We start from the raw sequence: 80771 nt of genomic DNA, 5'->3' as shown, positions 1-80771 counted from the left end.
TGGCCACCCAAAGCTGGGTGGCCATTTCTGTTTTTCCAGGGGTTTACGTCGCGAGGAGAGAGCGAATGACGAACAACGACGACAACGAGCAGCGTCGGGAGTCTTCGCGCGCCCGCGGCGGAGACCGCCCACGTCAGGGCGGCGACCGTCCCTACCGTCCGCGTCAGGACGGGCAGGGCGCCGACCGTCCGCGTCGTGACGGCGACCGCCCGTTCCGTCCCCGTGAGGGCGGCGACCGCCCATACCGTCCGCGTCAGGACGCCCAGGGCTCCGATCGCCCGCGTCGTGACGGCGACCGCTCGTTCCGTCCCCGTGAGGGCGGCGACCGCCCGTACCGTCCGCGTCAGGACGGGCAGGGCGCCGATCGTCCGCGTCGTGACGGCGACCGCCCGTTCCGCCCGCGTGAGGGGGGCGATCGTCCGTACCGTCCGCGCGATGGTGCGCAGTCAGACCGTCCCCGCCGCGACGGCGACCGGCCCTTCCGCCCGCGTCAGGACGGCGATCGCCCCTATCGTCCGCGTGATGGCGCGCAGTCTGACCGTCCGCGCCGTGACGGCGACCGGCCGTTCCGCGCCCGTCAGGACGGCGACCGCCCCTATCGTCCCCGCGATGGCGCGCAGTCTGACCGTCCGCGCCGTGACGGCGAGCGTCCCTTCCGCCCCCGTCAGGAGGGTGACCGCCCGTACCGTCCGCGTGATGGTGCGCAGTCTGACCGTCCCCGCCGCGACGGCGACCGGCCGTTCCGTCCGCGTGAGGGTGGCGACCGCCCGTATCGTCCCCGCGAGGGCGGCGATCGTCCGTACCGCGGCGGTTACGACTCTGACCGCTCCTCGCGTCCGCCGCAGCGCGACGCCGTGCGGGCGGCAAAGATCGCGGAGCCGGAGGTTCCCGAGGACATTACGGCACGGGATCTTCACCCGAGCGCGCGGAATGAGCTGAAGACGCTCAGTAAGGAGAACGCCGAGGAGGTCGCCCGTCACCTTGTGATGGCGGGGCGGCTAATCGACGAGGACCCCCAGCGTGCCCACGAGCACGCTCTCGCGGCGTCCCGCCGTGCCGGCCGCATCGCGGTCGTGCGCGAGAGCGTGGCCATCACCGCGTACGCGACCGGTGACTACGCGCTTGCGCTGCGCGAGCTGCGCACCTACCGTCGCATCTCCGGCAACGAGGACCAGATCGCCCTCATGGTCGACAGCGAACGCGGTGTCGGCCGGCCCGACCGAGCGATCGAGGTCGGTCGCGCGGTCGACCGGAACACGCTCCCGGTCGCGGTGCGCGTCTCTCTCGCGATCGCGCTCTCCGGTGCACGCCTGGACCTCGGTGAGACGGAGCGCGCCCTCGCCGAACTCGACATTCCCGAGCTCGATCCCGACCGGGCCTTCGAGTGGAGCCCGGCACTCTTCGCGGCCCGCGCCGCGGTGCTCGAAGAGCTCGGACGCGACGACGAAGCAGCCGAGTGGACGCGGCGGGCAGACATCGCCGCCGAAGCGCTGGACGAGGCCGCGGGCAACGGGTCGGACGAGGAGATCTTCGTGGAGGAGATCTTCGACGAGGAGTTCGCCGAGGACACCGATGCCGATGTGGCCGCCGCGGATGAGGATCTCGACGCTGAAGCCGACGAGCGCGTCGACGGCGACGCCGCCCAGGATGACGAGGACGACTATTCCATCGCCGCGGAGGTGGAGGAGCTGCTTGCCGCCGCGGATGCGGCCGCCGACGCGCAGAACTCGACGAGCGCGGACGACGAGGACGAGGCACGCTGATGGCCCTGTTCTCTCGCTCCGCTCCCACCCCGCTCGATGGCGTGGACACGGTACTGGCCGACCTCGACGGCGTCGTGTACGCCGGCGCGGGTGCGCTGCCCTACGCCGTCGAGGCACTGAACACGGTCGCTGCGACGCGCCGACTCGGCTTCATCACCAACAACGCGTCCCGTACCGACGCCAGTGTGGCCGCGCACCTGACCGAGCTCGGTCTGACCGTGACAGCAGACGACGTGGTCACGAGCCCGCAGGCCGCGGTTCGACTGCTGCGCACCCGCGTGCCCGCCGGCGCGACGATTCTCGTCGTCGGGGGCGAGGGCCTCGTCGTCGAGCTCGAGAAAGCCGGCTTCGTCGTCACGCGTTCGGCCGAGGACGACCCGGCCGCCGTCGTGCAGGGCTTCGCACCTCACGTGGGATGGACCGATCTGGCCGAGGCCGCGTTCGCGCTGAAGACACCCGAGGACGAGGGCGGGATCCCCTGGATCGCGACCAACACCGACTGGACGATCCCGCAGGCGCGAGGCATCGCACCGGGAAACGGCACGCTCGTGTCCGCGGTCCACACCGCCATCGGACGGCTCGCTGTCGTCGCGGGCAAGCCCGAGACGCCGATCTTCGAAGAAGCGCTCGCCCGGTTCGACGCGCGCCGCGCGCTCTTCATCGGTGACCGTCTGGACACCGACATCGCGGGCGCGCAGGCCGCCGGCATTCCCTCGGCGCTCGTGCTCACCGGCATCGATCGACCCAAGCACGTCCTCGCCGCCCCGCCGACGTCCCGTCCCGACTTCATCCTCGGCGACCTCCGCGAACTGCACGAGCCCTATCCGCAGACCAAGGTCAAGGGCGATGTGACCATCGTGGGTGACGCGCGCGTCGCCGTCGACGGTGCGGATCTGCGCATCCTGTCCGCGGGCTCGCGTCCCATCGATCTCGTGCGCGCGGGGGCTGCGGCGATCTGGTCGACGGGGCGAGCGATCTTCGGGTTCCGGGTGCCTGAGGAGCTGTACGCGGATCCGTTCCATCGGCCCTGACGCGCCGTTCGTGCGGAGGGTGAGCCGTATCCTGGGGTGATGCACGCAGAACCCACGGAGCCGGCCGATGATCTGCTGCCCGCACTCGAGGTGATCGAGCAGCAGCCCCTCGGCGATCGAGCCGCAGCGTACGCGGTCCTGCTCGACGACATCGCTCGCCGGCTCGACTCGGGACCGCACGCCGGATGACCGAGCGTCTCGACGCCGCGGTGGCCGCGCGCGGGCTCGCGCGCTCCCGCACGCACGCCGCGACTCTCATCATGCAGGGCCTGGTCTCCGTCGATGGCACCGCCGTCGTCAAGCCCTCGCATCGCGTCAGCGAGTCGGCGGAGATCGCCGTCGCTGCATCCGATCATTACGTGAGCCGGGCCGCCCACAAGCTGCTCGCCGCTCTCGACGCGTTCTCGATCGACGTCGCCGGACGCGCTGCCCTGGACATGGGTGCCAGCACCGGAGGGTTCACGCAGGTGCTCCGTGAGCGCGGTGCCGAGCCGGTGCTCGCGGTCGACGTCGGGCACGATCAGCTCGCGGACAGCGTGCGCCGGGACCCCGGCGTGATCGCCGTCGAAGGGTTCAACGTCCGCTTCATGGACCCCGCTGCCCTCGCCTCCGCGGCGGGGTCGCCGTACACGCCCGAGGTCGTCACGGGTGATCTGTCCTTCATCTCGCTGTCGCACGTGCTCGAGCCCGTGCGCTCGGTCGTCACCGAGACGAGCGACATCGTGCTGCTCATCAAGCCGCAGTTCGAGGTGGGCCGTACCGCCGTGCGCGGCGGTCTCGTCACAGACCCAGCCCAGCGTGCCGAGTCGATCTCGACCGTGCTCTGGCAGGCATGGGATGCGGGCCTTCAGACGGCGGGCTTGATCGCTTCTCCCGTGGTGGGTACCCACGGCAACCAGGAGTATCTCGTGCACCTCGGCCGCACCGGCGGGCGCATTCCGTCAGAATGGGAGAGCACTGTGACCGAGCTGACGGGAGTGCGATGACCGAGCCGCGCCACATCCTCGTGGTGGCCCACGCGCGCCGCGCAGACACCGTCGAGGCGGCCGATCGGGTGATCTCCGCACTGAGGGCCGCGGGCGCCACCCCGGTACTGGCCGAAGACGACCGTGACGAGCTCGCCGAAGTGCTGCCGCGGTGCGCCGACCTGGCCGTTCTCGGCGTCGACGTGCCCCTGCACGAGATCGAGCTCGCGATCGTGCTCGGCGGTGACGGCACGATCCTTCGCGCCGCGGAGATGGTGCGCAGCGGCACCGCGCCCGTGCTCGGGATCAACATGGGTCACGTGGGCTTCCTCGCCGAGAGCGAGCGCGACGACATGGACGAGGCCGTGGCGCGTGTCATCGCCCGCGACTACCGGGTCGAAGAACGCCTCGCCCTGTCGGTGCGGGTCAAAGACGCCTCCGGGCAGGTCATCTACAGCACCTGGGCCTTGAACGAGGCGACGGTCGAGAAGGCGAGTCGCGAGCGGATGCTCGAGGTCGTCATGGAGATCGACGGCCGCCCCCTGTCGAGCTTCGGATGCGACGGCGTGGTGATTGCGACACCGACCGGATCGACGGCCTACAACTTCTCGGCCGGCGGGCCGATCATCTGGCCGACGGTCGAAGCCATCTCGGTCGTCCCGCTGTCGGCGCACGCGCTGTTCGCGAAGCCGCTCGTGGTCGGGCCGGAGGCCGCGGTCGCGATCGAGGTGTTGGCACGCACGCACGGCACCGGCATCCTCTGGTGCGATGGCCGTCGCTCCCACGAGCTGCCCCCGGGGGCGCGCGTGGTCGCACGTCGATCCGCCGAGCCGGTGCGTCTCGCGCGTCTGCACCCGCCGGCATTCACCGAGCGCCTCGTGCAGAAGTTCCACCTGCCCGTCACCGGATGGCGGGGGCCGGCGGGAGAGGGCGCCGCGTGATCGAGGAGATGCGCCTGCGAGAGCTCGGTGTCATCGCCGACGCGACGCTGCCCATGGGGCCGGGCTTCACCGCCATCACGGGCGAGACCGGTGCGGGCAAGACGATGGTCGTCACCGGACTCGGGCTGCTGCTCGGAGCGCGCGCCGACTCGGGTGTCGTGCGATCGGGGGCGAGCGCCGCGGCCGTGGAGGGCGTCTGGCTCGTGGATGCCGACGGTGCCGCCGCCGAGCGCGTCCGCGAGGCCGGCGGGGAGCTCGACCCGGTCGGACACGACCGTGCCGAGCTCCTGCTCGGGCGCACGCTGAGCGCCGAAGGACGCAGCCGCGCCACGGTGGGCGGCAGATCGGCGCCGGTCGGCGTCTTGACGGATCTCGCCGATCTCCTCGTCGCCGTGCACGGTCAGTCCGACCAGCTGCGCCTGCGATCCGGCGCGGCCCAGCGTGACGCCCTCGACCGGTATGCGGGCCAGAACGTGGCCGTGCCGCTGGCGGAGTATCGGAGCGCGTACGAGCGGCTGCGTGCGCTGGATGCGGAGCTGGACGAGCTGGTGCAGCGCCGCGACGAGCGCGTACGCGAGGCGGAGCAGTTGCGCGCCGATCTCGCCGCCATCGACGCCGCAGCGCCGCAGCCGGGGGAGGACGTGCAGCTGGCCGCCCGCGCCGAGCTGCTCGCCAACGTGGAGGAGCTCCGAGAGGCGGCGGCTCTCGCGCACGAGGCGCTCGCGAGCGAGCAGGACGCGCCCGATGCGTCCACACTCGTCGCCGAGGCACGTCGCGCCCTCGAACGCGTCTCCGACGCCGATCCGGCCGTGGCGACGATGGCAGAGCAGGCCGCCGAGATCTCGTATCGGATCGTCGATCTCGCCGGGGCCGTCGCGGGCTATCTCGCAGACCTCGACGAGACGGGGCCGGCGGAGCTCGCCGCGGTCGAGGAGCGCCGCAGCGTCCTCGCCGGGCTCATCCGCGCCCACGGCAGCCTGGAAGCCGCCCTGACGCTCGCCGCCGCCGGCGGGGATCGCCTGGCCGAGCTCGACGACGACGATTCGCGCGTCGAACGACTGAGCGCCGAACGCGCTCAGCTCGTCGAGCGCCTCGACGACGCCGCCGGCGCGCTCACCGCTGCGCGACGGGAGGCGGCGGACCGGCTCGCGGCCGACGTCACCGAGGAGCTTCATGCCCTCGCCCTGCCCGACGCCCGTGTCGAGGTGCAGGTGAGCGAGACGCCGGCATCCGCCGCGGGACGCGACGAGATCGCGATCCTGCTCGCTCCGCATCCGGGGGCTGCCCCGCGTCCCGTGTCGAAGGGGGCGTCGGGTGGCGAGCTCAGTCGCGTCATGCTCGCGATCGAGGTCGTGATCGCCGCGACCGACCCGGTACCCACGTTCGTGTTCGACGAGGTGGATGCGGGAATCGGCGGCGCGGCTGCGATCGAAGTCGGCCGACGCCTCGCCCGCCTCGCCGAGACCTCGCAGGTGATCGTGGTGACCCACCTCGCCCAGGTGGCGGCGTTCGCGACGAACCACCTCAGCGTCGTGAAGCAGAACGACGGCTCCGTCACCCAGTCGAGCGTGCGGCGCCTGGTGGGGGCCGAGCGCGAAGCGGAGATGGCGCGACTGCTGTCCGGTTTGGCAGACTCCGACGCAGCACTCACCCACGCGAGGGAGCTGCTCGCCCTCGCCAGTCCCGCCCACTGATAGGATAGAAGCCCGTGACGAACTCTTCCGGCTCAGGCCTCTCCCACGGTACGAACAACGACGACACCACCAAGCACATCTTCGTGACGGGCGGTGTCGTCTCCTCGTTGGGCAAGGGCCTGACCGCCGCCAGCCTCGGCAATCTGCTCACCGCTCGGGGCCTGCGCGTCGTCATGCAGAAGCTCGACCCGTACCTGAACGTCGACCCGGGAACGATGAACCCGTTCCAGCACGGCGAGGTCTTCGTCACCGACGACGGCGCCGAGACCGACCTCGACATCGGGCACTACGAGCGCTTCCTCGACATCGAGCTGAGCCAGGCGGCCAACGTCACGACCGGCCAGATCTACTCGCAGGTGATCGCTCGCGAACGCCGCGGCGAGTACCTCGGCGACACGGTGCAGGTCATCCCGCACATCACCGATGAGATCAAGCGCCGGATGCGGCTGCAGGCCAGCGAGTCTCCCAAGCCCGACGTGATCATCACCGAGGTGGGGGGCACGGTCGGCGACATCGAGTCCCAGCCGTTCCTCGAGGCAGCGCGTCAGTTGCGCCACGAACTCGGTCGCGACACCGTGTTCTTCGTGCATGTGTCGCTCGTGCCGTTCATGGGCGCGTCGGGTGAGCAGAAGACCAAGCCCACGCAGCACTCCGTCGCAGCACTCCGCTCGATCGGCATCCAGCCCGACGCGCTCGTGCTGCGCAGCGATCGTCCCGTCACCGACGCCAACAAGCGCAAGATCGCGCTGATGTGCGACGTCGACGTCGAAGGCGTCATCAACACCGTCGACCTGCCGAGCATCTACGACATCCCCTCCACCCTCAACGAGCAGGGCCTGGACGCGTACATCGCGCGCCGGCTCGGGCTCAGTGAGAAGGCGGCGGAGGTCGACTGGTCGCGCTGGCAGCAGGTGCTCAACGCCGTGCACAACCCCAAGCACGACGTCACGATCGGGCTGGTCGGCAAGTACATCGACCTTCCCGACGCCTACCTGTCGGTCACGGAAGCGCTGAAGGCCGGCGGCTTCGCGCACGAGACGCACGTCAACATCCGCTGGATCCCCTCGGACACCTGCGAGACGCCCGAAGGCGCCGCCGCCGCGCTCGCGGATGTCGACGGCATCGTCGTGCCCGGCGGCTTCGGCATCCGCGGCATCGAAGGCAAGCTCGGCGCGCTCCGCTTCGCACGCGAGCAGGGCATCCCGACGCTCGGGATCTGCCTCGGCCTGCAGTGCATGGTCATCGAGTACGCCCGCACGATGGCGGGCCTGGAGGGCGCGTCCTCGAGCGAGTTCGACCCGGACACCGTGCACCCGGTGGTCGCCACGATGGCCGAGCAGGTCGACATCCTCGACCACGGCGACCTGGGCGGCACGATGCGACTGGGGCTGTACCCGGCCGACCTCGCCGAGGGCTCGATCGCAGCGGAGGTCTACGGATCGAACCGCGCGTCGGAGCGCCACCGTCACCGCTACGAGGTCAACAACGCGTACCGGGAGCAGCTCGCCGAGGCGGGGCTCGTCTTCTCGGGCCTCAATCCCGACCTCGGTCTGGTCGAGTACGTCGAGCTGCCGCGCGACGTGCACCCGTACTACATCGCGACCCAGGCCCACCCCGAGCTGCGCTCGCGGCCGACGGCGCCGCATCCGCTGTTCCGCGGGCTCGTCGGTGCGGCGCTGGACCGCCACCGCGCCAGTGAGCTGTTCGACGTCGAGAACGCCTGAGCGGGGCGCGGCCGTGATCCAGGACGAGCGGTTCGAGGGCGAGGTCGTCGACACGAGCGTGGTCTTCCACGGCCGCGTCTGGGACGTGCGCTCGGACGTGGTGCGCTACGGCGACGGTGAGATCGTGCGCGACTACGTCGACCACACCGGGGCTGCGGCCGTCGTGGCCGTCGACGACGAGCATCGTGTGCTGCTCATCCAGCAGTACCGGCATCCGATTCGTCACCGCGACTGGGAGATCCCGGCGGGGCTGCTGGATGTGGCGGGCGAGAGCCCCTCCGAGACCGCCCGTCGTGAGCTCGCGGAGGAGGTCGATCTCGCCGCGGGAAGCCTCGAGCCGCTCGTGAGCCTGTTCACGAGCCCCGGCGGCAGCGACGAGATCGTCCACGTCTTCCTGGCGCGCGACCTCGTGCAGCTCAGCGCGCACGAGCGCACCGACGAGGAGGCTGACATCGTCGCGCAGTGGGTGCCGCTGTCCGAGGTCGTCGACGCGATCCTCGCCGGCGGCGTGCGTAATGGGATCCTCATCTCGGGCGTGCTCGCCGCGGCCGAGCGGCTTCGCCGGGACGACCCGGTCGGTTGAGATGCGCATCGGCCGCGCGGTCGAGGTGTACCTGCGTCATGTGACGATCGAACGCGGACTGGCCTCCCACACTGTCGACGCCTACCGCCGCGACCTGGCGACCTATGTCGCCTGGCTCGCCGAGCGGGGCGTCGACGACGTCGGCGAGGTGGATGCGGCGATGATCGCCGCGTTCGCCGCGGAGAAGGCGGCGGCCGAGCCGCGGCCGGCCGCATCCAGCCTCGCGCGCCTGCAGTCCTCGGTCCGCGGGCTGCACCGCTTCCTCGTGCGTGAAGGGATCCGCGACGACGATCCGGCGCAGGATCTTCGACCGCCCAAGCTCGCGCAGCGCCTCCCCAAGGCGCTGACCATCGAGCAGGTCGAGCGCCTCCTCGATGCGTCGGGCCCCGCGCCCGGTCGGGCGGATCAGGCCACCTCCGTCCAGCTTCGCGATCGGGCGCTCGTCGAGCTGCTCTACGCGACGGGTGCGCGCGTGTCGGAGATCGTGCAGCTCGACGTCGACGACCTCGCCCACGGCGAGGTGCTGAGGGTGCGGGGAAAGGGGTCGAAGGAGCGCATCGTGCCGGTCGGCTCCTACGCCCGCGCCGCCGTCGACGCGTATCTCACGCGCGCACGCCCCGAGCTCGCGCGCCGTGGCCGGGGGACTGCGCGCCTCTTCCTGGGGGCGCGCGGGGCGGCGCTGTCGCGGCAGAGCGCGTGGGCCGTCCTCCAGCAGGCGGCGGAGGGGGCGGGGCTGGAGGCGCACGTCTCGCCGCACACGCTGCGGCACTCGTTCGCGACGCACCTGCTGCAGGGCGGGGCAGACGTGCGCGTCGTCCAGGAACTGCTGGGCCACTCCTCGGTGGCCACGACGCAGATCTACACGCACGTGAGCGTCGACGCCCTCCGAGACGTCTACGCGGCGGCTCACCCGCGGGCGCGCTGAGCCGAACGCCCCGTTGTCATCGGGCGGATAGACACGGCCTCGCGGCCTGCGCGCTCGCGTGCGCCCGCGGATCATCGGAGAGGTGAGGAGACTGCGCCGCACCCCCGCGCGGGAGGACGCTGCGGGGCGTCCGGGCTTCGCCTACTTGCCCGCCGACACCGTGTACCTGGACGCGGCCTGTCAGTCGATGCGTCCCGTCCCGGTCATCGAGGCGCTCGACGAGTACTTCCGCACCCGGAACGCGTGCGGCGGGCGCGCCTCGTACGAGAGCGCGCGACAGGTGGATGCGGGCGTCGCCGACACGCGGGCCGCGGTGCTGCGTGCGCTCGGGTTGACCTCGCGCACGCACGCCGTCTCGTTCACGCTGAACACGACGTACGGCTTGAATCTCCTGCTGGCGCAGATGCCGGCCAGCGGGTTCCGTCGAGTCGTGACGACGGTGACCGAGCACAACGCGGTCTTCCTCAGCACCATCGCCTTCGCCCGCGCTCGCGGGGTCGATCGTGTCGTGCTGGAGCGCGACGCCCTCGGTGCTCTGATGTACCGCGACGCCGACCTCGCAGATGCCCTCGTGGTCGTCTCGGCCCAGAACAATGTCGACGGCGCCGTCACCGCGGATCTGGCGGGACTCGTGGCCGACGCGCACCGTCTCGGCGGGACCGTGATCGTCGACGCCGCCCAGGCGATGGCGCACGCGCCCGAGGTCCTGCGGTCTCTCGACGCCGATGCGATCTGCTTCTCGGCCCACAAGGCGTACGGACCGTCGCTGGGAGTCGTCGTCGCGACGCGCGCGCTGCTGATGTCGCTCGAGGTCGGATTCGTCGGCGGCGGCCAGGTGGCCGAGGTCACCGCCGATGACTTCGTGCTGCTCGACGAGCCGCACACCCGCCTGGAACCGGGCCTGCAGGCTTGGGGGGAGATCCTCGCCTTCGGCGCGGCGCTCCGCTGGCGGGAGGCATACGCGCGTACCGAGGGGGAGCCGGTGGAGCAGCGCGAGCGACGGCTCACCCGTTCGCTGCGCGAGGGGCTGGGCGAGATCCCGAACCTGACCGTGTTCGGCGACCCCGACGGCGCGCTCGTGCCGCTTCTGGCCCACCGCGTCGACAGCAACCGTCTGGCGGTCTTCCTCTCGAAGGCAGGGATCTCCGCACGCAGCGGGTACTTCTGCGCGCACTACTGGCTGCGCGAACGCGAGCGGGTCGAGCCGCTGTTGCGCTTCAGCCTGGGCGCGCACAACACCGAGGAGGATGTCGCGCGCTGTCTCGATGTGCTCGGCCGGATGCTGAGGGGGCTCTGAATGCTGTGTATCGCCGCGTTCCTCGTGCTGCTCGTGCTGGCGGCCGTCTCCGCGAAGTACCGGCGCCTGCTCGGTACGGCATGGCGGTGCGTCACCCGGCGCGTGACCTTCCGTCCCTGCGACACGTCGTTCCGCGAGGATGTGAAGAACAGCATGCTCGCCCCCCTCGCGGTGCGGGCTCCGAGGCTCGTGAAGCCGGCGAGCATCGCGATCGAGGTGACCGCCTGGATCATGGTGCTCTCCCTCGTTCTCAGCCTGTACATCGTCGGCAAGAGCGGGCTGAACCTCTTCGTCTACGGCACCTGCAACCCGCAGGACACCCAGGCTTGCAGTCTGTCCGCGGGGGCGTGCAGCATCGACGCCGGCGCGGACGACTTCGGCTCGGCGCTGGCCAAGGGGGATGTGGTCGGCGCGTTCGCCGCGGAGTTCCGCTCGCTCGGCAAGACCTTCGACGCGCTTCCGAGCCGGCTCAAGGACTGGGACGCGCGCGAGTACCTCCCCGAGGCGGCGAGCTACGCTGGCGGCTACCGAGACGGGCTCCCGGTGGCGGTCGAGGTGATCGATCCCGGGTGCCGCTTCTGCGGCGAGCTCTTCCGCAACATCGAGAGCGCGGGCTTCGCCGACGAACACAACCTCGCCTACATCCCGTACCCGATCGGACCGGATGCCGCCCCGAAGTTCACGAACTCGCCCCTGATCGCCGACTACCTCACCGCTGTACGCCTCACGGAGCAGGACGATGTCCCCGCTCAGGGAGGAACGGACTGGCGGATCCTCGAGCACATCTTCACGGGGGAGCGCCCCGACGGCGTCGCCTGGCAGATCTGGTTCAACGAGCAGGCCTCGACGGATGAGGCCGAGACCCAGCTGCAGCAGTGGCTCGCGGAGGCCGGCTACGACGCGGCCGACATCCACGACATCGCCCGGCTCGCCGCATCCGATCGGGTGCACGACATCGTCGCCGACGGCAAGCGTGTCGTCGAGGAGGAGATCCGCACGGCGACCGTTCCCACCCTCATCGCCGACGGCGCCCTGCACCCCGGCGTCGTGTCGGTCGACCGGCTCCAGGGGATGCGGTGAGCCGGCCGCATTAGTCACGGCCGCCGCCCCCCGTGAGCCGGACTCCTCGCGCGCACACTGAGCGCATGAGCGTCCCCACCGCGCCGCCTTCACGCGCGCTCGCCGTCTTCTGGATCATCGCCGGCCTGCTCGGATGGGCGGTCTCGTTCCTGCTGTACCTCGAGTACATCGGGCAGCTGCGGGGCGTAGACCCGCTCGTGTCGTGTCAGCTGAGCGTGATCGTGACGTGCGGACCCAACCTGCTCTCGCCCGGCGGCAACCTTCTCGGCTTCAGCAACTCGATCATCGGCGTCGTGCTCTTCCTCGGTCCGATCTACGCCGGCGTGACGGCACTCGCCGGCGCGACGGGCCTGCGGAGCTGGTACTGGCGCACGTATCTGGCCTTCATTGCCGCGGCGTTCGTGTTCGTGCACGTCCTCGCCTACCGGAGCGTCTTCGAGTACGGCTCGCTCTGCCCCTGGTGCATGGTCGTGTGGCTCGTCACGATCCCGCTGTTCTGGGTCACACTCGGCTGGAGCGCACGGGCGGGACTCTGGGGGAGGCGGATGCGGCCGGTGGGCCGATGGCTCGCCAGCTGGGCTCCGCTGGTCACCATCCTCGACGTCGCGCTGATCGCCGTCGTCGCGCAGCTCAGGCTGGACGTCCTGGGCTCGCTCTTCTGAGCCGATCCCGCGCGCGTGGCGCGCGTCGCGTTACGAGCCTGTGAATTGTCTAAGCGATTGACGCCGAATCCGACTAGCGTCGGGCGCACCGGGGAGACGCGAGAGGACATCACGTGACGACATCACGGCCACGAGCCACCCGTATCGGCATCGGAATCGGCATCGGCGCGGCGCTGGCGGTGACCGCCGGCATCGCGCCGGCCGCCGCCGTCGACCCGGCCGATCTGGAGGAGCGGGTGACGGTGGACGCCGTCGTCGCCCACCTGCAGCAGCTGCAGGACATCGCCGATGCGAACGGCGGCAATCGGGCGGCGGGCACCAGCGGCTATGAGGCCAGTGCGGTCTACATCGAGCAGACGCTGACGGCAGCCGGGTACACGCCTGAGCGTCAGTACTTCGACGCCGACCTGCAGACGATCGACGCGTACACGTTGACGATCGACGGCTACACTCCCGCCGACCCCTTCGGCATCCCGATGGAGTTCACCCCGGGCACGCCCGTCGGCGGACTCTCGGACCTCCCACTGGTCACCCCGACCGCACCGCTGGGGTGCACCGCGGACGACTGGGCGGGCACCGACGCCGCGGGCGCCATCGCACTCGTCTCCCGCGGCAGCTGCTCCTTCGCAGAGAAGTCGGCGGCGGCAGCGGCCGCGGGCGCGGAGGCCGTGCTCATCTACAACAACGAAGCCGGACCGCTTCAGGGCACGCTGGGTGCGCAGACACCCGAGCTCGCACCGACAGTCGGCATCCTGCAGAGCGAGGGGCAGGACCTCCTCACTGCGCTCGCGAACGGCCCCGTCCTCGCCGACCTCGACCTTCAGCAGCACATCGATTCCGTCGAGACGTTCAACATCATCGCCGACACGCCCACCGGACGCGATGACAACGTCGTGATGCTGGGCGCGCACCTGGACTCCGTCGAGGATGGTCCCGGTATCAACGACAACGGCTCGGGCTCGGCGGCGATCCTGGAGGTCGCCCTCCAGCTGGCCGCTTCCGGTGAGCTGGAGAACACGGTCCGCTTCGCCTGGTGGGGCGCGGAGGAGATCGGGCTCCTGGGATCGGCGCACTACGTCGACGATCTCTACGAGACCGGTGGCGACGCGGCTCTCGAGACCATCGCGACCTACCTCAACTTCGACATGGTCGCCTCGCCCAATTACGTGATCTCCGTCTACGATGCCGACCAGTCCACGTATGAGGCGCCGGTGGAGGTCCCGGAGGGATCGATCGCGACGGAGGCGGCGTTCACGAGCTACTTCGATGCGATCGGGCAGCCCTGGATCGACACGGCCTTCGACGCCCGCAGCGATTACAACGCGTTCATCCTGGCCGGCATCCCCGCATCCGGACTGTTCACGGGCGCCGACGACGTCAAGACGGCGGAACAGGTCGCGCTGTTCGGCGGCACGGAGGGCATCATCATGGACCCGAACTATCACACGCCCGCCGATGACATCTCGAACATCAACGTCGACGCGCTGCGGATCATGCTGGGTGCCATGGCGCACGTCACCGCGGCGCTCGCCAACGACACGTCGGCCGTCAACGGTGTCGCTCCCATCGTCGACCCGGTGGCGCCGGCGCCCGAGGTGACCGAGGAGGGCGACCATCTGCTGGCCGCATCCGGCTCGGAGATCTCCGGTGCCTGGCTCGGCGGCGGCATCGTGGCGCTGCTCGCGGGTGCCCTCGTGCTGGCTGCTGCCGCACGTCGCCGCCGCACCGTCTGAGCGCGGTTCGGGGAGGGGGCTCGGTGCGCCCTCCCCGAACCCGCGGCCTGCCGTCGCTAGAATCGATCGAACGACCAAGCAGAGTGGGAGTACGGTGGCGGAGCGCGCAGTGAAGCAGGCGGGTAAAGGCACGAAGGGCGATGTGCCCCTCGGCCCGACCGGTCGCCCCTACCAGGGGTTCGCGACACCGCCGGCGCTCGCCGCCCACGGCCCTGCCCGCATCATCGCCCTCTGCAACCAGAAGGGCGGGGTCGGCAAGACGACCACAACCATCAACCTGGCCGCGTCTCTCGCGCACTACGGCCGCAAGGTGCTGGCGGTCGACTTCGACCCGCAGGGCGCACTGTCCGCGGGCCTGGGCATCACGACGCACGACGTACCCACCATCTACGACCTGCTGCTGGACACCAAGCGCGACCCGCGCGAGGTCATCGTGAAGACCTCCGTCGAGGGTCTGGACGTGCTGCCGGCCAACATCGACCTCTCGGCCGCCGAGGTGCACCTGGTCAACGAGGTGGCACGCGAGACGATCCTCGCCCGGGTGCTCCGCCACGTGGCGGGGGAGTACGACGTCATTCTCATCGACTGCCAGCCCTCGCTGGGGCTGCTGACGGTCAATGCCCTGACGGCGAGCCACGGCGTGCTCATCCCGCTCGAGTGCGAGTTCTTCGCCCTGCGCGGCGTCGCCCTGCTGATCGAGACGATCGACAAGGTGCGCGACCGGCTGAACCCCTCGATCACCCTGGACGGCGTGCTCGCCACGATGTACGACCCCCGCACGCTCCACTCGCGCGAGGTGCTCGAGCGCGTGGTCGAGGCGTTCGGCGACGATGTGCTCGAGACCGTGATCGGGCGCACCGTGAAGTTCCCCGACGCGTCGGTGTCGGGGATGCCCATCACCGAGTTCGCTCCCGAGCACGCCGCGGCGCAGGCCTACCTGCGTCTCGCGCGGGAGCTGGTCGCCCGTGGCGCCGTCGCCTGAGCCGCAGGACGCGGCCACAGACGGATTCCGGGTATCGCTGGGCGTCTTCGACGGCCCGTTCGATCTGCTGCTGACCCTCATCTCGCAGCACGAGCTCGACATCACGGATGTGGCGCTCAGCGCCGTCACCGACGAGTTCATCGCGTACCTGCGCCAGCTCGGGCCGGATGCGGAGCTGGATGAGGCATCGGAGTTCCTCGTCGTCGCCGCCACCCTGCTCGACATGAAGGTGGCGGGACTGCTCCCGCAGGGCGAGCTCGTCGACGCGGAGGCTGTGGCTCTGCTCGAGGCTCGCGACCTGCTGTTCGCGCGGCTGCTGCAGTACCGGGCCTTTAAAGAGGTCTCCGCGTGGTTCGCGCGCTCGCTGGAGCGCGAGGACAGACGGCACGCGCGCAGCGTCCGTATCGACGAGCGGTACCGGCAGGCTGCCCCCGAGCTCGTGTGGACGCTCAGCACCGAGGATTTCGCCGCGCTCGCCATGCTGGCGATGGCGCCGAAGGAAATCCCGACGGTCGGCCTCGACCACCTGCACGCGCCGCTGGTCAGCATCCGCGAGCAGGCCGCGATCGTCGTGACGCTCCTGCGCCAGCGCGGCACGCTGACCTTCCGCGAGCTGATCGCCGGGGTGGACGCCTCCGGCATCGTGGTCGCACGATTCCTCTCCATCCTCGAGCTGTACCGCCACGCGGCACTGTCATTCGAGCAGCTGGAGCCCCTCGGCGAGCTGACCCTGCGCTGGAGCGCGGAACGCTGGTCCGAGGAGAACCTCGCCACTCTGGGAGCCGACTATGACCGATGACATCCGCACCGAAGAGTCGGAGACCACTGCCTGGCCGCAGGATGTGGGCTCCGTCGCGCGCCGGCTCGAGGCCGTGCTGCTGATCCTCGACGAGCCGCACAGCGTCGTCGCGCTCGCGGCGGCCGTCAGCGCACCCGTCCCGGCGGTGCGCAAGGCGATCGCTGCGCTCGTCGCGGACTACGACGGCGAGGACGGCGGCCCGCGACGCGGCTTCGAGCTGCGCGAAGTGGGCGGCGGATGGCGGCTCTACGTGCGGGAGGAGTACGACCGGGTCATCACCGAGTTCCTCGGCACCCAGCAGCCCGCACGTCTCTCGCAGGCGGCTCTGGAGACCCTCGCGGTCATCGCGTACAAGCAGCCCGTCACCCGCGGACAGGTCGCGTCGATCCGCGCCGTCAACGTCGACTCGGTCGTGCGCACGCTCGTGGGCCGCGGGCTCATCACGGAGGTGGGCCACGACGGGGAGACCGGCGCCATCCTGTACGGCACCACCGACGCGCTGCTGGAGAAGCTCGGCGTCAACACGATCGACGAGCTTCCGCACATCTCACCGCTGCTGGATGACGGCAGCACCGGCTTCGAGGAGATCGCACGATGACCGACACCGAGGGCGTCCGCCTGCAGAAGGCGCTCGCAAACGCGGGCGTCGCCTCCCGTCGTGTGGCGGAGCAGTACATCGTCGAGGGCCGGGTGCGGGTGAACGGTGCCGTCGTGACCGAGCTCGGCAGCCGGATCGATCCCGAGACCGACCTCGTCGACGTCGACGGCGTCGCGGTCGAGTTCGACCAGTCGAAGCGGTACGTCATGCTCAACAAGCCCACCGGCGTCGTCAGCTCGATGGGCGACGACCGCGGCCGCCGCGACCTCCGCGAGTTCACCCGCGATTTCGAGGAGCGCCTCTACAACGTCGGTCGCCTGGATGCCGACACGTCGGGCCTGCTCCTGCTGACCAACGACGGGGAACTGGCCCACGTGCTGGCACACCCCTCGTTCGGTGTCACGAAGGTCTACATCGCGAAGGTCGACGGCCGGGTGTCGGCGCAGACGATCTCGACGCTCACGCGCGGCTTCGAGCTGGAAGACGGCTTCATCCGGGCGGACAAGGCGCGTCTGCTCGATGCCTCGGCCACGAGCAGCCTCGTGGAGCTCACGCTGCACTCCGGGCGCAACCGCATCGTGCGCCGCATGATGGCCTCGGTCGGGCATCCCGTGCTCGAGCTCGTGCGCCGGCAGTTCGGGCCCCTCCACCTGGGAACACTCCCGGCGGGAAGGATGCGGGAGTTGACTAAGATCGAGCGGGGTGCGCTTCTCACGCTCGCGCGCCGCGACCAGGTGTCCGACCCGCCCGGAGAGCAGGAGAACCAGTGAGCGAGTCGAACGGCACCAGCGCGCCCGCGCGGGTCGCCGCGCGCACCTCGGGCACGGTCCGTGTCGTCGGCGCGGGCCTGCTGGGCGCCAGCATCGGTCACGCGCTCCGTGCCCTGGACGTCGACGTCGTGCTCGACGACACCTCGCCCGCCCAGCTCCGCCTCGCGATCGACTACGGCGCCGGTCGCGCCGCGGCCCCCGGCGACACCCCCCGCCTCATCGTCGTCGCCGTGCCGCCGGATGTGATCGCCGACGTCGTCGAGCGAGAACTCTCGGCCTACCCCGACGCCGTCGTGACAGACGTCGCCAGCGTCAAGGGACAGCCGCTGCGCGCGCTCCGAGCGCGCGGAGTGGACCTGGCGCGCTACATCGGCTCGCATCCCATGGCCGGTCGCGAACGCGGCGGAGCCATCGCCGCGCGGGCCGACCTGTTCATCGGACGGCCGTGGGTGGTCTGCCGCGACGAGGAGACCACCGCCGCCGATCTCGCGCTCGTCGAGGGTCTCGCTCTCGATCTGGGAGCGACGCCGATCGAGATGGCGCCCGAGGAACACGATCGCTCGGTCGCCCTCGTCTCGCACGTTCCCCAGCTCGTTTCGAGCCTGCTGGCCGCGCGGCTCACGGCTGCCCCCGAAGACGCGCTGCGTCTGGCGGGGCAGGGCGTTCGCGACACGACCCGGCTCGCGGCATCCGCTCCCGAGCTCTGGGTGCAGATCCTCGGCGCCAATGCTGCTCCGGTCGTGGACGTGCTCGATGCGTTCGCGGAGGATCTCGCGGCCGTGGCGGATGCGCTGCGGGAGCCCGATGCGCCGGGTGCCCGTCGCGGCGTCGCCGACACGATCCTGCGCGGAAATCAGGGCGTCGAGCGGCTGCCCGGCAAGCACGGGCAGAACCGTCGTTTCGAGACCATCGTCGTCATGGTGGACGACACGCCGGGTCAGCTCGGTCGCCTGTTCGGCGAACTCGGCGAGCTGGGTGTGAACGTCGAGGACCTGCGCCTGGAGCATTCGCCCGGCGCCCAGTTCGGCCTGGCAGAGATCAGTGTCGTTCCCGCGATCGCCGCGCCCGCTGTGGCGGGCCTCGAGGCGCGCGGGTGGAGGATTGCGAGCCGTGCAAATGAGTAAATCCGACGTCGCCATCGTCGCCGTCGACGGACCCGCCGGTAGCGGCAAGTCCTCGGTCTCCAAGGAGGTGGCCCGCCGCCTCGGTTACGGATACCTCGACACGGGCGCGGTGTACCGCTCCCTGGCCTGGCACGCCCTCGACCGGGCCGTCGACACCTCCGACGCCACCGCGGTGCTCGAGGCGATGGGCGACTTCGACGGCAGCATCTCACTGGACCCCGACGACTATTGGGTGCGGGTGGGCGACACGGACGTCACCGAGGCGATCCGTGAGACCCGCGTGACCGACGCGGTCAGCGGAGTCGCCCGCGTCCCCGTCGTCCGTCACACCGTCAATGCCCGTTTCCGCGCCCTCGTCGCCGACTCCGGACGCCCCGGTGTCGTCGTGGAGGGCCGTGACATCACCACGGTCGTGGCTCCCGATGCGCCGGTGCGCATTCTGCTGACGGCGGCCCCCGAGGTGCGCGCTGCCCGGCGCAGCGCCGAGGTCACCGGACAGGATGCGGCGGCGGTCGCCGACGCGCTGCGCCGACGTGACGCATCAGATTCCACCGTCGTCGACTTCATGTCGGCGGCCGAAGGGGTCGAGGTCGTGGATTCCACGCACCTCGACTTCGATGAGACAGTGGCGGCCGTTCTCGCGGTCGCAGAGAAAATGCAGGAGGTGCGCGATGCGCGCTGAGGACGAGTACGAAGCCGGACCGGATCAGCTCGAGGAGACCCTCGCCGGAATCGACGACACGCTGGCCGAGCAGCGCGCGATCGCGCTGCGGGCGTCGCTCGAGGACTACGACCTCGACGACGACGACGCCGAGGTGCTCGCGGGGCTCGTCGGCTCGGGCGATGGGATCGAGTACCTGCCGGCGCTGCCGGTGGTCGCGATCGTCGGTCGCCCGAACGTCGGCAAGTCCGCGCTCGTGAACCGCATCCTCGGGCGCCGCGAGGCCGTCGTCGAGGACACCCCCGGGGTGACGCGCGACCGCGTGACGTACAAGGCCGAGTGGCTCGAGCGCCGCTTCTCGCTCGTCGACACCGGCGGCTGGGAGCCCGATGCCAAGGGCATCGACCGGTCGGTCGCCGCCCAGGCCGAGGTCGCGATCGACCTCGCCGATGTGGTGCTGTTCGTCGTGGACGCGATGGTGGGCGCCACCTCCACCGACGAGCACGTCGTGAAGCTGCTGCGTCGCAGCGGCAAGCCGGTCATGCTCGTCGCCAACAAGATCGACGATGCGCGCCAGGAGCCGGAGGCGGCTGCCCTGTGGAACCTCGGTCTCGGGGAGCCGCATCCGGTCTCCGCCATCCACGGCCGCGGCGTCGCCGACCTGCTCGACGAGCTCGTGAAGGTGCTGCCGGACGTTTCCGCGGTCGCCAAGCACGAGATCGGCGGGCCTCGTCGTGTCGCGATTCTGGGCCGCCCGAACGTGGGCAAGTCGTCGCTGCTGAACAAGGCGGCCGGCGAGGAGCGCGTCGTGGTCAACGAGCTCGCCGGCACCACCCGCGACCCGGTCGATGAGATCGTCGAGCTCGGCGGCAAGCTGTGGCGACTGGTCGACACCGCCGGCATCCGTCGGCGCGTGCACCTGCAGCAGGGGGCCGACTTCTACGCGTCGTTGCGCACGTCGGCCGCGCTCGAGAAGGCCGAGGTCGCCGTCGTCGTGTTGGACGTTTCCGAGCCGCTGAGCGAGCAGGACGTGCGCATCATCGACATGGTGCTCGAGTCCGGCCGCGCGCTCGTGCTGGCCTTCAACAAGTGGGACCGCCTGAACGACGACGACATGGCGAACATCGACCGCCGCCGGTACCTCGAGCGCGAGATCGAGCAGGACCTCGCGCACGTCGCGTGGGCGCCGCGCGTCAACATCTCGGCCCGCACCGGTCGCCACCTCGAAAAGCTCGTCCCGGCTCTCGAGACGGCTCTCGAGTCGTGGGACCAGCGCATCTCGACCGGCAAGTTCAACGCCTTCCTCTCCGAGCTCGTGGCCGAGCACCCGCATCCCGTGCGCGGCGGCAAGCAGCCCCGCATCCTGTTCGGCACGCAGGCGGGCACGCGCCCGCCGACCTTCGTCCTGTTCACGACCGGCTTCCTGGACCCGGGGTACCGCCGGTTCATCCAGCGCCGCCTGCGCGAGCTGTACGGCTTCGAGGGAACGCCCATCATCATCAACATGCGGGTTCGCGAGCGCCGCCAGCGCTGAGCTCAGCGCACCGTCTCAGCCGACTCTCTCAGCGCACCGCGAACCGCGCGAACCGCTCACCCGGCACCGTGTCGAGCGAGACCTCGTAGGAGGCCTCGCCGACACGGGGCAACGGGACACGGGTTCCTTCGCTGCGGAAGCGCTGCAGGGCCCAGCACGTGACGCCGGCATCGGCGAGTCGGTGCCCCAGCACGGCGAGCTCCGCCGCATCCGCCGCCTCGGGGTGCACCGTCGTGCGCACCTCGTAGTCGAGGGGGCGGGTCGTCCCCGCGCGCGCCGCCGACTCGGCGAGGACGACAGAGAGCGAACCCCAGGAGCGCTCGGCGCTGTTCGAGTAGCCCGTGACCTTCTCGTAGAGCCGCTTGCTCGTCTTGATGTCCAGACCCACCCAATCGACGTGGGGCAGGATGCGGACGAGCGCGGCCGGGTAGATCCCGGCCGTGTGCAGGCCCACCGCGAATCCGAGCTGCCTGACCGCCGCGATCGCCGCCGGGAGGGCCGGTTGCATCGTGGGCTCCCCGCCGGAGAACACGACGCCGTCCAGCAGACCACGCCGCTTCTTCAGGAACGTCCACAGCGTGCGCCAGCTCATCGCGGCGGGCGCACGCGGCGCGCGCAGCGCCGGGTTGTGGCAGTAGAAGCAATCCCACGGGCATCCCTGCAGGAAGACGGTCGCCACGAGCTTGTCGGGCCAGTCGACCGTCGACAGGCGTGTGAGACCGGCGATGCGCAGGGTGGCCGGGTCGATCGCGGCGGGGATCACCTCACACCGCCGCGGCGGCGAGGGAGCGCGATTCGGCGAACGCCAGCCGCTCGGCAGCCTCGCCCTTCTTGCCGACGTTGAACGACGAGACGGGGCGGAAGTAGCCCATGACCCGAGTCCACACCTCGCAATCCGCACCGCATTCCGGGCAGAGAAGGTGCTCGCCGGAGCGGTAGCCATGGCGCGGGCAGATGGAGAACGTCGGCGTGATCGTGATGTAGGGCAGCCGGAACTTCTCGAGCGCGCGCCGCACGAGCGTGCGGCAGGCAGCGGCGGAGGAGACGGCCTCGCCCATGTAGAGGTGGAGCACCGTGCCGCCGGTGTATTTCTGCTGCAGGTCCTCCTGGAGTGCGAGCGCCTCGAACGCGTCGTCGGTGTAGCCCACGGGCAGTTGTGAGGAGTTCGTGTAGTACGGGTTGTCGTCGGTGCCGGCGTGGCGGATCCCGTCGTAGCGGGCGATGTCGCTCTTCGCGAAACGGTACGTGGCGCCCTCCGCGGGCGTCGCCTCGAGGTTGTACATCGTGCCGGTCGCCTCCTGGAACTCCACCATCCGGTCGCGGATGTGATCCAGGATGCGGGCGACGAGGGCGTGACCCGCATCCGAGGTGATGTCCTCGGTGTCGCCGGTGAAGTTGCGCACGAGCTCGTTGAGCCCGTTGACGCCGATCGTGGAGAAGTGGTTGTCGAGCGTGCCGAGGTAGCGCTTCGTGTACGGGAAGAGCCCCCCGTCGATGTGGCGCTGGATCACGACGCGCTTGGCCTCGAGACTGTCGCGGGCGATCTCCAGGAGCTCATCGAGCCGTGCGATGAGACCCGCCTCGTCACCGGGGTGCAGGTAGCCGAGGCGCGCGCAGTTCACGGTGACCACCCCGAGGGAGCCGGTCTGCTCCGCCGAGCCGAATAGGCCGTTTCCGCGGGCGAGCAGCTGGGTGAGGTCGAGCTGGAGGCGGCAGCACATCGACCGGATCATGTGCGGGTCGAGGTCGGAGTTCACGAAGTTCTGGAAGTAGGGCAGCCCGTACTTGGCGGTCATCGCGAACAGGGCGTCGACGGCGGGGTCGTCCCAGTCGAAGTCCTTCGTGATGTTGTAGGTCGGGATGGGGAAGGTGAACGCCCGTCCGTCGGCGTCGCCGGCGGTCATAACGTCGATGAAGGCCCGGTTGATGATCGCCATCTCGGGGGCGAGGTCGCCGTAGGTGAAGTCGCACACCCGGCCGCCGATCATCGGGCGCTGGTCGGCGAGGTCGTCCGGGCACGTCCAGTCGAGGGTGAGGTTGGTGAAGGGCGTCTGGGTGCCCCACCGGGAGGGGACGTTGAGGTTGAAGACGAACTCCTCGATCGCCTGCCGTGCGGCCTCGGCGTCGAGGTCGTCCAGACGGACGAAGGGCGCGAGATAGGTGTCGAAGGAGCTGAACGCCTGGGCGCCCGCCCACTCGTTCTGGAGGGTCCCGAGGAAGTTGACCATCTGGCCGAGCGCGCTCGACAGGTGCCGGGGTGGGGCGGAGGAGACCTTGCCCGGGACGCCGTTGAAGCCCTGCTCGAGGAGGGTGCGCAGCGACCAGCCTGCGCAGTAGCCGGCGAACATGTCGAGGTCGTGGATGTGGATGTCGCCGTCGCGGTGCGCGGCGCCCGCCTCGGGTGCGTAGACCTGATCGAGCCAGTAATTGGCGATGACTTTGCCGGACGTGTTGAGCATCATGCCGCCGAGCGAGTATCCCTGGTTGGCGTTGGCGTTGACGCGCCAGTCTCCGCGCGAGAGGTACTCGTCGATCGTGGGGGCGACGGAGATCGAGCGAGCGGTGGTGGACGTGGACATGCAGGCTCCTTCTAGCCGTGGGGTGAAGGTGATCTGCGGTGGTTCGACCACTGTATGTAGGGGTGAGAGGCGTTGTCGAACCCATATGTTGGGGAATAACAGGCTGCGGTCGTCCTCCGCGCGTCGCCGATTGTGGGTGCTCACAGCCGCGCGCGTCGCTGCGGGTCGATGCTCATCGGCGGGTGTAGAGGGCGCGACGGTTCTCCCGAATGCGTCGACGGTCGCGTCGGCATCCTCGCGGTGTGCGAGGCTGTCAGCGTGACGATCGAACCCCCTGCCCCCGGAGAGCCGCGCCGGCCGCTGGGACCGCGGGATCCGGGGGATGCCTGGGTCGTCGCACCGACGGGGGAGCGCTACTGGGGCCGCTTCGGCGCCGCGGGGCTTCTCGCGGTCGACCCGGTGCGCGGAGTGCTGCTGCAGCACCGCGTGTCGTGGAGCCACCACGGCGGTACGTGGGCTCTGCCAGGCGGTGCACGCCACGAAGGCGAGTCCGCTCTGGACGGTGCGCTGCGCGAGGCGACGGAGGAGGCGGGTGTGCCCGACGGTGCCGTCAGGCCGCGGCTCATGAGCGTGTTCGATCTCGGCTACTGGTCGTACGCGACGGTGCTGGCGGATGTGGTGGATGCCTTCGATCCGGTGATCAGCGACCCCGAGAGCGTCGAGCTGTCGTGGGTGCCCGTCGCTGACGTCGACGACTATCCGCTGCACCCCGGCTTCGCCGCATCCTGGCCTCGGCTGCGTGAACTGCTGGCCGTTCGGCCGAAGATCGTGGTGGATGCGGCCAACGTCGTCGGCTCCGTGCCGGACGGCTGGTGGAACGATCGCGCGGGCGCGGCGGAGCGGCTCGTCGAGCGGCTTCGCGGCCTGGCCGTGCGCGGCATTCCCGGCGATGCCCTGGGACTGGCGGAGGACCGCTGGTATCCGGAGATCAAGGTCGTGCTCGAGGGCAAGGCGCGTGAAGCCGCCCGGGGCGCCGAGGTGTCCTACGCCGCCTCCTATCGGACGCCCGTCGTGCTCGAGATCCGCGCAGAGGCCGCCGGTGACGACGCGATCGTCTGGACGGCGCGCGAAGAGGCCGAGTGGGGTGCGCAGGTGATCGTCGTGACGAGTGATCGTGAACTCGCCGCGCGGTGCGAGGCCGTCGGCGCCTCCGTGCGGGGAACGCGCTGGCTGCTCGACCTGTTCGAGGACTGAGCATCGGTGGGTGCCCCGCGGGATTCCGTCTCCGTCGCACACGTGGTTGCGGCCTCGCCGGATGTCGTCTGGCGCGCACTCACCGCCGACCGGGCCCAGTGGTGGCCGGATCTGCGCTTCGATGCCGTGGTCGGCGCGCCGCTCGTCGAGACGTGGATCGAGGCGGGGCAGCAACGGCAGGCTCACGGGGTCGTCACTCGATGCGATGAGCCGGAGCTTCTCGCGTTTTGCTGGCGCGAGGACGGATGGTCGGCGCCGCTCGAGGTGACGTTCCGGCTGGAGGCGCATGACTCGGCGACGTCCGTCACGATCACGGAGACGGGCTTTCGCCATGCAGGTGTGCCGCCGACGCTCGCCGACGAGCATGAGGAGGGCTGGCGCTACCACCTCACGCGGTTGGCGCGGGCGTGCGGCGCATCGGATGATCGAGGCGTACCGACCCAAGATGGAACGGATGACATGAACGTTCAGCCCTCTGCTTTGCTGCGCGCGGTGCGTGCCGCGGGCCTGCTCGCCGACCCCGTCGAGGAAGAAGGTGTCGTCCGAGGACCTGCTCGCCTGGAAGCGGCCGGCCACGACGTGTCGGTCAATCTCGACCTCGAGCCGGAGTTCGATCCGCTCGACGACGAGGTGGGCACCGAGTCCGGCGACCCTGCCTCGCTCATCGCCGCAGCGGAGGCATTCCTCACCATGAGCATCCCGCAGTGGAATCGCCTGCTCGACGAGATCCTCGAGGAGATCGAGGAGGGATTCGGGCCGGTTGCCGCGCGGCGGGTGGCGCGCGAGGACCTCGTGATCGAATGGGTGGCGGTCGTTCCGGACGCGTACCTGGTGTCTTTTCCCGTGCCCCGCGAATCGCCCGAGGCCTTCATCCGCGCGCAGCTCGACGCCGACTTTCGGCTCGACGAGCTGTACGTCGGTGACGGCGACGATGACGATGACGATGACGATGACGATGATCAAGGCGATGACGACGCGCTCGAGTTCGACTCGCTCGAAGCGCTGCTCGATGAGCTCAACGGAAAGAACGGTGCCGACGGCAAGAACGGTCTCGACCGGGGGAAGGCCTGATCACGCGTCGCGCTCGACAGGCACCCCGCACTCCGCACCCCGCACTCCGCACTTCGCACCCGTCTCGGTCCCCACACCTATGCGCGGCCGAAGGCGAGCATCGTTTTCAGGTTCCCCGCCCGTCGCGGGCAGGCAATCGTTCCATCGTCAGGGCGAGCTGAGGGTGACCTTCGCTAGAACGGCGGGTCGGCCGCATCCGTGAAGACGACACGGGATGCGGGGGAGTCGCGGTGCTGTCGGCCGTGCGGACTGGTCCACTCGAGGACGCCGTCGGGGTCGAGCCGGACGCGCCACGGTGTGGCGTGTTTGAGCGAGTGATGTCGGCGGCACAGGTGCGCGAGGTTGTCGACGTGCGTGGTGCCGCCGTGGGCCCAGTCGACCGTGTGGTCGATGTCGCAGCGGTGGGTCGGCATGCGGCATCCGGGGAAGCGGCATCGCTCGTCGCGCACCTGCAGCAGGCGCCGCTGGTCTTCGCTGGGACGGTAGCGGTCGACGCCCACGACGTTGCCGGTGACCGGGTGGGTGAGCACGCGCGTCCACGCGGCGGCGCCCCCGGCGAGGCGGCGGGCAGTCTCGGCGTCGACGGGGCTGACGCCGACGAGTTCGGCGCCCGCATCCGTCGTGCCGAGCAGCGTGGTGGCGGGGATCGTGATGCGCACGTGCGCGCGCACGGCGTCGATGCCGGCGTGCGGGGCGTCGGCGGTGTCGGCGGTGGTCGAGGTGAGCAGGAGATCGCTGAGGATGTCGGCGCGAAGCTGGTCGATCGTGCGCGGATCTGCCTCGGGGTCATGGGCGTCGCGCACGAGATGCGCCATGCGCGTGAGTCGGTCGTGGGCGCCGTGGGCTTCGATCACGGGAAGGACGGCGGTGAGCTCGGCCATGCCGTCGGGGAGGTCGCGCACGAAGACGCCGCGCTGCGTGCGGGCTTCGCGGTGGCGTTCGGTGAGCGGACGCTGCTGCGCCTGCTCGGCGAGGCGGCGGAGAACCGGGCGCAGACGGTTGACGGACATCTCGGAGGCGGCCGCGGCGGCACGATCGTCGTAGGCCGTGAGCTCGGGCCCGTCGAGCCCTGCGGACGCCTCGTGGATCGCGCGCAGGTGGCGGCGCGAGATGCGGCCCTCGGCCAGGGCGGCGAGGGAGCGCGGCAGGCGCCGAGCGATGTCGGCGGCGTCGTGCAGCTCGTTCTGCATGCCGCGGTCGTTCGCGTGCAGGGCCGCGGCGAACTCCGCGGCGATATCGCGCAGCGGCATCTCGTGCGCGCGGGCCGACGGATCGGACAGGCGGGAGGTGCGGTCGGCGGCGATCTGACGGGCGGTCGCGAGCAGGTTGAGCTCGAGTGCTTCGAGGGCCGCGATGGATGCGCGGGTCTTCTCGACACCGGCGAGCAGGCCCTCGAGCATCGCCGCTTCGGCGTCCTCGGGGCTCATCGCCGCTGCATCCTCCATGCCTGAAGTCTGGCACCCACCTCCGACATCGCCGGGGCCCGATCAGTCGTCGGCGGAACGCCCCCGGAGCCGGTCGATATCGCGCCGTTCGCGCTTGGTCGGACGCCCCGCGCCGCGGTCGCGGACCGGCACGAAGGCGGTCAGCTCGCGCGGCGGAGGCGGGGGCGTCTTGTCTTCCGCGGCGAGGGCGGCGAGCGGTGCGCTGACGCGCTTCACGATGGTCTGGCGCACCACGAGGATGCGGTCGAAACCGGCGATCCGCACACGCACCTCGTCGCCGGGGCGCACCAGCTGAGCCGCCTTCGCGCGGTCGCCGCCGATGCGGACGTGCCCGGCGCGGCAGGCGGTCGTGGCGGCGGATCGTGTCTTGTAGACGCGGACGGCCCAGAGCCACGAGTCGACCCGAACGGGGGATGCCGCATCCGTCATCCCTCCATCCTGGCGGATGCGGGTTCAGCTGAGGTCGAGCGCGACGATCGGCCGGTCGGCGCGGGGTCGCGCGGTCTCGACGAATCCCGCGTCGAGGAAGGTCGTCAGCGCACCGTGGAAGAGTTCGTTCGACGAGGTCTTGGTCGCGGCGGTGTCGACCGGGTAGGCCTCGACGAGACGTGCGCCGTTCTCGCGGGCGAACGCGACGGCAGCGTCGAGGAGCCGGCGCGTGAGGCCCTGTCCGCGGAACTCCTTGCGCACGGAGAAGCAGCTGATGGCCCAGGTCGTGGCGTCGGTCCAGGGCTCGGGGGAGGTCTTGCCATAGAGCTTCGTGCGCGCGAGCCGCTCGTGGGCGGGGCGTGGCCCGACGCGCACCCAGCCGGCGCCGACGCCATCGACAGTCGCGACGAGCCCGGGTGCGACGGATGCGGTCATCTCGTCGCGCAGGATCTCGGTCTTCTCCTCGACGCTCAGCGCGCTGAACCGGCTGCCCGGCATAGTCCACCATTGGCACTGACACGCCCGGCCGTCGCCACCGCCGGTGAGGGCGTTCTCGACTTCGTCGAAGCGTTCACTCGTGGCCGGAAGCACCTGGATCTGGCTCATGTCGCGACCGTACTCCCCGCCGTGGACACGCATCCACCGCTTGCGCCGCCGGACGCGTTCGCGGCATGCTCTCGGACCGGCTAAGATGGTTGAGTTGCCCGCGCGCGGGCGGCTCCGGGATGTGGCGCAGCTTGGTAGCGCACTTGACTGGGGGTCAAGGGGTCGCAGGTTCAAATCCTGTCATCCCGACCGGAAATGCAGAAGGGTCGGCTGAATGGCCGGCCCTTCTGCATTTCCCGCGAGCGGAGTATTCAGGCGGGGTCCCCGCGGGCGGAGGCTCCGCGTCCCGCGCAGCGGGGCGTGGAGTGCCCGTGGGGCGCATCCCGACCAAGGTTGGGGTCCCCGCTGTGCATGTCCGCTCTCGCCGCTAGATTGAGAGCACTGGGGGCACTGCTATCGACATGCGCTCGCGCGCGCAAGGAGACATTGAATCAATGACGCCGACCACCAAAGAATCCCAGCGCGCAGAACTGCACAAGACCATCTGGCGAATCGCGAACGACTTGCGTGGGTCGGTCGACGGCTGGGACTTCAAGAGCTACGTGCTCGGCATGCTCTTCTACCGCTTCATCTCCGAGAACCTCACCGCCTACATCAACAAGGGCGAGCACGAGGCTGGCGAGACTGACTTCGACTACGCGCGCCTCCCCGACGCTGAGGCTGAGTTCGGGCGCAAGGAGACGGTTTCGGAAAAGGGCTTCTACGTCCTCCCGTCGGAGCTCTTCCAGAATGTGCGCAGCCGCGCACCGAAGGACGAGAATCTGAACGAGACGCTCGAGCGCGTCTTCAAGAACATCGAAGGCTCGGCGGTCGGGACGGACAGCGAAGACGACCTCAAGGGTCTGTTCGACGACCTCGACGTGAACAGCTCGAAGCTCGGCAACACTGTCGCCAAGCGCAACGAGAAGCTCGTGAAGCTGCTCGATGCGATCGGCGACCTGCCGCTCGGCAACTTCGAGGACAACTCGATCGACCTGTTCGGTGACGCGTACGAGTACCTGATGCAGATGTACGCCTCGCAGGCTGGCAAGTCTGGTGGTGAGTATTACACCCCACAGGAAGTCTCCGAGGTGCTCGCCCGCATCACGGTCATGGGCAAGAAGCGGGTCAACAAGGTCTACGACCCCGCTGCCGGATCCGGCTCGCTCCTGCTCAAATTTGCGAAAGTGCTCGGCCGCGAGAACGTCGGCGGCTTCTTCGGTCAGGAGATTAACCTGACCACGTACAACCTCGCGCGGATCAACATGTTCCTGCACGACGTCAACTACGAGAAGTTCGACATCGCACACGGGGATACCCTGATCGATCCGCACCACTGGGATGACGAGCCGTTCGAGGCGATCGTGTCCAATCCGCCCTACTCCATCAAGTGGGAGGGTGACGCTAACCCGCTCCTGATCAACGACGAGCGCTTCGCGCCGGCCGGTGTACTCGCACCTAAGTCGAAGGCTGACCTCGCCTTCACGATGCACATCCTGAGTTGGCTCGCCGTGAACGGTACTGCTGCCATCGTTGAGTTCCCTGGCGTGCTCTACCGCGGGGGAGCGGAGCAGAAGATCCGTAAGTACCTGATCGATAACAACTATGTGGACGCCGTGATCCAGCTGCCACCGGATCTGTTCTTTGGCACGGGAATCGCGACCTGCATCATCGTGCTGAAGAAGTCGAAGCGTGACAACTCGGTGCTCTTCATCGATGCGTCGGCCGAGTCCAAGCGTGTCGGTAACAAGAACAAGCTCACTCCCGATAACCAGCAGAACATCCTCGGTGCTCTTGAAGATCGCGAGCCTGTTGACCACTTCGCGGTGCTTGCTTCGAATGAAGAGATTTCCACGAATGGCTATAACATCGCCGTCTCCTCCTATGTTGATCGTGACGAGACGATCGAAAACATCGACATCGAGGAGTTGAACTCTGAGATCGCGAACATCGTCGCCCGTCAAGCAAAGGTGCGTGCAGCAGTTGACGAGATCGTGGCCAATCTGGAGGCCTCGAAGTGAGTCGCATCCAAGATCTTGTGCAACGACTCTGTCCACACGGGGTTCCGTCGCGTTCCATCGGTGACTTCACTCGGGAGTCATCCTTGCGCAACCGTGCTCAGACGGTGACTGAAGTACGGAGCGTCACAAACTCGCGAGGGCTCGCTCCTACATCGGAGGTCTTTGAGAACACCCGTACGAGTTCGGACACGAGCAACTACAAAGTCGTGCAGCCCGGGATGTTTGTCTACAACCCTTCCCGAATCAACGTAGGCTCGATCGCTTGGCTCGAAGAAGAAGCGCCTGTAATTGTGAGCCCGATGTATGTAGTCTTCGGCGTGGATCGGGATGTCGTCCTGCCTGACTACCTAATGCTCTTCCTCGGCTCAAGACTCGGAAAGAGCAGAATCGAGAGCAAGACAGAAGTTGGGGCGAGGTTTCGCCTAACCTACGCATCGTTGTCTCGCATCGTCGTTCCCGTGCCCCCCATTCCGATCCAGCAGCTAGTCGTTCAAGAGCTCGACCGATTTATCCAGCTCGATGGCGAATTGCGGGCAGAGTTGGAGGCGCGGCGTCGTCAGTATGATCACTACCGCGCCGAGATTCTCGCGTCCAATGCGGCTCAAGGCAGCGCAGTCCGGCTCGGAGATGTCGCGAGCGTTCGATACGGGAGCGACTTCCCAAAAAGTATGCAAGGAAGTACCGAGGGCGACGCCCCCTTCTTCAAAGTCATCGACATGGCCGCGCGAGGGAACGACGTGATCATGGAGCGTGCATCAAACTATGTGGCGATCAACGAACTGCGCCAGCTAGGAGCTCAGCTCGCTCCTGCGGGAACAATCCTGCTGCCACGCGTTGGCGCGGCGGTGGCAACGAATCGCAAGCGGATGTTGGGAGTTGACGCGGCGTTCGACACTAGCTTTATCGCCGTACTCCCGGGCCCAGACGTGCGACCCAGGTTCCTGCTCCATCAGCTGATGAATGTCGATCTGATGGCACTCTCAAACAAGGGTGCCGCGTTGCCATCGGTTCGCCGCGCTGCTCTCGAGAATCTTCCAGTGTTCGTTCCGTCGCTTGCTGAGCAAGATCGTCTCAACTCGCTACTTGAACAGTTCGAGACGCTCGTGACCGACATGCGCTCTGGCATTCCGGGTGAGCTCGCCGCTCGTCGGAAGCAGTACGAGTACTACCGCGACAAGCTCCTCACCTTCGAGGAGGTTGCCGCATGAGTGAAGCTCTTTCTCGCAAGTACGATCCGATAGCCGTCTCTGCCGAGTCCACGGTCGTCGCGGAGTACATCCCAGACGCCCACGCGTCGGCCGCATACCAGTCGGAGTCAGCGCTTGAGCAGGAGCTGATCCGCCTCCTGGAGTCCCAGGCCTACGAGTACATGCCGGTCACCTCTGAGGCGCAGCTCGTGGCGAACCTGCGCGCTCAGCTTGAGGCGCTGAACCACATCACCTTCTCCGACGCGGAGTGGGCGGACTTCTTCGACTCCAAGATCGCTGGCAAGAACGACGGCATCGTCGAGAAGACCGTGCGTATCCAGGAGGACCACGTCCAGCTCCTGAAGCGTGACGACGGTTCGACGAAGAACATCACGCTGCTGGACAAGCAGAACATCCACAACAACCGTCTTCAGGTCATCAACCAGTACGAGATCGGCCAGGGCGAGGGCGGCGCGAACTACGCGAACCGGTACGACGTCACCGTGCTTGTCAACGGCCTGCCGATGGTTCACATCGAGCTCAAGCGCCGCGGTGTCGACATCCGCGAAGCCTTCAATCAGATCAATCGGTATCAGCGCGATAGCTTCTGGGCCGGCTCCGGCCTGTTTGAGTACGTGCAGCTGTTCGTGATCAGCAACGGGGCGCTGACGAAGTACTACTCGAACACGACGCGCACACAGCACATCAGCGAGGGCAAGAAGCAGACCAAGGGGCGGAAGACCTCGAACTCGTTCGAGTTCACGTCGTGGTGGGCGGACGCGCAGAACAAGCCGATTACCGACCTGACATCATTCGCGAAGACCTTCTTCGCCAAGCACACGCTGCTGAACATCCTCACCCGCTACTGCGTGCTCACCGCGGACCGGCTCCTGCTGGTGATGCGCCCGTACCAGATCGTTGCGACCGAGCGGATTCTGCAGCGCATAGACATCGCCACCAACTACAAGCAGCTCGGCACCGTCGGTGCAGGCGGCTACGTCTGGCACACGACCGGTTCTGGCAAGACGCTCACCAGCTTCAAGACCGCGCAGCTGGCGTCAAAGCTCCCGAGCGTGGACAAGGTGCTGTTCGTGGTGGACCGCAAAGATCTCGACTACCAGACCATGCGAGAGTACGACCGCTTCGAGAAGGGAGCAGCCAACTCGAACACCTCGACTGCGGTGCTGAAGAAGCAGCTCGAGGACTCGAACGCGCGGATCATCATCACGACGATCCAGAAGCTGTCGACGTTCATCAAGGCGAACAAGGGTCATGCGATCACGAACGATCACGTCGTGATCATCTTCGACGAGTGCCACCGTTCGCAGTTCGGTGACATGCACAGCGATATCACTCGCGCGTTCAAGCGCTACAACCTGTTCGGCTTCACGGGCACCCCGATCTTCGCGGTCAACGCCGGCACAGGCGGCAACCCGCAGCTCAAGACCACCGAGCAAGCCTTCGGTGAGAAGCTCCACACCTACACGATCGTCGATGCGATCACCGACAAGAACGTGCTGCCTTTCCGGATCGACTACGTCAACACAGTCAAGGTCGGCACCATCGTCGACAAGCAGGTGTCGGCCATCGACACCGAGAAGGCGCTGCTGGCGCCGGAGCGCATCAGCCAGGTCGTGAAGTACACCCTGGAGCACTTCGACCAGAAGACCAAGCGCTCATCGAGCTACGAGCACTCCGTCGTGACCAACGTCGCCGAATCGACCCGTGCGCGACGGCAGGCCGAGGCTGTCCGCGAGCGCAAGCGCGTGCGCGGCTTCAACGCCATCTTCGCAACGGCCTCGATCGATGCGGCGCGTCGCTACTACAACCACTTCCAGATCCAGCAGGAAGCCCTACCTGCCGATCGGCGCCTGAAGATCGGCCTGATCTACTCCTACGGTGCGAACGATGCCAGCGACGACGGCATTCTCGACGACGAGGCCTTCGACACCGATGCGCTGAGTACGGATGCGCGCGGCTTCCTCGAAGATGCCATCCAGGACTACAACGACATCTTCGGGACGAGCTACGACACCAGCGCCGACAAGTTCCAGAACTACTACAAGGACCTCTCGCAGCGGCTCAAGAACAGGGAGCTCGACCTCGTCATCGTGGTCAACATGTTCCTCACCGGCTTCGACGCGACGACCCTGAACACGCTCTTCGTAGACAAGAATCTGCGGGCGCACGGCCTGATCCAGGCCTACTCGCGCACCAACCGCATCCTCAACTCGGTCAAGACGTACGGCAACATCGTCGCCTTCCGCGACCTTGAGGAAGAGACCAACGCCGCCCTCGAGCTGTTCGGCAACAAGGACGCCCGCGGCGTCGTGCTCCTCAAGCCGTACGGCGACTACTACGGCGAATACGCCGACAAGGTCGACGAACTACTGGTGTCCTTCCCACTCGGCCAGCAGATCATCGGCGAAGCGGCGCAGAAGGAGTTCATCCAGCTCTTCGGGCAGATCCTGCGGCTGGAGAACATCCTCACCTCCTTCGATGACTTCGCCGGGCACGAGATCCTCACCGAGCGCCAGGGCCAGGACTACCGCAGCGTCTACCTCGATCTGTACGCCGAGTTCCGCAAGGTCAAGGACACGGACAAGGAACTCATCAACGACGACGTCGTGTTCGAGATCGAGCTGATCAAGCAGGTCGAGATCAACGTCGACTACATCCTGATGCTCGTTCAGAAGTACCGAAGCCAGCACGGCGACGGCGAGGACAAGGAGATCCGTGCCGAGATCTCCCGCGCCGTCGATGCCAGCCCGACTCTGCGTAACAAGAAGGACCTCATCGAAGCCTTCGTCGACTCCGTCTCAGTTGACGGCGCCATCGACGAGGAGTGGCAGGCGTTCATCGCCGCCAAGCGCGAGGCCGAACTCGAAGCAATCATCGAGGACGAGCGCCTCCGCGCCGGCGCCACTCGAGCGTTCATCGAGATCGCGTTCCGTGACGGTGCGCTCCGTACGACCGGCACAGCGATCACCAAGGTGCTTCCGCCTGCCTCCCGGTTCTCTGCCGATGGCGGTCACGGCGAGAAGAAGCAGCGCGTGATCGAGAAGCTCGGGTTGTTCTTCGAGCGGTTCTTTGGACTGAGCTCAAACGGAGGTAATGAGTGACCAAGTCGATGATGACGGGCGCCCGCTGGGTACGTGCGGCTCTGCAGGTGAACCCATACGGGTACGAGGGCAAGAATGCCCCGGCGACTGCGTACACGAGCGAAGCCGACTACAACAAGGCGCTCCTTGACGAGTGTGAAGCGCTCAAGATCGAGATGATCGCGATCACGGACCATTGGAAGGTCGACTCCGCGCTGCAGCTCATTGAGGACGCAGCAAGCCGCGGCATTGTCGCTCTTCCTGGGTTCGAAGCGAATTCCGCCGAAGGGATCCACCTCCTCGTCATCTTTGACGTCGACACGAAGGCTTCCGTGGTGAACGCCGCGATTGGCATGTGTGGGGTCGCTCCGGGTTGCGCGAACGGAACGACTGGCGCCTCGTTCAAGGACATCCTCGACAAGATGACGGAACAAGGCGCCCTGGTGATTCCTGCGCACGTGAACGTTCCGAACAGCGGCATGCTGACCGGCAGGGGTGGGCAACCGCTAGTGACGATGCTGAAGGCCCCCAACCTGCACGCAATTGCTGTCACGCCTAGCCAGCCGGACGGCACTGACCAGCAGGCGATTATCAACGGGACTAAGCCCTACGACCGTAAGCATCCGCTCGCGGTGATCTACTCCGACGACGTGATGCGACCGGCTCATCTGCAGGCCGCGGGAGCCAGCTGCTGGTTCAAGGTGAGCAGCCTCTGTGTGGATAGCTTGAAACTGGCCGTACGGACTCCTGAGACTCGTGTCTCGCTGGACGACCCGGTCTCCGAGCCTCGCTCTGCGCTCAAGGAAATCTCCTGGATCGGCGGCTTCCTCGACGGAGTGACGATTCCCTTCTCCGATGACCTGACTGCGCTTATTGGAGGGCGTGGCACCGGAAAGTCCACTGCGATCGAGAGTATCCGGTTTGCATTGGGTCTCACGCCGATCGGAGCTGAAGCCAAACGCGACCACGACAGCATTATCAGCGGCGTGCTGAAGTCTGGCACGGTCGTCAAGCTCTCTGTTGAGACCGCGTCACCCGCGGTGAGGAACTTCACGATCGAGCGATCGGTCAACAACCTGCCCGTTGTCAAGGATGAGAGCGGGTCCGTCACCAACCTTCAGCCGAGCGACATCATCGCGAGTGTCGAGATCTTCGGCCAGCACGAACTTGCCGAACTCACCAACGACAGCTCCAAAGTGGCAAGCATGCTGCAGCGGTTCCAGGGCAGTGGGCATCTGACGGCGGAGCATCGCGAGACTCTGGACGCGCTCAAACAGAACCGCGAGAAGCTGAGTCGCGCGGAGGAGAGCCGTGCTCAGCTTGAGGACGAGCTGTCTGATATTCCACGTCTCGAGGAGCAAGTCCAGCACTACACGGACACCGATGTACCTACGCGGCTCAAGGAAGTTACTCGTTTGAGCCAGGACGAGGCCGTCTTCAAGGAAGCCAAAGACCGAGTCGTCTCTGCAAAGGACGCACTCACGACGCTCACGGACGATCAGTTGGTCGCGAAGGTGGGGGCGGCGTTCGAGAACATCGATGATTCCCCGCAGGTTGAGATCCTGAAGCGTGCGGAGGAGGCGTCTGCGGCACTAGCGAAGAAATTGGGCGAACTCGCCGCCGAAGCTCGACAGGCGTTCTTGGACGCTGAGGCCACGATCGGCAGCGCTGAAACCGCTTGGACCGACACGGTCCGCGAGCAGCGAGATGAGCACGCTGAAGTTCTTCGGAAGCTCGTCGAGGAGGGCCTCGAGCCAACTAAGTACCTTGTGACGAAGAAGGCGCTGGACGATCTGAAGGCGAAGGAGTCGCGCCGCGCCGGCATTGCAAAGACGATCAAGGATCTGATCTCGGAGCGGAAGACTCTCCTCCAGACGCTCGCTGATCACGAAAACGCGCGAGCAAAGGCTTTGACAGAAGCAGTCCGCGCGGCAAACACCGCGACGGGCGGGGTCGTGATCGTGAAGCCCATTGCCGCGAAAGCCCGCAGTCACATCAAGACGCTCATTGAGCAGTCGATATCTGGCCAGCGCACCCGCATCATGGCGGCGATCGATCTAGACGGGTTCTCGACCCGAGCTTTCGTGGACGCCGCTCGAAAGGGCGAGGCGGAGCTGAACGCGCAGTTCTCGGTCAGTGGGGCACAGGCGCGAGCACTCCTCGAAGCGGGCGAACCACTCCTTCGACAGCTCGAGGAACTGTCCGTTGGGCAAGCCGTCGAAGTGCAGCTCGATGTCCAGGCTGGCTCTGGAACTCGTGAGTTCAAGCGGATGGACGACCTTTCCAAGGGTCAGCGAGCGACGGCGCTACTTCTGCTACTGCTCGGGGCGTCCAATGCGCCGCTGATCATTGACCAGCCGGAAGACGACCTCGACAACCGGTTCGTGTACGACGGCATCGTGAGCAACCTCCGCGGCCTCAAGGGGAAACGTCAGATCGTTGCGAGCACGCATAACGCGAACGTCCCGGTCCTCGGTGACGCTGAGCTGATTGTGGCGCTCGAAGGTGACGGTCAGCACGGCCGTCCTGCAGCCGACGGAATCGGCTCGCTCGATGACGTCGCCATTCGATCGCACGTCGAGAACGTACTCGAGGGCGGACCGGCCGCTTTCAATGCTCGCCAGCACCTGTACGGCTTCTAGCTATGCGCCAGTCGCGGGCCGAATTGTCACGCCGGAGCCCATGATGGCGACCCGCATCGTTTCCTGGTTCACCTTCAATCGCTCAGCGACCTGCGATAGCGACAGCCCGGAGTTGTACAGCCGGGCCGCCTCACTCACCTGCTTCGCCGTCAATGGCTGCCGTCGCACTACTACGCTGTTCGCCCGTAGGATGCCGAGGATCGTGGACTTCGCGACGCCGTACGCCTCCGCGAGGGCCGTCGACGTCTCGCCAGCTTCGTATCGCTCAATCACTGCAGTGCGGGCATCATCGCTCAGGCGCGTCCACTTCCGGCGCGTCGCGGTGGTCTCGCCGGGGGTTCGAACATCGGCGGAATCGCGCAAGATTCGGCGCATCGCGGCCGTCGTGACCCCTGTTTCTGAATTTGTGGAACAGAGGTAAACAAGGTCGACCGGAATGAGAAAAGGGTTCGCCGAAGGCGGGCCCTTTTCTCATTCCCGCGAGTGGATTATTCAGGTGGGCCCACGCCGCAAGAGGCTCCGCGAAAGGCGGGCCGCGTCGTTGCGTCTCGCCGCCGTGAACCTATCGCTATGCTCAGGATCGATCACCGGACCCGACGACGCTCCCTGGATCGATCGGCGGCGCAGCCCAGCACCCGGTGTACTCCCCGAGAGGAAAGTCACGCCATGACGGACGTTCACCCGAGTCGTTCCCTTGCCGACGCGCCCCGTGCCGACGACGGCTACTACGGCCCCGACAGTGTGTCGTGGCGCGTCTTCGCCGACCCCGGTTCCGCGCTGGGAGCCAAGAACGCGGTCTTCCTCCAGATGCTGGATGCCGGCATGATGACCCACTTCGAACGGGTCTCGCTCACGTCAGAAGGACCGGAGGCGATGGCGGCCCGTTTCGACCGCACGTCGGCGTACCTCCGCGATTCGATCTACGCGGACAAGGCGCACGCGGATGCCGCAGCCGCCCACGTCGACATGCTGCACGAGCGTGCGAGCTGGACGAATCCCGAAACGGGCGAGGTCGTCAGCGCCAAGCAGCCGGAATGGCAGCGGTGGACCTGGTGGACCTACATCTGGTCGGCGGTGCGCGGGTACCAGGAATTCGGTCCCGGCCTGTCGACGGCGGATGCCGATCGGGTGGTCGTGGAATCCCGCATCGGTGCGCAGAAGCTGCACGTGCCCGGCCCGTACTTCGGGACGTTCGCCGAGCTCGACAGCTACATCCGGACGGAGCTGCCGAAGAAGTCGCTGACGATCTTCGCCGCGCTCGCCGGCCACTCGTTGCGGCACCCCGACGTGAAGGGGCCGGTGGCGAAGTGGGCGACGCGGCGGGTGCTGAACGGCGTCCTGTCGCTTCTTCCCCTGGAGGCACGGTACTTCTTCGCCGTCGAGGACCGCAGCGAGAAGGAGTTCGCCCGCGGCGCGCGTTTCACCAAGTGGATCGCGAAGCTCTCCCGCAAGAACCAGACCGCCGAGCAGCTCATCGCGCAGGCGATCGGGGAGACGATCGCGGCCCCGTATCGGAAGGTGAGGGCGAAGAAGCCCGTCGCCGCGGCGTGAGGCCGCGGCGCGCCGTCAGGCGTGCGGGAGGAGGGATCGCACCGGGACGGCCGGGTCGACCAGCTGATCGGCGACGACGGGCGTGCGGCGGTCGATCAACCGCCGCGCGGCCCGCACCGCCAGGGGATCATCCACGCTGACGGCGCCGACGAGGCGATCGCCGTCCACGACGAAGACGGTCGGGTGCAGTCCCGGGCGCACGACCTCGCGCGCCGTGCCCGCCAGGGCGCCGACGACCTCGACGTGATGTCCGTAGCGGTCCGACCAGAACCAGTCGGCACCGCGACCCACGGGCGGAAGGCCCAGGATGGCGTCGGCGACATCCTGGCCGTCCGCCCGAGCCGCATCCCAGTGCCCGCTGCCGGGACGGAGCACGCCGTCCTTCCACCGCCGGGCGACGTCGCCCACGGCGTAGATGCCCGACGCCGACGTCAGGCCGCCGTCCTGGACGACGATTCCCTCATCCACGTCGAGCCCGGCCTCCCGCGCGACGATCGGATCGGTCACGACACCGGTGGCCACGAGCACACCGTCGACCTCGACGGCGTCGCCCCCGGTGAGGTCGACACGCAATGCCCCGCCCGTGGGGACGACGCCGGCCACGGTGTCGCGACGGGTGTCGACACCCGCGGCGCCGTGCATGGCGTGCAGGTGTGCGGCCATCGTCGGGCCGAAGGCGCGTGTGCCGGGGACCGCGGAGGGATCGATGAGGGTGACCTCTGAGCCGGCGGTCCGCAGCGCCGCGGTGGCCTCGGCCCCGATGAGCCCCGCGCCCACCACGGCGATGCGACGTCCCTTCAGCGCATGGAGGGCTCGGGCATCGGCGTAGGTCTGCAGTGACAGGATGCCCGGCAGGGTGCCGCCGGGGAAGGCCGCAGGTCGGGCGGCGGTGCCCGTCGCGAGCACGATCACGTCTCCGGCGAGGAGGGCGCCGTCGTCGAGCCGGAGTGTGCGGGCGGCGGCGTCGAGGGCCACGACGGTACGTCCGGCGCGAACCTCGATCGACGCCTGCGCGAGGGCCTCCGGGGCGGCGAAGGCGAGCGACGACAAGGGGGCGCCGTCGACGAGGACCGTCTTGGAGAGCGGGGGCCGGTCGTAGCAGGCCGCCTCCCGTTCGACGATGACGATCTCACCGTCGAAGCCGCGGTCCCGAAGGGTGGACGCCACCGTCCACCCCGCGATCCCTCCGCCGGCGATGAGGACTCGCCGCGGCGCGCTCACGCCAGGCGCTCGGGATTCGGCGTGAGCATCAGCTCGTCTCCGACCACCTCGACGGTGTGGACGCCGACGCCCCGCGTCGCGGGTTGGGTGAGGGCCGCACCGTCGGCGAGACGGAACGTCGCCGCATGCAGAGGGCACTCGACGCATCCGTTCTCTATCCAGCCCTGCGCGAGGGAGGTCTGCTCATGCGTACAGGTGTTGTCGATCGCGTAGTAGCGACCGGCGCTGAAGATCACGGCGATGTCATCCAGGGTGCCGGCCGTGGCACGCGGCACGACGAGCGCGGCATCCTCATCGACGTCGCCCACGACTCCGACCTTGATCGCTTGTCCCGGCGAGGGGGAAGTGCTCATGACGCCACCGTAGCAGCGGCGTCGAGGGCCACCGATCGACGACGACGTGCGCCGGGCAGCCGTGAACTCTTCACGGGACGGACGCCCCTGCGTCACCTTCCCCGCCATCGCTCCTGGCATGCTCACACCATGCAATCCCAGCGGATGGTCGTGGTCGGAGCGGGGCCGGTGGGGTCGGCGGTGGCGCGCCGGGCCGCGGAGCAGGGTTCCGCCGTGGCCGTTGTCACACGCTCCGGCGGCGGCCCGGACATCGACGGTGTACGGCTCATCGCTCTCGACGAGCGGTACGTCGAGCGCATCCGAGCGCTCAACGCGATCGCCACCCACCATGACCCGCGGACTCGTGCACGAGCCGGAAGTCCTGCTCGTCGATGAGCCGACCAGTGCCCTCGATCAGGAACGCGGGGCGGGGATCATGCAGCTCATCGCGGACCTCACGCACGAGCGCGACATCGCCACCCTCCTCGTCACCCACGACCTCGTGCACCGCGAGGCGCTGGACGAGCTCGTCACCGTGGTCGATGGCAGGATCGACAACCGGCTGACGAGCCTCACGGACGCGGTGTGATCGAGGCGCCTCGCGGTCCGGGCCGTCCGCTAACCTGAACCCACACATACGACACGGGGTGCCCTGCGGGGCTGAGATCACACCCGTCGAACCTGATCTCGTCAGTACGAGCGGAGGGATGTCGCACATGACGCGCGCGCCAGAGAACCTGATCGAATCCACCATCCGGGCCTGGGAGACGGTGCGGCAGCAAGGCCCGCTCGTGCAGTGTCTGACCAACGCGGTGGTCACCGGCTTCACCGCCAACGTCCTCCTCGCCCTCGGGGCGGCTCCGGCGATGGTCGACATCCCGGACGAGGCGGGGCCGTTCGCGCGCATCGCCTCGGGCGTCCTGGTCAATCTCGGCACACCCGGCGCAGAGCAGCGGGAGGCGATGCGCGAGGCCGTGGCGGCCGCTCAGGACGCGGGTACTCCCTGGGTGCTCGACCCCGTGGCGATCGGCGTCCTGCCGGTGCGCACCGCACTCGCCGCCGAGCTCGTCGCGGCGGCGCCGAGCGTCGTGCGCGGCAACGCATCCGAGATCCTCGCCCTCGACGGCTCGGGCGCCGGCGGCCGCGGAGTCGACGCGACCGACGCCGTCGAGGATGCGGTCGCCGCCGCCCGGCGCATCGCACATGCCACCGGCGCCATCGTCGCCGTCTCCGGCGTGGTCGACGTGGTCACGGACGGCGCCCGCGAGGCACGACTCGGTAACGGCGACGCATTGCTGACGCGGGTGACCGGTGGCGGATGCGCTCTCGGTGCGGTCATGGCGGCGTTCGCGGGCGTCGACAAGGATCGCTTCGCGGCGGTGACTGCCGCGGTCACGGTCTACAACGTCGCCGCAGAGCTCGCCGCTGAGCGCTCCGGGGGACCCGGAGGTTTCGCCGTCGCGTTCCTCGATGCCCTCGCCGGCCTCGACGCCGACACACTTCGCCACCGGGCGGTAATCTCGTGAACGCCGACCTCTCGCTGTACCTCGTGACGGATGCAGGCATCGCCGCGGCGGCGGGCCACGACATCGTCGAGGTGGTGCGCCAGGCGACGGCGAACGGCGTCACGGCAGTGCAGCTGCGCGAGAAGGACGCCTCCGCACGTCGCTTCCTCGACACGGTGACGAGGGTGTCGGCCGTGCTGCCCGACGGCGTCGCGCTGCTCGTCAACGACCGCGTGGACGTCTTCCTCGCGGCTCGCCAGGCGGGCGCGCGCGTGTCGGGAGTGCACGTGGGGCAGAGCGATCTTCCGCCGGAGGCGGTGCGCACACTGGTCGGCGACGACGCGATCGTCGGCCTGAGCGCCGCCACGCCGGAGCAGCTGGCTTCCGCATCCGACAGTAGTGTCGTGGACTACGTCGGCATCGGTGCCCTTCACGCGACCGCCACGAAGCGCGATGCGCCGCCACCGTTGGGCCACGAGAGGCTCGCCCGGCTGGTCGCGGCGAGCGCCCTTCCCGCGGTGGCGATCGGCGGTGTCACCGCCGCCGATCTGGGCCCGCTGCGGCGAGCAGGTGCGGCGGGCGCGGCCGTGGTCTCGGCGATCTGCGGTGCGAGTGACCCCGGAGGTGCCGCCCGTATGCTGCGCGCGGCATGGGATGCGGCATGAGTGCCGCGCGCGCCGTTGTGCGGGTGCTGAGCATCGCGGGAACCGATCCGACGGGAGGTGCCGGCATCCAGGCGGACCTCAAGAGCATCGCCGCGAACGGCGGTTACGGCATGGCCGTCGTCACCGCCCTCGTCGCGCAGAACACGCACGGCGTGCGTTCGGTGCACGTGCCGCCCGTCGCGTTCCTCGCCGAGCAGCTCGACGCCGTCTCCGACGATGTGCGGATCGATGCGGTGAAGATCGGCATGCTCGCCACCGTCGAGGTGATCGAGACGGTCGCGGCCTGGCTCGGCCGCATCCGCCCGCCGGTCGTCGTGCTGGATCCGGTGATGGTCGCGACGAGCGGCGATCGTCTGCTGGACGCGGATGCGGAGGATGCCCTCCGGCGGCTGCTGCCGCACGTCGACCTCGTGACCCCGAACATCCCCGAGCTCGCGATCCTCGCGGGCGCACCCGAGGCCTCGGCGTGGACCGACGTGCTCGCGCAGGCGAGTGCCGTGGCTCGTGCGCACGGCGTGCGCGTGCTCGCCAAGGGCGGTCACCTGTCGGGGGAGCGGCTGCCGGATGCGCTCGTGGAGATGATCGACGGTCGCGTCGCCGTCACCGAGTTCGCCGGTACCCGCATCCGCACCCGGAACACGCACGGCACGGGCTGCTCGCTCTCATCGGCGGTGGCGACGCGCGCGGCGGCCACCGGCGAGTGGGCGCAGGCGACGGCGGAGTCGAAGAGGTGGCTCGCCGAAAGCATCCGTCACGGCGCGGAGCTCGAGGTCGGCTCGGGCAACGGTCCGATCAGCCACTTCGCCGGGCTCTGGGAACGCGGCGGTCTTCACACCCGGCCGACCGCGCACGAGGTCGAGACTGGGTGGTGGGAGGACATCGCCGGCATCCGTGCGGAGATCGACGACCTGCCGTTCGTGCGGGGGCTGGGCGACGGCACGCTCGAGCGGAGCGCGTTCCTCGGCTACCTCGCCCAGGATGCGCTGTACCTCGGCGAGTACGCCCGCGTGCTCGCCGATGCCGCTCGCCTCGCGCCGGACTCCGCGGAGCGTGCGTTCTGGGCCGGCAGCGCCCAGAACGCGATCATCGGTGAGCTCCAACTACACGAGCGCTGGCTCGCGGGCGAGTCCGGGCTCGGTTCGCACCCCGACGCGGTCACGACGGCCTACCTCGATCACCTGCTGGCGGCCTCGGCCCGCGGCGACTACCGGGTGCTCATCGCGGCGCTGCTGCCCTGCTACTGGATCTACCAGGACGTCGGGGAGCGACTGCACGCCCTCTCGCACGAGGAGCATCCGTATCGGTCGTGGCTCGACACCTACGCCGACCCGGCGTTCGCTGAGTCCACGCGCCGCGCGATCGACATCGTCACCAGAACGGCAGCGTCGGCGGATGCGGCGACCCGCGCAGCGATGCACGATGCGTTCCGGGGGTCCTCCCGTCACGAGCTCGCCTTCTTCGCCGCCTCGCGATGACGGACCGCTCGCTACTCGTATCGCAGGGGTGTCACCGGATCTGCTTGTGCGGCTCGCGCCGCCGAGGCGGTTGAGGATCGTGGAGAAGGTCACGACGCCAGCGTCGTCGCACACGCGGCGTCGGACGACCACCCACGGGTGGAAGCCGGGTGGAGATCGTGTGCGTCAGGCGTCGCGCAGGCGAAGCGTCGTCACAGCCGCCGCCGTCATCCAGACGGTGAACACCAGCCCGACCGCGTGGATCGGATCATGACGGACGGTGCGCGCGCCTTCCGGCGCACGTATGAGCCCGACGGGAGCCGGGCATGACGGAAGCGCGTGACGATGACGCTCAGACGGATGCACCCCGCTCATGCGTCGGGAGCGGGGCGGCGGATGCGGGGAGCCGGGGGTGGCGGGACGGGCTTCGCGGCGACGATATCGACGCGGCGGATGCGCTCCACTCCCCGCTTGCCGTCGACGACGACCGCCTCCTCGTCGGCGCTGAGCAGTTCGCCCAGGGCATCCGTCGCCTGCCCGGTCGGCAGCAGGTAGCGCACGACGACGCGCGCGCCGGGCTCGGGGAGTCTCACCATGCGCCGGGGGCGTAGTCCTTGAGGAACACGCCGAAGAGGTCCTCGCCGGCCTCGCCGCGCACGATCGGGTCGTACACGCGCGCCGCTCCGTCGACGAGATCCAGCGGAGCATGGAACCCTTCCTCGGCCAGGCGCACCTTCGTGGGGTGCGGCCGCTCGTCCGTGATCCACCCGGTGTCGACGCTCGTCATGAGGATTCCGTCGCTCTCGAACATCTCCCGTGCGCTCGTGCGGGTCAGCATGTTGACGGCGGCCTTGGCCATGTTCGTGTGCGGGTGGCCGGGACCCTTGTACCCGCGGTTGAAGACACCCTCCATGGCGCTGACGTTCACGATGTAGGTGCGGCGCGCGCTGCTGGCCGCCAGCGATGGCCGGAGCTTCGAGATGAGCAGGAACGGTGCTGTCGTGTTCGCCAACTGCACCTCGAGCATCTCGAGCGGATCGACCTCCTCCACCCGTTGCGTCCAGGAGTTGACGTGGTCGAGGTCGGGGATGAGTCCTCCCGCATCGATCGCCGTGCCCGCCGCGAGGCGCTCGAGCGAGCTGGAGCCGGCCGCCATGGCCTGCTCGGTCAGTTCCTCCGCGCGGGCTGCAGCAGCCGCGAGGATGGGATGCGCGCTCACCGAGCGTTCGAGAGCCTGCGGGTGCTGGTCGTTCGTGTGCCCGAAGGTGACCAGTTCGGGAAGCGGTCCGTCGGGAAGCGGCGCCAGCTCCGCGTCGACGAGCGGCTGATAGGCGCCGGGGGAGCGGCGCACGGTCTGTGTCGCGTTGTTGATGAGGATGTCCAGCGTTCCTGCCGCCGCCACATCGTCTGCGAGCCCGATCACCTGGGCGGGGTCGCGCAGGTCGATGCCCACGATCTTCAGCCGGTCGATCCAGTCCGCCGCATCCGGAAGGCTGCTGAAGCGGCGCACCGCGTCGCGGGGGAAGCGCGTGGTGATCGTGGTGTGCGCGCCGTCGCGCAGCAGCCGCAGCGCGATGTACATGCCGATCTTCGCCCGGCCGCCGGTGAGCAGGGCGCGCTTGCCGGTGAGGTCGGTGCGCGCGTCGCGCTTCGCGTGGCTCATCGCGGCGCATTCGGGGCAGAGCTGGTGGTAGAACGCGTCGACGACCGTGTACGGCTTCTTGCAGATGTAGCAGCCGCGGGCCTTGAGGAGGGTCCCGGCGGTCGGGGTCGTGGTCGACGTGCTGATCGGGATGCCGCGCGTCTCGTCGTCGATGCGATCGGGCGCGCCCGTCGCCGTCGCGTGCACCACCGCGCGGTCCGCGGCGGCGATCGCATCGCGGATCTCGCGGCGTCGCACCTTCTTGGTGGCCTTGAACATCGCTGCCGTCGCACGCCGGACCGTGACGTAGTCGGGGTGGGTCTGGTCCACCTGCGCGAGCTCCTCCAGCACACGCAGCGTGGTGGCGAGATCGTCGGGATCGATGCCGCTGGGCTGCGGATCGGTGTGGGCAGAGGTCGCGTCGGGCACACGAGATTCTACGTCGCGCGCCTGTGCGGGACTGTTAGCGTGCCAGGGTGACCCTCGCAGAGCCCCGCCGCATCCATGTGTCCGCCGCGGTGATCCGCGACGCCGACGGGAGACTCCTGCTCGTGCGTAAGAGCGGAACGACCGCGTTCATGCAGCCCGGCGGCAAGCCGGAGCGCGGTGAGGACGCGGCCATGACGCTCGTCCGCGAGATCGGGGAAGAGCTGGGACTTCGGCTGGACGCCGCTGACCTCGAGCCGCTGGGCTCGTTCGCGGCGGCGGCCGCCAACGAACCGGGGTTCGAGGTCGTCGCGGAGGTCTTCGCCGTCGATATCCGCGACCAGACGCCGGTCGCCGCGGCCGAGATCGCCGAACTGCGCTGGGTCGGACCGGACGAGATCGATCAGTTCGAGGTCGCGCCGCTCGCGCGCGAGTACTTCCTGAGCTGAGCCTCGTCGGCCACCCGCCGCGAGCGGGAGACCGACGAGGGGGCTCTCACGCCTGCGAGCTGTCGGCCTTCTGTCCGCCGGCTTCGAGCACGTCACCGGCGGGCAACTCCTGGTGGCCGCCGAACTGCAGCCGCATCGCGGAGAGCACCTGGTTGGCGAAGTGATCCTCGCCGCGCGACGCGAAGCGTTCGAACAGGGACGCGGCGAGCACCGGCGCGGGCACTCCGGTGTCGACGGCGGCCTTGACCGTCCAGCGGCCCTCGCCCGAGTCGGACACCCGGCCGGCGAGGCCGTCGAGGGTCGGGTTCGCCTGGAGAGCCGCCGCCGTCAGATCCAGCAGCCACGACGAGATCACCGATCCGCGACGCCAGAGCTCGGACACCTTCGCGGTGTCGATGTCGAACTGGTAGAACTCCGGTTCCTCCAGCGGAGCGACCTCGGCGGAGTGGCTGGCCTCGCGCGTTCCCGCATCCGCGTTGTGGAGGATGTTCAATCCTTCGGCGAGCGCGGCCATGATGCCGTACTCGATGCCGTTGTGCACCATCTTCACGAAGTGGCCTGCGCCGGAGGGACCGCAGTGGAGATATCCCCGCTCCTCGGGGGCCAGGTCGCCGGAGCGTCCGGGGGTGCGCTCGACGTCGCCGACGCCGGGTGCGATGGTCTTCAGGATCGGCTCGATGTGCGTGAACGCCTCGTCGGGTCCGCCGACCATGAGGCAGTAGCCGCGCTCGAGGCCGAACACCCCGCCGCTCGTACCCACGTCGACGTAGTGGATGCCGGTGTCCTTGAGCGCCGCGGCGCGGCGGACGTCGTCGCGGTAGTTCGAGTTGCCGCCGTCGATGATGATGTCCCCGGGCTCGAGCACCTCCGCGAGCTGGTCGACGACGCCTCCCGTGAGGCCGGCCGGGATCATGAGCCACACGGTGCGCGGGGTCTGCAGCTGGGAGGCGAGTTCGGCGAGCGAGCCCGCACCCGTCGCGCCCTCGGATTCGAGGCCGGCGACCGCATCCTGGTTGACGTCGTAGACGACGCAGTCGTGGCCGTCCTTCATGAGTCGACGCACGATGTTCGCGCCCATCCGACCCAGACCGATCATCGCGAGCTGCATGGTGTTCCTCGTTCTCTTCCGGCGAGCGCGCCGGCGACGGCCGGCCCTATCGAGAGTCTAGGGATGCCGACGGCGGCGGGCGCCGATCGCGCGTCGAACGCGCGTCAGTCGTTCGCCGAATCGAGTGCTTCGTCCATCTGATGCAGGATCTCGGCGCACCGTGCGACGTCCTCGGGGGTTCCCGAGAGCTCGAACTCGAACAGGATGGGGCGCCCGCTGATCTCGGCGAGCTCGCGCGCGGCCGCCTGGTAGTAGGTACCGAAGTTGCGATTGCCCGACCCGATGATGCCGACGAGGCGCCGGCGGTTGACCGCCGAGCGCAGGAAGGCGCGGACGGGTGCGGGCAGGGTCACCTCGTCGGCGTTGCCCGCCTTGTAGGAGGGCGTCAGCAGAACCCAGTGCGCCGGAGCCTCGCTGCGCCGCACCTCGGGATCAGCGAGATCCCTCACGGGGCGACCGTCGCGAGCGGCCAGGTGCTCGGCGAAGCGGCGCGTGAGGTTGGACACCGAGGAGTAGTAGTAGACCGGGATCTGGGTCATCTCCCCAGTGTCGCGCGCGACGCGGATCAGGCTTTCTCACGGCGCCGGGAATAGTCCGTCGAGTATCGGGCTTGAGCACAACATGGTTGAGAATTCACACATCTCCGTGGCGCCGGTTCCCGCGGCGGAGATCCGGGTTCAGGTGCAGGTGCCGCTCCGATTCTCGGACGGCTACACGACCGGTGCCGACGTGCTCACGTTCGACGGCCTCGTCGACGGGAAGGAGCACCTGCTGCTGGGCCTCGGCGACTGGCGGGGTGCGCTCGAGCGCAGCGCGCTCGGCGGCGACGCACCGCTCGTGCGCCCGCACAGCGAGTGCCTGACGGGAGATGTGTTCGGCTCCGAACGCTGCGACTGCGGCCCCCAGCTGCGTGAGGCCGTGGAGCGGATCGCCGCAGACGGCGGTTTCCTGCTCTACCTCCGCCAGGAGGGGCGTGGCATCGGCCTGTACGCGAAGCTCGACGCCTACGCCCTGCAGGATGCGGGGTTGGACACGTACGAGGCGAACCTGGCGTTGGGTCGGGGCGAGGACGAACGTGACTACACCGCCGCAGCACAGATGCTCCGCGCCGTCGGCGCCGAGCACATCCGGCTCCTCAGCAACAACCCCGACAAGGCTGCGCAGCTCGAGGATCTGGGGATCGGGGTGACCGAACGCGTGCGCACCGCGGTGCACCTGTCCGCGTCGAATGCGCGCTACCTGGCGGCCAAGCGCGATCACACCGCCCACGCCATCGATCTGCCCGCGGCGTGATGGACCCGGCGGCCCGCACTCGAGCGTCGCGGCCGACGCGGTCGCTGACGGACGACGAGATGTCGACGTGGCTTCCGCTGATCCGCCTCGTGCAGCTGCTGCCGCAGGCCCTCGATCGCAGACTGCGGGATGAGGGCGGTGTCAACCACGCGCACTACGCGATTCTCGTCACCCTCGCCGGACGCGCCGCTCAGCCGGCGACCATGACCGACCTCGCCCGCATCGCCGGTCTCAGCCGTTCGCGGCTCAGTCACGCGATCGACGCCCTCGAACGCCGTGGCTGGGTCGAACGCACGACCTGCGGCAGTGACGGCCGCACCCAGTCGGCCCGGCTGACAGACGCCGGCTGGGACATCCTGCGCCAGGCGGCCCCCGCTCACGTCGAGCAGATCCGCTCGCTCGTCCTCGACCGGCTCGACGATTCGGAGCGCACGTGCCTCGCCGCCATCGCCGCGAAGCTCGTCCCCGGAGTCGAAGCGGCACTCTAGTCACGCCGCGCGGCCTGGCGAACGCGAGGTCCGGGATGGTGCCGTCGCGCCAGCAGCGGATCTCGTATCGGAAGAAGACGCTGATCCCCAGCACGGGTAGCCCGACCGGGCCTGTTGCGACGACCCCGCGTGCGGTTCGCGGCCCGCTCCACGCCGGTGCCATCTCGATGACGGACCGCCCCCGACGATCGGTGATCTCGATGGCGGCGTGGAGGAGAGTGCGCGCCGCGCGGCCCTCGCGGACCGCCGCCCTCCGCTCCCACAGTCCGCTCGCGCGGCGCACCGACCAGCCGCCCGCGCCGACGGGTATCCACCAGACGGCGAGGGTGCTCACGGTGTGCTCCGCACCGCCGACACGCTCATGGCCGCACCGTACCGGCGTCCCCTCAGGCGATGTGGTGCCGGCAGCCGGGAATTGGCAGGGCCTCCCCGGCGTAGCCTGGAGGGATGCGTGAGCGGATGAGGGAGGCGGGAGTCCGCTTCGTGAGCCTCGCTCCGCACCAGGGTGCTCATCGCGTCGCGCTACGCGTCGCCGTCTCCGTGGCCGTTCCTCTGCTGATCCTGTGGGCGATCGGCAGGCTCGATCTGAGCGTGTACGCGAGCTTCGGCGCCTTCGCCTCGCTGTACGGCCGGCTCGACGGCTATCGCGACCGCGTGCGGATGCAGTTCGCCGCCGGTGGCGTCCAGGTGGCGGCGATGCTTCTCGGGACGACGCTCTCGGTCGTCGAAGCGCCGGACACGGTGCGCGTGGTCGCCGTTGCGGCGCTCGCCGCCGGCGTCACGATGATCGCGCACGCCTACCGCTGGCATCCGCCGGGCGCGCTGTTCGCGGTGTTCGCCGCCGGCGCGTGTGCGACGCTCCCGGCGACCGCGCACACGCTCGCCGAGGGGGCGCTCGTGGGAGCGGCGAGTGCGGGCTTCGCCGTCGCGGTGACGGTGCTGATCGCGATCGCACGCGGAGGACTGATGGTGCCCTCCGCGCCGAAGGTACGCGAGCGCCGCACGGTCGCCGCCGAGATGGCTGTGACGGTGGGCGTGGGCTCGCTGCTCGCCGGAATCGTCGGGCTGGCGCTGGTCGGCACCCACTGGTACTGGGCGATGGTCGCGGCCGTCGCTGCGCTGGGCGGCGCGAGTACGACCGCCCGGATCGTGCGAGGCGCCCAGCGGCTGATCGGCACCTGTGTCGGCATCCTCCTGGCTGCGGCGCTTCTCATGCTGCCGCTGCCGCCGCTGGCGGTGCTTGCGATCGCCGTCGCGCTGCAGGTGTGCGCGGAGCTCTTCGTGGGACGCAACTACGGACTCGCGATGGTCTTCATCACTCCGCTCGCCCTCTTGATGATCGAGCTCGCCGTGCCGGTCGACCCCGCCCTGCTGCTGCGCGACCGGCTGGTGGACACGCTGCTCGGTGTGGCTGTGGGGACGGCCGTCGCGGTCGTCTCGGCGGCGGCTCGCCGACGGCGGGCGCGGGCCTAGGCTGGAGCGCATGCAGCAGCGTCCGCTTGGCAACACCGGCAGGTCCGTCTCCGCTCTGGGGCTGGGGACGTGGCAACTGGGAGCGGACTGGGGCGAGGTCGACGAGGCCGATGCGCTGGCCGTGCTCACCACGGCCGCAGATGCCGGCGTCACCCTCTTCGACACGGCCGATGTCTACGGCGACGGACGTTCCGAGCAGCTGATCGGACGCTTCCTCCGCGAGCGGGGCGCGCATGAGATCACGGTCGCGACGAAGATGGGGCGGCGTCTGCCGCAGGAGAAGGCGAACTACTCGCCCGAGAACTTCCGCGCCTGGACCGACCGCTCCCGCCGCAATCTCGGCGTCGACACGCTCGATCTGGTGCAGCTGCACTGCCCGCCCTCGAGCGTGATCGACGACGCATCGACCTACGACGAGTTGGACCGGCTGGTCGACGACGGTGCCATCGCCGCGTACGGCGTGTCCGTGGAGACGAGCGCCCAGGCGCTCAGCGCCATCTCCCGATCCGGCGTGACGAACGTCCAGATCATCCTCAACCCCTTCCGGCTGAAGCCGCTCGATGAGGTGCTGCCCGCGGCCGCGGATGCGGGCGTCGCGATCTTCGCACGCGTGCCGCTGGCATCCGGTCTGCTCAGCGGTCGCTACACGAGCCAGACGCGATTCGCCGCCGACGACCACCGCAATTACAACCGTCAGGGCGAGGCGTTCGACCGCGGCGAGACGTTCTCGGGAGTCGACTACGAGGAGGGGCTCGCTGCGGCGGACGAACTCGCCCGGGCACTGGGGGAGGGGGTGTCTCTGCCGGCCGCCGTTCTCGCCTGGATCGCGGCGCTGCCCGGCGTCACGAGTGTGATCCCCGGCGCGCGCACGAGAGCGCAGGCGCAGGTCAACGCGGCCGCCGCCGAGCTCCTCGACGGCGGGTTCGATATCGATGCGTTCGACGCCGTCATCCGCGACGTGTACGACCGTCGCCTGCGGGCCGAGATCCACCCTCACTGGTGACCGCCGGCCGTCGCCGCATCGTCGCGAGCATCGCCGCCGCGGCCACGGTCGCGGCCGGGCTCGGTGTGCACCGCTTCGCGCCGGACGGTGCGCCGAGCGACATCGCGGGCGACGCGCTGTATGCGCTGCTCGTGTATCTGCTCGCCGTCGTGCTGGTTCCGCGCCGCGCGGTCTGGGTGCCGGCGGTCATCGCCTGGGTGTGGTGCACGACCATCGAGCTGTTCCAGCTCACGGGTCTGCCCCTCGCATGGGGTGAAGCCGCCCCACTGCTCATGCTGGTGCTCGGCACCGTGTTCGACGCCAGGGATCTCGTCCTCTACACCGTGACGGTGCTCGCGGCCGCCGCGGTCGACCGACTCTCCGGCGCGGCTCTTCGGCGCGCGAGGCGCGGGCGCGGAGCATGACGGGCATGGGGATCCGGATCGCTGTCGTCATCCCGTGCCGCGACGACGCCGAGATGCTCGCCGCGTGTCTGCGTGCGCTCGCAGCGCAGCAGCGTCCGGCCGACCGCATCATCGTCGTCGACAACGCGAGCAGCGACGACTCGGCGGCAGTGGCGCGCGCCGCAGGCGCGGAGGTCGTCGTGGAGAGCCTCGTCGGCATCTGGCCGGCCGCCGCCGCCGGGTACGACGCCGCATCCGCGGATGCCGACGTGATCGCGAGGCTCGATGCGGACTCGCGTCCCCACCCGGACTGGCTCCTGCGCATCGACCGTGCCTTCGCCGACGACACGGGTCTCGGTGTGCTGACCGGCGGTGCCGAGTTCTACGGTTCCACTCGCCTCGTGCACTACCTCGGCGAGCACTGGTACATCGGTGGGGGACGCTTCTGGATCAACCTCTGGCTCGGGATCCCCCTGGTGTTCGGATCGAACTTCGCCATGCGCACGGGTGTCTGGGCGCGCTTGCGAGATCAGGTACGTCGCGATGATGCGCGCGTGCACGACGACCTGGATCTCACGATCCACCTCCGCCGTGACGACGGCGTGCGGTGGGACCGGCAGCTGCGCATGCCCGTCTCGTCGCGTCCCCTCGTACACGCGGGCGGGCTGGCCGAGCGTCTGGGCAAGGTGCTCACCACCTTCGCGGCGAGCTGGCCGCGCGGCCGCTTCCGCGCCGCCGTCCGCCCGCCGGTGCGCTCACGCCGCCTGGGGAAACGCGCCGGTGCGAGGGGCTCGGGTCCTACGCTGGGCTGATGCACTTCACGTTCCGGGCGCCGCTGTTCCGATGGGAGGCCCGCCGGGATGCCGATTGGTTCTTCGTCGCGCTGCCCGCCGACGAGAGCGAGATGATCCGAGAGGTGCCGCGTCCGCCGAGCGGGTTCGGAGCGGTGCGGGTGGCGGTGGAGGTCGCCGGCGTCTCCTGGCGCACGTCGGTCTTCCCGGATGCGGGCAGCGGCACATACCACCTCCCGGTCAAGCGCGCCGTCCGGGAGGCGGCCGCGGCCGGCGAGGGCGACGAGATCGCGGTCGAGCTGACGGTCCTGGACGCGTGAGATGGACCCCGCCGGACTCGCGCTGCTGGTCGCCTACGGCGCTCTGGCCGTCCTGAGTGTCGCGCTCGCGGTGATCGATGTGCGCACGCACCGCCTTCCCAACGCGCTCGTACTCCCGGCGTATCCCTTCCTCCTCGCGGCTCTCGCGCTCGCGTCGTTCGCCCGCGCAGACATGCTCCCGTTCGTCCAGGCGGTCGTGGGCGGCGCGATCGCGTTCGTCTTCTACCTCCTGCTGCGCTTCGTGCAGCCCCGAGGGATGGGAGGCGGCGACGTGAAGCTGGCGGGCCTGCTCGGCATCGCGCTGGGGTATCTCGGGTGGGATGCGCTGCTGCTGGGGCTGTTCGCCGGCTTCCTGCTCGGGGGGCTCTTCAGCGTGGGACTGGTGCTCTCGCGTCGCGGCGGGCGTCGGACCCGCATCCCGTTCGGTCCGTGGATGCTGCTCGGTGCGTGGATCGTGATCGCAGTCGCCGCACTGACCTAGGGATGCAGCCGGCCGCTGTCAACCGAGGGGTGTCGAAGAGCGCGAACGCTAGCCTGGCGCCATGAGCAGCACGTCCGCCTCCCCGAAGCCGCTCGTCGCCCGCATCACCGCCTGGGCGCTGCGTCGCACGCTGGTGCGCGCTTTCCTGCGCTACAGCGAACGTCGCGGCCCTCAGCTCGCCGACAGCGTCACCTATCGCGCGTTGTTCAGCATCTTCGCCGCCGTTCTGCTCGGCTTCTCGATCGCAGCGATCTGGCTGGCGGGCAACCCGGCCGCGGTGAGCTCCCTCGCGGAGGCGGTCAACTCCGCTGTTCCTGGGCTCGTCGGAACCGACGGGCGCGGACTGATCGATCTGTCGGAGATCAAGGCCCCCGCCGGTCTCACGATCGCGGGCATCGTCTCGCTCGTCGGCCTCGTGGGAGCTGCGATCGGCGCCATCGGCTCGCTCCGCATGGCCGTGCGCACGATCGCCGACACCTCGGGCGAAGACGTGTTCTTCCTCTGGGTGCTGCTGCGCAATCTCGGTCTCGCCGTCGCGATCGCCGTCCTGCTCGTGCTCTCGGCCGCGGCGACCTTCGTCGGGTCGGTGTCCGTGACGACAGTGCTGTCGTGGCTCGGCGTGGCGGAGGATTCCGCTGCGGCACAGATCGGTACCCGCGCCGTCGGGGTGCTGGTCGTCTTCGTGCTCGATGCTCTCGTGGTGCTGCTGATGTTCTGGACGATGTCGGGCGTCAAGGCGCCGCGTCGCGCGCTTCTGGCCGGTGCGGCGGTGGGCGGTGTCGGACTGACCGTCCTGCAGGAGCTGTCGGGACTGTTCGTCGGGGGAGCGAACTCGAATCCGCTGCTCACGTCGTTCGCGTCGATCGTGGCTCTGCTGCTGTGGGTGAATCTGTCGGCCCAGGTACTGCTGATCGCAGCCTCCGTGATCGTCACCATCTCGCGCGAGGCCGAGGACCGGATGCGGGAGCGCTTCGGAGCGTCCACGTTCGCAGAGCGCCGTCGTCAACGCGCCGAGGATACGGTGCGCATCGCCTCCGAGGAGCTCCAGCGCGCGCAGGCCGCTGTCCAGGCGGAGCAGGACAAGGCTCTCGAGAGGGCTCAGCGGGCGTAACGCTCCACGAACGTCCTCAGCATGCGCGCGGGGTGCGTGACTGGCGCCCGGCGCACGGCGGCGAGCGTCGCGTCGAGCTCGCCGTCGGCGAAGTAGCCGTAACCCGCATAGGCGCGGATGCGAGTCGAGATGCCCGACACGTCGAGCTCGGGATGGAACTGGGTCGCGTAGACGTTGGCGCCGACGCGGAAGGCCTGCACGGGGCACGTGGGGGAGCCGGCGAGCAGCGTCACATGCTCGGGCAACTCACGCACGGCCTCCTTGTGGCCGACGAACGCCTCGAACGTGTCGGGCATCCCCGCGAAGAGCGGATCGTCGCGGCCCTCGGCGGTGAGCGAGACGGAGACGACGGAGATCGGCTCGGCGTACGTGCCGTCGATCGTCGCGCCCTGGTGCACGCCGAGGGTCCCGACCCCGTAGCAGGCGCCGAGGAACGGCATGTCACGTGCGACCACATCGTCGAGCAGTGCCGACATCTCCCGTTCCACCCGCACCTGCACGGACGACTTCCGCTCCGGCGGATCCGAGGCGTTGAAGGGGCCCCCACCGACGATGACGCCCGAGAGCTCGTCGAGGTCGAGTCGGGGCATCGGCTCCGCCTCGAGCCGCAGGCGCCGAAGCTCGGCGGGTGCCAGACCGGTGTGGCGGAGCATGAGGGCGTACTCCTCATCGGCGGGGCCGTCCTCGGCCCGGGTCGCGAGCAGCACGAAGGGTTTCACGTCGGGATTCTAGGTCACCGTGCGCGCCGGGTGGGCGGCGTCGTCCCGAGGTCTAGGCTGGGCCGCATGGCTATCGCACGACTGACCGGAGGCCCCCTCGACGGGCAGGTCATCCCTCTGGAAGAAGGCGTCGACGACGCACTCATCGTTCCCTACGGCGAGGGGCAGCTGGTCTACCAGCGCCAGGCGGCAGACGCCGACGCCGACGGGCCTCAGCAGGAGGTCTTCGCCTTCGTCGAGACGACCGAACCGGTCAATCCCGACGAAGAAGACCGCAACGAGTGAGCGCACCCCAGGAGCCGACGCGCTCGATCGAGATCGAGCGCACCTACGACGCCGACGCCGCCACGCCGCTGCCCGACTGGTCGAGCCTGCCGGACGTCGCACGCGTCGACCCGGCGCAGCCGCGTGACCTCGACGCCCGGTACTTCGATACGCCGGGCCTCGACCTCGCGCGGGCGAAGGTGGCGATCCGCCGCCGCACGGGCGGTCACGACGCCGGTTGGCACGTGAAGTCGAGCGCCGCCGAGGGCCGTCACGAATGGGGATGGCCGATCGTCGACGACGAGCTGACGGTGCCGGATGCGGTCGCCGCCGCCGTCGGGACCTGGGCTTCCGGTCCCTTCGTGCAGATCGCCCGCATCCGCAACAGTCGCACGGCCTACCTGCTCCGCGACTCCGATGGCGGTGTCCTCGCGGAGGTCGTCGACGATCGAGTGCGTGCGAGCGAGGCCGCGACGGGTGTCGAGAGGATGTGGCGGGAGTGGGAGGTCGAGCTCGGCCCGGCCGCACCCGCCGATCCGGCCTGGCGAGCTACGTTCTTCGCTGCAGCCGATGCGCTGGTCACCGCCGCAGGCGGCACGGTGTCCGCATCCGACTCCAAGCTCGGTCGCGCCTTGGGGCGCTGACCCCTTCTGCATTCGGAGCCGAGGATCAGAAGTTGATCTTCTGCGGTCCTTGTATCCGTGCTCCATTCGTGAATTCCGCAGAAAGACGCGGAAGTCCGGGAAACCCGCGAGATTCCGCGGCTCGCGGCGCTGTTCGACAGGCGAGGTCGAGATGACTGGGAATGAATGGAGATGACTCGTGATTGCTCGGCTAGAGCGTAGTCCAGAGCGTAGGTTTCGACGTTCGTGAGAAGTGCGAGGCATGGCGCTCCCGGAACCTGCCTGCACCTTTGGCTTCACCGAGCAGCAGCTCGCTCAGATCGAGCACGTCCCGCGTGTGACTCCATCGCCTTCCACGCTGAGGCGCGGATTCCCTGTCTCTTCATGTGTGAGCTGGGCAAGAACGTCGGTCATACCCGCGATTTACAAGAGCTCCTCGACGGTTCCTGAACGTCTTAGAGCGCCCGAGGTACACATCGCTTCATAGCGGGGAGCACGCATACCGCCCGGATCGCACGCACCCCGGGGTACTGCTTGCCGTTGACCTGCTCGGGTCCAGAGTGGCGACCGCTCCTGCTCGGAGACGATGCCGCGTAGTCAGTCGCATAGCGGGCGGAGCGCCCGGGGCGCTGAGTAACGCGATCCCAAGTGCTCCCGGAGCAGCAGTCCCCACGAGGAGAATCCGCTGTGCTGCTCGAGCAGGACTCAGGTACTGGTTTGGTGTCGATGTCTGGACTGGCGGCCGATGTGGGGCTTGGAGCGCGTGCGTAGCGTCGGTGTCAAACGAAAGGCATCTGATGATTAGAGTGAGATCTCTGACGAAACGCTACGGCGCGAAAGTCGCCGTCGACGGTATCGACTTCACTGTGAAGCCCGGCACGGTGACTGGCTTTCTGGGCCCGAACGGCGCGGGTAAGTCCACGACGCTCCGCATGATCATGGGACTGGATCGTCCGACGGCGGGTACGGCCGAGGTCAACGGGCGTTCCTATCTCGACTTGCCGGCACCGTTGCGCGAGGTCGGCGCGCTGCTGGATGCGCGTTCGGCGCACAAGCGGCGCACCGCGTACAAGCACCTGCTGGCGATCGCTGCGACGCACGGTATCGGTGCCTTCCGTGTGCGGGAGGTTCTCGGCATGGTCGGCCTGGATTCGGTCGCGGACAAGCGGGTGGGAGGATTCTCCCTTGGGATGAACCAGCGTCTCGGAATCGCCGCGGCGCTGTTGGGTAACCCGCAGACGGTCATCCTCGACGAGCCGGTCAATGGCCTCGATCCGGATGGGATCCTGTGGATCCGTGGGCTGCTCCGCCAGCTCGCTTCGGAGGGGCGGACCGTGCTGCTGTCATCGCACCTGATGAGCGAGATGGCGCAGACGGCAGACCAGCTGCTCGTGATCGGCAAGGGCTCGATCTTGGCGGACGGGCCGCTGCGCGAGGTGGTCGCTTCAGCGACCCGGCCGGTGGTTCGGGTGCGCACGAGGGACGCCGCGCGTCTTGTGCAGGCCGTCGCGGGTCCTGACGTGACCGTGACGACCGAGGCGGATGACACGTTCGAGATCGTGAATCTCGACGCGGAAAGCGTGGCGCAGGCTGCTGTGGCAGCAGGCGTCGTGCTGACAGAGATCGTCACGGTCGAGGGGTCTCTGGAGGATGCCTATCTTGCGCTCACTGCGCAGGAGACCGAATTCAGTGGAAAGGCGGGGATGTAGTGATGGCTGTGACAACGCAGCGGGGGCGGGCGGATGCTCGGACGGTTCGCCCCGCGTTCATTCATGTACTCCGGTCGGAGTGGATCAAGTTCTTCAGCCTGCCCGCGATCGTGCTGGGGCTGGTCGGGATCGTCGTGTTCGGGGTCGGCGGGAGCCTGTTCCTGGGTGTGACGCTGGAGTCGTCGGGGGTGCCTTCGGTTTTCTCGGCGGAACGCACAATGGCCGATGTCACTGTTCCTGCGGTGGTGATTGGGCAGATCATCGCCGGTGTCATCGGTGTGATGGTGATCGGCTCCGAGTACTCGTCGGGCAGCGTCCAGCCGACGTTCGTGGCCGTGCCCGACCGGCTGCGGGTGCTCAGCGCGAAGGCGATCGTGGCGGGGATGACCTGCGCGGTCACGGCAGCGATCACTGTGCTCATGGCGTGGGCGGTGACGACACCGATCTATGCGCAGTTCGGCCTCGACGCGCAACTGACGACTCCGGGTGTCGTCCCGGTGCTTGCCGGGTCCGCGCTATACATCAGGCTGTGTGCGCTGTTCGGCGTCGGCGTGGGAACCCTTGTGCGCTCAACGACGGCCGGATCGATCATCGTGTTCCTCGCCACTCTTTTGCTTCCCGTCGCGGTGTCTCTGCTGCCGTTCGGGATCGTGTCGCGCGTGCTGCGCATCATTCAGCTGGGCAACGCCGGCGATGCGATGAGCCGGATCGGTGAGCCCGGCGGGCCGTTCCTCGACGTGTGGACCGGGCACATCAGCCTTGGCGCGGGATCATTGATCGCAGTCATCTGGGCTGTGGTCGCGCTGATCACCGGTGCGGTCGTACTCAGAGTGAGGGACGTATGAGACGAAGCTCCTGGTCGTCGCCGGGCACCGCATCCGGTGCGGTGCCCGGCGACGGGCGTCTGCCTCTCCTGACGCTTCTCGTGCTCGCCGTGTACGTCGCGGCCTCGGTGTTCCTCGGGTACCTGTCGCTCGAATCATCGCTCCGCACGCCGGCGTGGTCGCTACTCCTCATGTTCGCCGCGGGCCTGGTGGCAGTTGCGCTGTGGCAGCGGCGTCCCGTCGTGGCGTTCATCGTCGTGCTGGTTCTGTTGCCGTTGTCGTTCTTCTGCGGGTCAGGTGCAGAGGCGATCCTCGTCTGCGCCGGACTGTATGGGATTGGCGCGCAGGGTCGAGCGAGGCGGGCGTGGACAGCGTTCGCGCTCGCGCTGGCTTCCGGTGTCGTCGCCGCGTTGGCTGTCGCGCTCCGGATCCGGTTCGGCCCGCCGTTCTTGGGTCTTGCCCCTCGGGCCGACGTCGATGCGTGGCCGACGGACTGGCTCAGCGGTGCCGGCGTCGCGACAGTCGCAGTGCTGCTCTTCACGCTGCTCGGAGTCAACGTCGGTCATCGACGGCGCGAGCTCCGTGGGCTTCGAGAGCGCGCGGAGCAGCTGCGTCGAGAGCGGGACCAGGAAGCTCACATCGCGGCTGTCTTGGAGCGGGAGCGGATCGCGCGAGAGATGCACGACGTGATCGCGCACAGTCTCGCGGTGATGATCGCTGTCGCGGATGGCGCCCAGGCCGCGGCCGTCTCTCGTCCTGACGAGTCGCGCCGGGCGATTGGGCAAGTCGCTGACACCGGGCGGCGGACGCTCGTCGAGATGCGCCGTCTGCTCCATGCGGTGCGGGGCGATGAAGACTCGCCTCTCAGCGCCGCCGCGCCACCTGGCACCGAGCAGCTGCCCGCGCTGATCCAGGAGTCCCGGGAGGCCGGGCTCCCGATCCGTCTCCAGCAGACCGGCATGCTCGCCTCCGACGCGGTGGTCCGGCTCACGGTATACCGCATCGTGCAGGAAGCGCTCACGAATACCCTGAGGCATGCCCGCAACGTGCGCGACGTACTCGTCGCGCTCTCGTTCACCGATGACGAGGCGTCGATCCTGGTCGAAGATCGATCCGACGTCGTGCAGTCCGTGACCGATCCGGGAAAGGGCCTTGTCGGGATCAGGGAACGAGCCGCGTTTTACGATGGACAGGTTGAAGCAGGACCTCGCTCCGGCGGCGGGTGGCGGCTCTTCGTGCGCCTACGGATGGAGCAGCAATGACAGCAGACGAAGCACGCCGGCCCCGCATTCGCGTGCTGATCGCAGACGATCAAGACCTGGTCCGCTACGGCATGCGGCTCGTCCTCGAAGCCGAGGACGACATCAGCGTCGTCGGCGAAGCCTCCGACGGATCTTCCGCGATCAGTACGGCGATGCGGCTTGCGCCCGATGTCATCCTGATGGACGTGCGCATGCCGGGAACGAACGGCATCGACGCGACACGCGAACTCAGCACGCGGCTCCCCGGTGCACGGGTGCTGGTGCTCACAACCTACGATCTCGACGAGTACGCCTTCGGCGCGCTCAGGGCAGGAGCCGCAGGGTTCCTCCTCAAGAACACCAGACCGGCCGAGCTCGTAGCCGCGATCCGCACCGTCGCGACTGGTGACGCCGTCACCTCCCCGCGCCTGACCTCCAAACTCATCGAAGTAGCGCTCCCGCAACTCACGCCGCAGAGCCCTGATCCCCAGGACGATGCACTCGCTGCTCTCACCGAACGCGAACAGGACGTGTTCGTCCAGGTCGGGCGGGGCCTGACGAACACGGAGATCGCCGAGGTCCTGCATCTGAGCGAGTCCACCGTCAAAGCGCACTTCGGCCGGATCCTCGTGAAGCTCGACCTCCCCAACCGAGTGCAAGCGGTGATCCTCGCATACGAACTCGGCATCGTCCGCGCCGGGGAGTAGGCATTCTCGACGCCGGAAGCCGGCTGACCGCCGATGAGAGTGTCAGCGGTTAGCTGGCCGTATACCCGCAGTCGCCATCGCGGCGTCGATGAGCACTTCCGCGGCACCGCGAGCCTGCACCGCGACCTGCGGATCCGCGGAAATGGCCGCCGTGCTCTGGGCACCTTCGGCGAGGATCGAGAGCTGCGCCGCGAGCGACGGCGGCGCTCCGATCCCAGCGACCAACTCCGACATGTACTCCTGAAACGAGGCCTTGTGCGCACGAACGATGCCCGCGACTTCCGGGCTCGTGCCTCCAAGCTCGCCGAACGCATTGATGAACGCACAACCGCGAAAACCACCGACGCAGAACCATTGCTCGAGATATCCGTACACCGCGAGCAGCCGCGATCGGGGATCGGAGCCCGCGTCCGCCACCGCGGCGGTCAGCGCAGAATCCCACTGCTCGTGCCTGCGCTGCAGCACCGCCGCGATGATGTCGCTCTTCGCGGGGAACAGGGCGTACAGGCGCTTGAGCGACACGCCGGCCGCAGTGCGCAGCTCATCCATCCCGACAGCCGCGAATCCCTTGCGGTAGTAAAGCTCTTCGGCGGCCGCGAGCACCTTCTCGCGTGCGTTCTCATCAACCATGCGCCCAGTCTACTTGACATGAGAACGTGCGTTCTCTAATCTGAATGACGCAACGTGAGAACGATCGTTCTCCGCAATATTGAGAGGATTAATCATGGGCTACATCACCGTCGGAACCGAGAACACCGCCCCCATCGAGCTGTACTACGAGGACCAGGGCGAAGGCCAGCCGGTTGTCTTGATCCATGGCTACCCCCTCAATGGACACAGCTGGGAGCGCCAGACCCGCGAGCTGCTCGACCAGGGCTACCGCGTCATCACCTACGACCGCCGCGGCTTCGGCCAGTCCTCGAAGGTTGGTGCCGGCTACGACTACGACACCTTCGCAGCCGATCTCAACACCGTGCTCGAAGCGCTGGACCTGCGCGACGTCGTGCTGGTGGGCTTCTCGATGGGCACCGGCGAACTCGCCCGCTACGTCGCCACCTACGGACACGAGCGCGTGGCGAAGCTCGCCTTCCTTGCGTCGCTGGAGCCGTTCCTCGTGCAGCGCGACGATAACCCTGAGGGGGTGCCGCAGGAGGTTTTCGACGGCATCGCCGCAGCCGCCAAGGGCGACCGCTACTCCTGGTTCACGCAGTTCTACAACGACTTCTACAACCTCGACGAGAACCTCGGCGAACGCATCAGCCAGCAGGTCGTCACCGCCAACTGGAACCTCTCCGTCACCAGCGCCCCGGTCGCCGCCTACGCCGTGGTCCCGGCCTGGATCGAAGACTTCCGCGGCGACGTCGAGGCCGTTCGAGACGCTGGCAAGCCGACACTGATCCTGCACGGCACCAAGGACAACATCCTCCCGATCGACGCGACCGCGCGCCGCTTCCGCCAGGCCGTCCCCGCGGCAGAGTACATCGAGATCGAGGGTGCGCCGCACGGCCTGCTCTGGACCCACGCCGACGAGGTCAACACCGCGCTGAGCGAGTTCCTCGCACGCTGACATTCGGATCAGCGCTAACAAGTCAGTCGGGCGAACCCAGCCGCTCGCCTATCGGCGTCCGATCATCGTGATCCCTGCAATCGCGCCGCACAACCCCAGCGCCTGGCGTTGGGGTTGTGCGGTGTTCGGATGAGGTAGGCAAGCATGATGTCGAGATCGCACCTCTCGACCTGTTGCGCATGACAAGTCCCGTCTTCGCCGCGGGATCCATGAAGTGCCGGATTCAGAGCACTGCGGCGATGGCCCCTACTCGGCATAAGAATGTCCCGCGACCTGCCGCCGCGGGACATTCTTCAGCCGCCACGCGGGTCAGAATCGAAAACCCAGAGCGTAGCTTAGAGCGTAGTTTTCACATTGCGCCATGATTTGAAACGACACAAGTCCCCGGTCAAGGGTCAAAAACCCAAGACGCACGGGTCACAAGAAACTGCTGTTTTTCAGAAGTTGATCATGTGACCCGCGAGACCGTGGAAGGCCTCCTGCAGGGCCTCGGACAGCGTCGGGTGCGTGTGCACGTTGCGCGCCAGCTCGAGTGCGGTGAGGTCCCACTTCTGCGCCAGCGTCAGCTCGGGCAGCAGCTCGGACACGTCCGGACCGATCATGTGGCCGCCGAGCAGCTCGAGGTGCTCCGCGTCCGCGATCAGCTTGACGAAGCCGACGGGCTCGCCGAGTCCGTGCGCCTTGCCGTTGGCCATGAACGGGAAGGTCGCGACCTTGATCTCGCGACCGGTCTCGCGCGCCTGCGCCTCGGTGAGGCCGAACGAGGCGACCTGCGGCGAGCAGAACGTCGCGCGAGGCATCATGCGGTAGTCGCCGAGCGCCATGGTCTCCGCCTTGCCGATCGTCTCGGCCGCCACGACACCCTGCGCCTCGGCGACGTGGGCGAGCTGCAGCTTGGCGGTGACGTCGCCGATCGCGTAGATGTGCGGCACGTTCGTGCGCATGTAGTCGTCGATCGCGATGGCGCCGCGGTCGGTGAGCGCGACACCGGTCTTCTCCAGGCCGAAGCCCTCGACGCGCGGGGCGAAGCCGATCGACATGAGAACCTTGTCGGCCTCGATCGAGCTCTGCGCGCCGCTCTTGTTGTCGGTGTAGGTAACGGTGACCTTGTCGCCGGAGTCCACGACCGACTCGACCTTGGTGGAGGTCAGGATGTCGATGCCGTAGTTGCGGTACTGCTTCTGGATCTCCTTCGACACGTCGGCGTCCTCGTTGGGAAGCGCGCGGTCGAGGAACTCGATGATCGTGACCTTCACGCCGTAGTTCGACATGACGTACGCGAACTCCATGCCGATCGCGCCGGCACCGACGATGACGATCGAGGACGGGAGCTCGCGCGAGAGGATCTGCTCCTCGTAGGTGACGACGTTCTCGCTGAGGGTCACGCCCGGAAGCAGTCGCACCGTGGAGCCCGTGGCGATGATGACGTTGTCGAAGGTGACCCGCTCGGTGGAGCCGTCGCTCTTCGCGACGTCGATGGAGTGGTCGTCGACGAAGGTTCCGCGGCCGTCGTACTCGGTGACCTTGTTCTTCTTCATCAGGTAGTGGATGCCCTTGACGCGGCCTTGCGCCACCTCACGGCTGCGGTCGAAGGCGACGCCGTAGTCGAAGCTCACCTCGCCGGTGATGCCGAACAGCTTGGCCTTGTGGGCGAAGGTGTGGGCGAGCTCCGCGTTCTTGAGAAGCGCCTTGGAGGGGATGCAGCCGACGTTCAGGCACACACCGCCCCAGTACTTCTCTTCGATGACAGCGGTGGACAGTCCGAGCTGTGCGCTGCGCACGGCCGCGACGTACCCGCCGGGGCCCGCGCCGAGGATGACGACGTCGTAATGAGGCATGCGTCAAGCCTATCGCTCGGTGGAGTTCGATCGGCCTGCCGTCCGCTCGCTCGCCGCCTGCTTCTGCTGGCGCGCCCTGGCGCCCAGGAGCCACACCACGAGGCCGATCGCGATGAGCACGACGACGGCTCCGACGACCCAGGGCCAGACGGGGGCGGACTGGTCGGGGCTCGAGGTCGGTTCGGTGAGGGTCGTCATCGTCGGCTCGGGGGTCGCGGCGGACTCGGGCGTCGCTTCGGGCGTCTCGGACGGCGTCGGAGTCGCGGTCTCGGCCGCGTTCGAGGTGAACGCGAACTCGCCGGAGATCGGGTGGCCGTCGCTGGAGACGACGCGCCAGGCCACGGAGACCGCGCCGCTGGCCGAACCGGTGAGCGGCTGGGTGACGACGTTGGCGCTGACGCTGGCAGCCCCGTCGGTCAGCGACGCGCCGGAGGCGTCCGTGACCTGGACGACGGTCGTCGACGCGTCCGAGAGCAGGTCACCGCTGAAGGTGAGGGTGAGGGCGGCGGGCAGCGCGTCGACCGTCGATCCCGACGCGGGATCCGACGAGACGAGCTCATCGTGGGCGAAGGCGGGCGCCGTGCCCAGCAGTACCCCGCCGGAAGCGATGAGAAGCGTGGCGAGAGCGGCGACGAGCGCGCGCACGGGACGACGGCGAGAGGTCTGGGAAGTCACGGCGATGAGCCTAACGCCGCGTGCTTTCGGTCGGCTGTGCGTGGCGGCGCCGCGCGGCCGGGACGATGCATGCCGCGCGCAGAATCCGCTTCCGAGGGCGATGTCGGGCAGAGGGTCGGATCGGTTAGGCTGAATGAGAGGAGGACGACGTGGACGAGCAGTACAGGCCCCGGCCAGACAGCATCCGTCGCGAGAGCGACCGAGCCGTGCCGGCGCACGACACCACGCAGACCTTCGGGCACGACTCGGACCTGTCCTTCGTGCCGTTCGGCAGCGAACTGAGCGAGCCCGAGCTCGAGGCGATCGAAGCACTCCCCTCGGGGGCCGCGCTGTTCATCGTGCGTTCCGGCCCGACTGCCGGGGCCCGCTACCTGCTGGACACCGACGTCACCACGGTCGGCCGGCATCCCGACGCCGACATCTTCTTCGACGACGTCACCGTCTCGCGCCGTCACGCCGAGATCACCCGCGTCGGGCGTGCGTTCGAGATCGTCGACCAGCGTTCGCTCAACGGCACGTATGTGAACGGCGAGCGCGTCGACCGCGACACGCTCAGCAACGGCGCCGAGGTGCGTATCGGCAAGTTCCGCCTCAACTTCTTCGTCTCGCCCGCCGACCTTCCGGTAGCGGAAGGCTGATGGCGGCGGTCTCCGCCCGCGGTCGCAGTGAGGCCACGGGCCTGCTCAGCATCGGGCAGGTGCTCGCACGGCTGACCCCCGAGTTCCCCGCGCTGACCTCCTCCAAGCTGCGCTTCCTCGAGGTGCAGGGCATCGTCACCCCGCGACGTACCGAGACCGGCTACCGCAAGTTCACGCCGAAGGACCTCGAGCGGCTGCGTCTGGCGCTCACGCTGCAGCGCGATCACTACCTTCCCCTGGTGGTCATCCGCGAGTACCTCGACGATCTGGATGCGGGGCGCGACCCCGCCGCTCCCGCGGGCGGCGTACCGCGTTCGATCGTCCCCGCCGCGCGGCGCTACCGTCGGGACGAACTGCTGCGGACGGCGGGCGCGGGCACCCAGCTCCTCAACGACGCCCTGAGCACGGGCCTCATCGTCGGTGGCGAGACATATGACGAGCAGGCGCTGGCGATGCTGCGCGCGCTCGTCGCGCTCGACCGTCACGGCATCGAGCCGCGCCACCTGCGTGCCGTGAAGCAGAGCGCCGATCGTGACGTCTCACTCGTGGAGTCCGCGCTCGCGCCGCTGCGGCGCCGTACGGACGCGGCCTCGCGCGGGCGCGCCGCGGAGACCGCGCCGGAGCTCGCCCGGCGCATCGCCGACGTTCGCGAGGCGCTCGTGCGCGCCTCGCTCGAGCGGCTCGACGGATGATCGCGCGACACGCCGAGTCTTCGACGCGGATGTCATTGCCGCAGGGGGAGGCCTCCTCTAGCGTGGAGGTAACCCGCGACACGAAGGAGGCGCCCGCATGACCGCTGGCGAACCGCTCGGCGAGATCCCTCTCGCTGCCGACCTCCTCTTCACCGACGGTCTGCCGCAGATGGACGACGAGGTCGGATATCGCGGTGCGGTGGCAGCGCGCGCAGCCGGTATCACGTACCGGCAGCTCGACTACTGGGCGCGCACCGAGCTCGTCGAACCCACGGTTCGCGGCGCGTCGGGATCGGGGTCGCAGCGTCTGTACGGCTTCCGCGACATCCTCGTGCTCAAGCTGGTCAAGCGCCTCCTCGACACCGGCATCTCGTTGCAGCAGATCCGCACCGCGGTCGAACAGCTGCGCGTCGCCGGGATCCGCGACCTCACCGGCACGACCCTCATGAGCGATGGTGCGTCGGTGTACCTGTGCACGTCCAACGACGAGGTCATCGACCTTGTCAGCCGTGGCCAGGGCGTCTTCGGCATCGCGGTCGGCAAGGTCCTGCGGGAGGTCGAGTCCACGCTCGTCTCGTTCGACCCGCAGGTGCCGGACCCCTCGGACGAGCTCGCTGCTCGCCGCACCCGCCGCACGGCCTGACCGTCACCTGGCGTCAGCCCGCCCATCACGGGGCTCTCCCTCGGCATGCAAGAAGCGCCGCCGACCCTTCGGTCGACGGCGCTCACCCAATGGTCACTGCGCGGGCACGTCCTCGGGGCTGGCGATACGACCCGTGCGCATGATGCGATCCAGCAACGCGTCGAAGTCCGCGGCGAGTTCCTGGGCGGAGTCGCCAGGCCAGATGTGCAGGGGCTTCGCCGCGCCCTGCGCCTGCTGCAGCGAGGTGCGCTCGGGCAGCTGAGGGGAGAGCACGAGCGGACCGAACATGTCGCGCAGCTCCTTGATGCGGAACTGGTGCTCGATCGACTGGGGCCGGACGCGGTTGACGACGATGCCCAGGGGCTGCAGGCGCGGAGAGAGACCGCGGCGGATCTCCTCGATGGCGCGGAGGGCGCGGTCGGCGGCGGCGACGGAGAACAGCCCCGGCTCGGTGATCACGACGACGCGGTCGCTGGCGGCCCAGGCCGTGCGCGTGAGTGCGTTCAACGACGGCGCACAGTCGATCAGTACGAGGTCGTAGTCGGCCTCGACGGTGGCGAGGGCTTCTTCGAGCTTCCACACGTCGCGCACGCTCGGATGCGGTCCGTCGAAGTTGATGGCGGACGGGCTGCCGATCATCACGTCGATCGTGCCCGGGTGCACCTTGGTCCAGCCGCTGGAGGTGATCGCCTGCTTGACGACCTTGTCCTTGGGATTGGCGAGGACGTCGGCCACGTTCAGGCGGCCGGCGACCTGGATATCCATGCCGGTGGAGACATCGGACTGCGGGTCGAGGTCGACCACGAGGGTCCGCACGCCGCGCGCGAAGGCCGCCGAGGCGAGACCGAGTGTCACGGTCGTCTTGCCGACGCCGCCTTTGAGGGAACTGACGGAAAGGACGTGCACGCTTCCCTACGTTACCGTCCCCTAGGCTGTGAGCACACTCAACGATGTGTGAGGCGGCGTACCCGGCCGCCGGACACCCCCGCCTCACGACGGATGCGAGGTCCCGATGTTCCGGAAGATCCTGGTCGCCAACCGCGGCGAGATCGCCATCCGCGCCTTCCGCGCGGCATTCGAGGTCGGGGCGCGCACGGTCGCCATCTATCCCTATGAGGACAGGTTCTCCCTCCACCGTCTGAAGGCCGACGAGGCGTACCAGATCGGCACCAAGGGTGCCCCGGTGCGGGCGTACCTCGACGTCGAGGAGATCATCCGCGTCGCCGTCGAGTCCGGCGCCGACGCCATCTACCCCGGCTACGGCTTCCTCTCTGAGAACCCGGAGCTCGCGGCTCGCGCGGCCGAGGAGGGAATCGCCTTCATCGGTCCGCCGGCCCGTGTGCTCGCGATGGCCGGCAACAAGGTGACCGCCAAGCAGCACGCACGGGATGCGGGAGTTCCGGTGCTCCGCTCGACCGAGGCGTCGGACGACGTCGATGCGCTTCTCGTGGCGGCCCAGGAGATCGGGTTCCCGCTGTTCGCGAAGGCCGTCGCCGGCGGTGGGGGACGCGGGATGCGACGCGTCGAGACCGCGGCGGAGCTGGGTCCTGCGCTGGCGGAGGCGATGCGCGAGGCGCAGAGCGCGTTCGGCGACCCTCGGATGTTCCTCGAGCAGGCGGTGCAGCGTCCGCGGCACATCGAGGTGCAGATTCTCGCCGACGGGGCGGGGGAGACCGTCCACCTCTACGAGCGCGACTGCTCGGTGCAGCGTCGCCACCAGAAGGTCATCGAGATCGCCCCGGCTCCGAACCTCGACGACGCCGTGCGCGCCGACCTGCATCGCTACGCCGTCGCCTTCGCCCGCTCGATCGGCTACCAGAACGCCGGCACGGCCGAGTTCCTGCTGGAGACGGCAGGCCCTCGCGCCGGCGAGGTCGTCTTCATCGAGATGAACCCTCGCATCCAGGTCGAGCACACCGTCACCGAGGAAGTCACGGACGTCGACCTGGTGCAGGCGCAGATGCGGATCGCCGCGGGGGCGACGCTGGCCGAGCTGGGGCTCACGCAGTCGGAGATCCCGCTGCGCGGCGCCGCGCTGCAGTGCCGGTTGACGACCGAGGACCCGACCCAGGGCTTCCGCCCCGACACCGGCAAGATCACGACGTACCGCTCGCCGGGTGGTGCGGGTATCCGCCTCGACGGCGGAACGACGGCGGCGGGCTCGCAGATCAGTCCGCACTTCGACTCGATGCTCGCCAAGCTGACGTGCCGCGGCAGGGACTTCCCGGCAGCCGTGGCCCGGGCGCGCCGGGCGCTGGCGGAGTTCCGCATCCGCGGCGTCTCGACCAACATCCCGTTCCTGCAGGCGGTGCTGGACGACCCGGCCTTCGCCGCAGGCGACATCAGCACCTCCTTCATCGATGAGCGCCCCGAACTGCTGCGCGGACGGGAGTCGAAGGACCGCGGCTCGAAGATCCTGAACTGGCTGGTCGACGTGACGGTCAACCAGCCGCACGGTACGAGGCCGGCGACGGCGTCGCCGACGGCGAAGCTCCCGCACCTCGACCTGCGCGCCCCCGCGCCCGCCGGGTCGCGTCAGCGCCTCCAGGAGCTCGGTCCCGCCGGGTTCGCCGCCGACCTGCGCGCCCAGACGCGACTGGCGGTCACCGACACGACGTTCCGCGACGCACACCAGTCGTTGCTCGCCACGCGGGTGCGCACGAAGGACCTCGTCACCGTGGCCCCCTACGTCGCTCGCCTGACCCCGCAGCTGCTCTCCGTGGAGGCCTGGGGTGGCGCCACCTACGACGTCGCGCTGCGCTTCCTCGGGGAGGACCCGTGGGAACGCCTCGACGCGCTGCGCGGAGCTCTGCCCAACATCGCGATCCAGATGCTGCTGCGCGGGCGCAACACGGTCGGCTACACCCCGTACCCGACGGCCGTCACAGATGCCTTCGTCGCGGAGGCGGCCGCATCCGGCGTCGACATCTTCCGCATCTTCGATGCTCTCAACGACGTGACGCAGATGCGTCCGGCGATCGACGCCGTCCTCGCCACGGGCACGGCCGTCGCCGAAGCGGCGCTCTGCTACACCGGCGACATGCTCGATCCCGCGGAGGATCTGTACACGCTCGACTACTACCTGCGCCTCGCGGACGAGATGGTCTCCGCCGGAGCGCACGTCATCGGCATCAAGGACATGGCGGGTCTGCTGCGCCCGGCTGCCGGAGCGCGTTTGGTCAGCGCCCTGCGCGAGCGTTTCGACGCGCCGGTCCACGTGCACACCCATGACACGGCCGGCGGCCAGCTGGCGACGCTCCTGGCCGTCAGCGCGGCAGGAGCCGATGCGGTGGATGCCGCCGCCGCCCCGATGTCGGGCACCACGAGCCAGCCGTCGCTCTCGGCGCTCGTCGCCGCCCTCGCGCACACCGAGCGAGACACCGGCATCCCGCTCGCCGCGGTCGCCGACCTCGAGCCCTACTGGGAGGCCGTGCGCCACCTGTACCGTCCGTTCGAGTCGGGGCTGCCAGGGCCCACGGGGCGCGTGTACCGCCACGAGATCCCCGGCGGGCAGTTGTCCAACCTGCGCCAGCAGGCGATCGCCCTCGGTCTGGCGGAGGACTTCGAGCTGATCGAGGACATGTACGCCGCGGCGAACGACATCCTCGGACGCGTCCCGAAGGTGACTCCGTCGTCGAAGGTCGTCGGCGATCTCGCGCTGCACCTCGCCGCGGTTCGCGCCGACCCCGCCGATTTCGCCGAGAACCCGCAGAACTACGACATCCCGGACTCCGTCGTGTCGTTCATGGCGGGCCAGCTGGGCGATCTGCCGGGCGGATGGCCCGAGCCCTTCCGCAGCAAGGTGCTCGCCGGCCGCACGATCGCGGAGACCGCGGGAGCGCTCGACGAGGCGGATGCGGCGGCGTTGACCGAGCCGGGGGCGAACCGGCGCGCCACTCTGAACCGGCTTTTGTTTCCCGGACCCACCCGCACGTTCCACGAGGCGCGGGACGCCTACGGGGATCTGGCCGTGCTCGACACGGCGGACTACCTGTACGGGTTGACACCCGGGGGCGAGCACGTCGTCGAGATCGAGCGGGGCGTGCAGCTGTGGGTGGGCCTCGAGGCCATCGGCGAACCCGATGACAAGGGCATGCGTACCGTGATGACCACGCTCAACGGCCAGCTGCGGCCGGTCTTCGTTCGCGACCGGTCCATCGCCGTCGACGCGGCACCGGCGGAGAAGGCCGACACCTCCAAGGCCGGTCAGATCGCCGCACCGTTCTCCGGCGTGGTGACTCTCAAGGCGACGCCGGGAGCGAGGGTGCGGGCGGGGGAGGCGGTCGCGTCGATCGAGGCCATGAAGATGGAGGCGGCCATCACGAGCCCCATCGACGGCGTCGTCGAGCGGGTCGCGATCGGGTCCACGCAGCAGGTCGAAGCGGGCGACCTTTTGGTCGTGGTCAAAGGCGCGCATTAGCCTGAGGTGGGCGCCGGGCCTCCGGCGGCCCGTTGGGAGAACCTAAGCCATGCCTGATCGTGACGATCAGATGACCGGCCACGACGACGACATCCTGGACCAGCCGGTCCGCGTCGACGCGGCCGGCATCGACATTCTCGGAACCCAGACCGCGCAGGTCGCGGTGACCCTGCCGGGCGCCGACGACGATGACGGGATCGACGACGATGTCGTCGCCGACGAGGCGGTCCCCGTGGCCGAGCCCGTGGTCATCGCGACCCTGGAAGACACGGGCGAGTTCTCGCCCGTGCGCACGTCCGACCTCGACATCCAGGACGCGGAGATCGAGTCTCCCGCGGCCGAGGAGCCTCAGCCCTCTGTGGCGCGTTCGCCCGAGCCCGTTGCGCCTGCGACCACGCGGGTGCGCGTTCCGTCGTCGACCCCCGACCCCGTGGCCCCGCCGGCTCCGGCCGCGACAGCGGCTCCCGCGGCCGCGACGCGATCCGAGCCGGTCTCCATCGCACCCGTGGATGCCACCCCGGCACCCGTCACTCTGGCGGCACGACGCGTCGATCAGGAGGAGTCCCGGCGCGAGAGCGCGGATCTGCTGACGGCCGATCGGCTGCTGGAGACCGACCGCCTGCCCAGGCGTGAGCCCGAGGGTGCTTGGCCGAACCTGGTCTACACGCTCAGTCGTGGCCGTGTGCGCCTGGGCGACAGTCGCCGCTCCCGCGAACGGCGCGAACTCGACGCGCGCATCGCCGCGCCGCTCGAGGGCGGTGCGCGCTTCGTGGCGGTCCTCTCGCGCAAGGGCGGCGTCGGCAAGACCACGGTGACGGCGCTGCTCGGAATGGCGCTGGCTGATGCGCGCGACGACCGGGTCATCGCGCTGGATGCGAACCCCGATCGCGGCACGCTCGCCGAGCGCGTGGGCCGCCCGAGCGGAAAGACCGTGCGTGACCTTGCGACCAACGCGGCGCCGATCCACGGGTTCAACGAGATCTCGGCGATCGTCGCCCGCGACGACACCCGCCTCGACGTGCTCGCCTCCGACACCGATCCCCACGTGTCCGAGGCGTTCGACGACGCGGACTATCGCGAAGTCGCCGCTCTCGCCGCGCACTACTACTCCATCGTGCTGACCGACACCGGCACCGGCATTGTGCACTCGGTGATGGATGCGACGCTGGAGGCCGCCGATGCGCTCGTCATCGTGTGCGGGCTCAGCGTCGACGAGGCGCGGCTGGCGTCCGAGACGCTCACGTGGCTCGAGACGAACGGCTACACGGATCTGGCGCGCTCGTCCGTCGTGGTTCTGAACGCGTCTCGCCCGGGGGCGCCGTTGGTGCGCCTGGACGAGCTGGAGGAGCACTTCCGCTCGCGCGTGCGGCAGGTCGTACGCGTGCCCTATGACGCGCGCATCGCCACGGGCAGTGCGATCTCGTTTCGCGACCTCCAGCCCGCCACGCGCGCCGCGGCGCGCCAGCTCGCCGCCGTCGCCGTCGAGGGTCTGCGCGTGGCGGCCGCATCATGACGGTGAGAGCCATCCGGCTGTTCGGCGACCCTGTGCTCAAGAGTCGGGCGAGCGAGATCGTCGACATCGATGAGGGCGTGCACGCGCTCGTGCGCGACCTCGTCGAGACCGTGGAGCTGCCGGGCCGCGCCGGCGTCGCCGCGCCGCAGATCGGCGTCGGGCTGCGGGCGTTCAGCTACAACGTCGACGGCGAGATCGGATACATCCTCAACCCGGTGCTGGTCGAGGTCTCCGGCGAGCCGGAGTTGACCGGCGAGGGGTGCCTCTCGGTGCCCGGTCTCTGGCACGACGTGATGCGATACCCGCATGCGAAGGTCGCAGGCATCGACCTCGACGGCAACGAGCTCGTGCTGGAGGGCGACGGCCTCATGGCGCAGGCGCTGCAGCACGAGACCGATCACCTCGACGGGATGCTGTACCTCGACCGGCTCGACAAGGAGCGCCGGCGGGTGGCGTTGCGCGAGGTGCGCGAGAGCGACTGGTTCTGAGTCACGAAGAAGGCGGGCCGGCATCCGAGATCGGATGCCGGCCCGCCTTCTCGTTGACTCAGGGGAGCGGGACGTTCTGCGTCGTCTCCTCGGGCGCCCGGTAGAGCTGCTCGACGTCGTCGGCGAAGTCCGCGAGGATCACGTTGCGCTTGATCGACAGCTTCGGCGTGAGGTGGCCGCTGGCCTCCGTCCACTCCGTGGGCAGGATCACGAACTTGCGGATCGACTCGGCGCGGGAGACGCCGGCGTTCGCCTTGTCGATGGCCTGCTGCACCTCGGCGCGGACCGCGGGGTCGTGCGCCGCCTGGGCGAGGGTGAGGTCCTTGGGGCGGCCGTTGTTCTCCAGCCACGTGGGCAGCATCTCGGGATCCAGCGTGACCAGCGCCGAGATGAAGGGCTTCTGGTCGCCCACGACCACGACCTGTCCGATGATCGGGTTGGCGCGGATCGGGTCCTCGAGCGCGGCGGGTGCGACGTTCTTGCCGCCCGCGGTGACGATGATCTCCTTCTTGCGGCCGGTGATCGTCAGGTAGCCGTCGTCGTCGAGCGAACCGAGGTCTCCGGTCTTGAACCAGTCACCGTCGAACGCCGCCGCCGTCGCCTCCGGGTTCTGCCAGTACTCCTTGAACACGTTCACACCGCGCACCTGGATCTCGCCGTCCTCCGCGAGTCGGATGCCGACACCCGGGATCGCGGGGCCGACGGTGCCGATCTTGGACCGCGTGGCGAGATTCACCGTCGCGGGCGCGGTGGTCTCCGTCAGACCGTAGCCCTCGAGGATGTGCACGCCGAGGCTGTGGAAGAAGTGCCCGAGGCGCGGACCGAGGGGCGCCGAGCCGGAGACGGCGTAGCGCACCTGACCGCCCATGGCATCGCGCAGTTTGCTGTAGACGAGTTTGTCGAAGAGGGCGAACTTGATCTTCATCCCGAGGGGGATGCGCCGGCCGTCCTGCAGGTAGGCCGAGTGATCGATCGCGACCTGGGCGGCCGCACGGAAGATCTTGCCCTTGCCGCCGGCCTCCGCCTTCTGCTCCGCCGAGTTGTAGACCTTCTCGAACACGCGCGGCACGGCGAGCAGGAAGGTCGGCTTGAAGGAGCCGAGCGCGGCCAGCAGCTGCTTCGTGTCGGGCTGGTGGCCCGTCTTCACGCCCGCGTGGATGTTGAGGATCGAGATGAAGCGCGCGAACACGTGCGCCGTCGTGATGAACAGCACGGTGGAGGCGCCGGGCGTGTTGACGACTTCCTTCAACGAGGTGGCGGAGTTGCGCGCGAGCTCCACGAAGTTGCCGTGCGTCAGCACGCATCCCTTCGGCCTCCCGGTCGAGCCCGAGGTGTAGATGAGCGTGGCGATATCGGAGGATTCGGCGAGCCCGCGTCGGCGCTGGATCTCTTCGTCGGGCACGGCGGAGCCGGCGGTGATCATCGTGTCGAGGTCGCCGGCGAACATCTGCCACGAGGAGCGCACGAGGGGGAGCCGGTCGCGCACCTCGGCGAGTCGAGACGCGTGCTCGGCGGTTTCGACGAGGCAGGCGACGGCGCCGGAGTCGGAGAGGATCCACTCGATCTGGCTGGGGGAGCTCGTCTCGTAGATCGGCACCATCACGGCACCCGCGTAGAAGAGCGCGAAGTCGACCAGCGTCCAGTCGTAGGTCGTGCGGGCCAGGAAGCCCACCTTGTCGCCGGGGGCGACACCCGCCGAGACGAACCCCTTCGCGAGCGCGACGACCTGGCCCTCGAACTCACGTGCGGTGATGTCGCGCCAACCGTCGCCGTCGGGGACGGCGAACAGGGGACGGTCGGGAGTCGCGCGCACGCGCTCCACGAGCAGGTCACTCACGTTGGCGTGCGGGTCGGCGGGGACGATCGCGGGCACTTCGAACACTGTTGCGCTCATGTCGGCAGCTCCTTCGGTACCGGACGGGTTGCTATGAGACGCAAGTCTACGCATGCATGGAACTCAGTCCCACCGTTGCGGCAGTCGCGACGACTTAATCCGGCCCTGCGGAAGGCGGCCTGCCCTGCGCCGACTAAGCTTCTGGAGGCCTTACCGGACGAAGGGACGACAGTGTTCGCAGTGGGAATCGACATCGGCGGAACGAAGATCGCCGGTGGCGTGGTCGACGAGCACGGCACGATCGTTCGCAGGGCGCGCGTCGCGACCCCCACGGATGTGGCGGGCATCGAGGTCGCCGTGGGGCAGATGATCACGGAGCTGTCTGCGGGCGAGCAGCTCGTGGCCGGCGTGGCCGCGGCGGGCTTCATCGATCGGGAGCGTTCGACCGTCTACTTCGCCCCGAACATCGCCTGGCGCGACGAACCGCTGCGCGAGCGCATCGAGCAGCGCACCGGCGTGCGCGTGCACATCGAGAACGACGCGAACGCGGCCGGCTGGGCGGAGTACCGCTTCGGTGCCGGAGAAGATCTGCGCGACGTCGTCATGCTCACGCTGGGAACGGGGGTCGGCGGTGCCGTCGTCGTGGACGGCAATCTGCTCTCGGGCGGTCACGGCGTGGCCGCCGAGCTCGGCCACATGCGTCTGGTCCCCGAGGGACGCACGTGCGGATGCGGCCAGCGCGGCTGCCTGGAGGTGTACGGATCGGGTCGTGCTCTCCAGCTCGAGGCGCGCGAGATCGCCGTGGATGCGGAGTTCGGCATCGGGGCGCGACTGGCCGCGGCGTCCCGTGAGGAGGGCGGGCTGACCGGTGCCGCCATCTCGCGCCTCGTCCAGGACGGCGACCCCGGTGCGCTCGAGGCGCTGCGGCGCATCGCGGTGGCGGTCGGAACGGCCTGCGGCGGGCTCGCCGCGATCCTCGACCCGGAACGTTTCGTCATCGGCGGGGGAGTGTCCCAGCTCGGCGAGGTGCTGCTGGAGCCGATGCGGGAGGCTTTCGCCGCCGCGATGCCCGCGTATGGTTATCGTCCGGTCGCCGATTTCCAGGTGGCCCGTCTCACGAACGACGCCGGCGTCATCGGCGTCGCGGATCTGGCTCGACGTCGGGCGGTCGCAGGGGGCTGACAATGTTCTACTGGCTGATGAAGTACATCGTGATCGGACCGATCGTGAAGGCGATCTTCCGGCCGTGGATCGTGGGTCGGCGCAACATCCCCGCCGACGGCGCAGCCATCCTCGCCAGCAACCATCTCTCCTTCGCCGATTCCATCTTCCTGCCGCTCATGATCGATCGGCCGATGACGTTCCTCGCCAAGAGCGATTACTTCACCGGCCGCGGCCTCAAGGGCTGGGCGACGCGCGTGTTCTTCAAGGCGACCGGACAGATCCCGATCGACCGATCGGGCGGCAAAGCCTCGGAGGGCTCGCTCAACACGGGTCTGCAGGTGCTCGGGCGCGGTGACCTGCTGGGCATCTACCCCGAGGGCACGCGCAGCCCCGACGGGCGGCTGTACCGCGGGCGCACGGGAATCGCCCGTATGGCGCTCGAGGCCCGCGTTCCCGTCGTGCCGGTCGTCATGGTGGACACCGATACGGTCATGCCGATCGGTCAGCGACTCCCGCGCATCGGCCGCGTCGGCATCGTGATCGGCGAACCGCTCGACTTCTCCCGGTTCGCGGGCATGGAGGGCGACCGTTACGTCCTGCGCTCGGTCACGGACGAGATCATGGTCGCGTTGCAGCGCCTGGGCGCGCAGCGTTACGACGACGTCTACGCCTCCACGGTCAAGGACCGGCTGGCGACGTCCTCGACGCACGGGATCGACACGCCCGCGGCGTCGCTAGACTGAGCGAATGCCCCACAGCTTGGACCCGCTCGATCACTGGCGCTCACTGCCGATCAAGCAGCAGCCCTCCTGGCCCGACGCGGACGCTGTCGCGGCCGTCTCGGCCGAACTCGCCACCCTCCCGCCTCTCGTGTTCGCGGGTGAGGTGGACCGCCTCCGCGAGCGCCTCGCGACGGCCGCATCCGGACGCGCCTTCCTTCTGCAGGGCGGCGACTGCGCCGAGACGTTCGCCGGTGCCACGGCCGAGCAGATCCGCAACCGCATCAAGACGCTGCTGCAGATGGCGGTGGTGCTGACGTACGGCGCGTCCATGCCGGTCGTGAAGATGGGGCGCATGGCGGGGCAGTTCGCCAAGCCGCGCTCGAGCGACACCGAGACGCGCGGCGACGTGACGCTGCCGGCGTACCGCGGCGACATCGTCAACGGCTACGACTTCACGGAGGGTTCGCGCACCGCCGATCCTCGACGGCTCGAGAAGGCGTACCACACGGCCGCCTCGACGCTGAACCTCATCCGCGCCTTCACGCAGGGCGGGTTCGCCGATCTGCGTGAGGTCCACAGCTGGAACCGCGGCTTCGCGGAGAACCCGGCCAACCAGCGCTACGAGGGCCTGGCGGCGGAGATCGACCGCGCCATCAAGTTCATGGAGGCCGCCGGAGCCGACTTCGACGAGCTGCGACACGTCGAGTTCTACACGGGCCACGAAGGTCTGCTCATGGACTACGAGCGACCCCTGACCCGCATCGACTCCCGCACGGGCACGCCGTACAACACGTCGGCCCACTTCCTGTGGATCGGGGAGCGCACGCGCGATCTCGACGGCGCGCACGTCGACTACTTCTCGAAGATCCGCAACCCCATCGGCGTGAAGCTCGGCCCGTCGACGACGCCCGAGACCGCGCTGGCGCTCATCGACAAGCTCGACCCCGAGCGGGAGCCGGGCCGCCTCACCTTCATCACGCGAATGGGCGCGGGGAAGATCCGCGACGCACTGCCGCCGCTCCTGGAGGCCGTGAAGGATGCCGGTGCGACGCCGCTGTGGGTCACCGACCCGATGCACGGCAACGGCATCACGACGCCCACCGGCTACAAGACGCGTCGCTTCGACGACGTGGTCGACGAGGTTCGCGGGTTCTTTGAGGCGCACCGCGCCACGGGCACGCACCCGGGCGGCATCCACGTCGAGCTCACCGGTGACGACGTGACCGAGTGTCTGGGCGGCTCGGAGATGATCGACGAGGCCACGCTGGCGACCCGCTACGAGAGCCTGTGTGATCCTCGCCTGAACCACATGCAGAGCCTGGAGCTCGCCTTCCTCGTGGCGGAGGAGCTCGAGAAGCGCTGAGCCCCGAACGTCGAGAGCCGCCCCGCATCCGTGCCGGGCGGCTCTCGCGTTTCGTGCGACGGCAGTGGTGTTCGGGCTGCGGTCGAGGTCAGAGCGACGGTGTGAGGGTGACGGTGCTGCCCTTCGGGGCCGTCGTGCCGGCCTTCGGGTTACTCGCCTTCACCTTGTAGACGTCCCAGTACTTGAAGCCCAGCGGAAGATTGCCGTCCTCGATACCGGCGTTGACCTCGAAACCGCGTGCTTCCAGCGCCTTTACCGCGTCACGGATGCTCATTCCCACGATGTTCGCCGGGATCTCGACCGGCTCGGGGCCGTCGGACACGATCAGCGTCACGGTTTCTCCGGGCCGCCAGTTCCCCCCGCTGGGATTGTCGCCGATCGCGATCACGCGCCCCTTGTCGATGCTGTCCGAGTACTGCGTGGGGCGCTCGGAGGATACGTCGAGACCGACACTCTTGAGGGTCTTCTCGGCATCATTCTGGTTCATCCCGGAGACGTCAGGGACCGGGCCGCGCGAGACGGTGAAGCTCGCCCCGTCGCCCTCGTGCAGGGTGCAGCCGTTCGAGCAGTCGATCGCGTCGCCGCCGGCGGCGGGGGAGACGGCCGCGGCGACGACCGTGCCGTCGGGCGCATCCGTGAACACGTACTGCGGGTCGCCGACGGTGACGCGAACCTGCTGCATCGCGGCGGTCGCCGCATCCAACGTCATCCCTGCCAACGCGCCGACGTCGTGCGGCTGGGGGCCCTGCGACATGACCACTCGCACGAGCGAGTCCTTCTCGACGCGTTCACCGCTTCCGGGCTCGGTGCGGATGACCGTTCCCGCTTCGACGTCGAAGCTGTACTCGTCCGCGCGTTCGACGCGCAGACCTCGGTCGACGATCTCTGCGTGGGCGGCTTCGAAGCTCTGCCCCTCCAGCGCAGGGACAGCCACGAGCGAGCCCGGTCCGGAGCCGAACCACCAGCCGATCCCGCCCGCGAGTGCTGCCAGCAGCACGACGAGAGTCAGCAGCCAGGCGCCCTTCGCCGACCGTCGGCGGGCGCGCTGGCGCAGCAGTGTGGCGTTGTCGACGTCCTCCGCGACGATGGTGGGACCGGTGCCGCCGAGCGGGAGCGCCTTGGTCAACTCGCCGGAGTCCAGGCGGTCATCGATCACGGCCGTGCCGACCGCGAGCGTGCGCGCGACCTGGGGGGCGATGCCCAGCTCGCGCTCGATCTCGCGCAGGCGCTGCAGCATCTGATCCGCGTCGACAGGTCGCGCGTCGGGGGAGCGCTCCGTCGCCCACAGCACCAGCTCGTCGAGCTGCTCCGGCACGGCCGGGTTCTTGACGCTCGGGCGGGGCACCGAATCGGTGGCGTGCTGGTAGGCGATCTGCATGGGCTGCTCGCCCTTGTACGGCTGCTCCCCGGTGAGCATCTCGTAGAGAAGGATGCCGAGCGCGTAGATGTCGCTGCGAGCGTCGGCGCTGCCGCGGGTGACGAGCTCGGGCGCGAGATACGCGATCGTCCCGAGCAGCATCTGACCGCTCGCCGTGTTCGCCGTGGTGGCGCGGGCGAGACCGAAGTCGCCGATCTTGATGCGGCCGTCCTCGGCCAGAAGCACGTTCTCGGGCTTGACGTCGCGGTGCACGATGCCGGCGCGGTGCGCCGCGGCCAGACCCGAGAGCACCGCATCCATGATGGTGATGGTCTGCGGAACCGGGATGCGGCGCTGCTCCTTCATGAGCTCTCGCAGCGTGATGCCCGGCAGGTACTCCATGACGAGGTACGCCATGTCGCTGTCCTGACCCTGATCGAACACATTGACCACGTGCGGGTCGGCGAGGCGTGCGGCCGCCCGCGCCTCCTGGATGAACCGACTCTGGAAGACCGTGTCGTCGCTGAGGTGCCCGTGCATGACCTTGAGGGCCACGCGCCGTTCCAGGCGCAGATCGGTCGCGACGTACACCGTGGCCATGCCGCCGCGGGCGATGCGCGAGCGCACGCGGTACCGGCCGTCGACGAGACGGCCGATCAGCGGGTCGGTGCGCTGGCTCGTGCTCACGGTGAGAGTCTACGGAGCGGTCGCTGTGAGCTCCGGCAGCGGCTCACCGCTGATCCCGCCGTCGTGCCCTACCCGAGGGCGGCCAGCCAGGCGAGAGAAGGCTGCTCCCACCGGGCGTAACGATCCGGATACGCCGAGATCTGCACCGCCTGTGCGGCGTCCGCGTATGTCATCGACTCCCAGCCGGGGATGTCCAGAAGGCCGCGGGTGTGGGTGCCGTTGGGGTCGGCGGGGCCGCCGAAGAACGCACGGGCTGCGCGCTCCGCA

The 80771-nt window shown here is 68.9% G+C and carries 76 protein-coding genes, 1 tRNA gene, 1 pseudogene and 1 riboswitch (1 of these 79 running past the window's edge); of the genes and pseudogenes, 58 read left to right on the top strand and 20 right to left on the bottom strand.

The window, feature by feature from the left end:
• Positions 1-446: 446 nt before the first annotated feature.
• Positions 447-980 (bottom strand): hypothetical protein, encoded by a 534-nt coding sequence (locus tag KYX17_RS17415; RefSeq protein ID WP_243228169.1) that lies wholly within the window; start codon positions 978-980, stop codon positions 447-449.
• A gap of 6 nt (positions 981-986) precedes the next feature.
• On the opposite strand from KYX17_RS17415, the gene KYX17_RS17410 reads away from it, so the two are divergent.
• The 20 genes from KYX17_RS17410 to der all read left to right on the top strand — a co-directional run bounded on the left by KYX17_RS17410 (position 987) and on the right by der (position 20866).
• Positions 987-1763 (top strand): tetratricopeptide repeat protein, encoded by a 777-nt coding sequence (locus KYX17_RS17410; protein WP_243228168.1) that lies wholly within the window; start codon positions 987-989, stop codon positions 1761-1763.
• Complete coding sequence (locus KYX17_RS17405; RefSeq protein ID WP_243228167.1) at positions 1763-2794, top strand: HAD-IIA family hydrolase; 1032 nt, start codon at positions 1763-1765, stop codon at positions 2792-2794. The genes KYX17_RS17410 and KYX17_RS17405 overlap by 1 nt, the downstream gene beginning before the upstream one ends.
• A 39-nt stretch (positions 2795-2833) precedes the next feature.
• Entirely contained in the window at positions 2834-2983 is a 150-nt protein-coding gene (locus KYX17_RS17400; RefSeq protein ID WP_243228166.1) for a hypothetical protein, read from the top strand.
• Complete coding sequence (locus tag KYX17_RS17395) at positions 2980-3780, top strand: TlyA family RNA methyltransferase (RefSeq protein ID WP_243228165.1); 801 nt, start codon at positions 2980-2982, stop codon at positions 3778-3780. The genes KYX17_RS17400 and KYX17_RS17395 overlap by 4 nt, the downstream gene beginning before the upstream one ends.
• Entirely contained in the window at positions 3777-4700 is a 924-nt protein-coding gene (locus KYX17_RS17390) for an NAD kinase (protein WP_243228164.1), read from the top strand. Before KYX17_RS17395 ends, KYX17_RS17390 begins: the two co-directional genes overlap by 4 nt.
• Positions 4697-6394 carry a DNA repair protein RecN gene (gene recN, locus KYX17_RS17385; protein WP_243228163.1) on the top strand — a complete coding sequence of 566 codons (1698 nt, stop codon included), beginning with the start codon at positions 4697-4699 and terminating at the stop codon, positions 6392-6394. The genes KYX17_RS17390 and recN overlap by 4 nt, the downstream gene beginning before the upstream one ends.
• A gap of 14 nt (positions 6395-6408) precedes the next feature.
• A complete protein-coding gene (locus KYX17_RS17380; protein ID WP_243228162.1) occupies positions 6409-8118 on the top strand; it encodes a CTP synthase in 1710 nt (569 codons plus the stop codon).
• Positions 8119-8131: 13 nt separating this feature from the next.
• Positions 8132-8701, top strand: coding sequence for an NUDIX hydrolase (locus tag KYX17_RS17375; RefSeq protein ID WP_243228161.1), 570 nt, complete (start codon positions 8132-8134; stop codon positions 8699-8701).
• A gap of 1 nt (position 8702) precedes the next feature.
• Complete coding sequence (gene xerD, locus KYX17_RS17370) at positions 8703-9626, top strand: site-specific tyrosine recombinase XerD (protein WP_243228160.1); 924 nt, start codon at positions 8703-8705, stop codon at positions 9624-9626.
• A gap of 82 nt (positions 9627-9708) precedes the next feature.
• Positions 9709-10923, top strand: a complete 1215-nt coding sequence (locus KYX17_RS17365; RefSeq protein ID WP_243228159.1) for an aminotransferase class V-fold PLP-dependent enzyme — start codon at positions 9709-9711, stop codon at positions 10921-10923.
• On the top strand, positions 10924-12003 hold the full coding sequence (locus KYX17_RS17360; protein WP_243228158.1) for a hypothetical protein: 1080 nt from the start codon (positions 10924-10926) through the stop codon (positions 12001-12003).
• 65 nt (positions 12004-12068) lie between these two features.
• Positions 12069-12665, top strand: a complete 597-nt coding sequence (locus KYX17_RS17355; protein ID WP_243228157.1) for a vitamin K epoxide reductase family protein — start codon at positions 12069-12071, stop codon at positions 12663-12665.
• A 113-nt stretch (positions 12666-12778) separates the two neighbouring features.
• Positions 12779-14398: a M20/M25/M40 family metallo-hydrolase gene (locus KYX17_RS17350; protein WP_243228156.1), complete on the top strand. Its 1620-nt coding sequence runs from the start codon at positions 12779-12781 to the stop codon at positions 14396-14398.
• A gap of 94 nt (positions 14399-14492) precedes the next feature.
• On the top strand, positions 14493-15380 hold the full coding sequence (locus tag KYX17_RS17345) for a ParA family protein (RefSeq protein ID WP_243228155.1): 888 nt from the start codon (positions 14493-14495) through the stop codon (positions 15378-15380).
• Positions 15364-16179 carry a ScpA family protein gene (locus KYX17_RS17340; protein ID WP_243228154.1) on the top strand — a complete coding sequence of 272 codons (816 nt, stop codon included), beginning with the start codon at positions 15364-15366 and terminating at the stop codon, positions 16177-16179. Before KYX17_RS17345 ends, KYX17_RS17340 begins: the two co-directional genes overlap by 17 nt.
• Complete coding sequence (scpB, locus tag KYX17_RS17335) at positions 16169-16777, top strand: SMC-Scp complex subunit ScpB (RefSeq protein ID WP_243228153.1); 609 nt, start codon at positions 16169-16171, stop codon at positions 16775-16777. The genes KYX17_RS17340 and scpB overlap by 11 nt, the downstream gene beginning before the upstream one ends.
• Positions 16774-17547 (top strand): pseudouridine synthase, encoded by a 774-nt coding sequence (locus tag KYX17_RS17330; protein ID WP_243228152.1) that lies wholly within the window; start codon positions 16774-16776, stop codon positions 17545-17547. The genes scpB and KYX17_RS17330 overlap by 4 nt, the downstream gene beginning before the upstream one ends.
• A complete protein-coding gene (locus KYX17_RS17325; protein ID WP_243228151.1) occupies positions 17544-18671 on the top strand; it encodes a prephenate dehydrogenase in 1128 nt (375 codons plus the stop codon). Before KYX17_RS17330 ends, KYX17_RS17325 begins: the two co-directional genes overlap by 4 nt.
• Positions 18664-19353, top strand: coding sequence for a (d)CMP kinase (gene cmk / locus KYX17_RS17320; protein WP_243228150.1), 690 nt, complete (start codon positions 18664-18666; stop codon positions 19351-19353). Before KYX17_RS17325 ends, cmk begins: the two co-directional genes overlap by 8 nt.
• Complete coding sequence (gene der / locus KYX17_RS17315) at positions 19343-20866, top strand: ribosome biogenesis GTPase Der (RefSeq protein WP_243228149.1); 1524 nt, start codon at positions 19343-19345, stop codon at positions 20864-20866. The genes cmk and der overlap by 11 nt, the downstream gene beginning before the upstream one ends.
• Positions 20867-20894: 28 nt before the next feature.
• Here der and KYX17_RS17310 read toward each other — a convergent pair whose 3' ends face one another.
• Both KYX17_RS17310 and KYX17_RS17305 read right to left on the bottom strand, forming a co-directional pair.
• A complete protein-coding gene (locus KYX17_RS17310; RefSeq protein ID WP_243228148.1) occupies positions 20895-21629 on the bottom strand; it encodes an anaerobic ribonucleoside-triphosphate reductase activating protein in 735 nt (244 codons plus the stop codon).
• Position 21630: 1 nt separating this feature from the next.
• Positions 21631-23445 carry a ribonucleoside triphosphate reductase gene (locus KYX17_RS17305; RefSeq protein WP_243228147.1) on the bottom strand — a complete coding sequence of 605 codons (1815 nt, stop codon included), beginning with the start codon at positions 23443-23445 and terminating at the stop codon, positions 21631-21633.
• A 258-nt stretch (positions 23446-23703) separates the two neighbouring features.
• Between KYX17_RS17305 and KYX17_RS17300 the strand changes: the two genes are divergently transcribed.
• Together KYX17_RS17300 and KYX17_RS17295 are read left to right on the top strand one after the other, a co-directional pair.
• Positions 23704-24639, top strand: a complete 936-nt coding sequence (locus tag KYX17_RS17300; protein WP_243228146.1) for an NUDIX hydrolase — start codon at positions 23704-23706, stop codon at positions 24637-24639.
• Between the two features lie 6 nt (positions 24640-24645).
• Positions 24646-25710 (top strand): SRPBCC domain-containing protein, encoded by a 1065-nt coding sequence (locus tag KYX17_RS17295; protein ID WP_308220908.1) that lies wholly within the window; start codon positions 24646-24648, stop codon positions 25708-25710.
• 173 nt (positions 25711-25883) lie between these two features.
• Here KYX17_RS17295 and KYX17_RS17290 read toward each other — a convergent pair whose 3' ends face one another.
• The 3 genes from KYX17_RS17290 to KYX17_RS17280 are packed head-to-tail and all read right to left on the bottom strand — an operon-like array spanning position 25884 to position 28190.
• Entirely contained in the window at positions 25884-27155 is a 1272-nt protein-coding gene (locus KYX17_RS17290; protein WP_243228144.1) for an HNH endonuclease signature motif containing protein, read from the bottom strand.
• Between the two features lie 42 nt (positions 27156-27197).
• Positions 27198-27584, bottom strand: a complete 387-nt coding sequence (locus KYX17_RS17285; RefSeq protein ID WP_234073156.1) for an RNA-binding S4 domain-containing protein — start codon at positions 27582-27584, stop codon at positions 27198-27200.
• A 24-nt stretch (positions 27585-27608) separates the two neighbouring features.
• Positions 27609-28190, bottom strand: coding sequence for a GNAT family N-acetyltransferase (locus KYX17_RS17280; RefSeq protein ID WP_243228143.1), 582 nt, complete (start codon positions 28188-28190; stop codon positions 27609-27611).
• Between the two features lie 115 nt (positions 28191-28305).
• Between KYX17_RS17280 and KYX17_RS17275 the strand changes: the two genes are divergently transcribed.
• The 6 genes from KYX17_RS17275 (at position 28306) to KYX17_RS17250 (ending at position 38671) form a co-directional block, all read left to right on the top strand.
• Positions 28306-28379, top strand: a tRNA-Pro gene (locus KYX17_RS17275).
• A gap of 245 nt (positions 28380-28624) precedes the next feature.
• Positions 28625-30190 (top strand): type I restriction-modification system subunit M, encoded by a 1566-nt coding sequence (locus KYX17_RS17270; RefSeq protein WP_243228142.1) that lies wholly within the window; start codon positions 28625-28627, stop codon positions 30188-30190.
• Positions 30187-31398 carry a restriction endonuclease subunit S gene (locus KYX17_RS17265; RefSeq protein ID WP_308220907.1) on the top strand — a complete coding sequence of 404 codons (1212 nt, stop codon included), beginning with the start codon at positions 30187-30189 and terminating at the stop codon, positions 31396-31398. The genes KYX17_RS17270 and KYX17_RS17265 overlap by 4 nt, the downstream gene beginning before the upstream one ends.
• On the top strand, positions 31395-34499 hold the full coding sequence (locus KYX17_RS17260) for a type I restriction endonuclease subunit R (protein ID WP_243228140.1): 3105 nt from the start codon (positions 31395-31397) through the stop codon (positions 34497-34499). The genes KYX17_RS17265 and KYX17_RS17260 overlap by 4 nt, the downstream gene beginning before the upstream one ends.
• Positions 34496-37120: a TrlF family AAA-like ATPase gene (locus KYX17_RS17255; protein WP_243228139.1), complete on the top strand. Its 2625-nt coding sequence runs from the start codon at positions 34496-34498 to the stop codon at positions 37118-37120. Before KYX17_RS17260 ends, KYX17_RS17255 begins: the two co-directional genes overlap by 4 nt.
• Before the next feature lie 666 nt (positions 37121-37786).
• A complete protein-coding gene (locus KYX17_RS17250; RefSeq protein ID WP_243228138.1) occupies positions 37787-38671 on the top strand; it encodes an oxygenase MpaB family protein in 885 nt (294 codons plus the stop codon).
• Between the two features lie 15 nt (positions 38672-38686).
• Here KYX17_RS17250 and KYX17_RS31835 read toward each other — a convergent pair whose 3' ends face one another.
• Both KYX17_RS31835 and KYX17_RS17240 read right to left on the bottom strand, forming a co-directional pair.
• The gene (locus tag KYX17_RS31835; protein ID WP_243228137.1) at positions 38687-39892 is read right to left on the bottom strand and encodes an FAD-dependent oxidoreductase; all 1206 of its coding nucleotides are present in this window, start codon (positions 39890-39892) and stop codon (positions 38687-38689) included.
• Positions 39889-40245 (bottom strand): Rieske 2Fe-2S domain-containing protein, encoded by a 357-nt coding sequence (locus KYX17_RS17240; RefSeq protein WP_243228136.1) that lies wholly within the window; start codon positions 40243-40245, stop codon positions 39889-39891. Before KYX17_RS17240 ends, KYX17_RS31835 begins: the two co-directional genes overlap by 4 nt.
• 334 nt (positions 40246-40579) lie before the next feature.
• Here KYX17_RS17240 and KYX17_RS17235 point away from each other — a divergent pair.
• The 4 genes and pseudogenes from KYX17_RS17235 to thiD form a co-directional block, all read left to right on the top strand.
• Positions 40580-40813: pseudogene (locus KYX17_RS17235) on the top strand (ABC transporter ATP-binding protein); the annotation flags it as partial.
• Positions 40814-40857: 44 nt separating this feature from the next.
• Positions 40858-40949, top strand: a riboswitch (TPP riboswitch).
• Positions 40941-41750: a hydroxyethylthiazole kinase gene (thiM, locus tag KYX17_RS17230; protein WP_243228135.1), complete on the top strand. Its 810-nt coding sequence runs from the start codon at positions 40941-40943 to the stop codon at positions 41748-41750. (Overlaps the previous riboswitch by 9 nt.)
• A complete protein-coding gene (gene thiE / locus KYX17_RS17225; RefSeq protein ID WP_243228134.1) occupies positions 41747-42394 on the top strand; it encodes a thiamine phosphate synthase in 648 nt (215 codons plus the stop codon). Before thiM ends, thiE begins: the two co-directional genes overlap by 4 nt.
• Complete coding sequence (thiD, locus tag KYX17_RS17220; protein ID WP_243228133.1) at positions 42391-43869, top strand: bifunctional hydroxymethylpyrimidine kinase/phosphomethylpyrimidine kinase; 1479 nt, start codon at positions 42391-42393, stop codon at positions 43867-43869. The genes thiE and thiD overlap by 4 nt, the downstream gene beginning before the upstream one ends.
• A gap of 350 nt (positions 43870-44219) precedes the next feature.
• Here thiD and KYX17_RS17215 read toward each other — a convergent pair whose 3' ends face one another.
• A complete protein-coding gene (locus KYX17_RS17215; protein ID WP_243228132.1) occupies positions 44220-44444 on the bottom strand; it encodes a hypothetical protein in 225 nt (74 codons plus the stop codon).
• Positions 44438-45919, bottom strand: coding sequence for an SDR family oxidoreductase (locus KYX17_RS17210; protein ID WP_243228131.1), 1482 nt, complete (start codon positions 45917-45919; stop codon positions 44438-44440). Before KYX17_RS17210 ends, KYX17_RS17215 begins: the two co-directional genes overlap by 7 nt.
• Before the next feature lie 47 nt (positions 45920-45966).
• Between KYX17_RS17210 and KYX17_RS17205 the strand changes: the two genes are divergently transcribed.
• On the top strand, positions 45967-46365 hold the full coding sequence (locus tag KYX17_RS17205) for an NUDIX domain-containing protein (protein ID WP_243228130.1): 399 nt from the start codon (positions 45967-45969) through the stop codon (positions 46363-46365).
• A gap of 46 nt (positions 46366-46411) precedes the next feature.
• Here KYX17_RS17205 and gnd read toward each other — a convergent pair whose 3' ends face one another.
• Positions 46412-47473, bottom strand: a complete 1062-nt coding sequence (gene gnd, locus KYX17_RS17200) for a phosphogluconate dehydrogenase (NAD(+)-dependent, decarboxylating) (RefSeq protein WP_243228129.1) — start codon at positions 47471-47473, stop codon at positions 46412-46414.
• 104 nt (positions 47474-47577) lie between these two features.
• A complete protein-coding gene (locus tag KYX17_RS17195; RefSeq protein WP_243228128.1) occupies positions 47578-48012 on the bottom strand; it encodes a class Ib ribonucleoside-diphosphate reductase assembly flavoprotein NrdI in 435 nt (144 codons plus the stop codon).
• A gap of 82 nt (positions 48013-48094) precedes the next feature.
• Here KYX17_RS17195 and ribA point away from each other — a divergent pair, with 82 nt between their 5' ends.
• The 9 genes from ribA (at position 48095) to KYX17_RS17150 (ending at position 54816) form a co-directional block, all read left to right on the top strand.
• Positions 48095-48766: a GTP cyclohydrolase II gene (gene ribA / locus KYX17_RS17190; RefSeq protein ID WP_243228127.1), complete on the top strand. Its 672-nt coding sequence runs from the start codon at positions 48095-48097 to the stop codon at positions 48764-48766.
• A gap of 59 nt (positions 48767-48825) precedes the next feature.
• A complete protein-coding gene (locus KYX17_RS17185) occupies positions 48826-49254 on the top strand; it encodes a MarR family winged helix-turn-helix transcriptional regulator (RefSeq protein ID WP_243228126.1) in 429 nt (142 codons plus the stop codon).
• Between the two features lie 447 nt (positions 49255-49701).
• On the top strand, positions 49702-50727 hold the full coding sequence (locus tag KYX17_RS17180; protein WP_243228125.1) for an FUSC family protein: 1026 nt from the start codon (positions 49702-49704) through the stop codon (positions 50725-50727).
• A gap of 10 nt (positions 50728-50737) precedes the next feature.
• Positions 50738-51730, top strand: coding sequence for an aldo/keto reductase (locus tag KYX17_RS17175; protein WP_243228124.1), 993 nt, complete (start codon positions 50738-50740; stop codon positions 51728-51730).
• The gene (locus tag KYX17_RS32080) at positions 51727-52134 is read left to right on the top strand and encodes a DUF2809 domain-containing protein (protein ID WP_243228123.1); all 408 of its coding nucleotides are present in this window, start codon (positions 51727-51729) and stop codon (positions 52132-52134) included. Before KYX17_RS17175 ends, KYX17_RS32080 begins: the two co-directional genes overlap by 4 nt.
• Positions 52135-52139: 5 nt before the next feature.
• Positions 52140-52925 carry a glycosyltransferase family A protein gene (locus KYX17_RS17165; RefSeq protein ID WP_243228122.1) on the top strand — a complete coding sequence of 262 codons (786 nt, stop codon included), beginning with the start codon at positions 52140-52142 and terminating at the stop codon, positions 52923-52925.
• On the top strand, positions 52925-53224 hold the full coding sequence (locus KYX17_RS17160) for a DUF1905 domain-containing protein (protein WP_243228121.1): 300 nt from the start codon (positions 52925-52927) through the stop codon (positions 53222-53224). The genes KYX17_RS17165 and KYX17_RS17160 overlap by 1 nt, the downstream gene beginning before the upstream one ends.
• A 1-nt stretch (position 53225) precedes the next feature.
• A complete protein-coding gene (locus tag KYX17_RS17155) occupies positions 53226-53705 on the top strand; it encodes an A24 family peptidase (protein WP_243228120.1) in 480 nt (159 codons plus the stop codon).
• A gap of 61 nt (positions 53706-53766) precedes the next feature.
• Positions 53767-54816 carry a YihY/virulence factor BrkB family protein gene (locus tag KYX17_RS17150; RefSeq protein ID WP_243228119.1) on the top strand — a complete coding sequence of 350 codons (1050 nt, stop codon included), beginning with the start codon at positions 53767-53769 and terminating at the stop codon, positions 54814-54816.
• Here the strand turns inward: KYX17_RS17150 and KYX17_RS17145 are convergent.
• The gene (locus tag KYX17_RS17145; RefSeq protein ID WP_243228118.1) at positions 54804-55535 is read right to left on the bottom strand and encodes a glutamine amidotransferase; all 732 of its coding nucleotides are present in this window, start codon (positions 55533-55535) and stop codon (positions 54804-54806) included. The two genes, KYX17_RS17150 and KYX17_RS17145, sit on opposite strands and share 13 nt — an antisense overlap.
• 66 nt (positions 55536-55601) lie before the next feature.
• Here KYX17_RS17145 and KYX17_RS17140 point away from each other — a divergent pair, with 66 nt between their 5' ends.
• The 6 genes from KYX17_RS17140 to KYX17_RS17115 all read left to right on the top strand — a co-directional run bounded on the left by KYX17_RS17140 (position 55602) and on the right by KYX17_RS17115 (position 60903).
• Positions 55602-55820, top strand: a complete 219-nt coding sequence (locus KYX17_RS17140) for a response regulator (protein WP_137416704.1) — start codon at positions 55602-55604, stop codon at positions 55818-55820.
• Entirely contained in the window at positions 55817-56443 is a 627-nt protein-coding gene (locus tag KYX17_RS17135; protein ID WP_243228117.1) for a CYTH domain-containing protein, read from the top strand. Before KYX17_RS17140 ends, KYX17_RS17135 begins: the two co-directional genes overlap by 4 nt.
• A 776-nt stretch (positions 56444-57219) precedes the next feature.
• Positions 57220-58131, top strand: coding sequence for an ABC transporter ATP-binding protein (locus tag KYX17_RS17130; RefSeq protein WP_243228225.1), 912 nt, complete (start codon positions 57220-57222; stop codon positions 58129-58131).
• 110 nt (positions 58132-58241) lie between these two features.
• Complete coding sequence (locus tag KYX17_RS17125; protein WP_243228116.1) at positions 58242-58976, top strand: hypothetical protein; 735 nt, start codon at positions 58242-58244, stop codon at positions 58974-58976.
• Between the two features lie 80 nt (positions 58977-59056).
• The gene (locus tag KYX17_RS32075) at positions 59057-60217 is read left to right on the top strand and encodes a sensor histidine kinase (protein ID WP_243228115.1); all 1161 of its coding nucleotides are present in this window, start codon (positions 59057-59059) and stop codon (positions 60215-60217) included.
• Positions 60214-60903 (top strand): response regulator transcription factor, encoded by a 690-nt coding sequence (locus tag KYX17_RS17115; RefSeq protein WP_243228114.1) that lies wholly within the window; start codon positions 60214-60216, stop codon positions 60901-60903. The genes KYX17_RS32075 and KYX17_RS17115 overlap by 4 nt, the downstream gene beginning before the upstream one ends.
• A gap of 42 nt (positions 60904-60945) precedes the next feature.
• Here KYX17_RS17115 and KYX17_RS17110 read toward each other — a convergent pair whose 3' ends face one another.
• Positions 60946-61533 carry a TetR/AcrR family transcriptional regulator gene (locus KYX17_RS17110; RefSeq protein ID WP_243228113.1) on the bottom strand — a complete coding sequence of 196 codons (588 nt, stop codon included), beginning with the start codon at positions 61531-61533 and terminating at the stop codon, positions 60946-60948.
• A gap of 94 nt (positions 61534-61627) precedes the next feature.
• Here KYX17_RS17110 and KYX17_RS17105 point away from each other — a divergent pair, with 94 nt between their 5' ends.
• Positions 61628-62470 (top strand): alpha/beta fold hydrolase, encoded by an 843-nt coding sequence (locus KYX17_RS17105; protein ID WP_243228112.1) that lies wholly within the window; start codon positions 61628-61630, stop codon positions 62468-62470.
• A gap of 437 nt (positions 62471-62907) precedes the next feature.
• On the opposite strand, the gene lpdA is transcribed toward KYX17_RS17105, so the two are convergent.
• Positions 62908-64308, bottom strand: a complete 1401-nt coding sequence (lpdA, locus tag KYX17_RS17100) for a dihydrolipoyl dehydrogenase (RefSeq protein ID WP_243228111.1) — start codon at positions 64306-64308, stop codon at positions 62908-62910.
• Positions 64309-64317: 9 nt separating this feature from the next.
• On the bottom strand, positions 64318-64983 hold the full coding sequence (locus KYX17_RS17095) for a copper resistance CopC family protein (RefSeq protein WP_243228110.1): 666 nt from the start codon (positions 64981-64983) through the stop codon (positions 64318-64320).
• 149 nt (positions 64984-65132) lie between these two features.
• Here KYX17_RS17095 and KYX17_RS17090 point away from each other — a divergent pair, with 149 nt between their 5' ends.
• The 3 genes from KYX17_RS17090 to KYX17_RS17080 all read left to right on the top strand — a co-directional run bounded on the left by KYX17_RS17090 (position 65133) and on the right by KYX17_RS17080 (position 66956).
• Positions 65133-65621: an FHA domain-containing protein gene (locus tag KYX17_RS17090; RefSeq protein WP_374208965.1), complete on the top strand. Its 489-nt coding sequence runs from the start codon at positions 65133-65135 to the stop codon at positions 65619-65621.
• Positions 65621-66313, top strand: coding sequence for a MerR family transcriptional regulator (locus KYX17_RS17085; protein WP_243228109.1), 693 nt, complete (start codon positions 65621-65623; stop codon positions 66311-66313). Before KYX17_RS17090 ends, KYX17_RS17085 begins: the two co-directional genes overlap by 1 nt.
• Before the next feature lie 97 nt (positions 66314-66410).
• Positions 66411-66956, top strand: a complete 546-nt coding sequence (locus KYX17_RS17080) for a MerR family transcriptional regulator (protein WP_137416709.1) — start codon at positions 66411-66413, stop codon at positions 66954-66956.
• A 93-nt stretch (positions 66957-67049) separates the two neighbouring features.
• Here the strand turns inward: KYX17_RS17080 and KYX17_RS17075 are convergent, their stop codons facing one another.
• The gene (locus KYX17_RS17075) at positions 67050-67862 is read right to left on the bottom strand and encodes a ParA family protein (RefSeq protein WP_243228108.1); all 813 of its coding nucleotides are present in this window, start codon (positions 67860-67862) and stop codon (positions 67050-67052) included.
• 106 nt (positions 67863-67968) lie between these two features.
• Between KYX17_RS17075 and KYX17_RS17070 the strand changes: the two genes are divergently transcribed.
• From KYX17_RS17070 to def, 3 genes are read left to right on the top strand one after another with little or no spacing between them, the layout of a single operon-like run.
• Positions 67969-71376: a pyruvate carboxylase gene (locus KYX17_RS17070; protein WP_243228107.1), complete on the top strand. Its 3408-nt coding sequence runs from the start codon at positions 67969-67971 to the stop codon at positions 71374-71376.
• Between the two features lie 49 nt (positions 71377-71425).
• A complete protein-coding gene (locus KYX17_RS17065) occupies positions 71426-72889 on the top strand; it encodes a MinD/ParA family protein (RefSeq protein WP_243228106.1) in 1464 nt (487 codons plus the stop codon).
• Positions 72886-73377 (top strand): peptide deformylase, encoded by a 492-nt coding sequence (gene def / locus KYX17_RS17060; RefSeq protein WP_243228105.1) that lies wholly within the window; start codon positions 72886-72888, stop codon positions 73375-73377. Before KYX17_RS17065 ends, def begins: the two co-directional genes overlap by 4 nt.
• Before the next feature lie 58 nt (positions 73378-73435).
• Here the strand turns inward: def and KYX17_RS17055 are convergent, their stop codons facing one another.
• Positions 73436-75271 carry a long-chain fatty acid--CoA ligase gene (locus tag KYX17_RS17055; RefSeq protein ID WP_243228104.1) on the bottom strand — a complete coding sequence of 612 codons (1836 nt, stop codon included), beginning with the start codon at positions 75269-75271 and terminating at the stop codon, positions 73436-73438.
• A 171-nt stretch (positions 75272-75442) separates the two neighbouring features.
• Between KYX17_RS17055 and KYX17_RS17050 the strand changes: the two genes are divergently transcribed.
• From KYX17_RS17050 to KYX17_RS17040, 3 genes are read left to right on the top strand one after another with little or no spacing between them, the layout of a single operon-like run.
• Complete coding sequence (locus KYX17_RS17050; RefSeq protein ID WP_243228103.1) at positions 75443-76393, top strand: ROK family glucokinase; 951 nt, start codon at positions 75443-75445, stop codon at positions 76391-76393.
• A gap of 2 nt (positions 76394-76395) precedes the next feature.
• Positions 76396-77118 (top strand): 1-acyl-sn-glycerol-3-phosphate acyltransferase, encoded by a 723-nt coding sequence (locus tag KYX17_RS17045; RefSeq protein WP_243228102.1) that lies wholly within the window; start codon positions 76396-76398, stop codon positions 77116-77118.
• A 4-nt stretch (positions 77119-77122) separates the two neighbouring features.
• Positions 77123-78460, top strand: a complete 1338-nt coding sequence (locus KYX17_RS17040) for a class II 3-deoxy-7-phosphoheptulonate synthase (RefSeq protein ID WP_243228101.1) — start codon at positions 77123-77125, stop codon at positions 78458-78460.
• 88 nt (positions 78461-78548) lie between these two features.
• Here KYX17_RS17040 and pknB read toward each other — a convergent pair whose 3' ends face one another.
• Positions 78549-80504, bottom strand: coding sequence for a Stk1 family PASTA domain-containing Ser/Thr kinase (gene pknB, locus KYX17_RS17035; RefSeq protein ID WP_243228100.1), 1956 nt, complete (start codon positions 80502-80504; stop codon positions 78549-78551).
• Between the two features lie 68 nt (positions 80505-80572).
• Positions 80573-80771 carry the final stretch of a LysM peptidoglycan-binding domain-containing protein gene (locus KYX17_RS17030; RefSeq protein ID WP_243228099.1) on the bottom strand. Its footprint extends 749 nt past the window's final position, so only the last 199 of its 948 coding nucleotides appear in the window; its start codon lies beyond the right edge, outside the window — the gene reads right to left on this strand; it ends in the stop codon at positions 80573-80575.

This window comes from Microbacterium sp. CIAB417 (assembly GCF_022788845.1).
This window is presented reverse-complemented; position numbering and strand designations above follow the sequence as displayed.

What these genes read in the sequence shown, in the direction of transcription:
- KYX17_RS17395 (WP_243228165.1), top strand. Translation starts at nt 2,980, where the DNA reads ATGACCGAGCGTCTCGACGCCGCGGTGGCCGCGCGCGGGCTCGCGCGC.
- KYX17_RS17290 (WP_243228144.1), bottom strand. Translation starts at nt 27,155, where the DNA reads ATGGAGGATGCAGCGGCGATGAGCCCCGAGGACGCCGAAGCGGCGATG.
- thiM (WP_243228135.1), top strand. Translation starts at nt 40,941, where the DNA reads ATGACGCGCGCGCCAGAGAACCTGATCGAATCCACCATCCGGGCCTGG.
- thiD (WP_243228133.1), top strand. Translation starts at nt 42,391, where the DNA reads ATGAGTGCCGCGCGCGCCGTTGTGCGGGTGCTGAGCATCGCGGGAACC.
- KYX17_RS17400 (WP_243228166.1), top strand. Translation starts at nt 2,834, where the DNA reads ATGCACGCAGAACCCACGGAGCCGGCCGATGATCTGCTGCCCGCACTC.
- scpB (WP_243228153.1), top strand. Translation starts at nt 16,169, where the DNA reads ATGACCGATGACATCCGCACCGAAGAGTCGGAGACCACTGCCTGGCCG.
- KYX17_RS17270 (WP_243228142.1), top strand. Translation starts at nt 28,625, where the DNA reads ATGACGCCGACCACCAAAGAATCCCAGCGCGCAGAACTGCACAAGACC.
- KYX17_RS17105 (WP_243228112.1), top strand. Translation starts at nt 61,628, where the DNA reads ATGGGCTACATCACCGTCGGAACCGAGAACACCGCCCCCATCGAGCTG.
- KYX17_RS17110 (WP_243228113.1), bottom strand. Translation starts at nt 61,533, where the DNA reads ATGGTTGATGAGAACGCACGCGAGAAGGTGCTCGCGGCCGCCGAAGAG.
- KYX17_RS17410 (WP_243228168.1), top strand. Translation starts at nt 987, where the DNA reads ATGGCGGGGCGGCTAATCGACGAGGACCCCCAGCGTGCCCACGAGCAC.
- KYX17_RS17165 (WP_243228122.1), top strand. Translation starts at nt 52,140, where the DNA reads ATGGGGATCCGGATCGCTGTCGTCATCCCGTGCCGCGACGACGCCGAG.
- KYX17_RS17040 (WP_243228101.1), top strand. Translation starts at nt 77,123, where the DNA reads ATGCCCCACAGCTTGGACCCGCTCGATCACTGGCGCTCACTGCCGATC.
- KYX17_RS17195 (WP_243228128.1), bottom strand. Translation starts at nt 48,012, where the DNA reads ATGACCCAGATCCCGGTCTACTACTACTCCTCGGTGTCCAACCTCACG.
- KYX17_RS17240 (WP_243228136.1), bottom strand. Translation starts at nt 40,245, where the DNA reads ATGAGCACTTCCCCCTCGCCGGGACAAGCGATCAAGGTCGGAGTCGTG.
- KYX17_RS17175 (WP_243228124.1), top strand. Translation starts at nt 50,738, where the DNA reads ATGCAGCAGCGTCCGCTTGGCAACACCGGCAGGTCCGTCTCCGCTCTG.
- KYX17_RS17080 (WP_137416709.1), top strand. Translation starts at nt 66,411, where the DNA reads ATGACCGCTGGCGAACCGCTCGGCGAGATCCCTCTCGCTGCCGACCTC.
- KYX17_RS17070 (WP_243228107.1), top strand. Translation starts at nt 67,969, where the DNA reads ATGTTCCGGAAGATCCTGGTCGCCAACCGCGGCGAGATCGCCATCCGC.
- KYX17_RS17285 (WP_234073156.1), bottom strand. Translation starts at nt 27,584, where the DNA reads ATGACGGATGCGGCATCCCCCGTTCGGGTCGACTCGTGGCTCTGGGCC.
- KYX17_RS17115 (WP_243228114.1), top strand. Translation starts at nt 60,214, where the DNA reads ATGACAGCAGACGAAGCACGCCGGCCCCGCATTCGCGTGCTGATCGCA.
- KYX17_RS17160 (WP_243228121.1), top strand. Translation starts at nt 52,925, where the DNA reads ATGCACTTCACGTTCCGGGCGCCGCTGTTCCGATGGGAGGCCCGCCGG.
- KYX17_RS17180 (WP_243228125.1), top strand. Translation starts at nt 49,702, where the DNA reads ATGCGTGAGCGGATGAGGGAGGCGGGAGTCCGCTTCGTGAGCCTCGCT.
- KYX17_RS17215 (WP_243228132.1), bottom strand. Translation starts at nt 44,444, where the DNA reads ATGGTGAGACTCCCCGAGCCCGGCGCGCGCGTCGTCGTGCGCTACCTG.
- KYX17_RS17390 (WP_243228164.1), top strand. Translation starts at nt 3,777, where the DNA reads ATGACCGAGCCGCGCCACATCCTCGTGGTGGCCCACGCGCGCCGCGCA.
- gnd (WP_243228129.1), bottom strand. Translation starts at nt 47,473, where the DNA reads ATGCAGCTCGCGATGATCGGTCTGGGTCGGATGGGCGCGAACATCGTG.
- KYX17_RS17140 (WP_137416704.1), top strand. Translation starts at nt 55,602, where the DNA reads ATGGCTATCGCACGACTGACCGGAGGCCCCCTCGACGGGCAGGTCATC.
- KYX17_RS17355 (WP_243228157.1), top strand. Translation starts at nt 12,069, where the DNA reads ATGAGCGTCCCCACCGCGCCGCCTTCACGCGCGCTCGCCGTCTTCTGG.
- ribA (WP_243228127.1), top strand. Translation starts at nt 48,095, where the DNA reads ATGGTTGAGAATTCACACATCTCCGTGGCGCCGGTTCCCGCGGCGGAG.
- KYX17_RS17065 (WP_243228106.1), top strand. Translation starts at nt 71,426, where the DNA reads ATGCCTGATCGTGACGATCAGATGACCGGCCACGACGACGACATCCTG.
- der (WP_243228149.1), top strand. Translation starts at nt 19,343, where the DNA reads ATGCGCGCTGAGGACGAGTACGAAGCCGGACCGGATCAGCTCGAGGAG.
- KYX17_RS17155 (WP_243228120.1), top strand. Translation starts at nt 53,226, where the DNA reads ATGGACCCCGCCGGACTCGCGCTGCTGGTCGCCTACGGCGCTCTGGCC.
- KYX17_RS17150 (WP_243228119.1), top strand. Translation starts at nt 53,767, where the DNA reads ATGAGCAGCACGTCCGCCTCCCCGAAGCCGCTCGTCGCCCGCATCACC.
- xerD (WP_243228160.1), top strand. Translation starts at nt 8,703, where the DNA reads ATGCGCATCGGCCGCGCGGTCGAGGTGTACCTGCGTCATGTGACGATC.
- cmk (WP_243228150.1), top strand. Translation starts at nt 18,664, where the DNA reads ATGAGTAAATCCGACGTCGCCATCGTCGCCGTCGACGGACCCGCCGGT.
- KYX17_RS17055 (WP_243228104.1), bottom strand. Translation starts at nt 75,271, where the DNA reads ATGAGCGCAACAGTGTTCGAAGTGCCCGCGATCGTCCCCGCCGACCCG.
- KYX17_RS17330 (WP_243228152.1), top strand. Translation starts at nt 16,774, where the DNA reads ATGACCGACACCGAGGGCGTCCGCCTGCAGAAGGCGCTCGCAAACGCG.
- lpdA (WP_243228111.1), bottom strand. Translation starts at nt 64,308, where the DNA reads ATGCCTCATTACGACGTCGTCATCCTCGGCGCGGGCCCCGGCGGGTAC.
- KYX17_RS17305 (WP_243228147.1), bottom strand. Translation starts at nt 23,445, where the DNA reads ATGTCCACGTCCACCACCGCTCGCTCGATCTCCGTCGCCCCCACGATC.
- KYX17_RS17360 (WP_243228158.1), top strand. Translation starts at nt 10,924, where the DNA reads ATGCTGTGTATCGCCGCGTTCCTCGTGCTGCTCGTGCTGGCGGCCGTC.
- def (WP_243228105.1), top strand. Translation starts at nt 72,886, where the DNA reads ATGACGGTGAGAGCCATCCGGCTGTTCGGCGACCCTGTGCTCAAGAGT.
- KYX17_RS17260 (WP_243228140.1), top strand. Translation starts at nt 31,395, where the DNA reads ATGAGTGAAGCTCTTTCTCGCAAGTACGATCCGATAGCCGTCTCTGCC.
- KYX17_RS17085 (WP_243228109.1), top strand. Translation starts at nt 65,621, where the DNA reads ATGGCGGCGGTCTCCGCCCGCGGTCGCAGTGAGGCCACGGGCCTGCTC.
- KYX17_RS17130 (WP_243228225.1), top strand. Translation starts at nt 57,220, where the DNA reads ATGATTAGAGTGAGATCTCTGACGAAACGCTACGGCGCGAAAGTCGCC.
- KYX17_RS17280 (WP_243228143.1), bottom strand. Translation starts at nt 28,190, where the DNA reads ATGAGCCAGATCCAGGTGCTTCCGGCCACGAGTGAACGCTTCGACGAA.
- KYX17_RS17185 (WP_243228126.1), top strand. Translation starts at nt 48,826, where the DNA reads ATGTCGACGTGGCTTCCGCTGATCCGCCTCGTGCAGCTGCTGCCGCAG.
- KYX17_RS17250 (WP_243228138.1), top strand. Translation starts at nt 37,787, where the DNA reads ATGACGGACGTTCACCCGAGTCGTTCCCTTGCCGACGCGCCCCGTGCC.
- KYX17_RS17405 (WP_243228167.1), top strand. Translation starts at nt 1,763, where the DNA reads ATGGCCCTGTTCTCTCGCTCCGCTCCCACCCCGCTCGATGGCGTGGAC.
- KYX17_RS17045 (WP_243228102.1), top strand. Translation starts at nt 76,396, where the DNA reads ATGTTCTACTGGCTGATGAAGTACATCGTGATCGGACCGATCGTGAAG.